Here is a 111569-nt window from a genome sequence, read left to right on the forward strand (position 1 = left end):
GCTTCCTCCTCTTCGTTCTTTCCCCCCCTCCCCCCCCCCCCCCCCCCCCCCCCCCCCCCCCCCCCCCCCCCCCCCCCCCCCCCCCCCCCCGCGCCCCCTTGAGGGTGTTGGAGGGACGTCGGGGGATGGCGCAGGGTGCTTGCGTCGGGGGTCGGGGTGCCGGGTCTCTCGGCGCTTCAGTGGGGTTGTTTCGGGTGGGTCCGGGTCAGGGCTGCTCCGGTCAGGATGATGATCGCGCCTACCGGTGTGGACCAGGTCAGGGACTCGCCCAGGACCGCGACGCCCGCCGCGGTGGCGAGGACCGGGATGAAGTAGGTGACCATCTGGGCCGTCGTCGGGCCGACCTCGGCGACGATGCCGTACTGGATGAGCATGGCCAGGCCCGTGCCGAGGGCGCCCAGGGCCGCGACCGCCAGCAGGGGCAGGACCGGGAAGCCGGTCGGCAGGCTGGTGAACAGGGGGGTGACCGCGGCCAGTTGGAGCGTGGCCAGCAGCAGCTGGGCGCCGGTCAGGGACAGGTGCGAGTGACCCGTGCCGGCGAGGGTGCGGCGGACGTAGATCCAGCCGACCGGGTAGCTGAGCGAGGCCAGCAGGGCCATCGCCGTGCCCGTGGCGTCCAGGCCCTGGAAGCCCTGCCAGGCGCCGAGGACGGTCAGCACCCCCAGGAAGCCGAGCCCGAGGCCCGCCACCCGCGCCCGCGTCGGCCGGTCCTCGGAGAGGGCGACCAGGGAGAGGGCCATGCCCCACAGCGGGGAGGTCGCGTTGCAGATGCCGGCGAGGGTCGAGGGGATCGTCAGCTCCGCGTACGCGAAGAGGGAGAACGGCAGCGCGTTCAGGAAGAACGCGGCGACCGTCAGATGGCCCCAGGTGCGGGCCCCGCGCGGGAGCCGCTCCCGCTTGGCCGCCATCGCCACCGCGAGCACCGCCGTACCGAACACCAGCCGGCCGAGCGTCACCTGGAAGGGGGCGTACGCCCCGGTGCCGACCTTGATCAGCAGGAAGCTGAAGCCCCAGATCAGCGAGAGGACGCCGAAGCGGACGCGCCAGTCGAGCGCGAGCCGGCGGGACGGGGCGGGCGCCGGGGTCCGGGTGGTGGTGACGGGGGTGACGGTGCTCATGGGACCACGATGCGGCAGGATGACGTCGTAGCACAATCGAGTATTCGCGCGACGTATCTCGTAGTATCGCTTACATGTTGAACCTGGAGCGCCTCCGCACCCTCGACGCCCTCGCCCGGCACGGCTCGGTCAGTGGCGCCGCCGAGGGGCTGCACATCACGACCTCCGCCGTGTCGCAGCAGATGTCGAAGCTGGAGCGGGAGGTCGGACAGCAGCTTCTCGCCAAGAACGGGCGGGGCGTGCGGCTCACCGACGCGGGCCGACTGCTCGCCGAGCACGCCGGACGCATCCTGTCGCAGGTGGAGCTCGCCCAGTCCGACCTGGAGGCGCAGCGCGGACAGGTCGTCGGCGAGCTGCGGCTGTCGGCGTTCCCGACCGCCGCGCGCGGTCTGTTCCCCGCCGCGCTGGCCGCCCTGCGCGCCCGGCACCCGGCGCTGCGGGTCCGTTCGAGCGAGCTGGAGCCGGAGGCCGGGATCAGGGGAGTGGTGCGCGGGGATCTGGACCTGGCGGTGGTGCTCGACTGGTACAACAAGCCGATGCCGCTGCCCGACGGCCTGGTCAAGGCGCCCCTGCTGGACGACCCCGCCGACGTGGCGATGCCGGCCGGCCACCGGCTCGCCGGCCGCGAGGAGGTGGACCTCGCCGAGTTCGCCGAGGACGAGTGGATCACCTGGGGGGAGGGCGAGTTCTGCCACGAGTGGCTGATGTTCACGCTGCGCTCCCGCGGCATCGAGCCGATCGTCGGCCATCGCGCCGCCGAGACCCACACCCAGCTGGGACTCGTCGCCGCGGGACTCGGCGTGTGCGTCGCCCCGGTCCTGGGCCGCCACCCGATGCCCGCCGGAGTCGTGACGGTGCCGCTCAGGCAGCGGGTGCGCCGGCACGTCTACGTCGTCTGGCGGGCGGACGCCGACCGCCGCCCGTCGATCCGGGCGGCGGTCCAGGCCCTGCAGGCCGCGGGGGAGAGGCTCGGCTGACGGCTCCTCCACCCCGGCGGGCACCGCCGGCCGCGGCCTACGGGGCGCCCAGCTTGCGGAAGTCCCAGGACACGATCTTCTCGGGGGTCAGCCGCACCCAGGCGTGCCGGCCGTCGTGCGGCATCTCCTCCAGTCCGAAGTTCTTGCGCGCGAACAGGGTCTCCGGGACGTCGAGCTCCGCGCGCAGCTCCCCGGTGCGCGGGCTCTCGCCCACGAACTCCACCGTTCCCGACAGCTCGACCCCGCGCAGGTCGTCGTACTCCTCGCCGGTGTCGACCACGATCGCCACCCGCGGGTCGCGGCACAGGTCGGCCCAGCGCTTGCTGCGCACCACGGAGTACAGCCACAGCGAGGTGCCGTCCCAGGCGAACCAGAGGGCACTCACGTGCGGGGCTCCGTCGGTCGAGACGGTGGCGACCCGGCAGGTGCGCTGGCTGGTGAGGAACTCGTCCAGCTCGCCCGGCGTCATCATGATCTTCCGGCCCCGGCGTTGAGCGACGGTCATGCGGCCCCCTCTATCTCTCACGTCGTGCCAGAGGAGATCCTCTGACATCACGTCAGAAAAGGATGGGTCGTCTTCCGTCCCCACGCAATGGTGGTTAGTCTCGCCCGCCCACGCCACCGGCGACCAGGGGGCATCATGCCGTCGCGCGAACAGCTCAGCGACCTCCTCGATCCCACGAGCACCGTTCTGCTCACCGTCGAGTGCCAGCAGGGCGTGGTGGGCCCGGACAGCGCGCTGCCCGAACTGGCCCGTGAGGCACGCTCCTCAGGCACCCTCGCCCGCATCGCCCGGCTGGTCGCCGCCGCGCACGGCAACGGGATCCAGGTGATCCACGCCATCGCCGAGCGCCGCCCGGACGGCCGGGGCGCGAGCCGCAACGCCCGGCTGTTCCGCGCGGCCGAACGGCTGCCCGTCCAGCAGTTAACGGGCACCGACGCGGTCCGGGTGGCCGCCCCGATCGAGGTCGCCGAGCAGGACATCGTCGTACGGCGGCTCCACGGGGTGTCGCCGATCCACGGCACCGAGGTCGACGCGCTGCTGCGCAACCTGGGCTGCCGCACCCTGGTCGTGACCGGCGTCTCGGCCAACGTGGCGGTGCCGGCCGCCGTCTTCGACGCCGTGAACCTCGGCTACACCGTCGTCGTGCCGACGGACGCCGTCGCGGGGGTGCCCTCCGACTACACCCCCGCGATGATCCGCCACACGCTCGCCCTCGTGGCGACCTGCGTGAGCACCGACGACGTGCTCGGCTGTCTCAGCCGGCCACGGCGGGCGGCACGCGGCTGACGCTCACGCCAGCTTGATGTCCTCGCCCGCCACGGTGATCGCGACGGCCGGCAGCGGCTTGGTCGCGGGGACCTTCTTGACGCTGCCGTCCTCGATGGAGAACTCGCTGTGGTGGCACGGACAGACGATGACGCCGTCGGCCACCTTCGTCACCGGGCAGCCCGCGTGCGTGCACTTGTACGAGAAGGCCTTGAACTTGCCCGCCGTCGGCTGGGTGACCACCACCCCGGCGTCGTTGAATATCTTGCCGCCGCCCTCGGGGATGTCCGAGGTCTTGGCGATGGTCTCGCCCGAGGCGGACGCGCTGTCCTTCTTGTCCTCCGAGCCGCACGCCGTCAGCGCGACGGCGACCCCCGCCGCTCCCACCGCCGCCACGACGGTGCGGCGGCTGGGGCCTGCGGTGGGCTGTACCGATTCGCTGGTCATGCTGACGTTCCCTTCCTCGGATGTCCGTTGATCCGTCAAGCAGTACGGGCCGCCGGTACCCGCTGTTCAGACCGCCGCCCAGATGGTGCGCGGCCGGCGTCCGGGGGCCGTGATCGCCCCAGTAGCCTGGGGCGATGCTCAAGGAAGTCACCGTGACCCGCTACATCACGCCCCTGCGTGAGGGCGGCTCGCTGCCGGGACTCGTCGAGGCCGACGACCTCGGGACGTACGTCATGAAGTTCACCGGCGCCGGCCAGGGCCGCAAGACGCTGGTCGCCGAGGTCGTCTGCGGGGAACTGGCCCGGCGGCTGGGCTTCCGGGTGCCCCGGCTGGTGACGATCGACCTCGATCCCGTGCTGGGTCTCGGTGAGCCCGACCAGGAGGTGCAGGAGCTGCTCAAGTCCAGCGGCGGCACCAACCTCGGCATGGACTTCCTGTCCGGCGCGTTCGGCTTCGACCCCCTCGCCTTCGCGGTGAGCGCCGAGGAGGCGGGCCGGATCGTCTGGTTCGACGCGCTCGTCAACAACGTCGACCGCTCCTGGCGCAACCCGAACCTGCTGGTGCGACGCGGCGAGGTGTGGCTCATCGACCACGGCGCGACCATGATCTGGCACCACAGCTGGCGTGGAGCGGAGACCTCCGCGGCCCGCCCCTACGACATCTCCGACCACGCCCTGCGGCCCTTCGCGCCGGACGTCGCGGCCGCCGCCGCCGCACTGGCCCCGCTGGTCACCGAGGAACTCCTGGCCGAGGTCACCGCCGCGGTCCCGGACGTCTGGCTGGCCGACGAGCCCGGCTTCGCCACGCCGGAGGACCTGCGACGGGCCTACGCCCGGCCGCTGCTCGCGCGGGCCGCCCGCGTCCACGAGCGCATCGAGGGGGACAAGTGAGCGACCGCAACGTCTACGAGTACGCCGTGCTGCGGGTCGTGCCCCGGGTGGAGCGCGGCGAGTGCATCAACGCGGGAGTGCTCGTGTACTGCCGGGCCGCGACCTACGTCGGTGTGCGCACGCACCTCGACGAGAGCAGGCTGCTGGCCCTCGACCCGGCCGCCGACGTGGCCGGCGTCCGGGCGGCGCTGCGCGCCGTCGAGGGGGTGTGCGCCGGTGGTACGGCGGCGGGACAGGCCGCGTCCGACGACGCCGGACGGCGCTTCCGCTGGCTCATCGCGCCCCGCTCGACGGTCGTCCAGCCCGGGCCCGTGCACACCGGTCTGACCGCCGATCCGGCGGCCGAGGCGGAGCGGTTGCTCGACCTGCTGGTGAGGTAATGGATCACACCCCGCTCGTGTGACGTTGACACCGGGTGCCAGGGCTTCTAGCGTCACGTCTGCTGAAGGTACTAAGCGGTCGCTCACCAGATGGGCGTACTTTCTCAAGGGCGAGGAGAACCAGCAATGTCCACCACTGAGCAGCGGGTCGCCGTGGTCACCGGCGGGGCGCGCGGCATCGGCGCCGCCACCGCCGTACGACTGGCCGCCGAGGGCCGCGCCGTCGCGGTGATCGACCTCGACGAGGCCGCCTGCAAGGACACCGTCGAGAAGATCACCGCGGCGGGCGGCAGGGCCCTCGCGGTCGGCGCGGACGTCTCCGACGAGGCACAGGTCGAGGCCGCGATCGCACGCGTCGCCGCCGAACTCGGCGCACCGACCATCCTCGTCAACAACGCGGGCGTCCTGCGCGACAACCTGCTGTTCAAGATGAGCGCCGGCGACTGGGACACGGTCATGAACGTGCACCTGCGCGGCGCCTTCCTGATGGCCAAGGCCGTCCAGAAGCACATGGTCGACGCCGGCTTCGGCCGTATCGTCAACCTGTCCTCGTCCTCCGCCCTCGGCAACCGGGGCCAGGCCAACTACTCCGCCGCCAAGGCCGGTCTGCAGGGCTTCACCAAGACCCTGGCCAAGGAACTCGGCAAGTTCGGCATCACCGCCAACTCCGTCGCCCCCGGCTTCATCGCCACCGACATGACCGCCGCCACCGCCGCGCGCGTGGGCATGGGCTTCGAGGACTTCAAGGCCGCGGCCGCCACCCAGATCCCCGTGGCCCGCGTCGGCGAGCCGGACGACATCGCCAACGCGATCGCCTTCTTCACGGGCGAGGCGGCCGGGTTCGTCTCCGGCCAGGTGCTGTACGTCGCCGGCGGACCGCTCGACTAGGGCCGGAGGAGAACCGACATGACTGCTCTGCCTGAACTCTCCGGCAAGGTCGCCCTCGTCACGGGCGCCAGCCGCGGAATCGGCTACGGCGTCGCCGAGGCGTTCATCGCCCGGGGCGACCGCGTCTGCATCACGGGCCGCAACGAGGACGCCCTCAAGGAGGCCGTCGAGGCGCTCGGCGCCGACCGGGTCATCGGCGTCGCCGGCAAGGCGCACGACGAGGCCCACCAGGCCACCGCCGTCGAGCGCACCATGGAGGCCTTCGGCCGCGTCGACTTCCTGGTCAACAACGCCGGTACGAACCCGGTGTTCGGGCCGATCGCCGACCTCGACCTGAACGTGGCGCGCAAGGTCTTCGAGACCAACGTGATCTCCGCGCTCGGCTTCGCCCAGCGGACCTGGCACGCGTGGCAGAAGGACAACGGGGGCGCGATCGTCAACATCGCCTCCGTCGCGGGCGTCTCCGCCTCGCCCTTCATCGGCGCGTACGGCGTCAGCAAGGCCGCGATGATCAACCTGACCCTGCAGCTGGCCCACGAGTTCGCCCCCGGCGTGCGGGTCAACTCGATCGCCCCGGCGGTCGTGAAGACCAAGTTCGCCTCCGCCCTGTACGAGGGCCGGGAGGCCGAGGCCGCCGCGGCCTACCCGCTGGCCCGCCTCGGAGTGCCCTCCGACATCGGCGGCGCCGCCGCGTTCCTGACGTCTGGACAGTCCGACTGGATCACCGGACAGACGCTCGTCGTCGACGGCGGGATCTTCCTCAACGCCGGCGTGGGCTGACCTCTCCGGCCCCGGCACGGGCGTCCGTCGACCGTGGACGGCGCCCGTGCCGGTGCACAGAAACCGCACAGCCCGATGACAACGTCGTCATCGCCGCGGCGATCAGAAAGCCCGTTTCAGGGGAGGTTGACGGGCCGTAACGCTGCGGTATGGTCTGCCGACCCTTGGTACGGCAGATCGAGGAGCGTGCGCGTGTTCAACCGGAACCGAGGCCTGCGGCGGGTGGCGGCCATCGCGTCCATATCGTCCCTGGTGGCCGGATGCGGCGTCCTGTCGTCCGGCTCGTCCAAGGACCAGGGGCCGATCGTGGTGGGCACCACCAGCGCCCCCAGCACGCTGGACCCGGCCGCGTCCTGGGACGGCTCGTGGGAACTGTTCCGCAACGTCTTCCAGACGCTGCTCGCCTATCCGACGGGCTCGACGACGCCCCAGCCCGACGCCGCCGAGAGCTGCCGCTTCACCGACGGTTCCAACACGACGTACAGCTGTGAACTGCGCCAGGGCCTGAAGTTCGCCGACGGGGACGTCCTCGACGCGCAGGCCGTGAAGCACTCGATCGACCGGATCAGGAAGATCGGCGTCTCCGGCGGTCCCGCCGGGCTGCTCGGCAGCCTCGACCGCGTGCAGGTGCTCGGCAGCCGCCAGGTCGTCTTCCACCTCAACAAGCCCGACGCCACCTTCCCGTTCGTGCTGGCCACGCCCGCCATGTCCCTGGTCGACCCCGACGACTACCCCGCCGGCTCGCTCCGCGAGGACGACAAGGTGTCCGGGTCCGGGCCGTACCGGCTGCGGACGTACCAGGAGGGCAAGAAGGCCGAGCTCGTCCGCAACGACACGTACCGGGGCTTCGCCCAGCGCAGGAACGACGCGGTGACCATCCGGTACTTCCAGGACTCCGCCACCATGGTCAGGGCGCTGCGGGACAAGCAGATCGACGTGACGTACCGCGGCCTGGCCGCCGACGACATCGTCGCCCTCCAGTCCAGGAACTCCGACGGCGAGCTCCAGCTGATCGAGGGCTCCGGCACCGACATCAACTACCTGGTGTTCAACCCCAAGGACCCCTGGGCGGGCAAGACCGCCGTCCGCCGGGCCGTCGCCCAGCTCGTCGACCGCGGAGCGATCTCGCACAAGATCTACAAGGGCACCGTGGACCCGCTGTACTCGATGGTCCCCAAGGGACTCACCGGCCACACCACCGGCTTCTTCGACGACTACGGCGACCCCAGCACCTCCAAGGCCCGCCGGCTCCTGTCCGAGGCGGGCATCACCCAGCGCGTGCCGCTCACCCTCTGGTACACGAGCGACCGGTACGGCTCCGAGACGGCCCAGGAGTTCAAGGAGCTCAAGGCCCAGCTGGAGGACTCCGGCCTCTTCACCATCACCCTCAGGAGCCGGCCCTGGAAGACGTACGTCGAGGGCTACCAGAAGGGCGAGTACCCGGTCTTCGGACGCGGCTGGTTCCCCGACTTCCCGGACGCCGAGAACTTCATCGCCCCGTTCGTCGGCGCGCGGAACGCGCTCGGCACCCCCTACGCGGCACCGAAGATCACCGATGTGCTGCTGCCCCGCTCACGAGGCGAGAGCGACCGCGGCAACGTGGTGAAGGACTTCGAGGAGGCGCAGCAGATCCTCGTGGACGACGCCCGGCTGCTGCCGCTGTGGCAGGGCCGGCAGTTCGTGGCGGCGAGCGTCGACATCTCCGGCGCCGAACGGGCCCTGGACCCGTCGACGATCATGACGATGTGGGAGCTGTCCCGCAAGACCAGCTGGTAGGAACGGAGTCGCCGCGACCGCGGTGCCGGTTGTCAGTGGCCGCCTGTAGGTTCTGTGGCCTGGAAGCGATCGCACCCCGCAGTCGCCGCACACCGTGAGGAAGTTGACGTGACCGACATCGCCATGCTGCCCGAGTCCTGGCGCGGGGTCCTGGGCGACGAGCTCCAGCAGCCCTACTTCAAGGAGCTGACGGAGTTCGTCGAGGAGGAGCGGGCGAAGGGTCCCGTCCACCCGCCGCGCGAGGAGGTCTTCGCCGCGCTGGAGGCCACCCCGTACGAGAGCGTGAAGGTCCTCGTCCTCGGCCAGGACCCGTACCACGGCGAGGGCCAGGGCCACGGGCTGTGCTTCTCGGTGCGGCCCGGGGTGCGGACACCGCCCTCCCTGCGCAACATCTACAAGGAGATGAAGGAGGAGCTCGGCCTGCCCGTGCCGGACAACGGCTACCTGATGCCGTGGGCCCGGCAGGGCGTGCTGCTGCTCAACGCGGTGCTCACCGTCCGCGGCGGCGAGGCCAACTCGCACAAGGGCAAGGGCTGGGAGAGGTTCACCGACGCGGTGATCCGCGCGGTGGCCGACCGGCCCGATCCGGCGGTGTTCGTGCTGTGGGGCAACTACGCGCAGAAGAAGCTCCCCCTGATCGACGAGACGCGGCACATCGTGGTCAAGGGCGCACACCCGTCACCGCTGTCGGCGAAGAAGTTCTTCGGCTCCCGCCCGTTCACGCAGATCGACGAGGCGATCGCGGCGCAGGGCCACGAGCCGATCGACTGGCGCATCCCGGACCTCGGCTGAGTGCCGCCGGGCCGGTTCCCGCGGAGCCGGCCCGGTGCGGCCTGACGGGGATTGCCAGTGGCCGGCGCTAGCGTCGGGAGGGACAGCCGACGAGCGCGCGGAGGACAGGGTGGCGGAGCGTCAGGAGCGGGCGGCCGCAGATGCCGTGATGACACGGATCGGACAGGTCGTCATCCTGCATCACGCGGGCGACCGCGAGGAGGCCCGGCACCGCTTCCTCGGCCTGTGGGCGGAGATCGGTGAGGACGGCGACCCGCTGCACCGGTGCACCCTCGCGCACTACCTGGCCGACACACAGGACGACCCCTTCGACGAACTCGCCTGGGATCTGCGGGCGCTGACGGCCGCCGAGGAGCTCACGGCCGACCGGCTCGCCGAGCACCGGGCCGCGCTCGCCGTCCGCGCCCTGTACCCCTCCCTGCACCTGAACCTCGCCGCCGACTACGTGAAACTCGGCCGGTCCGAGGTCGCCCGCACCCATCTGCGCCGCGCCCGCGGCGCCGCTGACGCCCTCGCCGACGACACCTACGGCGACGGGGTGCGGGCCGCGATCAGCCGCCTGGAGCTGCGCCTGGGGGACGGCAGCGGCACGGACGGGGGCGGGTGGGGGCGGCCCTGACCGCCCTGCCCGTCCTGACCGTCACTCTGTCTCTGCCTGCTCCGCCTTCGCTGCCCTGTCTGCGGGCCGGCTCTGCGGCCTCAGTGCTGGTAGGCGCGCCCGCAGATGACGGCCTCGGGGCTGTCCGGCTGCCAGCCGCCGAACTGTCTGCCGAGCGCGCAGACGTCGGTGTGCCGCCTCACGGTCGCGCGGACGGACTCCGAGACGTCCGGGATCGCGACGCGTGGCCGCCGCGGCTGCCGGGGCGGCGCGACCGGTGTGCGGGGATGCGGGTGCCGGAGCGGAGCGGGCTGCCGCTCCACGGCGGCGGGTGGCGCCGCCCGGCGCGGTGCGGGGGCGTCCGTCCGCGGACGGGGGGAGGGGCCGATGAGCTCCAGGGCCTCCCTGGCCGGCGCCTGCACGATCTGCGGCTCGTCCCGGCCGTCCGTGCGGGGCGCCGACGGCTGGGCGGCGGGTGGCCCCGACACGGGCGGGCGCTGGACCGTCACACAGCCGGACAGGGCCGACACGGCCACGGCGGCCAGGAGCGTTGCGGTGGTCGTCGTTCGATGCACCCGCGCCACTCTGCTGGTTCGGGCCGGCATCGGGACAGCGGACCGGCGCAGGTTGCCCCACACGGGTGATCTCCCGCCCCTTACGGAGGGCGCGGGGGTGACGGGGATGACGGCGACGGGGGCGGCGGCGTGGCAGGGGCCCGCGTCCGAGGTTCCCGGTCCCGCGCCCGGTCCCGCGTCCGGGTCAGTCTCCGGTGGCGCCGTCGACGCGCTCGCGGATCAGGTCGGCGTGACCGTTGTGGCGGGCGTACTCCTCGATCATGTGGGTGTAGATCCAGCGGAGGCTGAAGGGCTCGCCGGTGGCACGGCTTCTGCCCTGGGAGAGGTCGTCGAGAGCCAGGCCGGCCGCGAGCCGCCGGGCGGTCTCGATCTCGCCCTGCCAGGTGGCGCGGGCCTCCGCCCAGGTGTCCGCCTCGGTGAGGTGGAACTCGCCGTCCGGGTCCTCGTGGGTGTAGTAGATCGCCCCCGGGTCCTCCCCCGTGAGGATCCTGCGGAACCAGTTCCGCTCCACCTCGGCCATGTGCCGCACCAGTCCCATCAGGGACAGCGTGGACGGCTCCACCGAGGCGGTCCTGAGCTGGGCGTCGGTCAGTCCCTCGCACTTCCACGCCAGGGTCTCGCGGTGGTAGTCCAGCCAGCCTTCGAGCATGGTGCGTTCATCGGCGTTCTGGGCGGGTTCGCTGCGCTGCGTCGTCATCCCCACATCGTGACCCGACGCGGCGGAGAACACCCGCTGTTTTTCTCCCCCACGGGGCGGGCCGCCGCCCACCTGCATGACGTCGACGGGCTCCCGCCCACCCGCATGACCGTCGACGGGCTCCCGCCCACCCGCATGACCGCCGCCGGGCCGCCGCCCACCCGCGAGCCCCCGCCGACGCACTGGTGGCTCCGGCCGTTCCGGCCGCGGCCCCTCCGCCCCGGCCGCCGGACCGCAGCGGCCCGCAGGCGCCCGGCCTGGCGCCCCCGGTCACCGGCCCCCGCGCCCCCGTATGCTTCCGAGTCCCCAGCAGGCAACCGGTGAAGGAGAGCAAGTGAAGGTCGGCTGCATCGGACTCGGCGACATCGCGCGGAAGGCGTACCTGCCCGTCCTCGCCGTACAGGCCGGAGTCGAACTGCACCTGCAGACCCGGACCCCCGCCACGCTGGCCCGCGTCGCCGACGAACTCCACCTGCCGGGCGCGCAACGCCATGTGGACCTGGACGCCCTCCTCGCGCAGGACCTCGACGCCGCGTTCGTGCACGCGCCCACCAGCGTCCACCCGGAGATCGTCACCCGTCTCCTCGACGCCGGGGTACCGACCTACGTCGACAAGCCGCTCGCCTACGAACTCGCCGACTCCGAGCGGCTGGTGGCACTCGCCGAGCGGCAGCGCACCAGCCTCGCCGTCGGCTTCAACCGGCGTCACGCCCCCGCCTACGCGCAGTGCGCCGAGCACCCGCGCGAACTGATCGTCCTGCAGAAGAACCGCGTCGGCCTGCCCGAGGAACCGCGGACGATGATCCTCGACGACTTCATCCACGTCGTCGACACCCTGCGCTTCCTGGTGCCGGGACCGGTCGACGACGTCACCGTGCGCGCCCGGGTGGTCGACGGCCTGCTGCACCACGTGGTGCTGCAGCTCTCCGCCGACGGCTTCACCGCGCTCGGCGTGATGAACCGGCTCAGCGGTTCGGCGGAGGAGATCCTCGAGGTGTCCGGGCAGGACACCAAGCGGCAGGTGCTCAACCTCGCCGAGGTGATCGACCACAAGGGGCAGCCGACCCTGCGGCGGCGCGGGGACTGGGTGCCGGTGGCCCGGCAGCGAGGCATCGAACAGGCGGTGCTGGCCTTCCTCGACGCCGTGCGCGCGGGCAGGGTGCTCAGTGCCCGGGACGCGCTGGCGACTCACGAACTGTGTGAGCGGGTGGTCCGAGCGGTTCAGGAGCGAGCCGCCTGAGCCGCAGGGTCCGCGCGCCCTCGGCCGTACACCACGCGGCGAGGATCAGCAGCGCCGCGTGCGCCGGCCAGTCACCGAAGCGGACGTACGGGGTGATGCCGTGCGCCAGCGGGACGGTGTAGACCCGGGCGGTGCTGCTGTCGGTGCCGAGCCACGGGCCGAGGCGCTGCCCGCTCGGTCCGTAGACGGCCGACACCCCCGTCAACGTCGCGTGCACCATGGGCCGGCCCGTCTCGGCGGCCCGCAGCGCGGCCAGCGAGGCGTGCTGCTCGGGAGCCCAGGAGCCCTGGAACGTCGAGGTCGAGGACTGCGCGACCAGGACGTCGGCCCCGTCCTCGGCGAGATGGCGACTCATGTCGGGGAACGCGGTCTCGAAGCACACCATCGGCCCGACGCGCAGCCCGTGCCCGACGTTCATCACCACCTGCTCCGTGCCGCGCCGGCGGTCCTCGCCGGCCGCCTTGCCGACGGAGGTCGCCCAGCCGAGCAGGGAACGCGCCGGAACGTACTCGCCGAAGGGGACCAGCCGCATCTTGTCGTAGCGGTCGCCGGTGAGGCCGCGCGGGCCGACGAGGACCGAACTCTTGTAGATGCCCGGCTTGTCGGAGCGCCGGGCGTCCACGTTGACCAGGACGTCGGCGCCGGTCGCCCGGGAGAGAGCCGCGATCCGCCCGGCCAGGTCCGGCCGTTCACCCAGGTCGAAACCGACACTGCTCTCACCCCAGACGATCAGGTCTGCGTCCTGCCCGACCAGCCGGCGGGTGAGCTGCTCCTCACGGTCGAACCGGCGGTCGCCGCTGTCGAGTCCGGCCACGACACCCGGCTGCACCACGGCTATCCGGATCTCGCTGTCGACGTCGGGACGCGGCGACCACACCCACGCCGCCGAGGTGGCGGCGGCGGTCGCGACCAGGCCGGCCACGGCGGGCACCCGGGACTCGCGGACCGACACCAGCACGGCGACCGCGACGTTGACCGCCACCACCAGAAAGCTCAGCAGCCACACCCCGCCGACCGAGGCGAGCCGCAGCGCCGGCTCCAGTTGCCACTGGCTGGCGCCGAGCATGCCCCAGGGGCCGCCGAGTCCCTGCCAGGAACGGACCAGTTCGACGCCGAGCCACCCCGAGGGCAGCACGAGCAGGGCGCCCGCGACCTGGCCGCGGGTGGGGGTCGCGGCCAGGAACCGGCGCACGAGCGCGCCCCACGGGGCCCACAGCGCGCCGAGCAGGGCCGCGATGACGAACGTGAACACGTTCAGGCTGGGCAGCAGCCAGTGGTGCATCGCCAGCATGAAGCCGAAGCCGCCGCTCCAGCCGTCGTGGGCCGCCCGTCTGCCGGTCGGTGCGGAGCGGGCCAGCGCGATCCACGGGACCAGTGCGACGTAGGCGAACCACCACAGCGAGGGGGCGGGAAAGGCGAGTACGGGCAGGGCGCCCGCGAGCGCGGCGACAGCCGAACGCCGCCACGGCGAGGCGAGCCATCTCTCCGTGGTGGACGGGGCGGACACGGCGGGCGCCGCGGAAGCGGTGGAAGCGGTGGAAGCGGCGGACGGGGCGGATGCGGCGGTCGTCGATCGTCGCAGGGCGAGGGCGGGCCGGTGGCCGAAGGTTCTCATACGGCGCTCCTCTACCCAGCGGATGGCCCGAGTGTGCGTGCCGGCGACGATCGAGGACGGCGGACGCCGGTTTCAGTTGACCACAGGTGCGGGCCGCTGTTCGGGCAGACGGCGCCACTTCTCCTGGACGACCACCGCGCGCAGCCGCCACCCGTCGTCCGTGCGCAGCAGCCCGAAGGCGTACCGTCCGCCGCACACGAAGTCCGGCGCGGCCGCCGGTTCTTCGTCCGCGGCGAACCGCATCGGATTCACGTAGTCGGCCCGGACCTGGGCGGTGTCGCCCGCGTCCTGGTCGTGGACCCCGAAGCTGATCCTGCGGTTGACGATGAGGTGCTGGCGCATCGCGAACAGCCGCATGCTCTCCGCGAGCCACGCGACGACCATCCCGGCGTCCCCCTCGACACCCCCCGCCGAGCGGTAGTCCGCGCGCCCGGCGGGTGCGAACAGCGCCCGGTACGCCTCCCAGTCGCCGTCGTCCACCGCCGCGGCGTAGTCGGTGATCAGTTCGTCGACAGCCAGTCGGTCCATCACGGTCGCGAGCTCCACACGCTGCGTCATCGGCTCAGTGTTGGGCATGGACCGGGTCCCGCCAAGGGGCGGGTCGCGACAATCGGCCTCGTACGGGCTCGTCCCGCCACCGCGACTAGGGTGATCGATGATCGATCACGCACTGAACCTGGAGGAGTCATGACACGTCGGCCCGTCACGGTGGTCACCGGGGGCAGCAGGGGGATCGGCGCCGCGACCTGTCGGCGGCTGGCCGCGGACGGGCACGACCTGGTGCTGGGGTACGTCCGGGACACCCAGGCCGCGGAGGCGGTGGCGGACGAGGTGCGCGGGGCGGGCGGCCGGTGTGTCACCGTGGCCGGGGACACGTCCGTCGAGGCGGACGTCGAGCGGCTCTTCGACACCGCCGAGCTGCGGCTCGGGCCGGTGACGGGCCTGGTGAACAACGCCGGGGTGACCGGGCCGCTCGGCCGGCTCGCCGACACCGACGCCGCCGACCTGCGCCGGGTTCTGGACGTCAACCTGCTGGGCGTACTGCTGTGTTCGCGCCGGGCCGCGCAGCTCATGACCCCGCGCGGAGCCGGCGTGATCGTGAACGTCTCCTCGGCCGCCGCCACCCTCGGCAGTCCCGGCGAGTACGTCCACTACGCCGCGACGAAGGCGGCCGTCGACGCCCTGACCCTGGGCCTGGCCAAGGAACTCGGCCCGGACGGGGTGCGCGTCAACGCGGTCGCGCCGGGCGTCGTGGACACCGGGATGCACGCCGCGATGGGTGCGCCGGACCGGGCGGCGCGTGCCGCCGCCTCGATTCCGCTGCGGCGACCGGGCCGGTCGGAGGAGATCGCCGCCGCGATCGCGTGGCTGCTGTCGCCGGACGCGTCCTACGCGACCGGCGCGGTGCTGCGGGTGTCTGGCGGGCGGTGACGCTCAGCGGGCGGCGCGCAGCCGCTGGAAGGCGGTCGGCGTGGGTCGCGCGGTGAGGAAGTCCCTGATGCGGCGGGCGCATTCCTGGGGGCTGGAGCGGCTGGTGTCGCACTCGGCGTCGTAGACGCCATGGGCGTGCACCTGTTCCAGCTGACGCGCGGCGAGGCCGGGCGGCCGGTCGCCACGCTCGCGTTCGCGGCGCTCCAGCTCGGGCAACGGGCAGTGCACACCGACCAGTACGACGTCCTGCGGCTCGAACAGCGCGAGGCAGTCCGTGAGGCGCCACTCGGCGCTCAGCACGTGGTCCATGACGACGTTGTTGCCCGCGGCGGCCATGCCGGCGACCGCCCGGTGGTAGCCCTGCCAGGTGCGGTGCAGCACGGCGGCGAGCCGGTCCGGCGGGACCTCGCCGCGGGAGCGCATCGCGTGGAACGCGTCGACGGGCATGTGGAAGTACGGTTCGTCGAGCATCGCGAGCAGTTCGGCGGCGATGCTCGACTTGCCCGAACTGGACGTGCCGTTGAGGAATATGACGAGGCCGCGCCGTGGCGGGACGCTGCTGAGGTGGTCCACTGGGTCCTGCCGTGAGAGTGCGGTGTTCCGGGGTGCGCGCCGGCCGGTCTCAGGCCGCCTTGACGACCTCGCCCCGCATCGCCGCCGCCCACTCGACCACCAACCGCTCGTAGGCCACCCGCTCCTGTGCCGTCAGCGAGCCGCCCGCGCGCATCCACAGGGCGCGGATCTGCTCGTTGACCTGGGCGGCGGACCGTACGGAACCAGGGGGGTCGGAATCGGGGAACATGCGGCCAAGCCTAGGCGCAAGCACTGACAGTCCGCTACCGGACGGCTACTGATCCCGTATGGGCTTGGTCACGGGAGAATCTCGGAGCCGGAGCCGGCGGGTCAGCCCGCCGACTCCGCCGCGTGCGGGCTCAGGGTGCCGGCCGCGACCAGAACGATGATGACGACGCCGAGTGCGATGCGGTACCAGACGAACGGCATGAAGCTCTTGGTCGTGATGAATTTCATGAACCACGCGATCACGGCGTATCCGGACACGAAGGCGATGACCGTCGCGAAGGCGGTGGGCCCCCACGACACGTGACCGCTGCCCACCGCGTCCTTCAGCTCGAAGAGGCCCGAGGCGAGCACCGCGGGGATGGCGAGGAGGAAGGAGTACCGGGCCGCGGCCTCCCGCTTGTACCCCATGAGGAGGCCGCCGCTGATCGTGGCCCCGGAGCGGGAGACGCCGGGGATCAGGGCCATGGCCTGGCACAGGCCGAAGATCAGGCCGTCCTTCACGCTCAGGTCCTGGAGGACCTTGCGCTGCTTGGGTGCGCGGTGGCGGCCGCCGGTCTCGTCGCGTGCCGCCATCCGGTCGGCCACGCCGAGGACGACACCCATCACGATCAGCATGGTCGCGGTGATCCGCAGGTCCCGGAACGGCCCCTCGATCTGGTCCTTGAGCGTCACGCCCAGCACGCCGATGGGGATCGAGCCGACGATGACCAGCCAGCCCATCTGGGCGTCGTGGTCCTGGCGCATCGCCTTGCTGGTGAGTGAGCGGGCCCAGGCCGCGAGGATCCGCGCGATGTCCTTGCGGAAGTAGATCAGTACGGCTGCCTCCGTGCCGATCTGGGTGATCGCGGTGAAGGCCGCCCCCGGGTCCTCCCAGCCGGAGAACGCCGCGGTCAGCCGCAGGTGCGCGCTGGAGGAGACGGGAAGGAACTCGGTCAGCCCCTGGACGAGTCCGAGGATGAGGGATTCAAACCAAGACATGAGGTTACGGAGTCCAAGCGCTGATGGGGGAAGGGCCGCGGGACGCACCCGCCCGCCGGGCCCGGTGATCGCGGGTGTCTACGGGGGAGCGTAGCGCCCCGGGATGACATGCCCGGCACAGGGGCTTGGTGAATGCTTTGCCATCTGCCGCCACGGGCGGAGCTGTTCGGCAGGAGGGGCGCGGGTGCGGGGCGTTCAGGCCGCCGCCGGTCCCTGGACCGTCCAGCCGGGGGCCAGCGGGTGGGCCGTGAGGTCCTCGTGGTGCACGGCGTCGCCGCAGGCCCGGCAGGTGACGACGGGCGTCAGTTCGCTGCCGCAGGAGTGCTCGATCACCATGGGGCGTTCGCCGTCCGGGCGGAGATGGCGGTCGCCCCACGCCATGAGGGTCATCAGGACCGGCTCCAGTTCGAGCCCCGCCCGCGTGGGCCGGTACTCGAAGCGCGGCGGCCGTTCACTGTAGGCGCGCTTGTCGAGGATGCCCGCGTCGACCAGGCGGCGCAGCCGGGTGGCCAGGATGTCGCGCGGTGCGCCGGTGTTGCGGACGAGTTGGTCGAAGCGGCTGTTGCCGAGGCAGACCTCGCGCAGGACGAGCAGGGAGTACTTCTCCCCGACGAGCGCGAGCGCGTCGGCGATGGAGCAGGGGCGCGGGTCCTTGGGAGCGGCCATGAGGCCCAGTCTAGGCGGGAGTCCGGTTTTCCAACTCGCCGGTGCGACCGCCATGCGCTGAAGGGTTTGATTTTCCAACTCACGGCGTTATGGTGAGTTCGGATTTCCTACTCACCGGTAATCGCCCCGGTCACCGCCCGGGCGGCCAAGGAGGCCCGCACCATGCGTGACGCAGTCATCGTCGAAGCCGTACGCACCCCCGTGGGCAAGGGCAAGCCGAACGGCGCCCTCGCGCACGTCCACCCCGTCGAACTCCTCGCCCACACCCTGCGCACCCTCGTCGAGCGCTCCGGAGTGGATCCCGCCCTGATCGACGACGTCATCGGCGGCACCGTCGACCAGGTCGGCGAGCAGGCCATGAACACCACCCGCTACGCCGCCTTGTCGGCGGGCTTCCCGGAGACCGTCCCGGCGACCACGGTGGACCGGCAGTGCGGCTCCTCCCAGCAGGCCGTGCACTTCGCGGCGCAGGGCGTCATGGCGGGCGCGTACGACCTCGTCGTCGCCTGCGGTGTCGAGTCGATGAGCCGGGTGCCCATGTGGTCCAACGTGCCGCCCGGCAAGGACCCGTTCGGCCCCGGCGTCGCCGAGCGCTACCGGGAGGGACTCGTCCCGCAGGGCATCAGCGCCGAACTCATCGCCGCCAAGTGGTCGCTCTCGCGCGAGGAGATGGACGCCTTCGCGGTCTCCTCGCACCGCAAGGCCGCCGCGGCCTGGGACGCCGGCCTGTTCGACGCCGAGGTGGCCCCCCTCGACGGCGTCACCCGCGACGAGTGCGTACGGCCGGGCAGCACCACCGAGATCCTCGCCGGCCTCGAACCCGCCTACCACGACCCGGAATTCGCCGAGCGCTTCCCGCAGATCGAGTGGAACGTCACCGCGGGCAACGCCAGCCCGGTCAACGACGGCGCCTCCGCGGTCCTCATCACCTCCAGCGAGACGGCGGCCCGGCTCGGCCTGCGCCCGCTCGCCCGGCTGCACAGCTTCGCGGTCACCGGCTCCGACCCGGTCCTGATGCTCACCGGCGTCGTCCCGGCCACCGAGAAGGTACTGCGCCGGGCGTCTTTGAGCCTCGACGACATCGACCTGTTCGAGGTCAACGAGGCGTTCTCCAGCGTCGTCCTGGCCTGGCGGCAGGAGACCGGTACCGACCTCGCGAAGGTCAACGTGCACGGCGGCGCCATCGCCATCGGCCACCCGCTCGGCGCGAGCGGCACCCGTCTGACGACCACACTCGTGCACGCGATGCGCGAGCGCGGCGCCCGCTACGCCCTGCAGACGATGTGCGAGGCGGGCGGCCTCGCCAACGCGATGATCCTGGAGTCCGTGTAGCCGAAACGGTGCTTCCGGGCACGCCGCCGAGGTCGGTGTGAACCTCTAGCGGCCGCGCAGGTGGTCTCGCTTGCGCCAGGCCACCACCGCGCCCACCAGGGCCGGAGCGGCGATACAGGCCATCGCCACCAGGAAGGCGGGCGAGGTCGGCGCCGAGGCCCGGGAGCCCGCGACGACGTACGCGGCCGTGTTCGGGATCGAGCCGAGGGCGGTCGCGAGCAGGAACGGGACGTAACCCATGCGGGAGACGGCCGCGCAGTAGTTCGCGGCCCAGAACGGCACCCCGGGGAACAGCCGTGCCGCCAGCATCGAGCGGAAGCCGTGCCGGCTCAACTGCCCGTCCGCCGCCCGCAGCCACCGGCCGCGCAGCAGGGGACGCAGGGCGTCCTGGCCGAGGAGCCGGCCCAGCCCGAAGGCGACGCCGGCCCCGAGCACCGTGCCCGCGAGGGCCGCGCCGACCCCCAGCTGGGTGCCGAACAACGCGCCCGCCGCCAGGTTCAGCAGCGGTCGCGGCACGAACGCCACGGTGCACAGACCGTAGGCCGCGGCGAAGACCACCGCGGCGGCGGCTCCGCCGAGTTGCGGCGGCCAGCCGTCCGACAGCAGCCGCTGCGGATGGAACAGGAGCACGGTCGAGGCGGCCGCCACGAGGAGCGCGAGAAGCAGGGACAGCCGCGACCACGGTGAGAGCAGCGCTCTCGTGCAGCGGGCGGTGAGGCCCGTCGGCAGGACGGGCGCGACCGTGGGGACGGTGACGGCGAGCTTCGTGGCGGTGGCCCGGGGAGGAGCCGTGGCGGTGCCCCCAGAGCGGGTGGTGGCATCGAGCATCCGGCGACACTAACCGACTTGCATGTGTGATCGCCGTATGGTCCCTCTCACGACCGCCACAGAAGCGGGCATTTCGAACAGGCCGAGGCACCCGCGCCCGGCCCGGCGGCGGGCACGTCGTCCGCCGAAAACCATTCGACGCCGGGCGAGGTGTCGGCGATGATCGGCGTCATGTTCCGGTACGCCTTCCTCCTCGCAGCATCCGCAGGCGCGGATGCCCCGAAGGCTGCCGTTCCCGTTCTCGTGGCAGCCGTCGACGGCGCCCGAAGCTGACCTTTCCCGGATCGTCCGGCGGACCCCGCAGGGGGAGGGTCGGCAACTCCAGGGGGTCCCCGTCCCGGTCGCGCCCGACGCGCCGGGGCCGTCGCTCGGCACCACCACGCAGAAGCTTCGAGGAACCGCCATGCCCAAGACGGCGTACGTACGCACCAAACCGCACCTGAACATCGGCACCATGGGGCACGTCGACCACGGCAAGACCACGCTGACCGCCGCCATCACCAAGGTCCTCGCCGACCGCGGGGCGTCCACCTTCGTCCCGTTCGACCGCATCGACCGGGCACCGGAGGAGGCCGCGCGCGGCATCACCATCAACATCGCGCACGTCGAGTACGAGACGGACACCCGGCACTACGCGCATGTGGACATGCCGGGCCACGCCGACTACGTGAAGAACATGGTCACCGGGGCCGCGCAGCTCGACGGGGCGATCCTCGTCGTCTCAGCGCTCGACGGGATCATGCCGCAGACCGCCGAACACGTGCTGCTCGCCCGGCAGGTGGGCGTCGACCACATCGTCGTCGCCCTCAACAAGGCGGACGCCGGCGACGAGGAGCTCTCCGACCTGGTGGAGCTGGAGGTGCGCGAACTGCTCAGCGCGCACGGGTACGGCGGCGACGCCGTGCCCGTCGTCCGGGTCTCCGGGCTGAAGGCCCTGGAGGGAGACCCGCGCTGGACGGCCTCGGTCGAGGCGCTGCTCGACGCCGTGGACACCTACGTCCCCATGCCCGAGCGGTATCTGGGCGCGCCGTTCCTGATGCCGGTCGAGAACGTGCTCACCATCAGCGGCCGGGGCACGGTCGTGACCGGCGCGGTCGAGCGCGGCACGGTCCGGGTCGGCGACCGCGTCGAGGTCCTCGGCGCCGGCGTGGAGACGGTGGTCACCGGCGTGGAGACCTTCGGCAAGCCCATGGAGGAGGCGCAGGCGGGGGACAACGTGGCGCTGCTGCTGCGCGGGGTGCCGCGTGACGCGGTGCGCCGCGGGCATGTGGCCGCGGCGCCCGGCAGCGTCGTACCGGGCCGCCGCTTCACCGCGCGCAGGTCTACGTCCTCTCCACACGTGAAGGGGGCCGTACGACCCCGGTGTCCACCGGCTACCGGCCGCAGTTCTACATCCGCACCGCGGACGTGGTCGGTGACATCGACCTCGGCGGGACGGCCGTGGCCCGGCCCGGCGACACCGTCACCATGACGGTCGAACTGGGCCGTGACGTCCCGCTGGAGCCCGGGCTCGGGTTCGCCGTCCGGGAGGGCGGCCGCACGGTCGGCGCCGGCACGGTGACGTCGGTCGGCTGAGAACGGGCGGGTGGGTGCCTGTCCCTCCGGGGGCGGGCACCCGTCTGGTCACGGCGGCGGCCGAGGGGCCGCCGCGCCGGGACGCCCGCCGGCCGGGTGCGGCGGTGTGGCCGGGGGCGGGATGGGTGTGTCCGCGCTCGCCGGCATGACCGGGGGCCGGGCACGGCGAAGCGGCCGGGGACGCTGGACGCCTGTGTCCGCGCTCGCCGGCATGGACGACGCCCGGGGGCCGGGTGCGGCGGTGCGGCCGGGGTCTCGGGGCGCCTGCGTCCGCGCCCCTGGCACAGTCCACCGCCGGGCGCCGCCGCGCCGGGACGCCCGCCGGCCGGGGGCCGGGTGCGGCGGTGCGGCCGGGGGCCGGATGCCTGTGTCCGCGCCCCCGGCACAGGCCACCGCCGGGGGCCCGGACCCCCGTTGTCCGCGTCCCCGGCACAATGGACCGGTGAACGAGCCGATTCCCGTGCTGCGCCCGGTCGACCACGGGACCGCAAAGCTGATGCCCGACATCGACCGCGGGCGGGCCTGGCTGCTGACCGTCGACGGGTCGCCGCAGTCGTACGTCGACCTGGACGACCCCGCGCATCTGGAGTTCGAGTACACCCGGCGGCTCGGGCACGTCCTGGACACCGTCGCCGAGCCCGGCCGTCCGCTGGACGTACTGCATCTCGGCGGGGGCGCCCTCACCCTGCCCCGCTACGTGGCCGCGACCCGGCCGGGCTCCCGCCAGGACGTCGTCGAGGCCGACGGCGCCCTGCTGGAGCTGGTCGCCGAGTACCTGCCCCTGCCGGGCGGCGCCGGCATCACGCTGCACGCGGCTGACGCCCGGGCCTGGCTGGAAACCGCCCCCGCCGACTCCGCGGACGTCCTTGTCGCGGACGTCTTCGGCGGCTCACGGGTCCCCGCCCACCTGACGACACTCACCTACGCCCGGGAGGCCGGGCGGGTCCTGCGCGACGACGGGGTCTACCTCGCCAACCTCGCGGACACCGCGCCCTTCACCTTCCTGCGCTCCCAACTCGCCACCTTCGCCGAGGTGTTCGATGAGGTCGTGCTGATCGCCGAACCGGGTGTCCTGCGCGGGCGCCGCTTCGGCAACGCGGTGCTCGCCGCCGCCCGCCGCCCCCTCGACACCCACGCCCTGGCCCGGCGCACCGCCGCCGACGCGTTCCCCGCCCGGGTCGAACACGGCGCCGCCCTGCGGAAGTTCACCGGCGACGCGCGACCGGTCCGGGACGAGGACGCCGTACCGTCACCCGAGCCCCCGGGCGGAGCGTTCGGCATCGGCTGAGGGGCCGCCGGCCCGCGGGCCGGGGCGGCCCCGCACCCGCTCAGCCGCCCGTCGGGTCCCCGTGCAGCCGTACCGTGCCGAGGATCTTCATGATGGTCTCCTTGGGAACCTCGTCCTTGACGCCCTTGGCGCCGTAGAAGTTCCACGAGACGAAGTCACCGGCCGAGTTCTTGAAACCGAACGTGACCGCCTTGCCGTCGCTCGCGCACTTGCCCTTGCGGGGCGTGTTCGTCGACTCGGCCCAGCCCACACTGCCCTTGACGCCCGACGTGGTGGTGAAGGGCGTGGCCTTCTTGTCGAAGGTCAGCGTCTTCTTGTCCGGCTGCGTGTACCCGCCGTAGATCCACCAGGCGGGGGTGTTGATCGCGATCTCGTCAGTGCTCTTGGCCCCGTTGGCGCCCTTGGTGCCCGCCGCGGCCAGCGCCGTGTCGTCGGTCCGGCCGTCCTTGTCGTCGTCGGAGGTGCACCACTTCGACTTGTCGAAGGCCGGGGCCGACATGGTGATGAGGGGCTTGGCGTCGTCCGACTTGTCGTCCTCGAAGCCGATCGTGAGGCCCGGGTCCTGGACCTCCCAGTCCGCCGGCACGTCGAACGCCGTACCCCACTTGGGGTTGACGACGACCTTCCAGCCCTTGATCGTCGGCTGCTCGGCCTCGCCGCCGCGCGGATTGTCCGCGGACGCGGAGGCCGACGCGGAGGCGCCCGAACCGGTGGACGACGTGCTCGCGGACGGCCTGCCGTTCTTGCCGCCCGCCTCGTTTTCGTCGGCCTTGTCCTTGCCGAGCACCAGGAATCCGGTCACACCGGCGGCCACCACGACAGCCGTGGCGGCGACGATCGCGACCACCTTCGTCCGGTTCCCGCCACCACCGCGCGGCGGCTCCGGCGCGCCCATGGGCCCCGTGGCACCCCACTGCGGCTGCTGCGCGTAGGGGTTGCCCTGCTGGTAGCCGGGCTGCTGGTACGGATTCGGCTGCTGGTACCCCGGCTGCTGGTACGGGTTGTTCGGCTGTTGCGGGTTCTGCTCGCCCCCGGGCGGCTGCTGTCCTGGCCACATGGGCAGCCACCCTAGTGCCGCCATGGACACGATTCGGTCACCGGGTCTTGTCAGGGACGTAGCAAACTGCGCGCCGGTGCCCCCGGCGCGCGGAGGGGGCCGCGGCCGGCCTCGCCTGAGACGTCGGTCGCCGCGGGGCTCTGGCCAGCAGATGCTACCCGTGGGTAACATGGGGAGATGAGCGCAGATCAGATGTCGATCGGCGAGTTGCTCGCCGCCACGGTGCCGATGGTTCGCACACTGAACCTCGAGTACCTGGAAACCACACCGGAGAAGGCCGTGCTGGCCCTTCCGGACCAGAGCGAATACCGCAACCACGTGGGCGGCCCGCACGCCGGTGCCATGTTCACGCTGGGGGAGTCGGCCAGCGGGGCGATCGTGCTGGCCGCGTTCGGGGACCAGCTCTCCCGTGCCGTGCCGCTGCCGGTCACCGCGGAGATCGCGTTCAAGAAGATCGCCCTCGGGCCGGTGACGGCGACCGCGACCCTCGGCCGCCCGGCCGCCGAGGTCGTCGCCGAACTCGACGAGGGCAAGCGTCCGGAGTTCCCGGTCACCGTCGCCATCCAGCGCGAGGACGGGGCGGTGACCACAGAGATGACCGTCATCTGGACGCTGCGTCCCAACGGCTGAGTACGGGTGAGGCGGGCCCCGGTCGGGTGGGTGAGCCGACCGGGGCCCGCCGTTTCCCTTCTCGGGAGGGAGGCGGCCGTGGGCTCCCGTGGTCCCCGGGGGCCCTGTCCTCCCTCGCCGGTGAGGCGGCGAGCGTGCCCGGTCCCCCGAGGGGCGTCGGGTGGCCGGTCGGTGCCACGGACTCTCAGGCCGCGAAGTGGCGGTGGCGGGTGGGCGCGGGGGTGTCCAGGTTCGCCACGAACTCCTTCAGCCAGGCCGTGAACCCGGGGCCCAGGTCCGGCCGGTCGCAGGCCAGGCGGACCACCGTACGCAGGTACTCGGCCTTGTCGCCGGTGTCGTAGCGCAGCCCGTCGAAGACGACTCCGCGCACCGTGCCGGCCGCGGCGAGTTCCTGGAGGGCGTCCGTCAGTTGGATCTCGCCGCCCCGGCCTGGGGGAGTGCGCTCCAGGGTGTCGAAGACCGCGGGGTCGAGGACGTAACGGCCGATGACGGCGTAGCCGCTCGGTGCGTCCTCGCGGGAGGGCTTCTCGACCAGGCCGGTGACACGGACGACCCCCTCCTCGCCGGTCGTCTCGACGGCGGCGCAGCCGTAGAGGTGGATCTGCTCCGGGGGGACCCGCATCAGGGCCACCACGCTGCCGGAGTGGCGGTCGCGGACGTCGAGCATCCGGCTCAGCAGGGTCTCCCGCGGGTCGATCAGGTCGTCACCGAGCAGGACGGCGAACGGCTGGTCGCCGACGTGCCGGCGGGCGCAGAGCACCGCGTGGCCCAGGCCGAGGGGCTCGCCCTGTCGGATGTGGTGGATGTTGGCCAGACGGGCCGGATCGCGCACGGCGTCCAGACGCACCGCGTCGCCCTTGGCCGCGAGCGCCTGCTCCAGCTCGACGGCGTTGTCGAAGTGGTCCTCGATGGCCCGCTTATGCCGCCCGGTGACCATCAGGACGTCGTCGAGTCCGGCCGCGGCCGCCTCCTCCACGACGTACTGGATGGCGGGTTTGTCGACGACCGGCAGCATCTCCTTCGGGGTCGCCTTGGTGGCGGGCAGGAAGCGGGTGCCGAGCCCGGCGGCCGGGACGACGGCCTTGCAGACCGTGCGGGGGCGGGCGGGGGCCGGGTCGGAGGCCGTGTGGGGGACGATCATGCGGCTCATGCTGGCGCAGGGACATGGGAGCGGGCCGAGAGGAACATCGGAGCTTCCTGTGGGGCCGGGCGCCGGGAGCCTTCCGTGGGGCCGGGTACCGGGCGGGCTCCGCGCGGGGGCTGGGTACCGGGCGGGTTTTCCGTGGGGCCGGGTACCGGGCCGCCCGCCGGGCACCCGGTGAAGGAGATTTCGTTTGCCGGTCGTCGTCCGACGCACACAACTCGCGTGTTTCGGGGCCGAGATGTCGAATACCGGTAGGGATACCGGCGGTAACTTTTCTGAATTCACCTCGTTTTGAACATGAGTCACGCGAACTTCTTGTTTGCCCTGCGTCCATTGTGCGAGGGTGAGCCGCCTCACAACAGCCGGTACCCGACGCGGCATAGGTATGCACCAATCAAGCACCTGCTTTCCGGTGGGCGCGTGAATTCCCACGGCGTCCCGCGGCCTGGAAGGAAATGGTTCAGTGCAGTCCCCGTTCCCCCCACGACCTCCGTTCCCGCCCCGCCCAGGAGCCGGCCCCGAGGAGTCCGACCGCAACCTCGTGGCCGCACTCGGCGCGCACGGCACCGACGCCCGTGCCGTCGCGCTGCTGTTCGCCCGGCACTGGCGGCCGACCTACGAGTACTCCGTCATCTGCCTGGCCTCTTCGACGAGTACGGCGGCGATGGCGGCCACCGCCGCCTTCCACCGGGTACTCACCCGCCCGGCCGGCGGCGCCCTGCGGCCGCAGCTCCTCGCGGCGGTCCGGGACACCGTCAGGGAGTGGGCCGCGGACGACGGTATTTCCGCCGTACTGCCGGAACTCCGCAAACCGACCGGGGGCCGGGGCCTGTTCGCGGCGAGGTCGGTCACCCCGGAAAGGCGACGGCTCGCCGAGCGCGCATTCCGCGCCCTTCCCGGCGCCTCCCAATGTCTGCTCTGGCACATCGAGGTCGAAGCCGAACCCATATCCGTACCGGCCGGTCTGCTGGGAGTCGACGCGCGTACCGCGACGGTCGCGGCGGAGCAGGCGCGCGAACAATTCCGGGCAGGCTGTGTGCGCGCCCACCGGGAACTCGCGCCGAGCCAGGAATGCCGCCTCCACAACCGCCTGCTCGACGGCCCCCTGCGCCGCGGCGGGGCCCTGCTGCCGGATGTGCGGCGGCATCTGACGCAGTGCCGCCACTGCCGGCACGCCGCCGAGCAGCTCAGCCACTTCGAGGATGCCCTCGACGTGTTGCTGGCCGAAGCCGTCCTCGGCTGGGGCGCCGGCCGCTATCTCGACTCGCGGCCGGGCCGCACGAGCGGGCGGCCCCAACCGGCCGGGCCCGCCGGTGTCCGGCCCCGGGCCGGCGGCCGGCACCGCCCGCCGGCCGGTCTCCGCACCGGTCCGCGCAGGCCGACGAAGGCCGTGGTCACGGTCGTCGGCCTGACCTCGCTCGCCCTGCTGGTCACCGTGCTCGCCACCAGGGGCTGGTCCGACGAGGGCGGTGCCGGACCGCGTGCCACCTGGGGCGCGCCGAGCGTCAGCTCCGCCCGGCCGGTTGTCCCCTCCGAGGCGTCCGCCGCGGTACCCCGGTCGGCCGCGTCGCTGGGAGGACCCGGCGAGGTCGGACACGGCAGGCTGCGCAACCTGGACCTCGACCTGTGCCTGGGAACGCGGGGCGACCGGATCGAGGACGGGGCGAGGACCGCGCTGACGGCGTGTTCGTCCGCCGGCTCGCAGCAGTGGTCGTACGAGGACGACGGGCTGCTGCGCAGCGCCGCCCACCCCGGCCTCTGCCTCGACTCCGACGCGGACACGAAAACGGTGGTCCTGGCCGACTGCCTGACGCACCACGGTGCGGTGCGCTACGACCTCACCGTCCGGGGTGAACTGCTGCTGCGCCGGGGCAAGGGGTTGCTCGTCGCGCCCGGAGCGGGCAGCCACCTGGCGGTCGCCGCGCGCGACGGGTCCACCGAGCAGCGCTGGCTGCTCGAACCCCCGGCGGCGGGCGCGCGGGTGACGGAGAGCGACAGGGGAGGGGACAGCTCGTCCCGACAGCGGGGCAGCGGCCCGGGAGGTGGCCGGGGAGAGGAACCGACGTCACCTCAGGGCCTGGCCCCGGCGCCGCCCGGCGCGGGGTCCGCGCCTGGGCGGCCGGAGGAGGCGCCGGAGCAGCGCTACGACACGCGCGTCGCGCGGGTGGACTACGGCACGGGGACGGGCACGGAGTCGGGCACCGGCGCGGGATCGGGTGCCGGGTCCGGTGCGGGTTCGCGTGCCGGGTCCGGCCGGCTCCCCACCCGCGCGGCCGCGATCGGCTCCCTCGCCACGGGCCCCCTCGTGTCCGGGGCCGTGGACTGCGCGTCGTCGGTCACCGGCGCCGCCACGTCGGCGCTCGGCTCCCTCCTCAAGTAGCCGGTGGCCGGAGTCCGGCACCCGGAGTCCGGCACCTGGAGTCCGGCACCCTGTACCCGGTGACTGATAGCCGTCAGCCGTCAGCGATTTTCCGATCAGCTTCAGAGTCAGGCTGAGGATGAGGGAGGGCAGGATGGGCGGCGCGGACGCAGCCGGGATCGGGGCGCGCGTAGGGTGGCGCGGGTGCGAATAGCTGTGTCCTCCGTCCGGCGTGCCGGTTACCGAAGTTGGCCGGCCGCGGGGTTCCTCCTCGGTATCGGCGTGGCCATGGCCCTGCGGCAGCTGTTCGCGTCCACCGAATCCGGCGTCCCCGACGGGCCGTTGGTCGTCGCTCCGGGCACCGTGCTGGTCGCGTTCCTGGTGGGCGTCGTCGTCACCATGCTCGCCGCCTATCTGCCGGCCCGCCGCGCCGCCGCCGTGCCGCCCGTGGCCGCCATGTCCGCGCTCCACACACCCCCGCCGACCCGCAGCCTCCGCAGGCGCAACGCCATCGGTGTCGCCCTGATCGTGATCGGTGTGCTCGGCGTGGTGTTCACGGCGTCCAGCGGCCAGCAGGGCCGTACCATCGTCCTCTTCCCAACCGCCCTGCTGCTCATCGGCATCGTCGTGGTGACCCCCGCGCTCTCCGGCCCGGCCATCGCCCTGGCCGGGCCCCTCCTGCGCCGCTTCGGTGTCCCGGGCACGCTGGCCCAGCGCAACGCCCGGCGCAATCCCCGGCGCACCGCCTCCACGGCCTCGGCCCTGATGATCGGGCTGTCCATGGTCACCGGCCTCACGGTGGTCGCGGTGTCCGCCACGACCTCGCTGCACCAGCGGGCCGAGAGCACCGTCACGGCCGACTTCGAGATCGCGTCGAGGAGAGGCGACCACCTGCCCGCGTCGGTCCATGACGCCCTGGCGAAATCCACGGCCGTGACCTCCTTGAGCCCGCGGCGCCGGAGCACCGTCCGGATCGGCGGCAACGAGGAGAACCTGACCGGTGTGGACGTCCGGAGCATCGGCGACCTCCTCGACCCGAGCTTCGCATCGGGGTCGCTCGCGGCACTGGGCGCGGGCGGCGGCAAGAACCTGCTGATCGACACCACCACGGCCGACAACCACGGATGGACCATGGGCCAGCGGGTTCCGGTGGTCTACGGCGACGGCAGCCGGGACACCCTGCGGATCGGCGGCATCTACCACAACGGCGAACTCCTTCCGCCCACCATGATGCCGCTCGCCACCCTCCAGCCCCATCTGAAGGAGATCGAGGACACCTCGGTCCTGGTGCACACCAAGGACGGCGACGACGAGACGGTACGGCGGTCCCTGCAGCGCGCCCTCGACCAGAATCCCCTCATCCAGCTGCGGAACACCGACGACCTGGCCGATTCCGCAGGTGGCGGGGACATCATCCTGCTCCTCAACATGCTGTACGGGCTGCTGGCCATGGCCGTGGTGATCGCCGTCCTGGGAGTCGTCAACACCCTCGCGATGTCCGTGTTCGAGCGCACTCGTGAGATCGGGCTGCTGCGCGCGGTGGGGCTCCAGCCCGAGCAGACCAGGCGGATGATCCACCTGGAGTCCGTCCTCATCTCGCTGTTCGGGGCCCTTCTGGGCATCGGCACGGGCGTCTTCCTCGGCTGGGCCGCGGGCAGGAGCGTCTCCGACAGCATCCAGGGGTACGAGACGGTCATCCCCTGGGGCCGCATCGCCGTGGCCCTCGCGGGCGCCGCACTCGTCGGCCTGGTGGCGGGACTCTGGCCCGCCCGCCGGGCGGCCCGGCTGAACGTCCTCACCGCCCTCAAGGCGGACTGAGGTGCGCGCGGGACGGCTTGGTACCCCAGATGCTCAAGCCGTTCCGGCCCGGCCCCTGAAGCGGGGCGGGCGTCCGGAGGCGTACTGCCACCGGACAACGCTCGACGCGGTGGCCGTCAGCCGGACACCGGGACCGTACCCGCGCGGGACGCGTCGGCGAAGTCCCGTGCGCCGCGCGGCCGTCGCCGTGTCCCCGTGACCCGGTAGGCTTCCCGGCGTGCGCTCCTCGCGGCGCACGCCGGGAAGAGACGCACAACGGGAGGAACCGGCGTTGCACGTCCAGGAATGGCTCGACACGGTACCCGCGGTCGCCGTCTACGCCGTGGTGGCGCTCGTCATCGGTCTGGAGAGCCTGGGCATCCCGCTGCCGGGTGAGATCGTCCTGGTCTCGGCGGCGCTCCTGTCCTCGCAGCACTCGGGCATCAACCCCGTGGTCCTCGGCGCCTGCGCCACCCTCGGAGCGGTCGTCGGCGACTCCATCGGCTACGCCATCGGCCGCAAGGGCGGCCGGCCGCTGCTCGCCTGGCTCGGCGCGAAGTTCCCCCGCCACTTCAGCGAGGGGCACATCGCGACCGCCGAGCGGTCCTTCGAGAAGTGGGGCATGTGGGCGGTCTTCTTCGGTCGCTTCGTCGCCCTGCTGCGCATCTTCGCCGGCCCGCTGGCGGGCGTTCTGCGGATGCCGTACTGGAAGTTCCTCATCGCCAACGTCCTCGGCGGCGTCATCTGGGCCGGTGGCACGACCGCCGTCATCTACTACGTCGGCGTGGTCGCCGAGTCGTGGCTGAAGCGCTTCTCGTGGCTCGGGCTGGTGGCGGCCGTGCTCATCGGGCTGACCTCGATGCTGGTGCTCAAGCGCAAGGCGAAGAAGGCGCAGCCGGCCCTCCGGGAGACCGAACCCGAAGCGGTGCCGGCCGGAGAGTAGGCGTCAGCCCCGCTCGTGCACCTCGCGGTGGGCCTTGGCCAGTTCCGCGTACATCGTGCCGTTCAGCGAGATGCCCTCGCGCTCCTCGGCCGTCAACTCCCGCCTGACCCTGGCGGGCACACCCGCGACCAGTGAGCCCGGGGGCACCCGCATGCCCTGCGGGACCAGCGCCTGCGCGGCGACCAGTGAACCGGCGCCGATCACCGCCCCGTTGAGGACGGTGGCGCCCATGCCGATCAGGCAGTCGTCCTCGACGGTCGCGCCGTGCACGACGGCGTTGTGGCCGATGGACACGCGCTCGCCGATGGAGACCGGGAAGCCGGGGTCGACGTGCAGGGTGCAGTTGTCCTGGACGTTGCTGTGCGCGCCGACGACGATCGGGCCGCAGTCCGCCCGCAGGACCGCCCCGTACCAGACGCTCGCTCCCGTGCCCAGGGTCACCTCGCCGATCACCACGGACGTGGGCGCCGTGAACGCCTCGGGGTCGACCTGAGGGTCCTTGCCGCCGATTCCCTTGATCAGCGCGCTGTGCGTCATCTCCGCGTTCCCGTCTCCTCGGTGCCCGGTACCCCGGCACCGTACGCCATCCGGTGGGGCGAAGATCACAGGGCCGTGGTCCCGTCGGGCCGCGGCCCGCTGAGTACGGTGAGCGGGTGCCGAAGCGCAAGAACACGTTCTCATCATGGTGGCGCGGCCTCCCGCAGCGGGCCGTCCACGCGGGCTGGGCCTGGGTGCAGCGCACCGGCTCCGTCACCGCCGCCCACCCGGGACGCTTCCGCTTCGGCGCGCTCGGCACGGGCACCCGGCTGGCCTTCCCGCTCGGCACGGTCTTCGGCGAGCCCTGGATCCAGCTGGGCGCCCACTGCATCGTCGGCGAACAGGTCACGCTGACCGCCGGCCTGATGCCCGACCTCGACCTCGGCCCGGACCCGATCCTGCGGGTCGGCGACGGGGTCGTCCTCGGCCGCGGCAGTCACGTCATCGCCGACACCACGGTCACCATCGGGAGCGACTGCTATTTCGGGCCGTACGTCTACGTCACGTCCACGAATCACTCCTACGACGATCCGCACGAGCCCATCGGCAAGCAGTGGCCGCGGATGGAGCCGGTGGAGATCGGGCCGGGCTGCTGGATCGGCACCGGCGCGGTGATCCTGCCCGGGGCGCGGATCGGGCGCAACGTGGTGGTGGCGGCCGGCGCCGTCGTGCGGGGGGTGGTGCCCGACCACGCCGTGGTCGCGGGGGCGCCGGCCCGAGTCGTCCGGCGCTGGACGCCCGCCGACGGCTGGCAGCCGCCGCTCCGGACCCCCGCCCCGGTGCCGATTCCGGACGATGTCACCCCGGACCAGCTCCGCGCGCTGGCGGAGCTCGACGAGGAGACGGCGGCCAGGCTCGCCGAGATGGACTGAGCCCGGCGCTCAGCCGGTCGCCAGCAACAGCGTGCCGACGAGGGCGAGGCCCGCGCCCGCCGCCTGCACGGCCCGCAGGCGTTCGCTGAGGAAGCCGCGGGCGGCCAGCGCGGTCACCACCGGGTACAGCGAGGCCAGTACGGCGGCGACCGTGACCGGGCCGTGCTGCGCGGCGACGGAGTACGTGCCGTTCGCGGCGACGTCGGCGAGTCCTACGAAGGCCAGCGCCGGCAGCGAACCCCACGGGAAGCCGCCCGCCGGCAGCGCGTCCGCGCCGCGCCGCAGGGAGACGTACAGTGCGGCGCCGCCCGCGGCGACATTCGTCACACGCTGCACGAAGAGGGCAAGGAACAGGCCGGTGACCGTCGTCGACGCCTCCGCGATGAGGGCGAACACCGTGCCGAAACCGAGCGCCGCGACGAGGGACAGCAGCAGCGCCCGCCGCTGCACGGAGGCGCCCCTCAGCTGCGGTCCGCCGGCGAGGACCACCCCCGCGACGGCGACCGCGATGCCGGCGACCTGCGTCAGACCCGGGCGTTCGCCGAGGACGAGCCCCACACCGATGGGAACGGCCACACTCAGCGTGGCGAGCGGGGAGACGACGCCCATCGGGCCGAGCGCGAGGGCCTTGTAGAAGGAGAGCAGGGCGACCGGGCCCACCAGGCCCGCGGCGAACGCGAACCACAGGCGCGGGCCGGCCTCGCTCCAGCCGCCGGTGGCCACCACGACGGCGCCCAGCACGACCGCCGCGACGCCCTGCGAGACGACGACCACCGTCAGCGCCGGGGTACGCCGGGTGAGCAGTCCGCCGCCGAAGTCGGCCAGCCCCCACAACAGGCTGGTGGCCAGGGCGAAGAGTGCTGTCACGTTCTGCCTCGCAGTACAGTTCGATGAACGATCCGGTGCACCACATCGTAGTGCAGTGCAGTGCACTTGGTAATTCACTGTACTGGACGAAAGCCCCGCGCCGCGGCTGTCGCCCTCGGCGCGACGGCCGCTGAGGGTGACGATCGCAAGAGAACGACGTGTGGAAAGACGTACGACGGAATGACGTACGGAACGACGAACGGTATGAACGACGGAATGACGGACGGAACCGGCGACGGAATGACGGACGGAATGGACGGAACGTGTCGGACCTCGACCTGCTGAACCAGTCCCTGGCGCGCAACGTCAAGCGCTGGCGCTCCGAGCGGGGCTTCACCCTCGACGCGCTCGCCGCGCGCGCGGGGGTCAGCCGCGGCATGCTCATCCAGATCGAGCAGGCCCGGACCAACCCCAGCATCGGGACGGTCGTGAAGATCGGCGACGCGCTCGGGGTCAGCATCACCACCCTGCTCGACTACGAGCAGGGCCCCAAGGTCCGTGTCGTCCCCGCCGAAGGCGCCGTCCGCCTCTGGCACACCGACGCCGGCAGCTACAACCGGCTGCTCGCGGGTGCCGAGGCGCCCGGCCCGCTGGAGATGTGGGACTGGCATCTGATGCCCGGTGAGAGCAGCCCCTCGGACCCGCACCCCACGGGCACGGTGGAACTCGTCCATGTCACGGCGGGAGAACTCACGCTGACCGTCGACGGAGTGCCGCACCGCGTGCCCGCGGGAGCGACCGCCACCTTCGAGGCCAACACGCCGCACACCTACGGCAACGAGGGCGACGTCCCCATGGACATGGTGATGGCCGTCTCGGTCCCGCCCGTGCAGTGAGACGCCTCACGGACCGTGGTCGGCCGGCTGTCAGCGTGCCGCCATGCGCGCGCCCCTCGGGAACGTCGACCACGCCACACCGCTCCCGACCGCCTCGACCAGCTGATCGCCCCGGTCGCCGAGGCCGTACGGCGACCCTTCCGGGCGTCGGTGCGGTGACGGCCCGGGCGGCCGGAGCTCACGCGGTCAGGTGATGCGCCAGTGGGAGATGCGGGTCGCTCTCTCCCGGGGCTGGCGCGGGGTCGGCGTGCACGAGGGCGGCGGTGAGCCGGGGAACGGCGTGCAGCAGGGCGTGCTCCGCCTCCACGGCGACCGCGTGCGCCTCACGCACCGTCACCTCGCCGTCCACCACGACCACGACCTCGGCCCGCAGGCGGTGGCCGATCCAGCGCAGGCGCAGTTCACCCACCGCGCGCACACCGGACACCTCCCGCAGGGCCTGCTCGGCCCGGTCGACCAGGGCCGGGTCCACGGCGTCCATCACCCGCCGCAACACCTCCCGCGCCGCGTCCCGCAGCACCAGCAGGATCGCCGCCGTGATCACCAACCCCACGAGCGGGTCGGCGAGTTGCCATCCCAGCGCCGATCCGCCCGCGCCCAGCAGCACGGCCAGCGAGGTGAACCCGTCGGTACGGGCGTGGAGCCCGTCCGCGACCAGCGCGGCCGAACCGATCGCGCGGCCCACGCGGATGCGGTGGCGCGCCACCCACTCGTTGCCCGCGAAACCCACCAGCGCGGCCACGGCGACCACCGGAAGGTGGGTGAGCGGCCGCGGGTCGAGCAGCCGGTCGACGGCAGCCCACGCCGCGAAGGCCGCGGACGCCGCGATCGTCAGCACGATCGCGATGCCCGCCAGGTCCTCGGCCCGCCCGTACCCGTAGGTGAAGCGCCGCGTCGCCGCCCGCCGGCCCAGCACGAAGGCGATCCCGAGCGGTACGGCGGTCAGCGCGTCGGCGGTGTTGTGCACCGTGTCGCCGAGCAGCGCCACCGACCCGGAGACGGCCGCCACGACCGCCTGCGCCAGGGCGGTCGCGCCGAGCACCGCGAACGACACCCACAGGGCGCGCATGCCCCGCGCCGAGGTCTCCAGCGCGGAGTCGAGCTTGTCGGCCGTCTCGTGCGAGTGGGGTGTCAGGAGGTGTCCGAGACGGTGGACGAGGCGGTGGGTGTGGGGGTGGGGGTGCGGGCGGTGGGTGCGGGGATGTACCTCGGCGGGATGGCCGTCGTGCCGGTGCCCGGGTGTGTGCCCGTGGTCGTGTCGGTCGCTCACGTGGGTCCCCTTCCGGTGCGCGGGAGGTGTGCGGGAGTGGACGTGTGACGCCCACGCGGCCATTATGTGCGTATGAGCGCACGCATGCACCTGTCACCTGCGCATGATGCGCACCCGCGCACCCCCGGCGAGGAGCAGTTCACGCTCGCCGCCGAGCTTCTCGCCCTGATCGGCGACCGCACCCGTCTCGCCCTGCTGCACGCGCTGGCGTCGGGCGAGGCCGACGTCACGACGCTCACGGAGGCGTGCGGGGCGGCCCGGCCGGCCGTCAGCCAGCATCTGGCCCGACTGCGTCTCGCGGGACTGGTGAACACCCGCAAGGAGGGGCGCCGGGTGATCTACGCCCTGCGGGACGGGCACCTGCGTCGGCTGGTCGACGAGGCACTGAGCGTGGCCGACCACCGGCTCACCGACCGCCCTCCACACGACTGAGCCGCGCGGACGCCGAGGGCGGCCTTCCGGCGCGGCCGTCACCGGGTTCCCGGCCGCCGCCCGGCTCTCGGGCCCGGCTCGGGGCCGCTGTTCGATGAACGCACGCGTCCCGGTCTCCGGGACCGGACAGTCCACGGAGGAGGCCCGCAGGATGTTGGCGACGGCGAGCCCGGCCGGACCGGCGCCCACGACGATCACCGGAAAGTGGTGCGGATCAGGGGAGTTGGGGTGGGGGGAAGCTGAAGTCGCGCGCACATTGTCCTGGCGCGCGAGAACCGGTTCTAGTTGAGCCGGGGGATCTCGATGGCGGGGCAGCGGTCCATCACCATCTCCAGCCCGGCGGCCCGGGTGCGGTCGTACGCGTCCTCGTCGACGACACCGAGCTGGAACCACACCGCGCGGGCGCCCTTCGCGACCGCCTCGTCGGCGACCGCCCCGGCGAGGTCGCCGTTCACGAAGACGTCGACCACGTCCACCTCGAAGGGGATGTCCGCTAGGGAGGCGTACCCCTGCTCGCCGTGCACCGTCTCCGCCTTGGGGTGGACGGGCACGACCCGTTTGCCGAAGCGCTGGAGCACCTCCGCCACGCCGTACGCGGCACGACTCCGGTTCGAGGACAGGCCGACCACGGCCCAGGTGTCGCCGAACCCGGTGAGAATCCTGCGGATGGTTGCCTCGTCGCCGTACACGGTCGGTCTCCTCGGGCCTCGGGATGGACTGGAAAAGCAGCACGGGAAAGCGGAACAGGGGAAGCGGAACGGGGAGGAACCGCCGTGTTCGACAACGGGCGCGGGCAGGCGGTGATTCCCCGGTCCCCGGCACCGCTGGATTCCGCCACCTTGCCCGATTTCGCGGGACGTGCCTGCGCACGGGCGTCCGCCCGCCTACGCTCACCTCGTGCTGCGCATCATCGACGCCCGAACCGGCGACCCCGTCGACGCCGCCCCCGCCCGGCGGGGCCTGACCCGGGTCGAGGCCCACGCCCCGGCCTCCGACACCGGCGCCCTGCGGGTGCTGCTCGTCGCCGACCTCCTCGTCCGCACCCTGGAACTCGGCGGTACGCCGGTATGGGCGCTGCTGACCGGCGAGCGGGAACAGGCGGAGCTGCGGGCCTGCGCCGCGGGTCTCGGCGTCCGGCCGTTCGAGGACAGCCGTGACGTCAGCGCGGGTCTCGGCGAGGCCCAGGTCATCCATGTGGCGGGGGAGGGGGCGGCGGTCCCCGAGGGGGTACGGGTCGCGGTGGCCCCGGTCGAGGGAGCGCCGCCGGCCGCCGGCACCGACCCCGGGGCGCTGCGCCTGGCCCTGATCGCGCAGGACCGCCGCGTCCCGCTCCGGCTCGACGCGGACGTCCTGGAGGACGCCCGGACGACCCTCGTACGCTGGCGTCGCCTGGTCGCCGACTGGGCGCGCCGGCCGTCGCGGCCCGTCCCCGAGCCGACGCGCGTCCGGCTCCGCACCGCCTGGGAGGACGACCTGAACGTGCCGGAGGTGCTGCGGGTCCTGCGGTCGGTGGAGACCTCGGACCTGCCGGACGGCGCCCGCTTCGAGACGTACGCCTACGCGGACCGCCTTCTCGGCCTCGAACTCACCCGCGAGCTGGGGAGCTACTGATGGATCTCCGTGGGAGAGGGAGCGCTGTCCGTGCGGGCGTCGCGACGACGCGGAGACGTATGAGAAGTCCCCGGTGAGCACCGCTGTGACCGCGCGCTCCGGAACGGGCCCGCTGCGCCGGCTGGTGGTGCTGCGGCACGCCAAGTCCGCCTGGCCGGAGGGCGTCACCGACCACGAGCGCCCGCTGGCCCCGCGGGGCCGCCGGGACGCGCCCGCGGTGGGCCGGGCGCTCGCCGAGGCGGACTGCCTGCCCGATGTCGCCCTGTGCTCCACCGCCGTACGCGCCCGGCAGACCTGGGACCTGGCCTCCGCCCAGTGGGGCACCCCGCCGCGGGTGACGCTCGACGCCCGCCTGTACGCCGCCGGCGTGGCAGACCTGGTGGAGGTCGTGCACGGTGTCCCCGCCGAGGTGGAGACACTGCTGCTGGTCGGCCACAACCCCGGACTGGAGGAACTCGTCCTCGACCTGGCGGGCGACGGTCTCGGCGACGCGCTGGACGAGGTGCGGGCGAAGTTCCCGACCTCGGCGATCGCCGTCCTCGCCTGGCACGGCCCGTCCTGGCCGGCCTTGTCCTCCGGTACGGCGCTCCTGACGGACCTGATCGTGGCGCGCGGCACGAAACGCTGAGCCACCGCGCGCACTCACGGCCGCTCGGACCGCACCCCGCGACCGTTCGGACCGAACCCCCGGCTGCTCGGACCGCACGCACGGCCACTCCGGCGCGCGCCCGCCGCACCCGTTCTCCGCGCCGCGCCCCCGCGACCACCGCGCCTCTCGGTCGGCCCGCACCCCCGCCCGGTCCGCCCGGTCCGCCCGTTCGCCCGGGGTGAGGTGCCTCGTGGCTCCCGGTGCGGCGCGTGCCGGCGGTCCGCATAGGCTGGCTCGATGCAGGACGAGTACCGCACCGTCGCGCGAGCGGGCGTGCACGAGACCGAGGTCAACCGCTCCCGCTTCCTGTGCGCCCTCGCCCCCGCCGCCACCGAGCAGGAGGCACAGGACTTCGTCGCCGAGGTCCGCAGGCGGCACGCGGACGCCACCCACAACTGCTTCGCGTACGTCCTCGGCGCCGACGCCTCGGTCCAGCGCGCGAGCGACGACGGCGAACCCGGCGGCACCGCCGGAGTGCCCATGCTCCAGATGCTGCTGCGCCGGGACATGCGGTACGTGGTGGCGGTCGTCACCCGCTACTACGGCGGCGTCAAGCTCGGCGCGGGCGGTCTGATCCGGGCGTACGGCGGAGCGGTCGGCGAGGCCCTGGACGCCGTCGGCACCCTCACCCGGCGGCGGTTCCGCCTCGCCACCGTGACCGTCGGCCACCAGCGCGCCGGCAAGCTGCAGAACGACCTGCGCGCCACCGGCCGCGAGGTCCGCGACGTGCGGTACGGCGAGGCGGTCACCATCGGGATCGGGCTGCCGGACGCCGACGTGGACCGGTTCCGCGCCTGGCTGGCCGACGCCACCGCCGGCACGGCCGGGTTCGAACTGGGCGGCGAGGCGTACGGGGACGGGGACACCTGACCCCGGGGGAACGAGGGAACCGCCTTGGGGGGACGGCCGGTCCCGCCTCCGCAACAGTAACAATCCGGCTGTTGCGGACATTTGCGGAGATTCACCGTTGGTCGTGGGTGACAAGCAGAGGTACGTGGTGGAAGAGAAGCCCACAGGCGTTAGCGTGGTGGGTGCTGACCGCGGGTCCGAGCCGGCTCGTGGTGGTCCGAGACAGGCAACAGGGGTCAACGTGCGGGTCGGAGCGGTTTCTTGAGGTTGCTGCACACGTCCGACTGGCATCTCGGCCGGGCCTTCCACCGGGTCGACATGCTCGGAGCGCAGGCCGCGTTCATCGGTCACCTCGTCACGACCGTGCGTGAGCGCGAGGTGGACGCGGTGGTCGTGTCGGGAGACGTCTACGACCGCGCGGTGCCGCCGCTCGCCGCGGTCGAGCTCTTCGACGACGCCCTGCACCGGCTCGCCGACCTCGGTGTGCCGACCGTGATGATCTCCGGGAACCACGACTCGGCGCGCCGGCTCGGCGTGGGCGCCGGCCTCATCGACCGGGCCGGCATCCACCTGCGGACCGAGCCCGCCGCGTGCGGCACGCCGGTCGTCCTCGCCGACGCCCACGGCGACGTCGCCCTCTACGGTCTGCCCTACCTCGAACCCGCGCTGGTCAAGGACCGGTTCGGGGTGGAGAAGGCGGGCCACGAGCCGGTGCTGGCCGCCGCCATGGACCGCGTCCGCGCCGACCTCGCCACCCGCCCGCCCGGCACCCGGTCCGTCGTCCTCGCGCACGCCTTCGTCTCCGGCGGCCAGGCCAGCGACAGTGAGCGGGACATCACCGTCGGCGGGGTGGCCGCCGTGCCCGCCGGGGTCTTCGACGGCGTCGACTACGTGGCGCTCGGGCACCTGCACGGCTGCCAGACCCTGAGCGAGCGCGTGCGCTACTCCGGCTCCCCGCTGCCGTACTCCTTCTCGGAGGCCGACCACCGCAAGAGCGTCTGGCTCGTCGACCTGGGAGCCGACGGAAGCCTCACCGCGGAGCGCCTCGACTGCCCGGTGCCGCGCGCGCTGGCCCGCCTCCGCGGCACGCTGGAGGACCTGCTCGCCGACCCGGAGCTCGAACGGCACACGGAGGCGTGGGTCGAGGCCACGCTCACCGACCCGGTCCGCCCGGCCGACCCCATGGCCAGGCTCACCGGACGCTTCCCGCACACGCTCAGCCTCGTCTTCGACCCGGAGCGGGCCCCCGACGACCCGGACGTGTCCTACGCCAGGCGGCTGGCCGGCCGCAGCGACCAGCAGATCGCGGAGGACTTCGTGGCGCACGTGCGGGGCGCCGGACCCGACGAGGACGAGCGGGACGTCCTGCGCGACGCGTTCGACGCGGTGCGCGTGGACCGGACCCTGCGGGAGGTCACACCGTGAGACTGCACCGGCTGGACCTCACGGCGTTCGGGCCCTTCGGCGGCTCCCAGACGGTCGACTTCGACGACCTCTCGGCCGCCGGGCTCTTCCTGCTGCACGGCCCGACGGGCGCCGGCAAGACCTCCGTCCTGGACGCCGTCTGCTATGCGCTGTACGGCTCGGTCCCCGGCGCCCGCCAGAGCGGCCAGGGCGTCACCCTGCGCAGTGACCACGCGGCGGCCGGCACGCGCACCGAGGTCCGCCTCGAACTCACCGTCGCGGGACGCCGGTTGGAGGTCACCCGGCAACCGCCCTGGGAGCGCCCCAAGAAGCGCGGCTCGGGCACCACCCTCGACAAGGCCCAGAGCTGGCTGCGCGAGTACGACGCCGTGGCCGCCGCCTGGAAGGACCTCAGCCGTTCCCACCAGGAGATCGGCGAGGAGATCACCCAGCTGCTCGGCATGAGCCGCGAGCAGTTCTGCCAGGTCGTCCTGTTGCCGCAGGGTGACTTCGCCCGCTTCCTGCGCGCCGACGCCGAGGCCCGCGGCCGGCTGCTCGGCCGGCTCTTCGACACCCACCGCTTCGCCGAGGCCGAGAAGCGCCTGGCCGAGCGCCGCCGGACCACCGAGGCCCAGGTGCGCGAGGGCGACGCCGCGCTGCTCGCCGACGCGCACCGGATGCAGCAGGCCGCCGGCGACGCCATGGACCTGCCGGAGCTGACCCCCGGCGAACCGGGGCTGGCCGACACCGTGCTCGCCGCCGCCGCCGTCGCCCGCAGCGCCGCGCGCGAACAGCTGACCGTCGCGCACTGCCGTCTCACAGCCGCCGAGTCGGCGCAGGCCGCCGCCGAAAGGGACCTCGCCGACACCCGCGAACTCGCGCGTCTGCAGCGGAGGTTCACCGAGGGTCGGGAACGGGCCGAGCGGCTGGCGGCACAGCGCGACGCGCACCACCTGGCACAGGCGCGCATGGAACGGGCCCGCAAGGCCGAGGCGGTCGCGCCCGCCCTGGAGTTGCGGGAGGCCGCCGACGCCGAACACCGCAGGGCGGTCTCGGCCGAGGCACGCGCCCGCGCCCTGCTGCCGGACACCTTCGCGGGCGCCGGCGCGGCCGGCCTGGCGACCGCGGCCCGCCGGACCGCCGAGGAACTGGGCGGCCTGGAGTCGGCCCGCCGCGCCGAGCAGCGGCTCGCTCGGCTCGACGCGGAGCGCGCCGGCCTGGACCGGCAGGAACGCGCCGACGAGGACGTCCTGCAGGAGACGGACGCCTGGCTCGCCGGCTGGGAGGCGACCCGTGCGGCCCTGCAGGACGGCGTCGACGCCGCCCAGCGGGCCGCGGCCGCCACCGAGCAGCTCGCCGCCCGGCACGAGCCCGCCCACAGACGGCTCGCTGCGGCCCGGCAGCGCGACCAGTTCGCCGCCGACACCGAAGCCGCCCAGCGACAGGTGCTCGTCACCGTCGAGAAGGCCCAGCTGGCGCGCGCGCACTGGCTCGACCTGAAGGAACAGCGGCTGACCGGCATCGCCGCCGAACTCGCCGCGAACCTCACCGACGGCGAGCCGTGCGCCGTCTGCGGAGCCACCGAACACCCCGCCCCCGCCCGTAAGATCGCCGGACACGTCGACCGGGAGGCCGAGGAACACGCCCTGACGGCCTACCAGCGCGCCGACGAACGGCGGGCCGAGGACGAACGCCGCCTCGGCGTCGTACGAGAGGCACTGGCCGCCGCCACCGCCGAGGCCGGCGACGCGCCCACCGACCGACTCGCCGAGGAAGTCTCCGCCCTGGAGCGGGAGTACACGCGGGCCCGGGAGGTGGCCTCCGGTCTGCACGCGGCCACCGAGGAGCTGCGCCGGGCCGACCAGGAGCACGAACGACGTGGTGCGCTACGGCAGCACGCAGCCGTCAGAGCGGCCGCCCGGGTCGGGCACCGCGAGCAGCTCGACCGTGAACGCGCCACCTTGCAGCAGGAGTTGGCTGAGGCGCGGGGCGCCGCCGACAGCGTGGCCGCGCGGGCCGCACAGTTGGAGCGGCGGGCGGCGCAGCTCACCGACGCGGCCGACAGCGCCCGCGCCGCCGAGGACACCGCCCAGCGCCTCAAGGACGCCGACGCCCGGCTCGCCGACGCCGCGTTCCGCGCCGGCTTCGACACCCCCCAGGCCGCGGCCGACGCCCTGCTGGACGACGCGGCCCACCGCGAACTGCAACGGCGCCTGGACGCACGGCAGTCGGAGGAGGCCGCCGTACGCGCGGTCCTCGCCGAGCCCGACACCGCGGCCGCCGCACAGCGGCCGCCCGCCGACCCCGACGCCGCCCGGCGGACCGCGGACGCCGCGACCCGGCGGCTGCGCGAGGCGGCCTCCGCCCGCGACGCGGCGGCCCGCCGCTGCACCGAACTGGACCTGCTCTCCACCCGTTCCGCCACCGCCGTACGGCAGTTGGCGCCGCTGCGTGTGGAGTACGACCGGGTGGCCCGCCTCGCCGCCCTCGCCGCGGGCACCGCCGCGGACAACGAACGCAGGATGCGCCTGGAGTCGTACGTGCTGGCGGCCCGCCTGGAACAGGTCGCCGCCGCCGCGACCGTACGGCTGCAACGCATGTCGTCCGGCCGCTACACCCTCGTCCACTCCGACGACCGGACCGGCCGCGGTCGCAGCGGCCTCGGGCTGCACGTCGTGGACGCGTGGACCGGCCGGGAGCGCGACACGGCGACCTTGTCCGGCGGCGAGACGTTCTTCGCCTCCCTCGCCCTCGCGCTCGGCCTCGCCGACGTCGTCACGGACGAGGCGGGCGGAGTCAGGCTGGACACGCTCTTCATCGACGAGGGTTTCGGCAGTCTCGACGACCAGACCCTCGACGAGGTCCTCGACGTCCTCGACTCACTGCGCGAACGCGACCGCAGCGTCGGCATCGTCAGCCACGTCGCCGACCTGCGGCGCCGCGTCCACGCCCAGCTGGAGATCGTGAAGGGCCGGTCGGGGTCGGTGATCCGCCGGCGCGGGGCCGGCTGACCTCACCGGCCCAGCGGGCGCCGGGGAAGGGGCGAGGAGTAGACGACGCTCGTGGTCACCGACCCCAGCGCGCCGATCCGGCCCGACACCTCCTCCAGGTGCCGCATCGAACGGGCCGCGACCTTGATGACGAAGCAGTCGTCCCCCGTGACGTGGTGCGCCTCCAGGATCTCCGGGGTGACGGCGACCAGGTCGTGGAACGGCTTGTAGTTGCCGTGCGGATAGCGCAGGCGCACGAACGCCAGGATCGACAGGCCCAGCCGGTCCGGGTCCACGACGGCCGCGTACCCCTGGATGACGCCCGCCTCCTCCAGCCGGCGCACGCGTTCGGTGACCGCGCTCGCGGACATGGACACGGCACGGGCCAGCTCGGCGAAGCTGGCCCGGCCCTCGCGCTGGAGGACGTCCAGAATGCGCCAGTCGGTGGCGTCCGGGGAATACACGGTCATCCCCGAGGGATAGCAGGGGATTCCCCGGCGAGGCAAGCGGAAGGCCGGGGAACTCTTCTTCTGGGCGGCGCTCGGCGACCGTAGATTTCGGTGCATCGAACTCGGGACGCGCGTCTCGGGATGTGGATGTCCGGTCGCCGGCCGCCGCCCTCTGCCGAGAGCCGCCGTGACCCCGACCGGACCCTGGACGAGAGGCCGGAATCATGAGCGGCACCACGACCACCGTCAACCCCGTACTGCGGGTCGCCCCCGCGACCCCCGCCGAGGCGGTCCGTCACTTCCGGGCCGGCCTCGTCTTCCACGCCGACGTGTCCGACGTGGCCGCCGCACTGGCCGCCGGTGATGACCCCGGTTTCGTCCTGCTCGACTCCCGGTCCACCGAGTCCTGGGACCAGGGCCACATCCCCGGCGCCGTGCACCTCCCGACCGCGCTCGTGCCCGAACAGGCGGAACGACTCCTCGACCGGGCCGTGCCGGTGGTCACCTACTGCTGGGGCCCCGGCTGCAACGGCGCCACCCGTGCAGCCCTCGCCCTCGCCGAACTCGGCTACCAGGTCAAGGAGATGCTCGGCGGCTTCGAGTACTGGGCCCGCGAGGGCTTCCCGTACGAGACCTGGCAGGGCCTCGGACACCGCACGGCCGACCCACTGACCACACCGGTCGAGGCGGAGAACTGCGGCTGCTGACGGGCTGGTTCGGCTACGCGGGGCGTGCGTGGGCCCGGGGCGCGGGTGGCCGCGGCGCGGGCGGGTTGCGCGGCGCCCGGCCGTGACGGCTGGTGGAGGGGGGCTGGGTGCGGGCGCGGGCGCCGGGCGACACGCGCCGGGCGAGGCCCGCCGTACGCCGGATGACGTCCGCCGTACGCAGGATGACGCCCGCCGGGGTGGCCGGCGGGCGTCCTTCTCCGGCCGTGGGTGTCACAGGAGGGACAGTTCGTCGACCAGGTCGTCCAGGCCGAGGGAGCCCTGGGAGAGAGCCGCCATGTGCCAGGCCTTGAGGTCGAAGGCGGCGCCGTGCCGTGCGCGGGCCTTCTCCCGGCCCAGCAGCCACGCCCGCTCGCCCAGCTTGTAGCCGATCGCCTGGCCCGGAATCGTCAGGTAACGCGTCAGTTCGCTCTCCACGAAGTCCGCGGGACGGCTGCTGTGCGCGCCGAAGAACTCCTGGGCCAGTTCGGGCGTCCAGCGCTCGCCCGGGTGGAAGGGGGAGTCGGCCGGGATCTCCAGCTCCAGGTGCATGCCGATGTCCACGACGACCCGGGCGGCCCGCATCATCTGCGCGTCGAGGTAGCCCAGCCGCTGCTCCGCGTCGGTGAGGAAGCCCAGTTCGTCCATGAGCCGCTCCGCGTACAGCGCCCAGCCCTCGGCGTTGGCGCTGACCCCGCCGACCGTGGCCTGGTAGCGGGAGAGGTTCCCGGCGACGTGCGCCCACTGGGCGAGCTGGAGGTGGTGCCCCGGGACGCCCTCGTGGTACCAGGTCGAGACCAGGTCGTACACCGGGAAGCGGGTCTGGCCCATCGTCGGCAGCCAGGTGCGGCCCGGCCGCGAGAAGTCCTCCGACGGGGCCGTGTAGTACGGCGCGGCCGCGCTGCCGGCCGGCGCGATGCACGACTCCACCTTCCGTACCCGCTCGGCGAGTTCGAAGTGCGTGCCGTCGAGCGACTCGATCGCCTGGTCCATCAGGCCCTGCAGCCACTCGCGGACCTCGTCGACGCCCTCGACGTGCCTGCCGTGCTCGTCCAGGTGCGCGAGCGCCACCCACGGCGTCTCGGCGCCCGGCAGGACCTTCTCGGCCTCCTGCCGCATCTCGGCGAGCAGCCGGTGGTACTCGGACCAGCCGTACGCGTACGCCTCGTCCAGGTCGAGGTCCGTACCGTTGAAGTAGCGCGACCAGCGGGCGTAGCGCTCACGCCCCACGGTGTTCGGCGCGCCCTCGATCGTCGGGGCGTACACGTCACGCACCCAGTCCCGCAGCTCGACCACGGCCGCGGTCGCGGCGCCGGCGGCCTCGTCGAGTTCCGGGCGCAGCGCCTCGGGACCCGCCGACGCGAACTCCTCGAACCAGCCACGGCCGTTGCCGTCGGTGTCCGCCCACTCCGTGAGCTGTGCGACGAACGTGGCGGTGGGCCGGGGGCCCGCGTACAGCTTGCGTTCCAGGCCGAGCACCAGGCACTCGCGGTAGCCGGCCAGCGCGGCCGGTACCCCGCGCAGCCGCTGTGCGACCGCCGCCCAGTCCTCGTCCGTCACGGTCGGCGTGATCGTGAAGACCTCGCGCACCGAGTGCGCGGGCGTGCTCATGTTGCCGACCGCGCGCAGCCCCTCGTCCGCGTCGTGCACGGCGAGTTCCGCGGTGAGCCGCTCACGCAGCAGCCGGGCGCACCGGCGCTCGACGTCACTGTCCGCGCCGGGCCTGCGCTCGGCCTCGTCGAGCCGCGCGAGCGTGGTCCGTGCCAGCTCCGCGAGTGCCTCCAGCCCGGCGGGCGAGGTGTCCGGGAGTCTGCTCGAACTCTCCCGGTCGCCGAGGTAGGTACCGGTGCACGGGTCGAGGGCGATGAGCTCGTCGACATACGTGTCGGCGACCTCGCGGGGCAGCGGGCTGTTCGTCTCTGACATGCGGACATCCTCATACGGAGACGGGGGCCGCGTCAGCCCCGTGTCGGCGGGCCGTGGCCCGGGTCAGCTCGATTTCGCTGAGGGCGTGGCCCCGGCCGGGCCGGGCGGCAGCAGGGGGCCGCAGTCCCACTGCTGGAAGATCAGCCGGGTCTCCACCCGGGCCACTTCGGAACGCGCCGTGAACTCGTCCAGCACCAGCCGCTGGAGATCGGCCATGTCAGCGACCGCGACATGGACGAGGTAGTCGTCCGGCCCGGTCAGATGGAACACGGTCCGGGACTCCGGCAGCGCCCGGATCCGGTCCACGAACGGCCCCACCAGCTCCCGCCGGTGCGGTCTGACCTGCACGGACAGCAGCGCCTCCAGGCCACGCCCCAACTTGGCCGGATCCAGCCGCAGCTGATGACCCAGGATGACACCCGCCCGCCGCAGTCGCGTGACCCGGTCCAGACAGGTCGACGGCGCGAGGCCGACCCGCGCGGCCAGATCCCGGTAGGTGGTCCGGGCGTCGTTCTGCAACAGCCGCAGCAGATGAAGATCCACCGGGTCCAGTTCGACGGAATCAGCCATGGACCGAACGTAACACGGTATGTCAGCCCATAAGCCCGGCGAGTGTTCACCCTTCCGGCCATGGACTCAGCGAGCCTCCACAGCCACGACCGCATACGCACCACACCGAGAGCACTGGCCACCGAGGCCGTGCACGCCGGCCGGGACGACCTCGCCCGGCAGGGCCTGCACGCGCCGCCGATCGACCTGTCCACCACCTACCCGTCGTACGACAGCCGGGGCGAGGCCGCCCGCATCGACGCCTTCGCCGCGACCGGCGCCGAACCGGAGGGACCGCCCGTCTACGCCCGGCTGGGCAACCCGACCGTCGCCCGCTTCGAGACCGCCCTGGCCCGGCTGGAGGGCACCGGCGCCGCGGTCGCCTTCGCCAGCGGCATGGCCGCGCTGACCGCCGTACTGCTCGTACGGGCTTCGATGGGGCTGCGGCACGTCGTGGCCGTGCGTCCTCTCTACGGGTGCAGCGACCACCTGCTGAACGCCGGGCTGCTCGGCACCGAGGTGACGTGGGTGGACCCGGCCGGCATCGCGGACGCGCTGCGCCCCGACACCGGGCTGGTGCTCGTGGAGTCCCCGGCGAACCCGACACTCGCCGAACTCGACCTGCGGGCCGTCGCGCACTCCTGTGGTTCCGTGCCGCTGCTCGCCGACAACACCTTCGCCACCCCCGTGCTGCAACGCCCCGCCGAGCACGGCGCGCGCCTGGTGCTGCACAGCGCCACCAAGTACCTCGGCGGCCACGGGGACGTGATGGCGGGCGTCGTGGCCTGCGACGAGGAGTTCGCCGGGCGGCTGCGACAGGTCCGGTTCGCGACCGGCGGCGTGCTGCACCCGCTCGCCGGCTACCTCCTGCTGCGGGGTCTGGCCACGCTCCCGGTGCGGGTACGCGCCGCCTCGGCGAACGCCGCCGAACTCGCCCGCCGGCTCGCCGCGGACCCACGCGTCACCCGCGTCCACTACCCGCGCATCGGCGGCGCGATGATCGCCTTCGAGGTGGCGGGGGACCCGCACGAGGTCATCGGCGCCGTCCGGCTGATCACCCCGGCCGTCAGCCTCGGCAGCGTCGACACCCTCATCCAGCACCCGGCGTCCATCAGCCACCGCATCGTGGACGCGCACGACCGCCGCGACGCGGGCGTCAACGACCGGCTGCTGAGACTGTCGGTGGGCCTGGAGGACATCGAAGACCTGTGGGCCGACCTGGACGGGGCGCTGGGCGCGGACGAGACGCCCGACGGGCGGCGCGTGGACGAACCGTCCGGCGCGCGAGCCTTGCGTTAGGCGTTCGTCGGGTGGGGGGCCGAACGGGGCCGGGACGCGAGACGTGCACGGTGCGCCCGTCGGGCAGGGGCGGCCACATCGCCCCGAGCGTGAGGCGTCGGGGATCGTCCGGGGTGCGGGGTCCGGGTGAAGCGCCCGTCGGCCAAGGGCCGGCTGCGTCGCGCGGCGGGCGCGAGGCGTGGACGAACCGGCCGGGACACGGTCTTCCGCAGACACGCGCCCGGCCGGAGCGAACCCTCACGCGGCGGCCGGCCGGAGCGGCTCCTTCGGCGGGTGGGCCGGAGCGACCGCTCCTTCGGCGGCCGGGACGGAGCGACCGCTCCTTCGGCGGGTGGCCGGAGCGACCGCTCCTTCGCCGGCCCGGCCGGAGCGCCCCCGCCCGGACGCGTGTCTGCCCGCCCGCTCAGTCCCGCGCGCTCCGCTCGCCGTACTGCCCCGGCGACTGGTCGTACGACGGCCGTGAGGTGGTCGCCGCCGTGCGGAGGCGGGCCGTGATGACCAGGGTGCCCTCTTCGATCTGGTAGTCGAGGGGGAGGCCGAGGCCGCGCATGGCGGCGACCATGCCGGTGTTGGAAGCCTGCGTCACGGCGTACACGCTCTCGCAGTCGGCCTCCTGAGCCATCGTCACCAGCCGGCCCAGGAGTTCGCCGCCGATGCCTCGCCGCTGCCAGTCGTCCTCGACGAGCAGCGCCACCTCCGTCTCGTCCCCGTCCCACAGCAGGTGGCCGAGGCCGACGATGCGTCCGGAGGCCGTCTGCACGGCGAGTGTCCGGCCGAAGCGGGGACTGAGCAGGTGCTTCAGATAGCGGTCGGCGTCACCGACCGGACCGTGGTAGCGCATACCCAGCGTGCGCGCCGAGCACCGCTCGTGCATCGCCTTCGCGGCCTCGCGGTCGCTCGGGTCCGCCCGGCGCACGGTGATGTCGCTGCCCTCGGGCAGGGTCAGCACGTGCTGGCCGACCGGCACACGGGGGCCCAGCCGGGCGTCCAGTTCGACCAGCGCCCGCGCCCGGGCGAACTCGGTGGGTGTGAAGGGCAGGTACGGCCGCTCCACGGTGATCACTCCGCCCTCCGGCGCCCGCAGACGCATCACGGTGCCCTCCAGGACTCCCTCCACCGGCACGGCCGCGGGTCGCCGGCCGCCGCCCACCGGGGCGGCGGGCAGCGAACGGATGGTGCACCGGCCCAGCAACTGCCTCAGGGTGAGAGGGAGTTCGGCCGTGTCCAGGGCGGTGCGGGTCGCGAGGCCCAGCACCCGGGTCGGCGCGTCCACCAGGTCGTGCGCGTCGGCCCGCTCGATCCAGGTGTCGGCGCCGCCGGCCAGCGACACGGCGCGGCTGAGCTCGGTCCCGCCGAGTTCGGCGGGGGCCCGCAGCAGGAACTCGTCCACGGTGCCCTCGGCCAGCGGATGCGTCTGCAGGCTGAGGATGTCGACCCGCAGACCGGCGAGCGCCGTGCACAGCGTGGCCAGCGAGCCCGGTTCGTCCTTCACGGTCGTCCGCATCCGCCACAGCACGCTCTCGCCGGGCACGGCCTCCCGCGCGGTCTCCTCCGGGGAGGACTGCCCGGCCTGCCGTCCCGCGGACAGCGGCCGGGCCTCCGTATCACTCGTCGGCGGCGCGTGGCCGTGGTGCCGTGCCCACCAGGTGTGGAACCCCGCCGTGGCGACCAGGACCACCGCCGAGATCAGCAGCAATTCCGGTCCGTCGGGGCCGTGTCCGACCAGGTTCGCGACGGCGTCCGCCACCGCCACCGCCGTGAACAGCGCGGCGAGTTCGATCACGTCCCGCCGCCAGTGGTGCACGGGACGCCCGTGCCTGGCACGGGTCACATCAGACATGTCTCGAGTCATGCAGCCACTGTGAAGGAACGGTGTTGCGTGATCACGAACGCTCTGTGACCTACCGGTAAAGAGTGCTTATGCGCCTTTTGTTTATCTTTTGATAGTTGATGGACGTCGATCGACCGGGCTCCGACCGGTCGTGAACACGCCGCTCACGCGGCCTGCTCCTCGGCCAGCGTGGCGCGCAGCCGGCGGGCCTGCGCCACCAGCCGGGACGATCCGCGCCGGGCCGCCGCCCCCGCCAGATGCGGTATGTCCCCGCGTGCTCCGGAACGTTCGGCGCACTCCGCGGCCACAGCCACCAGCTCCCCGGCCCCACGCGTCGACGCGGCGGCGCCCTCGGTCGCGAGGTCCGCGAGCAGCACGGGCAGCGTCTGGCGGAGCACCCCCCATATGGTGGCGTTCGCCCCCGTGGCCGCGGCGGTCCGCGCCGACTCGGCGAGCCGCAGCGGCTTGACGGCACCGCGCCGTACCAGCTGTCCGAGGTCCGCACCGAGCCTGGCCGCGTCCAGCTGCCCCCGGGCGGCCAGGACCAGCAGGGCGTCGACGGCGGCGAGCCGGTCCTCGGGATGCCGTGCGCAGAGTCCGTACGCCAGGCCCAGGTGCACGGCCTCGCCCGCCTCACCGCCGGCCTCGGCGAGCTGCGGCAGGACGGCGGCCGCGCCGCGACTGTCGTCCACGGCCAGGGCGGAGAGATCCCGCAGCAGCCGCACGGCGACCAGCTCGCGCCGCTCGGGAAGCAGCGCCAGCCAGTGCTGCTGCATGTCCTGGTTCCAGTGATGGCAGTACCAGCGCTCCCGGAAGACGCTCACCGGACGGCCGAGCCCCTGGAACTCCGCGGGGAAGTCCCTCTGGAGCTCCGGCAGTTCACCGAACTCCAGCAAGATGCGGACGCCCGAGGTGCGCCGCCGGTCGGTCGGCGGGGCCGGGGCCCGGGAGAGCCAGGCCGCGAGCCGGATCCCCTCCTCGGTGCCGAGCGCCGCGGCGCGCTCGGCGGCTGCCTCGGCCGCCGGGCGGTTCCCGCGCCGCACCCGCAGCAGCGCCTGCGCGAAGTCGGCCGCCGAGACGCGGGCCCCCAACCGCCGGTAGGTGTCCAGGCGCGCCACCAGTTCGTCCGCTTCCAGCAGGCCGGTGCTCCAGGTGGGAGTGGACAGCAGGAACGGCAGAGGGTCGGTCCGGATGCGGTACGCCACCTCCCAGAGGCGGGCGTCGAAGGCCCGGGACAGGCCGCTGTGCACGCATTCATGCGTCCCCGCCCCCTGCCGGCCCGAGGACTCCAGCGTGGCGGTGAGCACCGCGCCGCGCAGCGTCGCGAGGAGCAGGTCGATGCCGTCCTCGGCTCCGGTGATGCCGTGCCGGTGGTTGCCGAAATAGTGCTGCGAGGGCAGGACCCGCTCCTGCCCCGACGGGTTCCACCAGCGTCGCGAGACGACGGGTTCCAGCGCCTCCAGCAGGGTGCCCCGGTCCTGGTAGGCGTGGCGGACGAGTCCGTCCAGGGTCCGCTCGAACTCCGTGACGCCACCCCCCGACGCCAGCAACGCGCCGACCTCCTCGGCGACTTCGACGGCCGTGCCGGGAGCGGGAGCCAGCCGCACCGGCTGCGGCACCGGCGGCAGCATCTCCTCGTACTCCGGCGTCCACGACGCCACCGGGGCGCCGAGCGCACTGGACGCCCGGGCGTGCAGTGCCGGGATCAACTGCGCGGCGGAGCCGGCGAGTTCCTCACAGACCCGGGTGGAGCCCGCCGTGCCGGTCACCTTCTTCGCGTGGCGTTCCACCAGTTTGAGCGCCCGCTCCTGCACGTCCGAGTCCTCGTGACCGAAGGCGTGCGCGACGGCGGGCAGCAACTCCGCGGCCGCGGACGGGTCGGCGACCAACACCTTGCCCAGCAGCACGAGCTGGGCCCGCACCAGTTTCTTCTCGGTGCGGAACAACGCCGCGGCCGACATCTCGGCCAGCCGGCGCGGGGTCAGGTCCCCGCTCAGGGCAAGGGCCCCCAGCACCGACTGGGCGTGCGAGGCCACCACCGGCATGGCGTCCGCGGCCAGCGCCAGCCAGTCGGTGATCCGCTCCCGCTCCTCGTCGCGGGTGAGCGCCAGCGACCGCAGCAGGCGCAGGAACGACCGCTGGTCGGCGGCCGCCCCGCCTCGCACCAGCCGGGCCACGCACGCGTCGACCGTCGCCCCGCGGTCCAGCGCGCCTTCGGCCGTGAGCCGCGCGAGTGCCTCGGCCCAGCTGTCCGGTCCCTCGCCGTACGTCCACGACCAGCGGTTGCCGATGTCCTGCGTCTCGAAGGCGGCGGCCACGAGGGTCGTCAGGTGGGGATCCCTGCGCAGCCGGTCGAGCAGGCTGTTGCCGAGTTCCCGCGCGTGGCCGATGTGGTCCACCCAGCCGTGGACGTACGTCTGCGTGGTCGGCACCGGTCCACCGGAGAGCCGGACCAGACCGGCCAGCAGTTCGTACCGCACGCCGGCGCCGGCCGGGCGCTGCGCGAGCCGGTGCGTCACGTCGATGAGCCAGTCGGCACGCCGGTCGCCCAGGAGGTGGATCAGAAGTCCCGGTGACGCCTGCGACCAGCGCATGTCGGATGCCGCGAGCCAGCTCGCCACGCCCGCCGCGCCGGTCTGGCAGGCCGCGCCGGCCGCGTGCAGGGCGGGGTAGGCGCGTCGGGAGGCCGCGTTCCACTGATCGGCCCGCAGTTCCTTGCGCAGTGCCCGCAGTTCGGGCAGGTACGAGCGCCGCTCGTCGTCCGTCATGCCGTCGAGCAGGCTCACCACCTCGGCCGTCCGCCCGGCCCGGACCGCTGCCATCAGTGAACTCATCGCGCACCCCCGCCGACTCGTGCCGGTTCCTGTTCCGGTACGGCGCCCCGCCGCACCATGCGTACCGCCAGGGCGTGCTTGCACGGTCCGCGCCCGCCCCGGTACTTCGCCCACCACAGACAGCTGCAACTGAGCACTCCCGCCTCGTCCCGGACGCGGTGCGCGTGGCCGTCCTCGGCCGTCACCGTCGCGAGCGTGCCCTCCAGGGCGACCGCGCCGGCGGCCACCAGTGCCCGGGCGGAGCGCAGCCGGGGGTTGTGACGCTCCACCCGGTCCGCGTCGTAGGGGAGTTCACGGTGGAAGTAGGCCGCCTCCGCCGTGTCGTAGCCGACGCGGCCCGAGGTGCCGAGGCGGATCAGTCCCGCCCTGACCCGCTCGGGCGTGAGACCGGAGGCGGCGGCGAGGTCAGCCGTGTCGATGCGGGGCTCCCAGGAGAGGAGCACCGAGATCAGCTCCGCGTCGGCGGCTGCCTCGTCGGTGGCGAGGGCGTCGAGGACACCGCCTTCGCCGGAGAACCCGCGAGAGGCGTCGGGAGACAGCGTCAGAGTGAGCCGCATCCCCGGCAGGACCACCTCCCAGGCGCCGGCCGCGGCGCTCTGCGAGCCGATCGCGGGACCGTGGACCCGCAGTGCCGTCGCGTGACGCAGCACCCGCTGCAGGGCGATCAGCCGGTCCGGCCCCGGCAGGCAGACCGCGCCGGGCACCGGCCGGGTGGTCGGTCGCAGTGAACGGCCCGCCGGCACCACCCAGCGTGGGGCCGCCGAGGCGCCGCGTGCCCCGCCGCGCGGGAGCGTGCGCAGGAACCGTACAGCCTCGGCGGCGGGCAGCTCGGCCCGCAGGTCGAAGCCGGCCGCGATCACCTGGGCCTCGGCGAAGCCCCGCAGCCACCGGTCCGGGAGGGGCACCTTCTTCTCCACGACCGGGCCGTCCGTCGTGGTGAGCGTCAACTCCTCCGGCCCCACCCGCAGATGGAGCGGGTCGTCCGTGCCGATCCGGGACAGGGCGTCACGCAGCGGGTTGTTGACGTCGACGTTCGTCGTGCCGTGGCCCACCTCGCCGCCGTCGAGACCGGTCCCCAGCACGTCCAGGCGTGCGTACACGCCGCCGCAGCCGGAGAACGACTCGAAGCGCAGCCGGTCGCCGTTGCCGGTGACGACCGGGTCGAGGGAGGCGCGCAGCTGCGGCTGGTGGTACCGCGCCGCGGCGACGTCGGCCACCGCAAGCAGGCCGGCCGCGGCCACCTGAGGAGACGTCAGGAAGCCGGTGAAGAAGCGCGGATGGTCCTCGACACCCGCGGGCGTCACACCCCGGGAGGTCTCCAGTCCCAGGCGTCGGCCGCCTGCGGCGGACTCCAGCACGGAGGGTTGTCGATAGGCCACGGCCTGCACGGATCGCGTCATGGAAAAACCGTAGAGGCGACCACTGACAATTGGCTCTGACCTGCGGAAAGCCCTCGCTCGACGGCAAGTTGAGGGTGCCGGCCGGGCCCGCCCGGACCGGGGCCGTCCGGCGGCCGTGGACGGCCCAGGGTGTCACCGCGCACCGGGAGATGACGCCGGTGCGCGGCACACCGTCGAGGGTACGGGAGTCCCGGCTGCTACTGGCCGACCCTGCCCGGCTGGAGCACCTGCGTGAACAGCACGCTCCCGTCCTGCTCGCGCAGCCGTACCGTCAGCTCTCCGCTGTCGCCGTCGATGTCGACCTCGCCGAAGAACTGGTAGCCGCCGGCGGGCGAGACGTTCGACGCGGTCGGCGCCTTCACGAACACCCGCTCCGGGCCGAAGGTCCCGTCGAGGGCGCTGGCCGGGAAGGCGCCCGCGTTGAGCGGACCCGAGACGAACTCCCAGAACGGCTCGAAGTCCGTGAACGCGGCCCGCGACGGCTGGTAGTGCTGCGCCGACGTGTGGTGCACGTCGGCCGTCAGCCAGACCGTCCCGGTGATCCGCCGGTGCTTGACGAACCGCAGCAGTTCGGCGATCTGCAGCTCACGTCCCAGCGGCGCTCCCGGGTCACCCTGCGCCACCGCCTCGATGTTCGGCCGGCCCTCGGTGGTGTCGGGCACGACCAGCCCGATCGGCATGTCGGCGGCGATCACCTTCCACACCGCGCGCGAGCGTGACAGTTCCCGCTTGAGCCATTCGAGCTGCTCACGGCCGAGGATGCCCTGCGGGTCGACGGTCTGGTCGTCGGGCGAGTTGGCGTTGCGGTAGGTCCTCATGTCCAGCACGAACACGTCGAGCAGCGGCCCATGCCGCAGCACCCGGTTGACCCGGCCCTCCCGCGCACCCGGCCGCAGCGTGGAGACGGGGAAGTACTCGCCGAACGCGCGCCGGGCCCGCCCCGCGAGCACGTCCACGCTCTTCTCCGTGTACCGGGCGTCGGTGTCCGCGACCACCTCGCCCGGGTACCAGTTGTTGCGCACCTCGTGGTCGTCCCACTGGATGACGGACGGTACCTGGGCGTTGAAGCGGCGCAGGTTGTCGTCGAGCAGGTTGTAGCGGAAGTTGCCGCGGAACTCCGCCAGGGTCTCGGCGACCTTGGCCTTCTCCGGCGTGGTGATGTTGCGCCAGGTGCCGCCGTCCGGCAGGGCCTGGGCGGCGGCGATGGGGCCGTCGGCGTAGATGTTGTCGCCGCTGCACAGGAAGAAGTCGGGGTCGAGGCGGCCCATGGCGTCGTAGATCCGGTAGCCGCCGAGGTCGGGGTTGATGCCCCAGCCCTGGCCGGCCAGGTCACCGGACCACAGGAAGCGCACCCCGTCGCGCCTGCGCGCGGACACCGTGCGGAAGGTGCCGGTGACGGGCTCGCCGGTGCGGCGCGGGTCGTCGGGGTCGGCCAGCAGGACGCGGTAGTGGATCTGTTCGCCCGACGGCAGGCCGTGCAGCCGGGTGGTCCCGGTGAAGTCGGTGCCCGTCCCGAGGAGCGGACCGTGCCACCTGCGCGCGTCGCGGAACGACTCGGTCGCCGCGGTCTCCACGACCATGCGGGCCGGCCGGTCGGAACGCACCCACACCAGACCGGAGTCGGAGGTCACGTCACCGGTCTGCACGCCCCAGCCCGCTCCGGGACGCCCGGACAGGGCGAAGGCGGGCGCCGCGCCGGCCGCGGCGGGCAGGGTCAGGGCCGCCGACGCGGCGAGGGAGCCGCGCAGGACGCTGCGGCGGCCGGGGAACGGACGGTGGGTCATGAGGGTGCCTCCAGGGACGGGATCCGGCCGGTGTGCAGTGCCACACCTACTGGTGCGCCGCGGCGCACACGGAAACCGCGGGTGAACAACCGGCCGCGAGGGCGCGGGACCGGAGTGGCCCGGGTGATCCGGGGGCCGTTCACCCGGCGAGGGCCCCGGCCATCAGCCGTACGCCCGCCCTGATCCGCGCGGGCGACAGGTGCGCGTACCCGAGGACCAGCCGTACCCTCGCGTCCCCGTCCCCGTCTCCGTCCGCCGCCTCGCCGTCGACGCGCGCGTGCGCGTGGTCGGACAGGGCGCGCACCGCCACACCGGCCGCCGTCACGCTCGCGAGGAACCGCGGTTCGGGTCCGTACCGCGGCGGCAGTACGGCGATGACGTGCAGGCCCGCCGCGATCCCCGACACCTCGGAGCCGGGGAAGCACTCCTCCAGGGCCGCGACGAGGGCGTCGCGGCGTTCGCGGTAGGCGCGCTGGCAGCGGCGCAGCTGCCGGTCGTAGTCCCCGCGTTCCAGGAACCGGGCGAACAGCGCCTGGTCGAGGGCCGGGTGGCCCAGGTCCAGGGTGCGTTTGCGTTCCACCACCTCCTCGGCCCACGACTGCGGCACCAGGAGCCAGCCGAGCCGGAGACCCGGTGCCAGGGACTTGCTGACCGAGCCCGCGTAGGCCACGTGTTCCGGGTCGAGCCCCTGGAGCGCGCCCACCGGCGCGCGGTCGTAGCGGAAGTCACCGTCGTAGTCGTCCTCCACAACGAGACCGTCCACCTCCCGGGCCCAGTCGAGGAGTTCGGCGCGGCGGCGGGCGGAGTAGGCGATGCCGGTGGGGAACTGGTGGGCCGGCGTCGTCACGACGGCCCGGACCCCGGAGGCCCGCAGGGGGCCGGGAGCGAGCCCCTCGGCGTCCAGCGGCAGCGGCACGGTGGTGACGCCTGCCGAGGCGTGCAGCGCGGCGTGCTGGGGGCTTCCCGGGTCCTCCACGCCGACCCTGCGCAGCCCGCGCGCGCCGAGCACGAGGGCGAGCAGCGCGGTGGCCTGGGCCACTCCGGAGACGACCACCAGCCGCTCCGGGTCCGCGACCACGCCCCGGCGGCGGGCGAGCAGTTCGGCCAGGGCGGTGCGCAGCCGGGGCAGGCCCCGCGGGTCCGGGTAGCCGAGGTCCTCGTGCGGGAGGCGCGCCAGCACCCCGCGCTGCGCGGCGGCCCAGGCCGCCCGGGGGAACATCGACAGGTCCGGCGTCCCGGGCACGAAGGAGGCCCGGACGCCGGGGGAGCGCGGGGCGAGGTCATGCGCGCGCGGTGGGGCCGCCCTTACGGCGCCGCCCACCCAGGTACCCGCGCCCCGGCCGCTGCGCAGGTAGCCCTCGGCGGTCAACTGCTCGTACGCCTCGGTGACCAGACCGCGGGACACCCTCAGGTCGGCCGCGAGGTCCCGGCTCGACGGCAGGCGGGTGCCGGGCGCCAGCCGGCCGGAGCGGACCGCGTCCCGCAGCGCGGCCCGGAGCGCCCGGCCGCGCGCGCGGGGCGGTGCCGAGACGGCGGGCAACAGCACCTCCCAGGCGGCGGAGCCCGTCGCCCGGTGGGCCGGTCGGTCGCGATTGGTCTCCGATGACGTCATGGAAGTGGACCTTAAACCGGGCCGCCGCGCTGCCTAGCGTCGTCGCCATGAACGCCACCACCACGCGCGGGGCCCTTTTCGCCGCGCTCGCCTGTGTCCTCGTGGGAGGGTCCTTCACCGCCAACAGTGTGCTCGGCCACTACCCGTACGCGGGCGGCCAGTTCCTCCGCTACGCCCTGGCCTGTCTGCTGCTTCTGCCGACCGTGGGGAAGGGCGCCGCGGTCCGGCTGGGGGCGCTGTCCCCGCGCCGGTGGGTCCGTCTCGCGCTCGTCGCGGCCATCGGCATGGTGGGCTTCAACCTGGCCGTCCTCGCCGCGGAACGCACCGCCGAGCCAGCGGTCCCCGGTGTCTTCGTCGGATGCGCGCCGGTGATCGTGGCCGTCGTCGTCCCGCTCCTGTCCGGGCGCCGCCCGCGACGCGCGGTGCTGTGCGGGGCGTTGCTGGTCGCGGCGGGGGCGTGCACCGTGCAGGGCTGGGGGCGCGCGGACGGCGCGGGTATCGCCTTCTCCCTGTGCGCGCTGGCCGGTGAGGTCGGGTTCGCCGTCCTCGCCGTGCCCGTACTGCGGATTCTGGGCCCGCGGCTGCTGGCCGCCGTGGTCTGCGCGGTCGCCGCCGCCGAGGCTGCGGTGGCCGGACCGCTCCTGGACGGGTCGGCGTGGCTGCGCCGGCCCGACGCGACCGAGGCGGGCGCGTTGCTGTGGCAGGGGGCGGTCGTCACCGCGGTGGGCTTCGTGTGCTGGTACATGGGCATGCAGCGGCTCGACGCGGAGCGTGCCACGCTCTTCTCCGGCCTGGTCCCGGTCTCGGCCGCCTGCACCGCCCCGCTGGTCGCGACGGGCTCCTACGGAGCCGTCCAGGCCGTCGGCAGCGCCCTGGTGGGAGCCGGAGTGGCCCTCGGATCGGGCGCGTTGTCCCGCCGCACGTCCGGCGGCCGCCCTGACCCTTCGCCGTCGGCCGGACGACGGTCGGCCCGGCGAGTCGCCGTACTGCCGGACGACCCGTACGCACCCGCTACGCGGGTCGTCCCGCGCCCGGCCACGCGTCGCACCGGACGCCGACCGCTGATCGGGCGCGGCGGGGACCCCTCAGAGGTCCCTGGGGGCGGACTCGGCCTGGCGGCTGCCGTCGAGGATCACGCGCGCGACGAGCGCGGGGTCGTCGCTCATCGGGCAGTGTCCGCAGCCGGGCAGCCGCACCAGCCGGGCGCGGGGGATGATCTGCTTGGCCCGCACCCCCTGGCGACGCACCAGCAGCAGGTCCTTGGTGCCCCAGGCGACGGTGACGGGGATCTGGGGGATGTCGTCGGTGAACTGGACGTTCGCACCCGCCCGGAGCGTGTCGTCGAACCCGGTGGCCCGTGCGAGCGCGAGCGTCTCGGCGACCACAGCCTCGGGTGAACGGCGGGCCGGACGGGCGTAGATCGTGCTCGTCAGGGCCGTGCGACCGGCCGCGGAGCGGGACAGCCGCTCGACGAGCGGCAGCGGCAGCCGACGGGCGATGTGCCGCATGGTGAGCAGCACGCTGAAGGCGTAGCGCCGTTCGGCCGGCGACCAGAACCCGGCCGGGGACAGGGCGGTGACGGACCGTACGCGCTTCTCACGGGCCAGTTCGAGGGCCAGCAGGCCGCCCAGCGAGTTGCCCGCCACATGCGGCCGTTCGAGCTCCAGTGCCTCGCACAGGGCGCTGAACACGGCCGTCGTACTGGGCAGGTCGTAGGCGAGACCGGCGGGCAGGGCCGGGGACGCGCCGAAGCCCGGGAGGTCCACGGCGATCACGTCGCGTTCGGTCGCGAGGATGTCCACCACCGGGTCCCAGGCCTGCCGGTGGTGACCGATCCCGTGCAGCAGGAGCAGCGGTTCGCCCTTGCCCACGCGCGCGTAGGAGACGGTCACGGGCTCTGGGCCCCCCGGGGTGGGGACCTCGAAGGAGACGGTGGCGGACATGGAGGCGCTCCTCGGCTGGGCTCTCTGACGGACCGGGTAGACAGCTTGTCAGCAATTACTACCGGTGGGTAGCCCCCCGGGTGGCGTGTCGCGTCGCCGCACCCCGCGCAACGCGCTCCGGGCAGCAGGGTGTTGATCTTCTGGTGCCCGTACGGCGGTGGAGAGCGAGACCGCACCGGACATGCCCGCGAAGTCGGCCGAAGCCGCGACCGCCACCGGATACACCGAAGTCGCCGAAGTCGCCGAAGCAGCCGAAGCGGCCGAAGCGGTCGTTTCGCGACGGCGACTTTGCCGTGGCGTCACGAACTCGGCGTCGTACGAACGCCCCGTGAACGCTGTGCTGCGGCGGGCCTGTGCGTTGCCCAGGGGATCGAGGATTGGTCTTGACCAAGGGTGAGGGCCGTCCTATGGTCGCAGAGAAGTGCAACAACCTTTAATAAACAAGGGCGCTAAAACGCCGCCGACCACGGCGACCGCGGAGGACAAGGGTGGGGACCACGCAGCTGGAATCGGTGCAGGAACCGAAGTACTGGCACCTGAGAACCGTGCTGAGTGAGGCGCTGGACTCCGAGTTCACGGTGGGCGAGATCCTGCCCAACGAACGCGAGCTGGCCGCCCGCTTCGGCGTCGCCCGCGCGACGCTCCGTCAGGCACTGGAGCAGCTCGAACTGGAGGGCCGGCTGCAGCGTCGCCGCGGTGTCGGTACGACCGTCGCCCCGCCGCGCGTGGGCGTGGCCGTCGGATCGGAGCGGCACGCCTGGCCGGGAGCGTCCGACGACGGCTGGCAGCCCGTCGACAGCTCCCGCGAGGTGCCGCCCGCGGCCGTCGCCGAGGCTTTGGAAACGGGGAAGGACCAGCCGGTGCACATCGTGCGCCGCTCGCGTACGACCCACGGCCAGCCGGTCGCCGCCGAACTCCTGTACATCCCCGAGTCGTCGGTGCCCGATCTCTCCGCCATCGACGCCCCGTCCGGAGCGCCGCGCGCGCGTGCCGTCCTGCGCGAGCTGCAGCGCCACGAGCTGGAGGGCCAGGACAGCGCCGTCGAACTCGGCTCGGCCCGCGCGGACGACGCCAAGGAACTGGACCGGCTCCCCGGGGCGCCCGTCCTCGTCGTCACCACGCGCTTCGTCGCCGACGGCCGCACCGTCGCCCTGTCCGTCGCGACCTACCGCGCGGACACCTGCCGGCTGACCTTCGGGGACTCCGGCGGCGTGGAGATCCACCAGGGCCCGGAACGCCGGGCCTCCTGACCACGGTCGCACCACGCGCCCAACCGGGGCGCGTGGTGCGGGCCCGCGCGTCAGCGGCGCGCGGTCACCGTGCCCTCCACCGCGAAGAGTTGTTCCTCCACGTGGTCGAGCGCGAGCCGCAGCGCCCCCGTCGCCACCGCCGCCTCGCCGAGCAGCGACAGCGTCACCTTCGGCGGCCTGAGGCAGTAGCGCGCCAACTCCCGGCGCAGCGGCTCCAGTACGCCGTCCAGTCCGGCCGCCCAGCCCCCGATGACCACGAGTTCGGGGTCGAGCGCCAGGACGAGCGCCGCCACGTCGTGGACGAGCCGCTGGATGAAGCGCTCCACAGCCTCCCGGGCCCGCCGGTCGCCCTCGCGCGCCTGCGCGAAGACCCCGGCGACGGCCAGTTCGTCCAACGGGTGCAGCGGCTCGTCCGTCGTGGACAGCAGCGTCTCGGGCGTCGCCCCGCGGCCCAGCAGGTGCAGGGCGCCGATCTCACCGGCCGCCCCGCCGTACCCCCGGTGCAGCCGCCCGCCGATCAGCGCGCCGGCGCCCGGACTGAGCCCGGCCAGCACGAACACCACGTCGTCGGACTCGGTGGCGGCGCCCTTCCAGTGCTCGGCGACAGCCGCCGCGTTGGCGTCGTTCTCCACCAGGACAGGGCACTTGAAGGACCGGCTCAGCCGCTCGCCCAGCCGCAGCCCGGTCCACTCGGGCAGCGCGGTGCTCAGCCGTACGGTGCCGTCCGCCTCCACGATCCCGGGCGTGGCGACCCCCACCGCCCGCAGTGAACCGCGTGCGACACCGGCCCTGCGCAGCAGCTCGGCCACGGCGGTGCGCAGCCGCTCCAGACGCTCGTCCGCGGACGCCGTCTCGTCGATGTCCTTGGCCTGCGCGCCGGTCACCCGGCCGTCGAGGTCGGACAGGAGGGCGGCGACGCGGTGCGGTCCGATCTCCAGGCCCAGCAGGTGTCCGGCCTCCGCCCTGAACCGGAAGCGCCGCGCCGGACGCCCCTGACGCCGTGCGGCACTCTCGTCGGCCGCCTTCTCCACGACGAGCCCGGCCTCGATGAGGCCCTCGACGACACCTTCCACGGTGGGCCGGGACAGTCCGGTCACCCGGGTGATCTCGGTGAGCGTCGCGCAGTCCGTGGCGCGCAGCGCGTGCAGCACCACCGCGGAGTTGATCCTCCGCAGCAGCGAGGGGTCCCCGCCGGTCAGCCGCCCCAACGTCCTTCCTCCCAGCTCGTGCGCGTGTTGGCCGGATCGTACAAGGCGCGGCGGACCCCGGCGAGTGCCGGGCGCGGCCGGAACCGTCCGGGGTGTTCCCGCCCGCGTGCTCAGCCCGGTGCGACGAACCCCGACTCGTACGCCGCGATCACCGCCTGCGTGCGGTCCCGCGCCCCCAGCTTCGTGAGTACGGCGCTGACATGCGACTTCACCGTCTCCGTCCCGACGACCAGCCGCGCGGCGATCTCGGCGTTCGACAGTCCGCCCGCCATCAGCCGCAGCACTTCGTTCTCACGCTCGGTGAGCCGGGCCCGCTCCATCGCGGTCCGGGCCGCGCTGTTGCCCCCGTGCTCGCCGTACTCGGCGGCCAGCCGCCGCACCGAGGCCGGGAACAGCAGGGAGTCGCCCTCGGCGACCAGCCGCACGGCGTGCACGATCTCGGCGGGCCGGGCCCGCTTCAGCAGGAACCCGTCGGCTCCGGCGCGCAGCGCGTCGTACACGTACTCGTCGTTCTCGAAGGTCGTCACGACGACGATCTTCGGGGGCGCCTCGACCGTGCGCACCAGCGCGCGCGTGGCCTCGATGCCGTCCATGAGCGGCATCCGGACGTCCATGGCGACCACGTCCGGCCGCAGCCGCCGCACCAGCGGGATCACCGCCGCGCCGTCGGCCGCCTCGCCGACGACCTCGATGCCGGGCTGCGACTCCAGCACGGCCCGGAGCCCCGCGCGGACGAGGGGTTCGTCGTCGACGAGGAGAACGGTGATCGGCATCCGGCCAGCGTAGATCAGCTCAACGGCAGTTCGACGTGCACCTGCCAGTCGCCGGCGTCCGGGCCCGTTCGCGCGCGGCCGCCGAGCAGGGCCGCGCGCTCGTGTATGCCGCGCAGCCCGCTGCCGCGGCCCGTGCCGGGCACCTCTGCCGTGAGCGGACTGCGGACCTCGAGACCCAGGGTGTTGCCGGCGACCTCGATGCGGACCAGCACGGGCACGGCCCCGGCGTGCCGCAGCACGTTCGTCAGCGACTCCTGGAGGATGCGGTAGCCCTCGCGGGAGACGGGGCCCGGGACCGCCTCCAGGGGGCCGGAGAAGTCCGCGTCGACCTTCGCCCCCGAGGTGCGGGCCGACTCCAGCAGCCGGTCGGCGTCGACCAGTGTCGGCCGGCCGGCGGCGGGCCGCTCCGACTCCCGGAGCACGCCGAGCACCCGGTCCAGGTCCTCCAGGGCGGCGCGGCCGGTCTCCTCGATGGCGAGCAGAGCCCGGTCGGTGAACACCGCGTCGCCGGCCGCCCGCGCCGCCCCGGCCTGCACCACCGCCACCGTCAGGGCATGGCCGATGGAGTCGTGCAGTTCACGGGCGATCCGCGTGCGTTCCAGGAGTTGTTCCGTGCGCTCCTCCAGGGCGGCGAGACGTTCTGCGGGGGAGGGGCCGAGCAGCCGGCGCGCCAGCGCGGTGACCAGCAGGCCGAGCCCGACCACCACGCCGTACAGCGCGACGAGCGGGAGCGGTGCCAGGAAGGCGTACGCCCAGTGCGGCCGGAGCACACCCACCACCGGGACGTCGTCGGAGGCCCGGCCGGCGGCGAGCCGCACACACTCATAGGTCGTGGCCGGCAGCCAGACCGTCAGGCACGAGGCCACCACCCCCAGCGCCGTGCGGGCCTCCAGCCACAGCGTGGTCCGCAGCCGGTCCCGCCAGCCGGCCGAGGGCTCCACGGAGATCGCCGTGTCCGGCTCGCCCGGTGTCAGCAGCAGCCGCGCCTGGACACCCTCGCCCCGGCGCACTCCGGGGACCAGCAGCCCGAGCGGGACCAGGGCGAGCGCGGGCACCCACGGCCTGCTCATGTCGACGAACAGCCACACGCTGATGACGAGCATCGGCACCCACAGGTGCAGCAACCGCGTGTAGGTGGTCCCGTGGAACAACGGGCGCAGAATGCCGGGCATTTCGTCATCGTGCCACCTGCCACCGACACCGGTCCTCCCCCGCCCGGGGGAGCGGGTACCCGCCGGCGGGGGAGGACGGCGGCCCGCACCGGCGGCCAGGCTGCTGCCATGACCAGCATCGACGTCCAAGACCTCACCAAGGAGTACGGCACCCGCCGCGCCGTGGACGCCCTCACCTTCCGTGTCCTGCCCGGCCGCGTCACCGGCTTCCTCGGCCCCAACGGTGCCGGAAAGTCGACCACCATGCGGCTCGTCCTCGGCCTCGACCGCCCCACCTCGGGCACCGCCACGATCGGCGGCCGCGCCTACCCGACCCTCCGTGAACCCCTGCGCCACGTCGGCGCGTTGCTCGACGCGCAGGCCGCCCACGGCTCGCGCACCGGACGCGACCACCTGCGTGCGCAGGCGGCGAGCAACCGGATCCCGGAGACCCGGGTCGAGGAGGTGCTGGAGGAGACCGGGCTCACGCCGGTCGCGCGCCGCCGGGTGCGGACGTACTCCCTGGGCATGCGGCAGCGGCTCGGCATCGCGGCCGCCCTCCTCGGAGATCCGGGGGTGGTCATGCTCGACGAGCCCTCCAACGGCCTCGATCCCGAAGGCATCGTGTGGATCCGCGGCCTGCTGCGCCGGCTCGCGGAGGAGGGGCGCACGGTCCTGGTCTCCAGCCATCTCATGAACGAGACCGCGTCCTTCGCCGACCACCTCGTGGTCCTCGGACGGGGCCGTCTGCTGGCCGACACCCCGATGCGGGAGTTCGTCCACGCGCGCGTGCGGCCCGGCGTTCGCGTCCGTACGACCGACGCCGCCCGGCTCACGGGAGTCCTCGCCGCCCACGGCCACCACGCCGTCCAGCACGCGGAGGGGCACTGGACGGTGCCGGACGCGCGCGTGGACGACATCGGACGCCTCGCCTCGTCGGCCGGCGTCCCGCTCCTCGAACTCACCGCGGAGGAGGCCACGCTGGAACAGGCCTACCTCGACCTGACCGCGGCGGAGACCGAGTTCACCGCACCCCACCAGGAGGTCTGACCATGGCGTTCCTTCCCGTGCTGCACGCCGAGTGGATCAAGATCCGGACCCTGCGGTCCCTCCTCGGATCCCTCTGCGCGGTCCTCGTCGTGACGGCGTCGTTCTCCGCGCTCGGAGCGCTCGACGCCGACGACGAGGCATTCGACCCGCTGTTCTCGGCGTTCTTCGGCCTCAACTTCGGCCAGATGGCGGCGATCGCGTTCGGCGCGACGGCCGTCTCCTGCGAACTCCAGCAGGGGGCCCTGCGGTCCGCGCTGACGGCCGTGCCCCGGCGCGGCCGCTGGTTCGCCGCCAAAGCGGTCGCGATCGCCCTCCCCTCGCTGGCCGTGGGCCTGCTCGCGGGCGCGGCGAGCCTGGCCGTCGGCCGAGCGGCACTCGGGGCCGACGCGCGCTCACTGAGCTGGTCCGAAGGGCTGCGGGGCGTGGTGGGCTGCGGTCTCTACCTCACGCTGATGGCCCTGTTCGCCGCCGGCCTCACAGCCGTGCTGCGCAGCGGCGTGGCCACGCTCAGCATCCTGATTCCCTTCCTGCTCATCGTCTCCTTCGTGGTCGGGGACATGTCGTCCTCGGTCGCCGACTTCCTGCCCGACCGCGCGGGCCAAGTGGTGTTCCACGAGACGTGGGACGGTGTGCTGGGCCCCTGGACGGGCCTCGCGGTGACCGCGCTGTGGGCGGCGGCCGCGCTCCTCGCCGGGGCGTGGAGCGTGCGCCGGCGGGACGCCTGACCCGGGCCGGTGTCTGACGCGCCGCCAATTGTCAGTGGCGGCGGGTTTACTGGATCACATGGACAGCGCTGAGTTCCTCGCCGAGATCGACTCGCTGTGCGCCCTCGACCTGGCCGCGGGACACGGCGGGTCGCGCCTCGCCCTGGCGGGGCCCGGCTACCGCGTGACGGAGCTGGCAATCAGTCACGGCCTGCCGACGGGTGACGCCGCGAGGCGGACCGAGGGCGTGGCGGACTTCCACGCCCTCAGGGACCACCTGTCCCAGCGGCTCAGCGACCGGTGGGGCCGACAGCAGCCGTCCTGGGGGATGGTGACGCTCAGAGTGCGTCTGGACCGCGGCGAGGAGATACCCGAGCCATGGGCCACGGTGAGTCTCCTGGTGGACGAGCTGGACCTGTGGCGCGTGGACGGGGCGGACCGCTGGGTGGCCCTGGGTGTCGCCGACGGCGGGCCGGCCGACGAGGTCAGGCTGCTCGGCGTCGTCACGGACATAGACCCTCCGTGACGTCTGTCCCCCATCGCCGGTGCGCGGGGAGCGAGCCCCGCTCAGGCGTCCTCCGCCGCCACCCGCAGCAGCGCGAACTCCTCCGCCATGGTCTGCGCCGTCCAGTGCGCGTTCAGCCCGCTCGGATTGGGCAGCACCCACACGCGCGTGTCCCCGATCGTCCGCTCCTGCGGGCCCACCCGCGCCGTGCGGTCGTCGAACGCGGCCCGGTAGGCGGTGACTCCGACCACCGCCAGCCAACGCGGGCGCAGCCGCGCCACCTTCAGCGCCAGCAGCCGTCCGCCCTCGCGGTACTCCTCGGCGCTCAGCTCGTCCGCGCGGGCCGTCGCCCGCGCGACGACGTTCGTGATGCCGAGCCCGTACGACGGCAACTCCTGCTGCTCCGACGGCTTCAAGAGCCTCGGCGTGAACCCGGACAGATGCAGCACCGGCCAGAAGCGGTTGCCGGGGCGGGCGAAGTGGTGTCCCGTCGCGGCCGTCATCAGACCGGGGTTGATGCCGCAGAACAGCACCCGCAGACCGTCCGCGACCACGTCCGGTACCAGACGGTCGCGGGCGGCCTCCAGTTCGGCAGGGGTGAAGCGGGTCAGAGGATCGCCCCCGGGGTGTAGCCCGCGGCCTCCGGACGCTGCTTCACGAGTTCGTCGACGCGGCCGACGACCGTGGCGACCTGGTCGGCCGCCGCACCGGTGAAGGACAGCTTGTCGGCCATCAGCGCGTGCAGCTGCGCCCGGTCGAGCGGGATGCGTTCGTCGGCGGCCAGCTTGTCGAGGAGTTCGTTGCGCTCGGCGCCCCGCTCCCGCATCGCGAGCGCCGAGGCGACGGCGTGCTCCTTGATCGCCTCGTGCGCGACCTCGCGGCCCACGCCCGCGCGCACCGCGCCCATCAGCACCTTCGTGGTGGCGAGGAACGGCAGGTAGCGGTCCAGCTCGCGGGCGACGACCGCGGGGAAGGCGCCGAACTCGTCGAGCACCGTCAGGAAGGTCTCCAGCAGGCCGTCGAGCGCGAAGAACGCGTCGGGCAGGGCCACCCGGCGCACCACCGAGCAGGACACGTCGCCCTCGTTCCACTGGTCGCCGGCCAGCTCGCCGGTCATCGACGCGTAGCCGCGCAGGATGACCATCAGACCGTTGACACGTTCGCAGGAGCGGGTGTTCATCTTGTGCGGCATCGCGGAGGAGCCGACCTGGCCCGGCTTGAAGCCCTCGGTCACCAGCTCGTGTCCGGCCATCAGCCGGATCGTCTTCGCCAGCGACGACGGCGCGGCCGCCAGCTGCACCAGCGCGGTGACGACCTCGTAGTCCAGCGAGCGCGGGTAGACCTGGCCGACGGAGGTGAACGCCTGAGAGAAGCCCAGGTGACCGGCGATCCGCTGCTCCAGTTCCGCGAGCTTGGCCGCGTCCCCGCCGAGCAGGTCCAGCATGTCCTGCGCCGTGCCCACCGGGCCCTTGATGCCGCGCAGCGGGTAGCGGCCGAGCAGTTCCTCGACGCGGGCGTGGGCGACGAGCAGCTCGTCGGCGGCGGTCGCGAAGCGCTTGCCGAGGGTGGTGGCCTGCGCGGCCACGTTGTGCGAGCGACCGGCCATGACCAGCTCGCCGTACTCGGCGGCCAGTCTGCCCAGCCGCGCGAGCACCGCCACCGTACGGTCGCGGACGAGTTCGAGCGACAGCCGGATCTGCAGCTGCTCGACGTTCTCGGTGAGGTCGCGGCTGGTCATGCCCTTGTGCACGTGCTCGTGCCCGGCGAGGTCGTTGAACTCCTCGATCCGCGCCTTCACGTCGTGCCGCGTGACCTTCTCACGCTCGGCGACGGAGGCCAGGTCGACCTGGTCGAGGACGCGCTCGTAGTCGGCGATCGCCGCGTCCGGCACCTCGATCCCGAGGTCCTTCTGGGCCCGCAGCACGGCGAGCCAGAGCTGGCGCTCCAGCTTCACCTTCTGCTCGGGGGACCAGAGCGTGGCGAGCTCGGCGGAGGCGTAGCGTCCGGCGAGGACGTTCGGGATGCGGGGCTTGGCGGGCGCAGAAGTCACGTGGACGGATTCTACTGGCGATTCGTGCAGGCCAGCGCCACCGGGTGTGTTGTGGGAACCTACGAGAGACCGGAGCGCGGGCTGCCGTGCGGGCCGCTGCGGCCGTACCCCGCATCGGCCGGTCACCCCGCGGGCTTCTCCCAGGGCAGCAGTTCGGCCCGCTTCGGCGGCAGGCCGTCACCGGAGGAGCGGCCCGTCAGACGGCGGCCGATCCAGGGCAGCAGGTGCTGCCGGGCGAACCGGGCGTCGGCGACCCGGCGGGCGGCCCACCCCGGCGGGAGGGTGGCCTGCGGGGGCGTGTGCCACTCCGGGTCCTCGGGCTCGTGGCCGAGGGTCTGCCACACCGCCTCCGCGACCCTGCGGTGCCCCTCGGCCGTCAGGTGCAGCCGGTCCACGTCCCACAGGCGGGGATCGGCGAGCGAGGGAGCGCCGTACAGGTCCACGACCAGCGCGCCGTGCCGCTCGGCGAGGCTGTCGACCATGGCGAACAGCTCCTCCATGCGCGGCCGGAACCGCTCCAGGACGGGGCCCTGCCGGCCGGGGCTGCGCATCAGCACGAGCTGCTCGCACGCGGGGGCGAGCTGCTCCACGGCCTCCGTCAGCAGGCCGCGCACCCGCCCCATGTCGCACTTGGGGCGCAGCGTGTCGTTGAGCCCGCCGACCAGGGTGATCACATCGGCGCCCATCGCCGCGGCCACGGGCACCTGCTCGTCCACGATCTGCTTGATCAGCTTGCCGCGCACCGCGAGGTTGGCGTACCGGAAGCCGGGTGTGCGGGCGGCCATCCGCTCGGCGAGGATGTCGGCCCAGCCCCGGTAGGTGCCGTCGGGCAACAGGTCCGACATGCCCTCGGTGAAGGAGTCGCCGACCGCGACCAGGCTGCTGTACGGGGGAGCGGGAGGGGGGTTCGTCTGCATGGCGCCAACGATGGTAACCCGCCCCCATACCCGCCGGTCGGTCGGCCCTTTCCGTGCGGTGACCGTCGGGCCGCCGCCCCGTGAGGCGGAGCCCGACGCGGGTCAGGCCCGCTGCCCGAACAGCTCCCGCAGAACGTCCTCCATGGTCACCAGCCCCGCGAGCCGGCCGTCGTCCCCGAGCACGGCCGCGAGGTGCGTGCGGCTGCCGCGCATCGCCGTGAGCACGTCGTCCAGCGGTGTGTTCTCCCGTACCCGGGCGATCGGCCGCATGTCCGGGACCCGGAACGGCAGGTCACGCGGCGACGCGTCCAGCGCGTCCTTCACGTGCAGGTAGCCCACGATGCGGCGCCCGTCGTCCACCACCGGGAAGCGGGAGAACCCGGATTCGGCCGCCAGCCGCTCCAGCTGCTCGGGGGTGACGCCCACGCGCGCGTGGACGACCCCCTCCAGCGGCAGCACCACGTCCCGCACGGGACGGCGGCCCAGCTCCAGCGCGTCGTTCAGCCGTTCCAGCGCGCGGTCGTCGATGAGCCCCGCCTCGCCCGAGTCCCGCACGATCCGGGCCAGCTCGGCGTCCGAGAAGGTGGCGGTGACCTCGTCCTTCGCCTCTACCCGCAACAGCTTCAGCAGGACGTTCGCGAAGGCGTTGATCGTGAAGATCACCGGACGCAGCGCCCGAGCCAGCGCCACCAGCGGCGGCCCGAGCAGCAGCGCGCTGCGCACCGGCTCCGCCAGCGAGATGTTCTTGGGCACCATCTCGCCCAGCAGCATGTGCAGATACGTCGCCAGGGACAGCGCGATCACGAACGACACCACGTGGCCCGCACTGGTGGGCACGCCCACCGCGTGGAACACCGGCTCCAGCAGGTGCGCGATCGCCGGTTCCGCGACCACGCCGAGGACCAGGGTGCACAGCGTGATGCCGAGCTGCGCGGCGGCCAGCAGCGCGGAGACGTGCTGGAGACCCCACAGGACGCTCTTGGCCCGCCGGTCGCCGTCGTCGGCGTACGGCTCGATCTGGCTGCGGCGCACCGAGATCAGCGCGAATTCCCCGCCCACGAAGAAGGCGTTGACGACGAGGGTCGCCAGACCGATCAGCAGCTGTACGGCGGTCATCGTTTCCCCTGCTCGTCGTGGCGCGGCGCGTGCAGTACGACGCGCGCGGCTCTGCGGCCCGACGCGTCCACCACGTCCAGCCGCCAGTCGGCGACCTCCACGCGGTCACCGACGGTCGGTATGCGGCCCAGTTCGGTCGCGACGAGACCGGCCAGCGTCTCGTACGGCCCGTCCGGCACCTTCAGTCCCACGCGCGCGAGCTGGTCGGTACGGGCGGAGCCGTCGGCGGAGTACAGCGTGCGGCCCTCGTCGTCGGTGCCGGCCGGGGCCAGGTCGGGCGTCTCGTGCGGGTCGTGCTCGTCCCGCACCTCGCCCACCACCTCCTCGACGATGTCCTCCAGGGTGGCCACTCCCGCGGTGCCGCCGTACTCGTCGATGACCACGGCCATGGTGCGTCTGCCCGACAGCCGGTCCAGGAGCCGGTCGACGGTGAGCGACTCCGGGACCAGCAGCGGTTCGCGCATCACCTCGGAGACGGGCACGCGGGAGCGCCGCTCGGCGGGCACGGCCAGACAGTCCTTGATGTGCGCGGTTCCCACGACGGAGTCGAGGCTGTCGCGGTAGACCGGGAAGCGGGACAGCCCGGTCGCCCGGGTCGCGTTCGCCACGTCCTCGCAGGTGGCCCGTGCCTCCAGGGCGATGACCTGCACGCGCGGTGTCATCACGTTCTCCGCGGTCAGGTCGGCCAGGTTCAGCGTCCGGACGAACAGCTCCGCGGTGTCGGCCTCCAGGGCGCCCTCCCGGGCGGAGTGCCGGGCCAGCGCCGCCAGTTCCTGCGGCCCGCGTGCGGACGCCAGCTCCTCGGCGGGCTCCAGGCCGAACCGTCGTACGACCCGGTTGGCGGTGTTGTTGAGGTGGGTGATGAAGGGACGGAACGCGGCGCTGAACCAGCGCTGCGCGTTGCCGACCCGTTTGGCCACGGCGAGCGGCGAGGAGATTGCCCAGTTCTTCGGCACCAGCTCGCCGACGACCATCAGGAACACGGTCGACAGGGCGGTGCCCAGCACCAGGGCGAGCGTGCTCGCGGTGGAGTCCGGGATGCCGAGGGACTCCAGCGGGCCCGCGATCAGGACCGCGATGGACGGCTCGGCGAGCATGCCGACGACCAGGTTGGTGACGGTGATGCCGAGCTGCGCGCCGGACAGCTGGAAGGTCAGATTCCGTACGGCCTTGAGGGCGCCGGCGGCACCCCGTTCGCCGCGCTCCACGGCGCGTTGCAGCTCGCCGCGCTCGACCGTGGTCAAGGAGAACTCCGCCGCGACGAAGGCGCCGCAGGCCAGCGAGAGCAGGATCGCCAGCAGCAGGAGGAGCACTTCGGTCATCGGGTCACCTCCGTCCCATGATCGGGCAGCGTCGGGAGGATCGCGCGATGTCGCGTACCGGGGGGCTCGCCCATGGGCGGACGCTCACACCTTTCATGGAGGATCGAGTGACCCCCCAAGGGTAAAGGATGGGCAAAAGGGGGTATGTCAGTGGTCCGCTCGCTCGCCGCCGAACGGCTTCACCCAGCGTCGCCACTGTTCCTCGGGCGCATACCCCGCGGCGCGCCAGGCATGATGCGCGGTTTCGTTGCGTCGCAGCACCATCGCGTCCCCGCGCCGCCCGCCGAGCCGTACGAACCGCTCCTCCGCCGCCGTGAGCAGGGCCGAACCGATGCCCCGGCGGCGACGGCCGGGGTGCACGGCCAGCCGGTACAGGTGACAGCGCCAGCCGTCGAAGCCGGCGATCACCGTTCCGACGGGTTCGCCGTCGAGCTCGGCGAGGATCAGCGCCTCGGGATCGCGCTCGACCAGCCGCCGCACACCGGCCCGGTCGTCACTGATGCTGGTTCCCTCGGCGGCCACCTTCCAGAAGGCGAGCACGGCGTCGAGATCCTCGGGCGTCGCGGCCCGTACGCGCAGGTCGGTCATGAACAGATCCCACCACGCGCGCCGGACGGCGACACGGGTTTCCACCATGCGGACGTCGGCCGGCACCCGGCCGCCGTCCCCCTCGACTCCGCCCTCTCCGTCCGCTCCGTCCTCACTCGTGCGCGATGGCCGCCAGGACGTTCATCCGGGACGCCCGCAGCGCCGGCAGGAGTGCCGCGACGATGCCGACCACCGCGGAACCGACCACGACCGCGACGATCGTGGTCCAGGGGATGGCGAGCGCCTTCATGCCCTGGAGGGCCAGCACCTGGTGCATGCACACGCCCCACACGAGCCCCAGGGCGAGCCCCAGGACCGCGCCGAACACCGCGATGACCACGGACTCCAGCCGGATCATCCGGCGCAGCTGCCGGCGGCCGAGCCCGATGGCCCGCAGCAGGCCGATCTCGCGGGTGCGTTCCACCACGGACAGCGCGAGGGTGTTGACGACCCCGAGGACCGCGATGACGATCGCCAGCCCGAGCAGCGCGTACACCAGGTAGAGCAGTACCGCGATCTGGTCGTGGACCAGCTTCTTGTAGTCGGCCTGGTCACGCACCTGGACCTGCGGATACGGGTCGAGGGTGCGCTCGAGGCCGGAGCGCAGCCCGTCCGGGCTCGTGCCGGCGGCCGCGTTGACGTAGAGCGCGGAGTCCTGGCCGCCGGGGACGTACTTCTCGACGGTGGCGATGCCGAAGAACAGCCCGCCCTGCATGCCGAAGCCGCCGGCGCCGTCCTGGTCGGTGAGGGCTCCCACGGTCAGCTCGGCCCTGCGGCCGGCCGGGAACTCGACGGGCACCACACTTCCGAGGCGTACGCCGTGGTCCTCGGCGAAGGAGGAGTCCATGGCGATGTGCCCGTCCGCCAGGGCGGCCGCAGTGTCGCCGCCGGCGTAGGTCACGTGGGCGACGTCGTCGATCCGGGCGTCGTAGCCGGCGGCGGTCGTCTCGATCCGTCTGCCGTCCGGCAGCCGCACGGCGACCGGCGCGAACCGCTGCCGTACGACGAGACCGACGCCCCCCGTCGCCCGCACCTTGTCGGTGACCTCCTGCGAGAACGGCACGAAGTTGGCGTTCTGGACGATGAAGTCGGCACCCAGCGTCTTGTCGATCTGCTGGTCGAAGGACCGGGACATCGAGGCGCTGGCCACCGACATCCCGCCGACCAGGGCGAGACCGACCATGAGGGCGGCCGCGGTGGCGCCGGTACGGCGGGGGTTGCGCAGGGCGTTGCGCTGGCTCATCCGGCCGACCGTGCCGAACAGCGCGGGGAACGCCCCGCCGAGGACCCGGATCACCGGACGCACCAGCAGCGGGCCCGCGATCACCGTGGCGATCAGGGTCAGCGCGACGCCGAGCCCCAGCAGCGAGGCCGACGTGGACGTCTTCGAGGCGGTGGCGCAACCCACCAGGGCCGCGGCACCCAGCGCCCCGACGACCGAGCCGACCACCGCGCGTACCCGCAGCGGCCGCCCCACCCCGGCGATGTCGGCGTCCGCGAGCGCGGCCATCGGGGAGACGCCCGCGGCCCGCCGGGCCGGGAGGTACGCGGCCACGAAGGTGACCCCGACCCCCACGACGTACGCGGCGACCGGGGTGCCCCACCCGACGACCATCTCGGTGGCCTTCAGGTTCATCCCGAACGCGCCCATGAGCTTGATCAGCCCGTAGGCGAGCCCGATGCCGGCCGCGAGGCCCAGCGTCGAGCCGACGACCCCGAGCAGCAGGGCCTCGGTGAGCACGGACCGGCGCACCTGCCGCCGGTCGGCGCCCAGCGCCCGGAGCAGCCCGAGTTCGCGGGTGCGCTGCGCGATCAGCATCGAGAAGGTGTTGACGATCAGGAACACGCCGACGAGGACGGAGATCCCGGCGAAGCCGAGCATGACGTACTTGATCACGTCGAGGAATCCGCCGAGGTCGGCCACCGACGACTCGGCCTGTTCGGCGGCCGTCTTCACGTCGTAGGCGCGGGTGCCGGTCTCGGCGACGACGCGGCGCTTGAGCGCGTCGTCGGGCACACCCGGCGCCGCGTCCACGGAGACGCTGGTGGCCCGGCCGGCCGAGCCCAGGAGTTGGTCGGCGGCGGTCGCGGGGTCGAGATAGACCAGGGCCGCGCCGGGGTTGGTGGTGGTGAAGGTGGCGATGCCGACGATCCGGACCTTGAAGGTGCCCGGCTGCGCCATCACGGTCAGCCTGTCGCCGATTCTGACGTGCTTCCGGTCGGCGGTGTCCGCGTCGAGGAGGGCCTCGGCGGCGCCGCGCGGGGCGTGGCCCGAGGTCAGCTTCACGGGGCTGCGGTCGGTGACGTACCAGTCGGTGGCGATGGTCGGGGCGCCGCCGCTGGTCCCGATCGACTCGTTGTCGCTGTCGACGACCGTGATGTTCTCGACGGAGACGTCGGCGTGTGCGGACGCGACCCCGTCGACCTTCGCCACCCGGTCGGCGAGCGCGGCGGGCAGGGTCTGGGTGGCGCCCGTCGGCACCGACGACGAGAGGTCGTCCTTCGGCTCCATCGTCACGTCGGCGGAGGTGGAGGCGAAGAGCCGGTCGAACGTGCGGGAGACCGTGTCGGAGAAGATCAGGCTGCCCGCGACGAACGCCACGGACAGGACCACGGCCAGCGCGGAGAGCAGCAGCCGCCCCTTGTGGGCGAGGAAGCTTCGCAGGGTCGCCTTCAGCACGGCTCAGTCCTCGTCGGGGGTGGCGTCGTCGTCGGGCCGGCCGGCGGAGGTGCCGCCGGAACCGGTGAACAGGCGCATGCGTTCCAGCACCGCCTCGGCCGTCGGCCGTTGCATCTCGTCGACGATCCGGCCGTCGGCGAGGAAGAGCACCAGGTCGGAGTGGGCGGCGGCGCCCGGGTCGTGGGTGACCATGACCACGGTCTGCCCCAGCTGGTCGACGGCCTCGCGCAGGAAGCCGAGCACTTCCAGCCCGGCGCGGGAGTCGAGGTTGCCGGTCGGCTCGTCCGCGAAGATCAGCTCGGGGCGGGAGGCGAGCGCGCGGGCGCAGGCGACGCGCTGCTGCTGCCCCCCGGAGAGCTGGGCGGGCCGGTGACCCAGCCGGTCGCGCAGCCCGAGCGTGTCGATGACCTGGTCCAGCCACTTCTTGTCGGGCTTCTTGCCCGCGATGTCCATGGGCAGGGTGATGTTCTCGGCCGCGTTCAGCGTCGGAATGAGGTTGAACGACTGGAACATGAACCCGATCCGGTCCCGGCGCAGCCGGGTCAGCTCGCGGTCCTTCAGCCCGGTGATCTCGGTGTCGCCGAGCCACACCTGGCCGGCCGAGACGGAGTCGAGGCCCGCCAGACAGTGCATCATCGTGGACTTGCCGGAGCCCGACGGTCCCATGACGGCGGTGAAGCGGCCGCGCGCGATGTCCACGTCCACCGAGTCCAGGGCCAGCACCGCGGTCTCGCCCGAGCCGTACGCCTTGGTCAGACCGCGGGCGCGGGCCGCGACCCCGTCGGCCGACGCCAGGCCCGGCGCGCGCTCCGTAGCAGGTGTGGACAAGGCTGCCTCCTCGCTCCTGGACCTTCCGACCCGGTGGTCCCGGCCGAGGGTAGTGTGACCGGCCGCACACCCGGTATCCCCCCTGGGTGTCGGCGGCTCTCCACCCCAGGTCGGGCCCCTGATATCGGTGTAAGGGGCAACCTCCACCCCTGGGTGGACCACTTGCCCGCGCTAGCGGTTCGGCGCTAGCGTCGGGGTATGGCGAAGACCCAGCTGAACGTGCGCGTGGACGAGGGCACCGCGCGCGCCGCCCGCGAACGCGCCCTGGCCCGCGGGATGAGCGTCAACCGCTACATCGAGGAACTGGTCAGACAGGACACCGGGGAAGTGGGCCACACCTTCGTGGAGGCCGCCGCCGACTTCATGAAGCAGTACGAGTCCGTCTTCACCGACGAGTTCGGCGCGGACCGGGCTCCGGGTGCCGAGGGCACCCGGGAAGGCCGTCGCTGAGACCTTGAGCAATCTCAGGATCGACCTCGCCTGGCTGCTGATGCTCGCCGAACACAAGACCCCGGGAGACCCCCAGGTCACCGACTGGGGCGCGCTGGTCGCGGCCGTCGCGCGCCACCGGGCCGAGATCTTCGACGTCCCCGTCTACGACAGCCCGCACGCGCGCGCCGCCGCCCTGCTGCAACTCCTCATCCACGTGCCCGCGCTGGAGCGCTCCAACGCGCTGTTCGCCTCCGCCGTCGCCTACGCCTACCTGATCGCCAGCGGCCTCAAGGTCGTCACCTCGCCCGAGCAGGTCCGCGACCTGGCCCGCCTGGTCAAGAGCGGGGACGCCTCGGTCGACGACATCGCGCGGGAACTGCGGCAGTGGAGCCTGTGACCGGCTGTTCCGGCTGTTCCGGCTGTTCCGGCTGTTCCGGTGGTTCCGGCGCTCATCGCTCCTCGGGGCCGGGACGCCACGCGGTGCCCAGCACACAGAAGGACGTGGGCAGCGCCGGACCCTTCTCCGGCATCAGGACGCTTCGGTAGGGGCCCAGTTCGAACCCGGCGTCGCGCAGTGCGGCGACCGGGTCGCGGGCCAGGTGGCAGCCGCCGTTCAGGGGCGGCCACAGCGTCCGGTCCAGCGTGCGCTGGGCGGCGCGCATGACCGGGCCGCCGCCCCGGCCGTGCTCGAAGAACCGGACGACCCCACCGGGCCGCAGCACCCGCCGTACCTCGCCGAGGGCGCGCGGCACATCACGCACGCTGCACAGCACCAGCGAGACGACCGCCGCGTCGAAAGCCTCGCTCTTGACCGGCAGCGCCTCCGCCGCGCCCGGCACGACGTCGACGGGCACCTCCGCGCGCAGCGCGGCCTCCACCGCAGCCCGCCGCAGCCGGCGCTCCGGTTCGATCGCCACCACCTCCGCGACCGGGCCCGGGTAGTGGGCGAAGTTCAGGCCGTTGCCCGCGCCGATCTCGATCACCCGCCCCGACAGCCCGGTCAGCAGCCGCGCGCGCACCGCGCCCATGCCGAGCCGCGTCTCCGCGGTGACGCTGACGCGGGCGTAGTACCGGGCGAACAGGGGATGGTGCACGGCATCCCGCGCCACCCTGCCGGAACCGCCGGACCTCAGCGCCATGGGGACCTCCTCGCGGGACGGGCCTTACGGCGAGTGTTCCCCGCCGGGCAGCCGCGCACCCATGTCACCGGCCCGCCGGCTCACCGGCTCACCGGCTCACCGGCTCACCGGCTCACCGGCTCACCGGCTCACCGGCTCACCGGCCCGCCGGCTCACCGGCTCACCGGCTCATCGGCCCGCCGGCTGACCCGCTCACCCGCTCACCGGCCCGCCGACCCGTGGACCGGCCGGACCGCCGGTGAGTCCGGTGGCAGAACGGCGGGACTTCGGCGCCGGACCGGCCGGACCGGCGGACCGGTGGACCGAGAAGGGCAGGTCAACCGCCCTGTACCGCTCGGCCGGCCTCCGCCCGCGGCCCCGCACCCCCATGCCCGCCGGCGGCCCCACCTTTCCGAAAGCCGCCCGCTACGCGCCTTCCCGCACGTGGAACGCCTCGGCGTCCCATGTCCCGTCGAGCCGGGGTGCCAGCCAGCCCGGAGCGTCGGTGCGGAAGGCGGCGGGGGCGAGCGTTCCCGCTCCGGCGGGCAGGGCGCCGAGAAGGGGCGCCGCGGCCACGTCCGGCAGATCCGCGAGGTTGCAGCGGGACGCCAGGTCGGGCACGTCGGGCCAGCTGCCGATCACGATCCCGAGCAGGCCGAGCCCCCGGGTCCGGAGTTCGCGTGCCGTCAGTTCGGTGGTGTTCAGCGTGCCCAGGCCCGCGGACGCCACGAGCAGTACGGGTGCCTCCAGCAGCCCGGCAGCGTCCGCGAGCGTGCCGCCCTCCGCGTCGAACCGGACGAGCAGTCCGCCCGCCCCCTCCACCAGCACCAGGTCGTGCTCGGCGGACAGCTTCTGCGCGGCCTCGGCCACCTCGTGCGGACGCACCGGCTTCCGCCCGGCCCGGCGGGCTGCCGTGGCGGGCGCCAACGGCTCGGGATAGCGGGCCACTTCGGCCGCCGTCACCTCCCCGGCGAGCCGCACGACCTCGGCGGCGTCCCCGGGCTCGTCCGGCCGTACACCCGTCTGCGCGGCCTTCAGCACGGCCACCGACCGGCCGGCCGCGCGGGCCGCCGCGGCGACGGCGGCGGTCGCGACCGTCTTGCCGACCTCCGTGCCCGTGCCCGTGATCACCAGTACCGGCATGTCATTCCCTCCGCGTTCTCGTGCGGCGCGCCTGCCCGCTCGTCCGGTCGTCCTCAGCCCTCGCGCGCGGCGGCGCACACCGCGCGGGTGATCCGGGCCAGGTCGGCGTCGTCCGTGACGTACGGCGGCATGGTGTAGACGAGGTCGCGGAACGGGCGCAGCCACACACCCTCGCGTACGGCGGCGCGGGTGGCGGCCGCCATGTCCACCTCGTGGTCCAGCTGGACCACGCCGATCGCACCGAGGACCCGTACGTCCCGCACGCCCGGAAGGTCCGCGGCCGGCCTCAGTCCGTCCCGCAGTCCGGCCTCGATCCGCTTGACCTGTGCACGCCAGTCCTGCCCGAGCAGCAACTCGATCGAGGCGCAGGCCACGGAGGCCGCGAGCGGGTTGCCCATGAAGGTCGGCCCGTGGGCGAGGACCGGGACCTCGCCGCGCGAGATCCCGTCGGCGACCTCCGGCGTGCACAGCGTCGCCGCCATCGTGAGGTAGCCGCCGGTCATGGCCTTGCCCACGCACATCACGTCCGGCGTCACCGCCGCGTGGTCCGCGGCGAACAACGCGCCCGTACGGCCGAAACCGGTGGCGATCTCGTCGAACACCAGCAGCACGCCGTGCGCGTCGCACGCCTCGCGCAGAACCCGCAGGTAGGCGGGGGAGTGGAACCGCATCCCGCCGGCCCCCTGCACCACCGGCTCGACGATCACCGCGGCCAGTTCGTCCGCGTGCGCCGCGATCGCCGCGCGCAGCCCCCGCGCGTACGACTCGTCGTACTCGGCGGGAGGCGCGTCCACGAACACCTGGCGCGGGAGCACACCCGTCCACAGCTCGTGCATCCCGCCCTCGGGGTCGCACACGGACATCGGCTGCCAGGTGTCGCCGTGGTAGCCGCCGCGCCAGGTCAGCAGCCGCTGCTTGCCGGGGCGGCCCAGCGAGCGCCAGTACTGCAGGCACATCTTGACGGCGACCTCGACGGACACCGATCCGGAGTCGGCGAGGAAGACGTGCTCCAAGCCGTCGGGCGACATGTCGACAAGGAGCTTCGCCAGCCGTACGGCGGGCTCGTGGGTGAGCCCGCCGAACATCACGTGACTCATGCGCCCCAGCTGCGCCCGCGCCGCCTCGTTGAGCACCGGGTGGTTGTAGCCGTGGATCGCCGACCACCAGGACGACATGCCGTCGACCAGTTCGCCGGAGCCGTCGGCGAGGGTGAGCCGTACCCCGCTCGCCGACGCCACGACCAGCGGTTCCTGGCGGCCGGGCATGGGCCCGTACGGATGCCAGACGTGCCGCCGGTCGAGGTCCAGCAGTTCGGGCAGGCTCAGATCAGGCATTGGGCGCGAGATCCGTCCCGGCACCCCTGCGGCGGACGGCGACGAGGTCGGTACGGGCCTCGCCGGGCTGCGCGGCCACGGCACCGGCCTCGGCGGCGGCAGGGACCGCGACGGCGGAACCGCAGACGCCGGCGCCCTCGTGCGACCCGCAGCCACCGCCACCCTCGTGCGACCCGCAGGCGCCGCCGCCGTGGGAGCCGCACCCGGCGCCCTCGTGCGACCCGCACCCGCCACCGGCGCCGGCCTCGGACCGGTGCCGCGGCAGGGTCACCTGGTCGGCGCCCTCCACCTCGAACCCGGCGTCCGCGATCATCTCCAGGTCGGCCTTCCCGGCCTGGCCCTCGCTGGTGAGGTAGTCGCCGAGGAAGATCGAGTTCGCCAGGTTCAGGGCGAGCGGCTGCATGGTGCGCAGGTGCACCTCGCGGCCACCCGCGATCCGGACCTCGACGTCCGGGCAGACGAACCGGACCATCGCCAGGATGCGCAGGCAGCGCTGCGGGGTGAGGTTCCACTCCTTGGCCAGCGGGGTGCCCTCGAACGGGATCAGGAAGTTGACCGGCACCGAGTCGGGGTCCAGCTCGCGCAGGGAGAAGACCACGTCGACCAGGTCCTCGTCGCTCTCGCCCATGCCGGCGATCAGACCCGAGCAGGCCGACAGACCCGCCGCGTGCGCCTTCCGCACGGTGTCCACGCGGTCGGCGTAGGTGTGCGTGGTCGTGATGTCCCCGTACGTCGCCTCGGACGTGTTGAGGTTGTGGTTGTAGGCGTCCGCGCCGGCCTCCCGCAGCCGGTCGGCCTGGCCGTCGGAGAGCAGGCCCAGACAGGCGCACACCTCGACGCCCTCGTTGCCGTCCTTGATTGCCTTGATGGTGTCCGAGACGCGGTCCACGTCCCGGTCCGTCGGGCCGCGGCCGCTGGCCACCAGGCACACCCGCTTGGCGCCGCCCGCGAGGCCGGCCGCGGCGGCCCTGGACGCCTCCTCGGGCTTGAGCCAGGTGTACTTCAGGATGCCGGCCGTCGAACCGAGCCGCTGCGAGCAGTAGGAGCAGTCCTCGGGGCACAGTCCGGACTTCAGGTTGACGAGGTAGTTGAGCTTCACCCGTCGGCCGAACCAGTGGCGGCGCACCTTCCCGGCCGCGGCCACCACATCGAGCAGATCGTCGTCGGAAGTGGCGAGGACGGCAAGAGCTTCCTCGCGGCTCGGCACCTCGCGCCGAAGCCCCTTGTCCACCAGCGTGTTCAGCAGGTCCATGAGAGCCGATCCTGTCCTACGAGACCGCCCGCGGCCAAGGAGGCTTCGGACAAACAGCGCCCCACGGCCGTGTGGGTATTGCCACACGGTGGGCCGCAAAACGTACCGCTAGGGTCTGGTCACTGCCTACAAAATCCCCGGAGGAGCCATGGCGTTCGGCTGGATCGACGAGCAGGCGCGAGCGCGCCGCGACGCCGGGCTCGTCCGGACCCTGCGCCCCCGCCCCGCCGACTCGCCGCTCCTCGACCTGGCGAGCAACGACTACCTGGGCCTGTCCCGGCACCCCGAGGTCACCGAGGGCGCGGTCCGGGCCGCGCGGACCTGGGGCGCCGGCGCGACCGGCTCCCGGCTCGTGACCGGCACGACCGAACTGCACACCCGGCTGGAACGCGAGCTGGCGGACTTCTGCGGCTTCGAGGCGGCGCTCGTCCTCTCCTCCGGCTACGCGGCCAACATCGCCGCCGTCACCGCGCTCGCCCCGCACGGTTCGCTGGTCGTGTCCGACGCGGGAAACCACGCCTCCCTGATCGACGGCTGCCGGCTGGCCCGGGGCACGACCCAGGTCGTCGGGCACGCCGACCCGGAGGCCGTGCGCAAGGCCCTGCACACGCACGACGGCCCGGCCGTCGCCGTGTCCGACACGGTCTTCTCGGTCGACGGCGACGCCGCCCCGCTGTCCGCGCTCGCCGGGGTGTGCCGGGAGTACGGGGCCGGACTGGTGGTCGACGACGCCCACGGCCTCGGGGTGATCGGCGACGGCGGCCGGGGCGCGCCGCACGCGGCCGGGCTCGCGGGGGCCGGGGACGTCGTCGCGACGGTCACGCTGTCCAAGTCGCTCGGGAGTCAGGGCGGCGCCGTGCTCGGCCCGGCCCGGGTGATCGACCACCTGGTCAACGTGGCCCGCACGTTCATCTTCGACACGGGCCTGGCGCCCGCGGCGGCGGGCGCCGCCCTGGCCGCCCTGGAACTGCTGCGCCGCGAGCCGGACCGGGCGGCGCGGGCGCGCGCGGTCGCGGGCGAACTGCACGCACGCCTGACAGCCGCCGGTCTGGACGCGGTACGTCCGGACGCGGCGGTCGTCTCCGTTCGGGCGCCGTCCCCGGAGGGGGCCGTACGCTGGGCGGCCGACTGCCGTGCGGCCGGGCTGGCCGTGGGGTGCTTCCGTCCTCCTTCCGTGCCCGACGGCATCTCACGGCTCAGGCTGACAGCCCGCGGGGACCTCTCCGGGGCGCAGATCGAAAGCGCTGTACGGGTGATCGGCGAGACGCGACCATGAGTCGGCGTGACACGGCCGCGTGCCGCGCGAGGTGAAGGCGGTCAGAGAAGGCGGATACCGGCGGTGAAGTCCGTCCAGCTCTCGGGGGAGAAGAGCAGCGCGGGTCCGGCCGGGTCCTTGGAGTCGCGTACGGCGAGCAGTCCGGCGCCTGGGCCGGCCATCGGTCGCGCCGTCTCGACGCAGTTGTTCGCTCCCGTGCTGTAGCTGCTGCGCAGCCATCGCACTCCGTGCAGAGCGGTGCTGGAAGGTACGTTCCGAGGCAGAGCTGACATGGTGCCTCCTTACGCGCCGCCACCTATCCGGGCGATGTAGTCCAACGAGTCCTCGGGTGAAAGCGCGTACATCCGAAGGGCGTTGAAGGCCTCGGTGTAGGCCTCTAGGTCTTCTTTCCGTTCGAGGTAGAGGCTACTCGTCAAGTGGTCGAGAACCACCACATCCAGATCAGAAGTGCGCGAAAATGAGAAGATAACGAAAGGCCCGGTGATTCCGATGTGCGCGCCGGCCGCGAACGGCAGCACCTGCACATGCACTTGGGGCAGCCGTGCCGACTCGACCAGCCGTTCCAGTTGCCGTGTCATCACCCCGGGGCCGCCGACCTCGCGCCGCAGGACCGCCTCGTCGAGGACGGCGCTCAACTCCAGCGGCGGGTCCGCCCGCAGCACGTCCTGCCTGGCCAGCCGCACCTCCACCAGGGCGTGCAGCCGCTCCTCGTCCAGCCCGTCCACCGCGGCCCGGGTGACCGCCCGGGCGTACTCGGGGGTCTGCAGCAACCCGGGAATCACCGAGGTCTCCAGGGTGCGCATCGCGCTCGCCTGCGACTCCAGGCTGATGAAGTCCCGGTAGGTCGCCGGGAGTATCCCGCGGTACGCGTGCCACCAGTGGTGGCGCCCACCGCTCTCGTCCGAGCCCGCCAACACCACGAGTAACTCGCGCAGTTGGGAATCGGTCACGCCGTACGCGTCCAGAAGCAACCGCACGTCGGCCGGTTTCACCCCGCTGGCGCCGGTTTCGATCCGGCTCACCTTCGACTGGTGCCAGCCCACCAGACGGGCCGCCTCACCACTGGTGAGCGCCGCACCGGTGCGCAACGCACGCAGTTCGGCGCCGAGTTTCCGGCGGCGTACCGCGGGACCGTGCTGCATGCGCAACTCCTTACTCCTTCCGGGCCACCCAAATACGGTCTTCCGTCGGAGAGTTCACCGCTTCGAGCGACAGATATATGCACATCTTGGTGGATCGACACCCGGGACCGGCACGGTGATGGCACTCTGACGAACGAAGCACCAGTCCGGGACCGTACTCGAACCATCCGCTCCGTGTCCGGCTGCGGTCCCGTGGGAAAGGGACGACGTCGCCATGGCAGACCATCTGGAAGCATCCGTCACTCTGCCGAGCGATCCCGCTTCGGTTTCCGCGGCCCGGGCCTATGTGGTGAGCACCCTGACGGAGTGGGGGCTGCCGGCGGACACGGAGGCCGCCGACACCATCCGGCTCATCGTCTCGGAACTCGCCACCAACGCCGTACAGCACACCTTCGGGCAGTCCCCCACCTTCACGGTGGACATCGCGCTGGACCGTGACGAACACCTGCGCATCGGTGTCACCGACAGCCACCCGCGGTTCCCCAAGAGGCTGCCGGCCGCCGTCCAGCAGGACAACGGCCGGGGCATGGTGATCATCCGCTGGCTGACCGCGGAGTTCGGCGGCAAGCTGAGGGTGCGGCCCACCCGCGAGGGCGGCAAGACGGTCTTCATCGAGCTGCCGTGGACGGTCCCGGTCGCGCCGGTGACCGCGGCGGGGCAGCAGGAGCCGTAGACCCCCGGCACCGTTGCCGGCGCGCCACACGGTCCTTACAGGCGCCGTACGGACGGCTCGCGGCGCCACCATGCCCGCCCGGGGACGCGGTCGGCCTCTGGGGCGCGGAGGGCTTGCGGGGCGCGGGCGGCGGGCGCGGGCCGGCGGGAGCCCGGGAGGCGGCCCGCTCGTCGGCGAGGCCCGTCGGGGGCACCCTCCGGGGAAGCGGCCCCCTCAGGCCGAGACCGACCAGGGGCGTACGGGTGACCAGCGCCCGCGGGTGACCCCGCGGGCCCGGGTGGGACCCCGGGGAGACGGCGGCGTGTCAGGCGACCGCCGTCTCCCCGGGAGAGTCAGTTGACCCGGCCGTACCAGACGCTCTTCGTCCAGATCTTCTGCAGCCGCACCACGTCACCGGTCTTCGGGGCATGCCATATCTTGCCCTTGCCGGCGTAGATCCCCACGTGGTAGACGCTCGAACCCGAGTGGAAGAACACCAGGTCTCCGGCCTTGCGGCTCCTGGCGGAGATGTGGTGCGTCTTGTTGTACTGCTGGGCCGCCGTGCGGGGCAGTTTCTTGCCCGCCTTCTTGAACGAGTACAGCGTGAGCCCGGAGCAGTCGAACCTGCGCGGCCCGGTGGCGCCGTAGCTGTACGGGGCGCCCTTCTTGGAAGCGGCGATGTGCAGTGCCTTCGTCGCCGGTGTGGCGGCCGCGGCGTCGGAGGCGACACCCGGGATCACGACGGAGCCGCCCACCGCGGCGATGGTGAGAGCCGAAGCCGTACCGGCCCGGACCATGAGCGACGGGACACGATTGAGCGCAGTCATGCGCAACCCTTCGTCAGCCGCCTGTGAAGGATGACCTGTCGGATTCGGGCTGGCGAAGTTGCCCGGCCGCGGTTGCGGCTTCACCCCAAGGGCTGCTCGAACCGGTCATGGCGTGACCGTTCCGGCGACCCGTCGTGCTTGGGTCCTCCACTCCTGCCGAACCACTTCTGTCGACCGGTCATCCGCGCGGCGGCAGGACTCGGCGTCCGCCCGGATCGCCCCGCCACTGCGGCGGGGTCTTGTCGTCAGACACGGATCTTGGCTGACAGATGTCCGAAAAACCCAATGGAATCGGTGGTTTGTGTTGTTACTCACCACTCACCCGTTCGGGTGGACACCCCTTTGTTCGAGGGGGCGTTGGAGGGGTCGCGCACCCCCGGACCAGCGATGGAATGTCCGATTCCGCCCTCGGCCCACGCGTGTTGCGCAACTCGGACGGGCCTAAAACAGGACGAGCGCCTACTCCGATCGGCGGTACCCCTTTTGGTCCGTTTCGGCGTCGTCCCGGACACCCGCCGCCGCGCCGGGGCACCGGGAGCGGCGACGGTGCGTCAACTGTCGGCCTCGGCGGGCAGCGTGACGCGGTCCGTGCGGCGCTCCCCGTCCAGCACGCGCAGCGCACGGGCCAGGGTGGGGGCGTGCAGTTCGGTCTCGCCGCGCCGGTGCATCAGCTCCAGGGCGTCCCGCAGCAGGGCCGCCTTGGCGACCAGGGCCTGGGCGGCGCGCAGGCCGCGGTAGGTGTCCCCGGGGCGCGCGGGGTTGATCCGGCCCAGCAGGTCGACCACGTCGAGGTAACGATCGATCAACTCGCCCTCGGCGCGGGTCAGGGCGGGCAGCGGCGGGAGTTCCGGTGGCGGCATCGACGGCTCACCTGTCGCCGGGCTCGGGACGGCGGCCCGTGTGCCGTACGAGCGGCCTTTTCGTCCGGGTGCGGACGCGGGCCGGCCCGCGGGCCGGGACGACGGCATCACCGGGCCGTCCCTCCGGCTGTCCGGGCGGCGAGGGCCGGCGGGGCACGACGCGGGCGCCCGGCAGCGTGAACCGCCTGCCCGGTGTCTCGGTGAACCCGGGTGGGACGTGACGGGCGGACCGTCGGGTCATCGCGAACCCCTCCTCGCGGCAGAGCCGGCTCCGGCAGGGCCGTCTGCGGTGTCTGCGTGGTGTCTCTCCGTGGTGACTCGCTCATGGCCCTGTGAAAAAATGTACAGGACGTACGTCACGTTAGGATGGGCTCATGGCCTACGAGATTCCGGTGACACAAGCCAGGGCTGAGCTCGCCGACCTGATCAACCGTGTCGTCTACGGCGGTGAGCGGGTCGTCGTGACACGGCACGGCAAGCCCCTCGTCGCCCTCGTCTCGGCCGCCGACCTGGAGCGGCTCGAAGGGCTCGGGGACGCTCCGCGGGAGCAGGTGGTCGGCGCGGTCTCCAGCGTCCGCGAGACCCGGCCCGCTCCCGACGAGCGACACCGCTTCGGCGTCACGGCGGAGCACCGGGGGCCGGGCGCGTCCTAGCGGCGGCATCGCCCCCTGAAGCGGCGGGTGCGGTGCGCGCGTCCACCGTCCTGGGCCCCGCGTGCCGACCAGGCGGGCGCCGTATACGGTCCGGTCCGCCATCGCCCGAGGGGCGGCGGCGGGGCGGATCACGGACGTTCACGAGCATGGCGGACCCCAGCCCGGCGGCCTGACGCGTCCCGGTTCGGTTAACGCGCCTGAAACCCGGTCCAACTAGCCTGCCGATCCACCACCAGGCACTTTGCCCTGGCGGCGGCGGCAACCGGACCCTGCACGGTCCGGAGCGAGGACTGTGAGGTGGGACGTGCAACTGACCCCGCACGAGCAAGAGAGGCTGCTCATCCACGTGGCGGCCGACGTGGCCGAGAAGCGCCGGGCCCGCGGCCTGAGGCTGAACCACCCCGAGACCGTCGCGCTGATCACCTCGCACATCCTCGAGGGCGCGCGGGACGGCCGTACGGTCGCCGAGCTCATGTCCTCCGGGCGCAAACTGCTCACCCGGGACGACGTCATGGAGGGCATCCCCGAGATAATCCACGACGTCCAGGTCGAGGCGACCTTCCCGGACGGCACCAAGCTCGTCACCGTCCACGACCCGATCGTCTGACGGGGGCTGCCGCCATGATTCCCGGAGAGATCCTGTACGCGGACGATCCGATCGTCTACAACGAGGGCCGCGAGGTCACCCGGCTGACCGTCCTCAACGCCGCCGACCGGCCCGTCCAGGTCGGCTCCCACTACCACTTCGCCGAGGCCAACCCCGGTCTGGACTTCGACCGCGCCGCCGCCCGCGGCAAGCGGCTGAACATCGCCGCGGGGACCGCCGTGCGCTTCGAGCCGGGCATCCCCGCCGACGTCGAACTCGTCCCGCTCGCCGGTGCCCGGATCGTGCCCGGCCTGCGCGGGGAGACCGGAGGTCCCCTCGATGCCTGAGATCTCACGTGCCGCCTACGCCGACCTGTTCGGCCCGACGACCGGTGACCGCATCCGGCTCGCCGACACGGACCTCCTCGTCGAGATCGAGGAGGATCGTTCCGGCGGCCCCGGACTCGCCGGGGACGAGGCGGTCTTCGGCGGCGGGAAGGTCATCCGGGAGTCCATGGGACAGGCGCGCGCCACCCGCGCCGAGGGCACCCCGGACACCGTCGTCACCGGTGTGGTGATCATCGACCACTGGGGCATCGTCAAGGCCGACGTCGGCATCCGCGACGGCCGGATCACCGGCATCGGCAAGGCCGGCAACCCCGACACCATGGACGGCGTCCATCCCGACCTGGTGATCGGCCCCGAGACCGAGATCATCGCCGGCAACGGGCGGATCCTGACGGCCGGCGCCATCGACGCGCACGTCCACTTCATCTGCCCGCAGATCGCCGACGAGGCGCTCGCCTCCGGGATCACCACCCTGATCGGCGGCGGCACCGGACCCGCGGAGGGCTCGAAGGCGACCACCGTGACGCCGGGGCCCTGGCACCTGGCCCGGATGCTGGAGGCGATGGAGCAGTACCCGCTCAACTTCGGGCTGCTCGGCAAGGGCAACACCGTCTCGCAGGACGCGATGCTCTCGCAGATCCGCGGCGGCGCCCTCGGCCTCAAGCTGCACGAGGACTGGGGCTCGACCCCGGCGGTGATCGACGCCTCGCTGACCGTCGCCGACCGGACCGGCATCCAGGTCGCCATCCACACGGACACCCTCAACGAGGCGGGGTTCGTCGGCGACACGCTCGCCGCGATCGCCGGGCGCGGCATCCACGCCTACCACACCGAGGGCGCGGGCGGCGGGCACGCGCCGGACATCATGACCGTGGTCTCCGAGCCGCACGTCCTGCCCAGCTCGACCAACCCGACCCGGCCGTTCACCGTCAACACCGCCGAGGAACACCTCGACATGCTGATGGTGTGCCACCACCTCAACCCGGCCGTCCCCGAGGACCTCGCCTTCGCCGAGTCCCGGATCAGGCCGTCGACGATCGGCGCGGAGGACATCCTCCACGACCTGGGCGCGATCTCGATCATCTCCTCCGACGCCCAGGCGATGGGCCGCGTGGGCGAGGTGATCATGCGGACCTGGCAGACCGCCCACGTGATGAAGCGGCGCAGGGGCGCGCTGCCCGGCGACGGGCGCGCGGACAACCACCGCGTACGCCGCTATGTCGCCAAGTACACGATCAACCCGGCGCTCGCGCAGGGGGTCGCCCGGCAGGTCGGCTCCGTCGAGACCGGGAAGCTCGCCGACCTGGTGCTGTGGGAGCCGGCGTTCTTCGGGGTCAAGCCGCACCTCGTCATCAAGGGCGGCCAGATCGCGTACGCGCAGATGGGCGACGCGAACGCCTCGATCCCCACTCCGCAGCCGATCCTGCCGCGTCCGATGTACGGGGCGATCGGGCGGGCGCCGGCGTCCAACTCGTTCAACTTCGTGGCCCCGCTGGCCATCGAGGACGGACTGCCGGAGCGGCTCCAGCTCGGCAAGCGGTTCGTCGCGATCGACTCGACGCGTGGGGTCACCAAGGCCGACATGCGGGAGAACGACGCGCGGCCCGCGGTGCGCGTCGACCCCGACAGCTTCGCCGTGCACATCGACGGTGAGCTCGTCGAGGCGACACCGGCCGCCGAACTGCCCCTGGCCCAGCGTTACTTCCTCTTCTGATGTCCAGGGCGACACTGCTGGTCCTGGCGGACGGCCGGTTTCCCGCCGGAGGGCACGCGCACTCCGGCGGAGTCGAGGCGGCCGTCAGGGCGGGGCGGGTGACCGGGGCCGCGAGCCTCGAGACCTTCTGCCGGGGGCGTCTGCACACGGCCGGGCTGGTCGCGGCCTCGCTGGCCGCGGCGGCCGCGCTCGGCGTGGACCCCGCGGACCTGGACGCGGCCGCCGACGCGCGCACGCCGTCGCCCGCGCTGCGGGTCGCCGGGCGAAGACTCGGGCGGCAGCTGATGCGGGCCGCGCGGGCGACCTGGCCCTCGGCCGAACTCGACGCGCTGGCACGGGAGTTCCCCAAGGGCGCCCATCAGCCGGTGGTGCTCGGGCTCGCGGCGCGGGCGGCGGGGCTGAAGCCCGACGACGCGGCCTACTGCGCGACGTACGAGTGTGTCAGCGGCCCCGCGAGTGCGACCGTGCGGTTGCTGAGCCTCGATCCCTTCGATGCGACGGGGGTGCTGGCACGGTTGGCGCCGGAGCTGGATCGTGTCGTGGACGAGGCGGTGGAGGCGGCGCGGATGGTGGTGACGGGCGGCGTCGACGTGTTGCCGGCGAGGTCCGCGCCGTTGCTGGAGATCTCCGCCGAGGCGCACGCGGCATGGCCGGTACGGCTGTTCGCGTCGTAGGGGGTGTGCGCCCCCGCCGCCCGTTTCCGTTCCCCACCCTCGGGGGCTCCGCCCCCGAACCCCTGTTCGGCCTGAACGGCCTTGTCCTCCAACGCCGGACGGGCTCAAATGCCCACGATCCGTTCGGCCGCCGGACGGGCTGAAACGCCCGAGGCGCCGGACGGGCTCACCAGACAGATGGAGCCGTTGCCATGCATCTTGACCACTCCCACGACGGTGTCTCCGCGGTCGGTGCCGACGCCCACCGTCCCGACGGACTGCGGCGGGCGCTGCGGATCGGGCTCGGGGGGCCCGTCGGGTCCGGTAAGACGGCCACCGTCGCCGCGCTGTGCCGGGCCCTGCGGGAGGAGCTGTCGCTCGCCGTCGTCACCAACGACATCTACACCCGTGAGGACGCCGAGTTCCTGCTCCGCGAGGCCGTGCTGCCGCCCGAGCGGATCACCGCCGTGGAGACCGGGGCCTGCCCGCACACCGCGATCCGCGACGACATCTCCGCGAACCTCGAAGCGGTCGAGGACCTGGAGGACGAGGCCGGGCCGCTGGACCTGATCCTCGTCGAGTCCGGCGGCGACAACCTGACCGCGACCTTCTCCAGAGGGCTGGTCGACGCCCAGATCTTCGTGATCGACGTGGCCGGCGGCGACGACATCCCGCGCAAGGGCGGACCCGGCGTCACCACGGCCGACCTGCTCGTCGTCAACAAGACCGACCTCGCGCCGTACGTCGGCTCCGACCTGGGGCGGATGGCCGCCGACGCCAAGGCGCAGCGGGCCGAACTCCCGGTGGTCTTCCAGTCGCTGAGGACCGAGGCCGGAGTCAGGGACGTCGCCGACTGGGTGCGGGCGCAACTCGCCGCGTGGACGGCGTGAACGCGAGCGGGGTGCGGGCCACCGCGCGGATCGTCGCGCGGGACGACGGCCGAGGCGGGACCTCCCTGCCGGTCCTGGAGGGCGACGGGCCGCTCGCACTGCGCCGGACCCGGGGTAGCGCCGCAGAGGCGAAGGTCGTGCTGGTCGGCGCGATGAGCGGGCCGCTCGGCGGCGACCACTTCACGGTCGAGGCCGGTGTGGAGGCGGGCGCCCGGCTGCGGGTCGGCTCCGCCGCCGCCACCATCGCGCTGCCGGGCCAGACCAAGGGGGAGGCACACTACGACGTGCGGCTCACCGTGGCCGGCGGGGGTGAACTGCACTGGCTGCCGGAGCAGTTGATCTCGGTCCGCGGCAGTGACCTGTACGTCTCCACGCACGTCGACCTCGCCGCCGGTGCCCGGCTCGTGCTGCGCGAGGAACAGGTGCTCGGACGGGCCGGTGAGGAACCCGGCCGGCTGTCCTCCCGGCTGCGCCTGCGGATCGCGGGGCGGACCGTCCTCGACCAGGAACTGGCCTGCGGACCCGGCGCGCCGGGCGGCTGGGACGGCCCCGCCGTGCTGGCGGGACATCGCGCCGTGGGGCAACTCCTCGTCGTACGACCTGAGTTCGGGGCCGCTCCGGTGACGGCCCGGGTCCTGGGGGAGGGGGCGGCGGTCGTTCCGCTCGCCGGGCCCGCCGCACTGGTGACGGCGGTGGCGCCGGACGCCCTGCTGCTGCGCCGGCTGCTGGACGAAGTGGCGGTCACTTTCTGACCAGTTCGCCGAGCGAACGAGCCTATCCGTTTATCGGATTGGCAAAGAAGGTCAACGAACCCTGTTCTCAGGGACCTCACAGCCGGGAGGATCCCCGTACCAATCGCAACGACGTACGGGGAGGTCCCACTTGAGGGGCAGCAGACCTAAGAGCCGGGTGATGGCGCTCGGTTCGGCCGGAGCGTTCGTCACCGCCACGCTGATAGCCGGCGCCGTCGCGGCGCCCTCCGCCAGCGCGACCGCGGGCAGCCGGCCCGGGCAGGACCGTGAGGCCCGCGGTGCCGTGATCGCCGCGCAACGGGCCGCGAAGGCCGGGATCGACTGGCAGGACTGCCCGGCCGACTGGGGCCTGGAGAAGCCGATCCAGTGCGGCTGGGTCACCGTGCCGCTCGACTACGCGAAGCCCAACGGCAAGCAGATCAAGCTGGCCGTCGACCACATGGGCAACACCGGGACGAAGAAGGAGCGCCAGGGCGCGCTCGTCTACAACCCCGGCGGACCCGGCGGCTCCGGTCTCCGCTTCCCGCGCCGGGTGACCACGAAGAACGCCCTGTGGGCCAACACCGCCAAGGCGTACGACTTCGTGGGCTTCGACCCGCGTGGCGTCGGCCACTCCGCGCCCATCTCCTGCATCGACCCGCAGGAGTTCGTCAAGGCGCCCAAGGCGGACCCGGTGCCCGACACCGAGGCCGACAAGACCGCCCAGCGCAAGCTCGCCCGTGAGTACGCGGACGGCTGCCACGAGCGCAGCGGCGCGATGCTGCCGCAGATGACCACGCCGAACACCGCGCGCGACCTGGACGTGATCCGGGCCGGGCTCGGCGAGAAGAAGCTCAACTACCTCGGCGTCTCCTACGGCACCTACCTCGGCGCCGTCTACGGCACGCTGTTCCCGGGCCACATCCGCCGGATGATCGTGGACAGCGTCGTCGACCCGTCGCGCGAGAACATCTGGTACCAGGCCAACCTGGAGCAGGACATCGCCTTCGAGGGCCGCTGGAAGGACTGGGAGGACTGGGTCGCCGCCAACGACTCCACCTTCCACCTCGGCACGACCCGCGCCGCCGTCCAGGCCAAGTGGCTGGACCTGCGCGCCACCGCGAAGAAGAACCCGCTCGGCGGGGTCGTCGGCCCGGCCGAACTGATCTCCTTCTTCCAGAGCGCCCCGTACTACGACTCCTCGTGGGTGCCGGTCGCCACCGTGTTCAGCCAGTACGTCGCCGGCGACACGCAGGCACTGGTCGACGCGGCCGCCCCCGACCTGTCGGACACGGCGGGCAACATCACCGCGGAGAACGGCAACGCCGTCTACACGGCCGTCGAGTGCACCGACGCCAAGTGGCCCACCAGCTGGCGCACCTGGAACCGGGACAACACCCGGCTCAACAAGGACTACCCGTTCATGACCTGGGCCAACGCCTGGATGAACCTGCCCTGCGCCACCTGGCCGGTCAAGCAGCGGACCCCGGTGGAGGTGCGGACCGGCAAGGGTCTGCCGCCGGTCCTGATCGTGCAGTCGGAGCGCGACGCCGCGACGCCGTACGCCGGTGCCGTCAGCCTCCACAAGCGCTTCAAGGGCTCCCGCCTGATCACCGAGGAGAACGCCGGTTCCCACGGTGTGACCGGCCTGGTCAACCCGTGCGTCAACGAGCGGGTGGACACCTACCTGCTCACCGGCAAGCTGGACCGCGCCGACGTCACCTGCGGACCGCACGCCACGCCGAAGCCGTAACCGGCGGACGCGCGAACACGAAGGGGCGGCCGGGCCACCGGCCGCCCCTTCGCCCTTTTCCGGCCACCGGGCCTTCCCGGCTTCCCCTTCCCGGCCGTCCCTCCCCGGCCGCCCCTTCCACGCCTCCCCGTCTCCGCTTGTTCTCAGCGCGCGAGCCAGGCGTCCTCCGCCGCGTAGTCGAACAGGTCGCCGTAGGTGCGGAACATCTTCGGGTACGCCTCCCGCCAGTCCCGTCCGGACAGTCGTCCCTCGATCCAGGCGACGGTGCCGGGCAGCGTCTCGGCGTAGCGGGCCACCGCGCGGTAGCCCAACTCCCGCTCCGCGGCCGACATGTCGCAGACCACCGGCACCGGTACCGACCAGGGCGTGTCGCCCACGGTGGGCGCCGGAGGGGGCCCCTCCACGAGGACGGTCTCCGCCTCGGCCCCCGTCACCGCGTCGATCGCGGCGGCGATCTCGGCGACCGTCGGCGCGTCCGGGTCAACGGCGTTGAGAGCCCTGGTGCCCGGCCGGGCCGCGGCCAGGCGGATCAACTCCGCGATGTTGTGGACGCTCGCCGGGTGGAACCGGCTCCGGCCGCCGAACGCAAGCACACGCCGCCGTCGCCCGTCCAGATGGCGCTTGACGAAGTACAGCTCGCGCGGGGTCTGACAGTGGGGTCCGTGGATCGCGCCCGCGCGCAGCAGCGTGGTGGGCAACCGGTCGCCCACCGCGAGGAGTTCACGCTCCAGGTCCGCCTTGCGGGTGCTGTAGGACGCCTCTCCGGGGGCGATGGTGCGCTGCTCCTCGGTGATCGGCACCGGGTACGCGGGGAAGCCGTCCGGCTCCTCCTGCGTGTCGAAGGTGCGGCCCCTGTCGTCCTCGTACACCGACACGCTGGAGATCACCACGGCCGAGCCGACGCGGCCGGCGAGCGAGGTCAACTGCCGGGCGTCGGCGCGCCCGTAGGCGACCATGTCCACCAGAACGTCGCAGCCGTCGCCGACCACAGCGGCGAGCGCCGCGTCCTCGGACCGGTCGGCCCGCGCGACCCGCACGTCCTCGGGCCAGTCCTCGTCCCGGCCGCCGCCCCGCGACACGGCCGTCACCTCCCAGCCGTCGCGGGCCAGCGCGCCCACGGCCACCCGCCCGATCTGCCCCGTCGCCCCGATCACCACAGCACGTCTCATGCCGGGACCGTACGGTCCTCACAGTCCTCGTGCCACGGCCCTCTGCCGACAGCAGACGCCGGGACCGGTGCGCGAACCGGCCGGGCGGGGAGCCCAGGGCGGCTGCTAACCGAGCGGCATACGCGGGAAGCGGCGTTCCCTGGCCGAGCGGGCCGCCGCCTCATCCGCCTTCACGACGGCCGCGTACCGGTCGACGTACTCCTGCCCGGACAGCGACAGGATCGCGTACATGATCTCGTCGGTGATCGCCCGCAGCACGGCCTTCTCGTTCTCCATGCCGGCGTACCGGGAGAAGTCGAGGGGCTTGCCGAAGCGGATCACGACGGGGTGGAGCGTGGGGACCACCTTGCCCGGCGGCTGTGCCTCGAACGTGCCGATCATCGCGCACGGGACGACCGGGACCCCGGCCCGCAACGCCATGACCGCGACGCCGACCTTGCCCTTGTAGAGGCGTCCGTCGTGGGAGCGCGTCCCCTCCGGATAGATGCCGAGCAGTTCGTCCTTGGACAGCACACCGAGGCCCTCGCGGATGGCGGCCTGGCCCGCCTCCTTGCCGGAGCGGTCGACCGGAATCTGCCCGGCGCTGCGGAAGAACGCCGCCGTCAGCCGGCCCCTTACGCCGGGGCCCGTGAAGTACTCGGCCTTCGCCAGGAACGTGATGCGCCGTTTGAGGACCGCCGGCATCAGGAAGTGGTCGGAGAACGACAGGTGGTTGCCGGCGATGATCGCCGCGCCCTCCGGAGGTACGTTGTCGAGGCCCTCGATGCGTGGCCGGAAGACCACTCTCAACAGGGGCCCCAGCAAGACGTATTTGAGGACGTAGTAGAACAACAGGTCGCTCCTCACTCCGGCGGATCGCCTCAACCGCCGTGTTCCAGCAGGTCAACCGACGTGTTTGGGGTGTCAGTGTAGGTGCAGGTCCGGGCACTTGGAACCGGCCCGGACGCCACTGGCTCAATCCCCCGGCGCCGCGTCACAGGCGGACGACGATCAGCGCGGTGTCGTCGGTGGCGCCGCCCGGCGGCAGCAGTTCGAGCAGGACGGTGTCCGCGAGTGTCTCCGGGTCCGCCGTCCGGTGACGGCTGACGGAGCCGGCGAGCCGGGCCAGGCCGACGTCGATGTCCTCGTGGCGCCGCTCGATCAGACCGTCGGTGTACAGCACGAGGGTCGCGCCGCTGGTGAACGTGGTCTCGGCCTGCGGCCTGGGGCCCGGGTCCGGATGGGCGTCGAGCGGCGGATCGGTGGCCCGGTCGAGGAACTCCACGCGACCGTCGGGGTGGACCAGCACGGGTGGCGGATGTCCGGCGCTGCTGTAGGCGATGGTGTGACGCTCGAAGTCGACGAAGGTCGTGACCGCGGTGGCCGATTCCGCGCCGTCCACCACGTGGGCGTACCGGCCCAGGACGTTGAGCGCCTGGGCCGGTCCCTCGGCGACCCGGGAGGCGGCGCTGAGCGCGCTGCGGAGCTGGCCCATCACACCGGCCGCCGCCAGGCCGTGCCCGACCACGTCGCCGACGGAGACACCGAGGCGGTGGCCGTCGACCAGATCGACCAGGTCGTACCAGTCCCCGCAGACGTTCAGCGCGCCGACGGCCGGCCGGTAGCGGACGGCGGCCCGGTGGTGGGGCAGCTGCCGCGGGGCGGGAAGCATCGCCTCCTGCAGGGCGAGGGCGACCTCGCGCTCGCGGGCGTGGGCCCGGCGCAGCCGGTCGTTGAGGTCCTGGAGTTCGCGGGCGCGGGTGTACAGCTCGGCCTCCAGGGCCCGGCCCCGGCTGCCGCCGGAGCCGCCGCGGGCCCGGATCAGCTCGGTGATCTCCTCGACCCGGTGCACCAGCAGCACCACCTTGCCGCCGGGGCCGTGCACGGGGGCGTTGACCGCGCTCCAGTAGCGGGTCTCCCACACGCCGGGCCGTTCGGGGTCCTCCAGGTCGTAGCGCTGCAGGGCCATCGCCTCGCGCTCTCCGGTGGCCAGTACCCGGCGCAGCGAGGCCTCCAGGTTGCGCATCCCGGTGGCGTCGGGGTCGCCCGGGTTGGCGGGGAACACGTCGAAGAGGTAGCGGCCGACCACGTCGAGGCGCCTGCGTCCGGACACCCGCAGGAACTCCTCGTTGGCGTCCGCGTAGACCAGGTCCGGGGTGAGCAGTGCCACCATGCCGGGCAGGGCCTGGAACGCCGCCGCGTAGTTGATCGCCAAAGTTCTCATGTCCCCGCCTTACCACCGGGATCACCCCAGTTTCCCACGAAGTGCCCGTTCAGGGCGGGGATGGGTCGATCGTGTGGTAGGCGCCGGGGCCGCGCGGTTCCGCTCTCAGGTACGGCGATCGCCCAGTGATCGCCCAGTGATCGCGCGGGGGAGACGAGGGGGCGGCGGGCGAGGGGGCCGCCGGGTCGCCCGGCGGCCCCCTCACCCGGTCGCGCCGGGGTGTCAGCCCGCCTGGGCCAGCACCCGCTCCAGTGCGCCGAGCGCCCCTTGCAACTCCTCGCCGGTGATCGTCAGCGGGGGCGCGAGACGGATCGTCGAACCGTGGGTGTCCTTGACCAGGACGCCCTCCCGCATGAGCCGCGCGCTGACCTCGCGACCGGTGCCGATGGCCGGGTCGACGTCGACCCCCGCCCACAGGCCGCGCGCCCGGAACCCGACGACACCCTTGCCCACCAGGCCGGTGAGCCCGTCCCGCAGGAGGACGCCCAGCTCGGCCGCCCGGCGCTGGAACTCACCGGTCTCCAGCAGTTCGACCACCGCCGTGCCCACGGCGGCGGCGAGCGGGTTGCCGCCGAACGTCGAGCCGTGCTCACCCGGCCCGAGGACGCCGAGCACGTCCCGGCGGCCCACCACCGCGGACACCGGCACGATGCCGCCGCCCAGCGCCTTGCCGAGCAGCAGCAGGTCCGGGACGACCGACTCGTGCTCGACGGCCAGCGTGCTGCCGGTGCGGCCGAGCCCCGACTGGATCTCGTCGGCGACGAACAGACAGCCCGTGCGGCGGGTCAGTTCACGGACACCGGTCAGATAGCCCTCGTCCGGGATGACGACACCCGCCTCACCCTGGATGGGTTCGAGCAGCACCGCCGCCGTCGTCTCGTCGACGGCCGCCTCCAGCGCCGCGAGGTCGTTGTACGGCACGATCCGGAAGCCCGGTGTGAAGGGGCCGAAGCCGGTCCGGGCCGTCTCGTCCGTGGAGAAGCTGACGATCGTCGTCGTACGGCCGTGGAAGTTGTCCGCCGCGACCACGATCGTCGCCCGGTCGGCCGGGACGCCCTTCACGTCGTAGGCCCACTTGCGGGCCACCTTGATGCCGCTCTCCACCGCCTCGGCGCCGGTGTTCATGGGCAGTACCATGTCCTGGCCGGTCAGTGCGGCGAGCCCCTCGGCGAACTCCGCGAGCCGGTCGTTGTGGAAGGCGCGCGAGGTGAGCGTCAGCCGGTCGAGCTGCCGGTGCGCGGCCTCGATCAGCGCGGGGTGGCGGTGGCCGAAGTTGAGGGCCGAGTACCCGGCCAGCATGTCGAGGTAGCGGCGGCCCTCGACGTCCTCCACCCAGGTGCCCTCGGCGCGGGCGACGACCACCGGCAGCGGGTGGTAGTTGTGCGCCAGGACCGGCTCCTCGGCGCGGATCAGGTCGGCGGACGAACGTGCGCGGACGGGAGCGGTCATGAGCGGATCTCCTGAGTGCAGCACTTGATGCCGCCGCCGGCTTTCCGGAACTCCGACAGGTCGACGGGGACGGGGACGTAACCGTGCGAGTCGAGGCGGGCGGCGAGCGCCTCCGCCTGCGGGGCGATGAAGACGTGACGGCCGTCGGACACCGAGTTCAGGCCGAACGTCATCGCGTCCTCGCGGGTGGCGAGCACCGCGTCCGGGTACAGCCGCGCGAGCACCGCCCGGCTGCCCGCGGAGAACGCCTCCGGGTAGTACACGATGTTGTTCTCGTCCCCGTCGTCGAGGACGAACAGGGCCGTGTCCAGGTGGTAGAAGTACGGGTCCACCAGCGTCAGGCCGATCACCGGGTGGCCGAAGAACTCCTGCACCTCGCGGTGTGCCTCGCGGGTGGTGCGGAACCCGGTGCCGGCCAGCACGTAGCGGCCCGTCCAGACCAGGTCGCCCTCGCCCTCGCAGACGGCCTCGGGCCGGTGCACGTCGTAGCCCGCGGACCTGAACCAGGTGTCGTAGTGCGTGGACTCGGGGCGGCGCTCGGGCGCGTGGAAGAGGGAGCCGAAGACGCGGCCGCCGACGACGACCGCCGAGTTCGCGGCGAAGACCATGTCGGGCAGGCCGGGGACCGGCTCCACCGTCTCGACGGCGTGGCCGTGGGCGCGGTAGGCGCGGATCAGCGTCTGCCACTGCTCCTGGGCCAGGTCGACGTCGACGCGGGTGTCGGGATGCATCCAGGGGTTGATCGCGTACTGCACGGCGAAGTGTCTGGGTTCGCAGACCAGAAAGCGCCGTCGGCGCGGCACACGGCTGTGGGTCACAGAGGGGTTCCTCCGCTTCCTGCGGTGTCGACTGAGGGTTGACACCAAGGTAGGAACTGACCCGGACGCCCGACAAGGAACGGGAGCTGCGTGTCCACGCAGGAACGCTGCGTTGTCACCCGCCCTGACGCACGTCTGCTGCGTCTTCGGGCGCCGCGTGGCTGGCGCCGGCCTCCGGACTCTCCGGGATGAGGTGGGACAGCACCATCACGCTGATCGTCTTGCGGACGAACGGCTCCGCCCTGATCCGCTCCAGCACCTCCTCGAAGTGCTCCACGTCGCGTGCCCGCACGTGCAGCAGCGCGTCCGCGCCGCCGGTCACCGTCATGGCCGCCGTGATCTCCGGATGGTTGCGGACCACCTCGGCGAGCCGCCGCGGCGGGGCCGCTCCCTCGCAGTACACCTCGACGTACGCCTCCGTGCGCCAGCCCAGCGCCGAGGGCCGCACCGTGGCCGTGAACCCGGTGATCACGCCCGTGTCGCGCAGCCGGTCCACGCGCCGTTTGACCGCCGTCGAGGACAGCCCGATCGCCGCGCCGATCTCGGCGAAGCTGGTCCGGGCGTTCGCCATCAGCGCGGTGATGATCTTCCGGTCGAGCTCGTCGAACGGGGTGGTCCTGCTGTTCATGCCGGCACTGTATCCAGCGGCGGCCCCCGCACCCGGCACATGTCCAGACGTGCGGATTGCTCCTACACTCCACGTTCATGCTGCGCGCCCTCGCCGTCGACGACGAACGCCCCTCGCTGGAGGAACTGCTGTACCTCCTCAACGCCGATCCCCGCGTGGGCAGCGCGGAGGGCGCCGGGGACGCCACCGAGGCGCTGCGCCGGATCAACCGCGCGCTGGAGTCGGGTCCGGGCGGCCCGGAGGCGATCGACGTCGTCTTCCTCGACATCCACCTGCCCGGCCTCGACGGGCTGGACCTGGCCCGGCTGCTCACCGGGTTCGCCGAGCCGCCGCTCGTGGTGTTCGTCACCGCCCACGAGGACTTCGCCGTCCAGGCGTTCGACCTCAAGGCCGTCGACTACGTCCTCAAGCCGGTGTGCAAGGAACGGCTCGCCGAAGCCGTCCGGCGGGCCGCCGAACGCAGCGGCACCTCCCCCCGCGTCCCCGTGCACGAGCCCGACCCCGACCACATCCCCGTCGAACTCGGCGGCGTCACACGCTTCGTCGCCGTCGACGACATCACCCACGTCGAGGCCCGCGGCGACTACGCCCGCCTGCACACCGGCCGGGGCAGCCACCTCGTCCGCATCCCGCTGTCCTCCCTGGAGGAGCGCTGGCGCTCCCGCGGGTTCGTCCGCATCCACCGCCGCCACCTGGTCGCCCTGCGCCACATAGGGGAACTCCGCCTGGACGCCGGTACGGTGAGCGTCCTGGTGGGCGCCGAGGAACTCCAGGTCAGCCGCCGGCACGCGCGCGAGCTGCGGGACCTGCTGATGAGGAGGCCGTGAGGTGCCCCAGGACCCCACCGACCGCAGGGTCGTCGTCACTGGCCCGCCCCGCCGGGCCGTCCCCCACGCCCGGCTCCGCTCGCGCGGACGGTACCCCCATGCCTCCGGCTACTACCGTCCGCGCACCGAGATCGACGAGCAGACCACCCTCGGCCACACCTACGTCCGCTCCCTGATGCGCTCCCAACTGCGCGCCGCCGTCACGGTGTTCGCGGTTCTCGGCCTGCTCGTGGGACCGCTGCCCCTGGTCTTCGCGGCGATGCCGGACGCCCGCCGCGCGCAGTGGGCCGTCCTCGGCTTCTGCCTCTACGCGCCGCTGGTGCTGCTCGCCCGCTGGTACGTGCGCCGCGCCGAACGCAACGAACGGGACTTCGTACGCCTGGTCGAGGACCGATGAGCCCCCGGACCGCCGAGACCGAGGACCGCCGAACGACGTGAACTCCACCTACGCCGTCCCCGCCGTCGCCCTGGTCGTCGTCGCGACCGTCCTCGTCGGCGCCTTCGGCCTGCGCATCTCCCGCACCACCTCCGACTTCTACGTCGCCTCCCGCACCGTCGGCCCCCGTCTCAACGCGGCCGCCATCAGCGGCGAGTACCTCTCCGCCGCCTCCTTCCTCGGCATCGCGGGCCTGGTCCTGGTGCAGGGCCCCGACATGCTCTGGTACCCGGTCGGCTACACGGCCGGCTACCTGGTCCTGCTGCTGTTCGTCGCCGCCCCGCTGCGCCGCTCCGGCGCCTACACCCTGCCCGACTTCGCCGAGGCCCGGCTCGCCTCCCAGGCGGTGCGGAGGCTGGCCGGGGCCTTCGTCGTCGGCGTCGGCTGGCTCTATCTGCTGCCCCAACTCCAGGGCGCCGGACTGACGTTGACGGTGCTGACCGGGGCGCCCGACTGGCTCGGCGGAGTGATCGTCGCGGTTGTGGTGGTGGCCACCGTCGCGGCCGGCGGCATGCGCAGCATCACCTTCGTGCAGGCGTTCCAGTACTGGCTCAAGCTCACCGCGCTTCTCGTCCCCGCCCTGTTCCTGGTCCTGGCCTGGCAGGGCGACGGGGGACCCCGCGGCACGTTCGAGGAACCGGCCACCCTCCGCGAGCAGCGCGTGGTCCGCGTCGACGACACCCTCGACCTGAGGCTCCACCGCGCCCTGACGGTCCGGGTCAGCGGCCGGGTCGACGGGCGGCCGTACCACGCGGAGCGGCTCCGGCTCCCGGCCGGCACCCACCGGATCGAGCGGGGCACCCGGCTGACCTTCGACGCGGGCGCCGCCGTCCCGGCCGCCGACCGCACCGTCACCGCCGGCGGCATGTCGACGTCCCTGGCCGCGGGCCGGGAGGAACGCCCGCTGTACGCCACCTACGGACTGATCCTCGCCACCTTCCTCGGCACCATGGGCCTGCCGCACGTCGTCGTCCGCTTCTACACCAGCCCGCACGGTGTCGCCGCCCGCCGCACCACGGTGACCGTCCTCGGGCTGATCGGCGCGTTCTACCTGCTGCCGCCCGTCTACGGCGCGCTCGGCCGGCTCTACGCCCCCGAGCTCGCCCTCACCGGCGACGCGGACGCCGCCGTACTGCTGCTGCCCGGCCGGATGATCGGTGGCCTCGGCGGCGACCTGCTCGGCGCCCTGGTGGCGGGCGGCGCGTTCGCCGCGTTCCTGTCCACCGCCTCCGGGCTGACCATGGCCGTGGCGGGCGTGCTCACCCAGGACGTCCTGCCGGCGCGCGGCGTACGGCACTTCCGGCTCGGCACGGTCCTCGCCATGGTCGTACCGCTCGCCGCGAGCGCGCTGGTCGGCGGGCTGCCGGTGGCCGACGCCGTCGGGCTGGCCTTCGCCGTCTCCGCCTCCTCGTTCTGCCCGCTGCTCGTCCTCGGCATCTGGTGGCGGCGGCTGACCCCGCCCGGCGCGGCCGCCGGCATGCTGGTGGGCGGCGGCTCCGCGTTCGTCGCCGTGACCGCCACCATGGCGGGCTTCCCCGGCACCAGTCCGCTGCACGCCCTGCTGGCCTGGCCGGCGCTCTGGTCGGTGCCGCTGGGTTTCCTCACCATGATCCTGGTGTCGCTGGCCACGGCCGGCCGGGTGCCGGCGGGCACGGCGGCGATCCTGGCCCGGTTCCACCTGCCCGAGGAACTGTGGGCGGAGGCGAAGGCGTGAGCGGATTCCTGGCCGGCCTGTGCGTGGCCGTGCTCCCGCTGCTGGCCGCCGGCTTCTGGCTGGGCCGGCGCACCGCGCGCCCCGAGAGCCTCGGCGGTCTCGGCACCCCGGTGGAACACGCCACCTTCGAGACCCTGCACACCGCGTCCCTCGCCGCGCCCCCGCTGCGCGCCGGCCTGACCGAGGAGACGGCCGGCCGCTCCGCCCGCCGGCTGCGTTCCCTGCTCGGCACGGACGCGCTGTGCCTGACCGACCAGAAGGACGTGCTGGCCTGGGACGGTGTCGGCGCCCACCATCGCACCGAGATCATGGAACGCCTCGCCGGACCGCTGGAGACCGGCCGCGGCGAGGCCGTCCGGCTCACCTGCGACACCCCCGACTGCCCGGTGCGGTGGGCCGTCGTCGCGCCGCTCACCGTCGACGACCGCGTCCACGGAGCCCTCGTCGCCTGCGCGCCCCGCGAGTCCGCCGTCCTGGTGCGGGCCGCCGGAGAGGTCGCCCGCTGGGTCTCCGTCCAGCTGGAGCTGGCCGACCTCGACCGGTCCCGTACCCGGCTCATCGAGGCCGAGATCAAGGCCCTGCGCGCGCAGATCTCCCCGCACTTCATCTTCAACTCGCTCGCGGTGATCGCCTCCTTCGTGCGCACCGACCCCGAGCGCGCCCGTGAACTGCTCCTGGAGTTCGCCGACTTCACCCGCTACTCGTTCCGCAGGCACGGCGAGTTCACCACCCTCGCCGACGAACTGCACGCCATCGACCAGTACCTGGCGCTGGTCCGGGCCCGCTTCGGCGACCGCCTCCTGGTCACCCTCCAGATCGCCCCCGAGGTGCTGCCGGTCACGCTGCCGTTCCTGTGCCTGCAACCCCTCGTCGAGAACGCCGTCAAGCACGGCCTGGAGGGCAGGTCCGAGCAGAGCCGCATCAGCATCACCGCGCGGGACACCGGCGCCGAGGCCCTCGTGGTGATCGAGGACGACGGCGCCGGCATGGATCCCGTGGCGCTGCGCCGCATCCTGGCCGGCGAGGTCAGCCCGTCCGGCGGCATCGGGCTGTCCAACGTCGACGACCGGCTGCGGCAGGTCTACGGCGACGACCACGGCCTCGTCATCGAGACGGCCGTGGGGGCGGGCATGAAGATCACCGCCCGGTTGCCGAAGTACCAGCCGGGGGTGCACTCGGCGGGACGGCTCACCGGCGGATGAGCCACGGACCCCCGCCCAGCGGCCGCTGCCGCGCAGGGCGGACACGCCACCGGTCAGGCACCCCACCGGTCAGGCACCCCGCCGATGAGGTGTCCCACCGGTCAGGTACTGCGTGTGGCGACCATCCCGAGGGTGAGCAGACCCAGCACGACCCAGCCGAACCACAGCCAGCCGTTGCTGCCGAGGGCCACCGTGTAGGCCGTCACCACGACGAGTCCGCCGACGGTGAGCACCCCCATCGCCTTCGTGGAACCGTTCGTGGAACCGGGCATCGCGGCACCCTCCTCGTGACTCGTTCCCCCTCCATGGTGCCCCGGTTCCGCCCGCGGGCGGCGCGGACGGCCGAAATCCGTCCCGGACCGGAGGGCCGGGGCGGCCCGGCGCGCGGTCCCGGCGCACGGCAGCCGTACCTCCGAACGGGTGAGCCGGGGCCCGGGGGACGGGGGAGAGGGGCGCCGGTCAGTTGCCGCGGGCGTTCAGGGAGGCCAGATACGCGTTGTACGCCTCCAGCTCCTTGTCACCGTCGCGGTCCGCGGCCCGGTCCTGGCGCTTGGCCTGCCGCTGCTCGGAGCCGTACCACTGGAACAGCAGCGCGATCAGCACCAGCACGGACGGGATCTCGCTGAACGCCCAGGCGATGCCGCCCGCCGCGTTCTGGTCGGCCAGCGCGTCGATGCCGAGCGAGGCGGGCGGGTTCTTGTACGTCGCGACCAGCGGCTCCGACGCCATCATCAGGGCGATGCCGAAGAACGCGTGGAACGGCATGCCCGCGAACAGCTCCAGCATCCGCATCAGGTAGCCGGGCCGGTTCGGGCCCGGGTCCACGCCCATGATCGGCCAGAAGAAGACCACACCGACCGCGAGGAAGTGGACCATCATCGCGATGTGCCCGGTCTTCGAGCCCATCAGGAAGTCGAAGACCGGCGTGAAGTAGAGCGCGTAGAGACTCGCGATGAACAGCGGGATGGTGAACGCGGGATGCGTGATGATCCGCATGTAGCGGCTGTGCAGGAACATCAGCAGCAGCTCGCGCGGCCCCTTGCGGTGGCCCCGCCCGGCCGGCGGCAGCGCGCGCAGCGCGAGGGTGACCGGCGCCCCGAGCAGGATCAGGATCGGCGACAGCATGCTGATGATCATGTGCTGCACCATGTGCACGCTGAACATGACCATGCCGTAGTCGTTCAGCCGGGTGCACATCACGAGCGCGACGGTCAGCACCCCGACGACGAAGGCGATCGTCCGGCCCGCCGACCACGCGTCCCCGCGCCGCCGCAGCCGCACCACACCCCAGCCGTACAGGCCCAGCCCCACCAGGCAGGCGATGAGGAAGAACGGGTCCGCGGACCATGTGAGCCCGCGCCCCAGCGTGAACGGCGGCAGATCCATCGTCATGCCGTGCCCGCTGTGATCCATCCCACGGCTCCTGGTTCGTGCGCAATGTGCTGTCTGTCCGGACCCAGACTAGGACCGGCCCCGACCGCGCTCACGACCGGGGTCGGCCGCGCACCGCGGGGCCGCGGGGAACCGCGCGACCGGCCACGACGCACCCGCGGGTGAGCACCGCACCTCCGGCGGAGCGCTCAGAGCACGCACTCCGCTTCCTCGTACCGCTCGTCCGGGACCGTCTTCAGCGTCTCCACGGCCTCCGCCAGCGGCACCATCACGATGTCCGTCCCGCGCAGCGCGGTCATCTTGCCGAACTCGCGCCGGTGCACCGCCTCCACGGCGTGCCACCCGAACCGCGTCGCCAGCACCCGGTCGTACGCCGTGGGCGTCCCGCCTCGCTGCACGTGCCCGAGGATGACCGGCCGGGCCTCCTTGCCGAGCCGCTGCTCCAGCTCCAGGGAGAGCTGGCGGGCGATGCCGGCGAAGCGCTCGTGGCCGTACACGTCCTTGGCGCCCTCGTCGAAGTCCATGCTGCCGGCCACCGGCTTGGCACCCTCCGCCGCGACGACGATCGCGAACCGCTTGCCGGCCTCGAACCGGGCGCCGACCCGCGCGGCCAGCTCCTCGATGTCGAAGGGCCGCTCCGGTACGACGATGGCGTGGGCGCCGGCCGCCATGCCGGAGTGCAGCGCGATCCAGCCGGTGTGGCGGCCCATGACCTCCACGACCAGGACCCGCTGGTGGGACTCGGCGGTGGTCTTCAGCCGGTCCAGGGCGTCCGTGGCGACGCCCACGGCGGTGTCGAAGCCGAAGGTGACGTCGGTGACCGCGATGTCGTTGTCGATGGTCTTCGGCACGCCGACGACGGGCAGGCCACTGTCCGCCATCAGCCGGGCCGCCTTGAGCGTGCCCTCACCGCCGATGGGGATGACCGCGTCGAGGCCGAGCTCCTCGACATGGCCCCGGGCCCGTTCCACCCCGTCCCGCAGGTGCGAGGGCTGGACCCGGGAGGAACCGAGGATCGTGCCGCCGCGGGCGAGGATGCCGCCCACCGCGTCGAGGTCGAGCTTGAGGTAGTCGCACTCCAGGAGGCCCTTCCAGCCGTCCCGGAAGCCGATGACCTCATCGCCGTGGTCGACGACGGCACGGTGCACGACGGACCGGATGACGGCGTTCAGGCCGGGGCAGTCGCCGCCGGACGTGAGGACACCAATGCGCATAGCCCGAAACAACCTTCTCAACGTGGGCCGGGGACCGGACCACGCTGTCCGGCCGGATTCCCGCCACCCTAGCGGCTGAGGGGCGCGTCGCCGAAGCATCCGTCCGCCTGCTGGACGCCCCCGCTCACCTGTGCCCACCCCCTGTCAGACGGGCTGGTTGCGCCGGCGGGGCGAACGGGTGAACAACGCTCCGCGCGGGAGTCAGGCGGGCTGCTCCGCGGCCGCGATGCGCTCACTGCGCAGCGACTCGTACCAGCGGTCGTCGGTCGGCGGCAGCGCGTTGACGTCCAGGGCCAGCTTCAGCAGCAGGTCCGCGAGCTGCGGGTTGCGCGCGAACACCGGACCGTGCATGTACGTGCCGAAGACCGTGTCGTTGTACGCGCCCTCCGTGCCGTCGGACGTGCCGTTGCCGTTGCCGAAGCGCACCTGGGCCAGCGGGCGGGCGGTGGGGCCGAGATGCGTGACGCCCTGGTGGTTCTCGAAGCCGGTCAGCGGGGGCAGGCCCAGGCGCGGGTCGATGTCGGCGAGCACGTCACCGACGCACCGCTGGCCCTCGCCGCGGACCGAGACCACGTCGAGCAGACCGAGGCCGGGCTCGCGCTGGCCGAGGTCGTTGATGAACTCGTGGCCGAGGATCTGGTATCCGGCGCACACCGAGAAGACGATCGCGCCGTTCTCCACGGCCCGCTGGAGGCCGCCGTCGCGGCGCAGCCGCTCGGCCGCGAGCCGCTGCGGCCGGTCCTCGCCGCCGCCGATCAGGTAGATGTCGGCGGAGGTGGGGATCGGCTGGTCGCTGCGCACGTCGAGGCGGGCCACGTCGAGGCCGCGCTGCCGGGCCCGGCGCTCGACGACCAGGACGTTGCCCTGGTCGCCGTAGGTGCTCAGCAGGTCGGGGTAGACCCAGACGACCCGCAGGCTGTTGTCGCTCATGAAGTCATCGTCCTTGTCACTCAGTTGCCGACGCGGCGGCGCAGGTCCTGGAAGGCGGTGTAGTTGGCGATGACCTCGATCCGGCCGGGCGGAGCGGCCTGGACCGCCTGTTCGAGGTTCTCGCACACCTGGAAGTGCTGGTTCGCCACCTCGAGTCGCACCGCGAGGTCCAGCTTCCGGTCGCCCAGGACGAGGATCGGGTGGCCGGTCAGACGGGTGTAGTCGACGTCCCACAGCCACGAGGTGTCGGTGCCGTCGGCGCCGCGCGCGTTGACCGAGAGGATGACCGGGGTCGGCGGCGGGTCGATCAGACTGAACGTCTCCAGCCAGCCGGCCGGGTTCTTGGCGAGCAGCAGCCGCAGGTCGCGCTGCATGAACTGGACCACGTCGTAGCGGCCGGCCACCGCCTGCACCTGGTACATGCGCTCCAGGGCCACCTGGGGCGGCACGCCGAAGACGGCGGCGACGGCGGCCGAGGAGGCGGCGTTCGCCTTGTTGGCGCGCCCCGGCAGCTGGAGGTGGATCGGCCACGCGGAGCCGTGCGGGTCCAGGACGTGGTCGCCGGACAGCGCCCAGCTCGGCGTGGGCCGGCGGAAACCGCACTCGCCGCAGAACCAGTCGTCGCCGGGGCGCTGCATCACACCGCCGCAGGAGGGGCACGACCAGGCGTCGTCCTTCCACATCTGCCCGGCCGCGACCCAGATCACGTTGGGGGAGGAGGAGGCGGCCCACACGACGAGCGGGTCGTCGGCGTTGGCGACGATGACGGCCTTGCAGCCGGCCAGCCCCTCACGCCAGTGCTCGGCGAGCATGCGGGTCTCGGCGGCGCGGTCCAGCTGGTCGCGCGAGAGGTTCAGCAGGGCGATGCACTTCGGGTCGGTGTCCCGGGCGACGCCCGCCAGGTACTTCTCGTCGACCTCGATGACGCCGTACCGCGCGTCCGAGCTGCCCGCCAGCGCCGAGGTGATGCCGGCCGGCATGTTGGCGCCGAGCGCGTTGGACACGACCGGGCCGGCGGCACGCAGCGCCTCGGCGATCAGCCGGGTGGTGGTGGTCTTGCCGTTGGTCGCCGACACGAGCACGACGTCCAGGTTCTGGGCGAGCCGCGCGAGGAGGTCGGGGTCGAGCTTGAGCGCCACCCGGCCGCCGATCACCGAACCGCTGCCGCGCCCCGCGGCGCGTGAAGCCGCCGCGACCGCCTTGCCCGCGGTCACGGCCAGCTTGGCCCGCGGCGTGAGCGGGTCCGAGTTGCCTGACATCAGTTCTCGATCCTCCTTGCGTACGCGCCGCGCCTCTGCCTGACGGCAACGTGGTGGTGGTCAGCCTATCGAGATCCATTCGCTCTCCCGAATCCCGGCACCGTCCAAACCGGCGCGGCGGGCCAGGTCGGCGGGGGACCGTACTCTTGCCGTCATGCGAAACGGCCCTATTCCGGGCGCCCGCGGGCGCGTCCGGCCCCTCGTCCTGCTCGGCGACGCGACGCTGCGTGAGCCCTGCCGGGAGGTTACGGAGTTCGGTCCCGAACCGGCCCGCCTCGTCGAGGACTTGTTCGCGACCATGTACGCCGCCCGGGGAGTCGGTCTGGCCGCGAACCAGATCGGCGAGCCCTGGCGGGTGTTCGTGTTCGACTGCCCCGACGACGAGGACGTGCGCCATCTGGGCCATGTGGTGAACCCGCGCCTGGTGGCGGCCGACGGGCTGGTGCTGCGCGGGCCGGAGGGCTGTCTGTCCCTCCCCGGCCTGGAGGCGGGGACCGAGCGCCACGACCACGCGGTGGTCGAGGGGTTCACGGTGACCGGGGAGCCGGTCACCGTGCACGGCACCGGCTTCTTCGCGCGCTGCCTCCAGCACGAGTGCGACCACCTGGAGGGCCGGCTCTACGCGGACCGTCTGTCGGGCCGCCGCCACCGCCGCCTCATGCGGCAGGTGCGGCGCGCCTCATGGCACGGCTGAGCTGACCGTCACGCGCGGGCGGGCACCCGGTCGCGCGGTGACCCTCAGAACCCGGGCCCGCCGACCTTGTCCCCCGCCGCGGCCAGCCGCCCCCACAGCAGGTCGGCCAGGCTTCGCACCAACTCCGCGCGGGTGCACGGGCGTTCGCCGAGCCACCAGTCACCGGCGGCGTGCATCATGCCGACGATGCCGTGCCCCCAGACCCGGGCGAGCTGCTGGGTGCCGGGGCCGACGTCCAGCCGCTCCTCGATGACCTGGGCCAGCTCCTCGCCCATCCGCCGCAGCAGGGGTGCCGAGTGCTTGCCGACGTCGAAGCCCTGCTCGCCGGGGGAGCCGTCCGCCGGATGCATCAGGAAGCGGTACACCTGGGGCCGCAGTTCGATCGCCGCGAGGTAGGTGTCGAGCGTGGCCTCCACGCGTTGCCGCCGCTCCGCCGGAGCGTCCAGGGCGGCCCGCAGCGAGGCGAGCAGCGCGTCGGTGTGCCGGGTGGCGAGAGCGGCGTAGAGTCCGCTCTTGTCACCGAAGTGCCGGTACAGGATGGGCTTGGTGATGCCGGCCTCGGCGGCGATGGCGTTCATGGAGGCCTGCGGGCCGTCGCGCAGCACCACCCGGTCGGCGGCCTCCAGCAGTTCGCGCCGTCGGCGGTCGGCGGACCTCTGCTGCTCGGTCCGCTGCGTGGTGTCCATGAGCTCTCCCCACCCGTGCTGATTCGGTGACGCCTGCGCAAACTAACACTCAACACCCTCCTGACATCGAACGGGCTCCCGAGAGGACATGTGGAGTTGACATTTCCTACTGGTCGGTAACAGACTACTGTTACCGCAAGTAACATGCACGTGCGCCACCGCTGGAGGGGACATGGCCGAGTTCACCATGGAGCTCAACGACGAACAGAAGGAGGTGCGGGACTGGCTGCACGGCTTCGCCGCCGACGTCATCCGCCCCGCCGCCGCCGAATGGGACGAGCGTGAGGAGACTCCCTGGCCGGTCATCCAGGAGGCCGCGAAGGTCGGCATCTACTCCCTCGACTTCTACGCCCAGCAGTACTTCGACCCCACCGGCCTCGGCATCCCGATGGCCATGGAGGAGCTGTTCTGGGGCGACGCGGGCATCGCCCTGTCGATCGTCGGCACCGGCCTCGCGGCCGTCGGCGTCCTCGCCAACGGTACCGAGGAGCAGGTCGGCACCTGGATCCCGCAGATGTACGGCGACGCCAACGACGTGAAGGTCGCCGCCTTCTGCTCCTCCGAACCCGACGCCGGCTCCGACGTCGCGTCGATGCGCACGCGTGCCGTGTACGACGAGGCCAAGGACGAGTGGGTGATCAACGGCACGAAGACCTGGGCGACCAACGGCGGCATCGCCAACGTCCACGTCGTCGTCGCGGTGGTCGACGCGGAGCTGGGGTCCAAGGGCCACGCCTCCTTCATCGTGCCGCCCAACACGCCCGGCCTGTCCCAGGGGCAGAAGTTCAAGAAGCACGGTATCCGTGCCTCGCACACCGCCGAGGTCGTCCTGGAGAACGTCCGCGTTCCCGGTTCCTGCCTGCTCGGCGGCAAGGAGAAGCTCGACGAGCGCCTCGCCCGGGCCCGCGAGCGGGCGAGGACCGGCGGCGAGCGCGTGAAGAACGCGGCGATGGCCACCTTCGAGGCCTCACGTCCGGCCGTCGGCGCGATGGCGGTGGGCACCGCCCGGGCCGCCTACGAGGTCGCCCTCGACTACGCGAGGACGCGCGAGCAGTTCGGCCGCCCGATCATCGACAACCAGGGTGTCGCCTTCCAGCTGGCGGACATGGCCACGTCCGTCGACGCGGCCCGGCTGCTCGTCTGGCGCGCGTCGTGGATGGCGATCAACGGCAGGCCCTTCAAGGCGGCCGAGGGCTCGATGTCCAAGCTGTTCGCGAGCGAGACCGCGAAGAAGGTCACCGGCCAGGCGATCCAGATCCTCGGCGGCAACGGCTACACCCGGGAGTACCCGGTGGAGCGGATGCACCGGGACGCCGCCATCTACACCATCTTCGAGGGCACCAGCGAGATCCAGCGCCTGGTGATCGCCCGCACCGTCTCGGGCATGCCTCTTCGCTGAGGCGTCCCGGGTGCTCCACCCGCGGGGCGGGCCGGACCGGCTCGCCCCGAGGGACAGCCCTCAGGGTGTGGTACCGCTGCTGTGCGCGATGCACGCCACGTCGATCCGGTCGGCCAGTTTCGCGAGCTCGATCGTCAGGGCCGCGACCGTGTCCTCGTCGAGCCCCTCCTGCCCGGCCTCCACGAGATGCAGCCACCGGCCGCCCACCGTGCGGAGCAATTTGCTCACGTCGGCCGCGGAGACCTGCAAGGTGCCGCGGTCGTCGACGATCAGAGGCAGTGTCACTTCGCGGTTCACAAAGGGGATCGTAGCCGCGGAAGGCTCACGCTCCGTGCCATACGGTGGTGATGTTGCAGAACTCGCGGATTCCGTGCCCGGACAGCTCACGGCCGTACCCGGACCGCTTCACCCCGCCGAACGGCAGGGCCGGATGCGACGCCGTCATCCCGTTCACGAACACCCCGCCCGCCTCCAGATCCCGTACGAAGCGGTCGACCTCGGCCTCGTCCCGCGTCCAGACGTTG

Annotated in this window: 110 protein-coding genes, 3 pseudogenes and 1 riboswitch (1 of these 114 cut by a window edge); of the genes and pseudogenes, 51 read left to right on the forward strand and 62 right to left on the reverse strand. The window is 73.0% G+C overall.

The genetic code is table 11. The annotated features are described in order from the left end of the window. Positions 1 to 176 precede the first annotated feature (176 nt). Positions 177 to 1118 carry a DMT family transporter gene (locus AC07AZ_RS21445; RefSeq protein ID WP_478850027.1) on the reverse strand — a complete coding sequence of 314 codons (942 nt, stop codon included), beginning with the start codon at positions 1116 to 1118 and terminating at the stop codon, positions 177 to 179. Between the two features lie 74 nt (positions 1119 to 1192). Between AC07AZ_RS21445 and AC07AZ_RS21450 the strand changes: the two genes are divergently transcribed. Then, positions 1193 to 2095: a LysR family transcriptional regulator gene (locus tag AC07AZ_RS21450; RefSeq protein WP_478850029.1), complete on the forward strand. Its 903-nt coding sequence runs from the start codon at positions 1193 to 1195 to the stop codon at positions 2093 to 2095. A 37-nt stretch (positions 2096 to 2132) separates the two neighbouring features. On the opposite strand, the gene AC07AZ_RS21455 is transcribed toward AC07AZ_RS21450, so the two are convergent. Further along, positions 2133 to 2600 carry a pyridoxamine 5'-phosphate oxidase family protein gene (locus AC07AZ_RS21455; RefSeq protein WP_478850031.1) on the reverse strand — a complete coding sequence of 156 codons (468 nt, stop codon included), beginning with the start codon at positions 2598 to 2600 and terminating at the stop codon, positions 2133 to 2135. Between the two features lie 135 nt (positions 2601 to 2735). Between AC07AZ_RS21455 and AC07AZ_RS21460 the strand changes: the two genes are divergently transcribed. Continuing rightward, positions 2736 to 3386 (forward strand): cysteine hydrolase family protein, encoded by a 651-nt coding sequence (locus AC07AZ_RS21460; RefSeq protein ID WP_478850033.1) that lies wholly within the window; start codon positions 2736 to 2738, stop codon positions 3384 to 3386. A gap of 3 nt (positions 3387 to 3389) precedes the next feature. Here the strand turns inward: AC07AZ_RS21460 and AC07AZ_RS21465 are convergent, their stop codons facing one another. Then, complete coding sequence (locus AC07AZ_RS21465) at positions 3390 to 3812, reverse strand: Rieske (2Fe-2S) protein (RefSeq protein ID WP_478850035.1); 423 nt, start codon at positions 3810 to 3812, stop codon at positions 3390 to 3392. A gap of 134 nt (positions 3813 to 3946) precedes the next feature. On the opposite strand from AC07AZ_RS21465, the gene AC07AZ_RS21470 reads away from it, so the two are divergent. The 7 genes from AC07AZ_RS21470 (at position 3947) to AC07AZ_RS21500 (ending at position 9937) form a co-directional block, all read left to right on the forward strand. Continuing rightward, on the forward strand, positions 3947 to 4702 hold the full coding sequence (locus AC07AZ_RS21470; protein WP_478850037.1) for a HipA family kinase: 756 nt from the start codon (positions 3947 to 3949) through the stop codon (positions 4700 to 4702). After that, a complete protein-coding gene (locus AC07AZ_RS21475) occupies positions 4699 to 5082 on the forward strand; it encodes a DUF3037 domain-containing protein (RefSeq protein ID WP_478850039.1) in 384 nt (127 codons plus the stop codon). Before AC07AZ_RS21470 ends, AC07AZ_RS21475 begins: the two co-directional genes overlap by 4 nt. 126 nt (positions 5083 to 5208) lie before the next feature. Beyond that, positions 5209 to 5970, forward strand: coding sequence for a 3-oxoacyl-ACP reductase FabG (gene fabG, locus AC07AZ_RS21480; RefSeq protein WP_356037935.1), 762 nt, complete (start codon positions 5209 to 5211; stop codon positions 5968 to 5970). Between the two features lie 18 nt (positions 5971 to 5988). After that, entirely contained in the window at positions 5989 to 6750 is a 762-nt protein-coding gene (locus AC07AZ_RS21485; RefSeq protein WP_478850041.1) for an SDR family oxidoreductase, read from the forward strand. A 192-nt stretch (positions 6751 to 6942) separates the two neighbouring features. Next, positions 6943 to 8526 carry an ABC transporter substrate-binding protein gene (locus AC07AZ_RS21490; RefSeq protein WP_478850043.1) on the forward strand — a complete coding sequence of 528 codons (1584 nt, stop codon included), beginning with the start codon at positions 6943 to 6945 and terminating at the stop codon, positions 8524 to 8526. 108 nt (positions 8527 to 8634) lie between these two features. Beyond that, positions 8635 to 9318 (forward strand): uracil-DNA glycosylase, encoded by a 684-nt coding sequence (gene ung / locus AC07AZ_RS21495; protein WP_478850045.1) that lies wholly within the window; start codon positions 8635 to 8637, stop codon positions 9316 to 9318. A 109-nt stretch (positions 9319 to 9427) separates the two neighbouring features. Then, positions 9428 to 9937, forward strand: coding sequence for a hypothetical protein (locus tag AC07AZ_RS21500; RefSeq protein WP_478850047.1), 510 nt, complete (start codon positions 9428 to 9430; stop codon positions 9935 to 9937). Positions 9938 to 10017: 80 nt separating this feature from the next. On the opposite strand, the gene AC07AZ_RS21505 is transcribed toward AC07AZ_RS21500, so the two are convergent. Beyond that, entirely contained in the window at positions 10018 to 10491 is a 474-nt protein-coding gene (locus AC07AZ_RS21505) for a hypothetical protein (protein WP_478850049.1), read from the reverse strand. A 184-nt stretch (positions 10492 to 10675) separates the two neighbouring features. Continuing rightward, positions 10676 to 11188: a DinB family protein gene (locus AC07AZ_RS21510; protein ID WP_478850051.1), complete on the reverse strand. Its 513-nt coding sequence runs from the start codon at positions 11186 to 11188 to the stop codon at positions 10676 to 10678. A gap of 334 nt (positions 11189 to 11522) precedes the next feature. Between AC07AZ_RS21510 and AC07AZ_RS21515 the strand changes: the two genes are divergently transcribed. After that, a complete protein-coding gene (locus AC07AZ_RS21515) occupies positions 11523 to 12428 on the forward strand; it encodes a Gfo/Idh/MocA family protein (protein WP_478850053.1) in 906 nt (301 codons plus the stop codon). Here AC07AZ_RS21515 and lnt read toward each other — a convergent pair. Together lnt and AC07AZ_RS21525 are read right to left on the reverse strand one after the other, a co-directional pair. Next, positions 12352 to 14043 (reverse strand): apolipoprotein N-acyltransferase, encoded by a 1692-nt coding sequence (lnt, locus tag AC07AZ_RS21520; RefSeq protein ID WP_478850055.1) that lies wholly within the window; start codon positions 14041 to 14043, stop codon positions 12352 to 12354. The genes AC07AZ_RS21515 and lnt overlap by 77 nt on opposite strands. A 72-nt stretch (positions 14044 to 14115) precedes the next feature. Continuing rightward, positions 14116 to 14601 (reverse strand): nuclear transport factor 2 family protein, encoded by a 486-nt coding sequence (locus AC07AZ_RS21525; protein WP_478850057.1) that lies wholly within the window; start codon positions 14599 to 14601, stop codon positions 14116 to 14118. 129 nt (positions 14602 to 14730) lie between these two features. Between AC07AZ_RS21525 and AC07AZ_RS21530 the strand changes: the two genes are divergently transcribed. Beyond that, positions 14731 to 15474: an SDR family NAD(P)-dependent oxidoreductase gene (locus AC07AZ_RS21530; protein ID WP_478850059.1), complete on the forward strand. Its 744-nt coding sequence runs from the start codon at positions 14731 to 14733 to the stop codon at positions 15472 to 15474. Positions 15475 to 15477: 3 nt separating this feature from the next. Here the strand turns inward: AC07AZ_RS21530 and AC07AZ_RS21535 are convergent, their stop codons facing one another. The 4 genes from AC07AZ_RS21535 to AC07AZ_RS21550 form a co-directional block, all read right to left on the reverse strand. Then, complete coding sequence (locus AC07AZ_RS21535; RefSeq protein ID WP_478850061.1) at positions 15478 to 16047, reverse strand: chloramphenicol phosphotransferase CPT family protein; 570 nt, start codon at positions 16045 to 16047, stop codon at positions 15478 to 15480. A 49-nt stretch (positions 16048 to 16096) separates the two neighbouring features. Further along, positions 16097 to 16276: a hypothetical protein gene (locus AC07AZ_RS21540; RefSeq protein ID WP_478850063.1), complete on the reverse strand. Its 180-nt coding sequence runs from the start codon at positions 16274 to 16276 to the stop codon at positions 16097 to 16099. Between the two features lie 101 nt (positions 16277 to 16377). Next, positions 16378 to 17253 (reverse strand): undecaprenyl-diphosphate phosphatase, encoded by an 876-nt coding sequence (locus tag AC07AZ_RS21545; protein ID WP_478850065.1) that lies wholly within the window; start codon positions 17251 to 17253, stop codon positions 16378 to 16380. A 195-nt stretch (positions 17254 to 17448) separates the two neighbouring features. Then, positions 17449 to 17919 carry a winged helix-turn-helix transcriptional regulator gene (locus tag AC07AZ_RS21550; protein WP_478850067.1) on the reverse strand — a complete coding sequence of 157 codons (471 nt, stop codon included), beginning with the start codon at positions 17917 to 17919 and terminating at the stop codon, positions 17449 to 17451. A 162-nt stretch (positions 17920 to 18081) separates the two neighbouring features. Here AC07AZ_RS21550 and AC07AZ_RS21555 point away from each other — a divergent pair, with 162 nt between their 5' ends. After that, complete coding sequence (locus AC07AZ_RS21555) at positions 18082 to 19251, forward strand: thiolase family protein (RefSeq protein WP_478850069.1); 1170 nt, start codon at positions 18082 to 18084, stop codon at positions 19249 to 19251. A 45-nt stretch (positions 19252 to 19296) separates the two neighbouring features. On the opposite strand, the gene AC07AZ_RS21560 is transcribed toward AC07AZ_RS21555, so the two are convergent. After that, a complete protein-coding gene (locus AC07AZ_RS21560; RefSeq protein ID WP_478850071.1) occupies positions 19297 to 20079 on the reverse strand; it encodes a TVP38/TMEM64 family protein in 783 nt (260 codons plus the stop codon). Between the two features lie 47 nt (positions 20080 to 20126). After that, entirely contained in the window at positions 20127 to 20252 is a 126-nt protein-coding gene (locus tag AC07AZ_RS21565; RefSeq protein WP_478850345.1) for a hypothetical protein, read from the reverse strand. 230 nt (positions 20253 to 20482) lie between these two features. Between AC07AZ_RS21565 and tuf the strand changes: the two are divergent. Together tuf and AC07AZ_RS21575 are read left to right on the forward strand one after the other, a co-directional pair. Then, positions 20483 to 21654, forward strand: a pseudogene (gene tuf, locus AC07AZ_RS21570) (elongation factor Tu). A gap of 442 nt (positions 21655 to 22096) precedes the next feature. Further along, the gene (locus AC07AZ_RS21575; protein WP_478850073.1) at positions 22097 to 22942 is read left to right on the forward strand and encodes a spermidine synthase; all 846 of its coding nucleotides are present in this window, start codon (positions 22097 to 22099) and stop codon (positions 22940 to 22942) included. Between the two features lie 40 nt (positions 22943 to 22982). On the opposite strand, the gene AC07AZ_RS21580 is transcribed toward AC07AZ_RS21575, so the two are convergent. After that, complete coding sequence (locus AC07AZ_RS21580; protein ID WP_478850325.1) at positions 22983 to 23999, reverse strand: DUF8017 domain-containing protein; 1017 nt, start codon at positions 23997 to 23999, stop codon at positions 22983 to 22985. A gap of 192 nt (positions 24000 to 24191) precedes the next feature. Here AC07AZ_RS21580 and AC07AZ_RS21585 point away from each other — a divergent pair, with 192 nt between their 5' ends. Next, entirely contained in the window at positions 24192 to 24629 is a 438-nt protein-coding gene (locus AC07AZ_RS21585; protein ID WP_478850327.1) for a DUF4442 domain-containing protein, read from the forward strand. A 184-nt stretch (positions 24630 to 24813) separates the two neighbouring features. Here AC07AZ_RS21585 and galU read toward each other — a convergent pair whose 3' ends face one another. Continuing rightward, positions 24814 to 25770 carry a UTP--glucose-1-phosphate uridylyltransferase GalU gene (gene galU, locus AC07AZ_RS21590; protein WP_478850075.1) on the reverse strand — a complete coding sequence of 319 codons (957 nt, stop codon included), beginning with the start codon at positions 25768 to 25770 and terminating at the stop codon, positions 24814 to 24816. A gap of 466 nt (positions 25771 to 26236) precedes the next feature. Here galU and AC07AZ_RS21595 point away from each other — a divergent pair, with 466 nt between their 5' ends. From AC07AZ_RS21595 to AC07AZ_RS21605, 3 genes are all read left to right on the forward strand, one after another. Next, complete coding sequence (locus tag AC07AZ_RS21595) at positions 26237 to 28153, forward strand: RICIN domain-containing protein (protein ID WP_478850077.1); 1917 nt, start codon at positions 26237 to 26239, stop codon at positions 28151 to 28153. Positions 28154 to 28336: 183 nt separating this feature from the next. Next, complete coding sequence (locus tag AC07AZ_RS21600; protein WP_478850079.1) at positions 28337 to 29950, forward strand: FtsX-like permease family protein; 1614 nt, start codon at positions 28337 to 28339, stop codon at positions 29948 to 29950. A 271-nt stretch (positions 29951 to 30221) separates the two neighbouring features. Beyond that, positions 30222 to 30872 (forward strand): DedA family protein, encoded by a 651-nt coding sequence (locus AC07AZ_RS21605; protein ID WP_478850081.1) that lies wholly within the window; start codon positions 30222 to 30224, stop codon positions 30870 to 30872. Between the two features lie 3 nt (positions 30873 to 30875). Here AC07AZ_RS21605 and AC07AZ_RS21610 read toward each other — a convergent pair whose 3' ends face one another. Then, complete coding sequence (locus AC07AZ_RS21610) at positions 30876 to 31409, reverse strand: gamma carbonic anhydrase family protein (protein ID WP_478850083.1); 534 nt, start codon at positions 31407 to 31409, stop codon at positions 30876 to 30878. A 116-nt stretch (positions 31410 to 31525) separates the two neighbouring features. Between AC07AZ_RS21610 and AC07AZ_RS21615 the strand changes: the two genes are divergently transcribed. Next, on the forward strand, positions 31526 to 32281 hold the full coding sequence (locus tag AC07AZ_RS21615) for an acyltransferase (protein WP_478850085.1): 756 nt from the start codon (positions 31526 to 31528) through the stop codon (positions 32279 to 32281). A 9-nt stretch (positions 32282 to 32290) separates the two neighbouring features. On the opposite strand, the gene AC07AZ_RS21620 is transcribed toward AC07AZ_RS21615, so the two are convergent. Then, positions 32291 to 33148 (reverse strand): EamA family transporter, encoded by an 858-nt coding sequence (locus tag AC07AZ_RS21620; RefSeq protein ID WP_478850087.1) that lies wholly within the window; start codon positions 33146 to 33148, stop codon positions 32291 to 32293. Positions 33149 to 33411: 263 nt separating this feature from the next. Between AC07AZ_RS21620 and AC07AZ_RS21625 the strand changes: the two genes are divergently transcribed. Beyond that, positions 33412 to 33984 (forward strand): helix-turn-helix domain-containing protein, encoded by a 573-nt coding sequence (locus tag AC07AZ_RS21625; protein ID WP_478850089.1) that lies wholly within the window; start codon positions 33412 to 33414, stop codon positions 33982 to 33984. A gap of 178 nt (positions 33985 to 34162) precedes the next feature. On the opposite strand, the gene AC07AZ_RS21630 is transcribed toward AC07AZ_RS21625, so the two are convergent. Further along, positions 34163 to 35254 (reverse strand): cation diffusion facilitator family transporter, encoded by a 1092-nt coding sequence (locus AC07AZ_RS21630; RefSeq protein ID WP_478850091.1) that lies wholly within the window; start codon positions 35252 to 35254, stop codon positions 34163 to 34165. Between the two features lie 72 nt (positions 35255 to 35326). On the opposite strand from AC07AZ_RS21630, the gene AC07AZ_RS21635 reads away from it, so the two are divergent. After that, positions 35327 to 35686 (forward strand): ArsR/SmtB family transcription factor, encoded by a 360-nt coding sequence (locus tag AC07AZ_RS21635; protein WP_478850093.1) that lies wholly within the window; start codon positions 35327 to 35329, stop codon positions 35684 to 35686. A 72-nt stretch (positions 35687 to 35758) separates the two neighbouring features. On the opposite strand, the pseudogene AC07AZ_RS21640 reads toward AC07AZ_RS21635, so the two are convergent. Together AC07AZ_RS21640 and AC07AZ_RS21645 are read right to left on the reverse strand one after the other, a co-directional pair. Next, positions 35759 to 35941, reverse strand: a pseudogene (locus tag AC07AZ_RS21640) (4-hydroxybenzoate 3-monooxygenase); the annotation flags it as partial. 26 nt (positions 35942 to 35967) lie between these two features. Further along, positions 35968 to 36375, reverse strand: a complete 408-nt coding sequence (locus tag AC07AZ_RS21645) for a CoA-binding protein (protein ID WP_478850096.1) — start codon at positions 36373 to 36375, stop codon at positions 35968 to 35970. Between the two features lie 208 nt (positions 36376 to 36583). Between AC07AZ_RS21645 and AC07AZ_RS21650 the strand changes: the two genes are divergently transcribed. The 5 genes from AC07AZ_RS21650 to AC07AZ_RS21670 all read left to right on the forward strand — a co-directional run bounded on the left by AC07AZ_RS21650 (position 36584) and on the right by AC07AZ_RS21670 (position 43210). Continuing rightward, a complete protein-coding gene (locus tag AC07AZ_RS21650; protein ID WP_478850098.1) occupies positions 36584 to 37297 on the forward strand; it encodes a hypothetical protein in 714 nt (237 codons plus the stop codon). Between the two features lie 85 nt (positions 37298 to 37382). Then, positions 37383 to 37925 (forward strand): SixA phosphatase family protein, encoded by a 543-nt coding sequence (locus AC07AZ_RS21655; protein ID WP_478850329.1) that lies wholly within the window; start codon positions 37383 to 37385, stop codon positions 37923 to 37925. Between the two features lie 258 nt (positions 37926 to 38183). Beyond that, positions 38184 to 38816, forward strand: a complete 633-nt coding sequence (locus AC07AZ_RS21660) for a YigZ family protein (RefSeq protein ID WP_478850100.1) — start codon at positions 38184 to 38186, stop codon at positions 38814 to 38816. A gap of 240 nt (positions 38817 to 39056) precedes the next feature. Next, positions 39057 to 40220 carry an exonuclease SbcCD subunit D gene (locus AC07AZ_RS21665; RefSeq protein ID WP_478850102.1) on the forward strand — a complete coding sequence of 388 codons (1164 nt, stop codon included), beginning with the start codon at positions 39057 to 39059 and terminating at the stop codon, positions 40218 to 40220. After that, positions 40217 to 43210 (forward strand): AAA family ATPase, encoded by a 2994-nt coding sequence (locus AC07AZ_RS21670; RefSeq protein WP_478850104.1) that lies wholly within the window; start codon positions 40217 to 40219, stop codon positions 43208 to 43210. The genes AC07AZ_RS21665 and AC07AZ_RS21670 overlap by 4 nt, the downstream gene beginning before the upstream one ends. A 2-nt stretch (positions 43211 to 43212) precedes the next feature. Here AC07AZ_RS21670 and AC07AZ_RS21675 read toward each other — a convergent pair whose 3' ends face one another. Continuing rightward, a complete protein-coding gene (locus tag AC07AZ_RS21675; RefSeq protein WP_478850106.1) occupies positions 43213 to 43659 on the reverse strand; it encodes an Lrp/AsnC family transcriptional regulator in 447 nt (148 codons plus the stop codon). 203 nt (positions 43660 to 43862) lie between these two features. Here AC07AZ_RS21675 and AC07AZ_RS21680 point away from each other — a divergent pair, with 203 nt between their 5' ends. After that, entirely contained in the window at positions 43863 to 44345 is a 483-nt protein-coding gene (locus AC07AZ_RS21680; protein WP_478850108.1) for a rhodanese-like domain-containing protein, read from the forward strand. A 231-nt stretch (positions 44346 to 44576) separates the two neighbouring features. On the opposite strand, the gene AC07AZ_RS21685 is transcribed toward AC07AZ_RS21680, so the two are convergent. Together AC07AZ_RS21685 and AC07AZ_RS21690 are read right to left on the reverse strand one after the other, a co-directional pair. After that, positions 44577 to 46268, reverse strand: coding sequence for a DUF885 domain-containing protein (locus AC07AZ_RS21685; RefSeq protein WP_478850110.1), 1692 nt, complete (start codon positions 46266 to 46268; stop codon positions 44577 to 44579). Positions 46269 to 46331: 63 nt separating this feature from the next. Next, positions 46332 to 46838: an Lrp/AsnC family transcriptional regulator gene (locus tag AC07AZ_RS21690; RefSeq protein WP_478850112.1), complete on the reverse strand. Its 507-nt coding sequence runs from the start codon at positions 46836 to 46838 to the stop codon at positions 46332 to 46334. Between the two features lie 60 nt (positions 46839 to 46898). Between AC07AZ_RS21690 and AC07AZ_RS21695 the strand changes: the two genes are divergently transcribed. Further along, a complete protein-coding gene (locus AC07AZ_RS21695; RefSeq protein ID WP_478850114.1) occupies positions 46899 to 48116 on the forward strand; it encodes a trans-sulfuration enzyme family protein in 1218 nt (405 codons plus the stop codon). A 403-nt stretch (positions 48117 to 48519) separates the two neighbouring features. Here the strand turns inward: AC07AZ_RS21695 and AC07AZ_RS21700 are convergent, their stop codons facing one another. The 5 genes from AC07AZ_RS21700 to pdxR form a co-directional block, all read right to left on the reverse strand. Continuing rightward, positions 48520 to 49956, reverse strand: a complete 1437-nt coding sequence (locus tag AC07AZ_RS21700; protein WP_478850116.1) for a GNAT family N-acetyltransferase — start codon at positions 49954 to 49956, stop codon at positions 48520 to 48522. 155 nt (positions 49957 to 50111) lie between these two features. Next, entirely contained in the window at positions 50112 to 52781 is a 2670-nt protein-coding gene (locus tag AC07AZ_RS21705; RefSeq protein ID WP_478850118.1) for a DUF7825 domain-containing protein, read from the reverse strand. Next, on the reverse strand, positions 52778 to 54181 hold the full coding sequence (locus AC07AZ_RS21710; protein WP_478850120.1) for an SWIM zinc finger family protein: 1404 nt from the start codon (positions 54179 to 54181) through the stop codon (positions 52778 to 52780). Before AC07AZ_RS21710 ends, AC07AZ_RS21705 begins: the two co-directional genes overlap by 4 nt. Before the next feature lie 197 nt (positions 54182 to 54378). Continuing rightward, entirely contained in the window at positions 54379 to 55965 is a 1587-nt protein-coding gene (locus AC07AZ_RS21715; protein ID WP_478850122.1) for an alkaline phosphatase D family protein, read from the reverse strand. A 139-nt stretch (positions 55966 to 56104) separates the two neighbouring features. After that, positions 56105 to 57577: a MocR-like pyridoxine biosynthesis transcription factor PdxR gene (gene pdxR, locus AC07AZ_RS21720; protein ID WP_478850124.1), complete on the reverse strand. Its 1473-nt coding sequence runs from the start codon at positions 57575 to 57577 to the stop codon at positions 56105 to 56107. Positions 57578 to 57624: 47 nt separating this feature from the next. On the opposite strand from pdxR, the pseudogene AC07AZ_RS21725 reads away from it, so the two are divergent. After that, a pseudogene (locus AC07AZ_RS21725) lies at positions 57625 to 58413 on the forward strand (DMT family transporter); the annotation flags it as partial. 249 nt (positions 58414 to 58662) lie between these two features. Here the strand turns inward: AC07AZ_RS21725 and AC07AZ_RS21730 are convergent. Next, positions 58663 to 59520, reverse strand: a complete 858-nt coding sequence (locus AC07AZ_RS21730; RefSeq protein WP_478850126.1) for an alpha/beta fold hydrolase — start codon at positions 59518 to 59520, stop codon at positions 58663 to 58665. A gap of 488 nt (positions 59521 to 60008) precedes the next feature. Between AC07AZ_RS21730 and AC07AZ_RS21735 the strand changes: the two genes are divergently transcribed. Then, positions 60009 to 60770 carry a GntR family transcriptional regulator gene (locus AC07AZ_RS21735; protein WP_478850128.1) on the forward strand — a complete coding sequence of 254 codons (762 nt, stop codon included), beginning with the start codon at positions 60009 to 60011 and terminating at the stop codon, positions 60768 to 60770. A gap of 50 nt (positions 60771 to 60820) precedes the next feature. Here AC07AZ_RS21735 and AC07AZ_RS21740 read toward each other — a convergent pair whose 3' ends face one another. The 3 genes from AC07AZ_RS21740 to AC07AZ_RS21750 all read right to left on the reverse strand — a co-directional run bounded on the left by AC07AZ_RS21740 (position 60821) and on the right by AC07AZ_RS21750 (position 63923). After that, a complete protein-coding gene (locus AC07AZ_RS21740) occupies positions 60821 to 61978 on the reverse strand; it encodes an ROK family transcriptional regulator (protein ID WP_478850130.1) in 1158 nt (385 codons plus the stop codon). Positions 61979 to 62088: 110 nt separating this feature from the next. Beyond that, positions 62089 to 62751 carry a response regulator transcription factor gene (locus AC07AZ_RS21745; protein WP_478850132.1) on the reverse strand — a complete coding sequence of 221 codons (663 nt, stop codon included), beginning with the start codon at positions 62749 to 62751 and terminating at the stop codon, positions 62089 to 62091. 14 nt (positions 62752 to 62765) lie between these two features. After that, positions 62766 to 63923 carry a sensor histidine kinase gene (locus tag AC07AZ_RS21750; RefSeq protein WP_478850134.1) on the reverse strand — a complete coding sequence of 386 codons (1158 nt, stop codon included), beginning with the start codon at positions 63921 to 63923 and terminating at the stop codon, positions 62766 to 62768. 108 nt (positions 63924 to 64031) lie between these two features. Here AC07AZ_RS21750 and AC07AZ_RS21755 point away from each other — a divergent pair, with 108 nt between their 5' ends. The 3 genes from AC07AZ_RS21755 to AC07AZ_RS21765 are packed head-to-tail and all read left to right on the forward strand — an operon-like array spanning position 64032 to position 66182. Further along, positions 64032 to 64952 carry an ATP-binding cassette domain-containing protein gene (locus AC07AZ_RS21755; RefSeq protein ID WP_478850136.1) on the forward strand — a complete coding sequence of 307 codons (921 nt, stop codon included), beginning with the start codon at positions 64032 to 64034 and terminating at the stop codon, positions 64950 to 64952. Between the two features lie 2 nt (positions 64953 to 64954). Next, positions 64955 to 65677, forward strand: coding sequence for an ABC-2 transporter permease (locus AC07AZ_RS21760; protein ID WP_478850138.1), 723 nt, complete (start codon positions 64955 to 64957; stop codon positions 65675 to 65677). Positions 65678 to 65735: 58 nt separating this feature from the next. Further along, positions 65736 to 66182 carry a hypothetical protein gene (locus AC07AZ_RS21765; protein WP_478850140.1) on the forward strand — a complete coding sequence of 149 codons (447 nt, stop codon included), beginning with the start codon at positions 65736 to 65738 and terminating at the stop codon, positions 66180 to 66182. Positions 66183 to 66223: 41 nt separating this feature from the next. Here AC07AZ_RS21765 and mug read toward each other — a convergent pair whose 3' ends face one another. From mug to AC07AZ_RS21805, 8 genes are all read right to left on the reverse strand, one after another. Then, complete coding sequence (mug, locus tag AC07AZ_RS21770) at positions 66224 to 66772, reverse strand: G/U mismatch-specific DNA glycosylase (RefSeq protein WP_478850331.1); 549 nt, start codon at positions 66770 to 66772, stop codon at positions 66224 to 66226. Beyond that, positions 66769 to 68211 carry an adenylosuccinate lyase gene (gene purB / locus AC07AZ_RS21775; RefSeq protein ID WP_478850142.1) on the reverse strand — a complete coding sequence of 481 codons (1443 nt, stop codon included), beginning with the start codon at positions 68209 to 68211 and terminating at the stop codon, positions 66769 to 66771. Before purB ends, mug begins: the two co-directional genes overlap by 4 nt. A gap of 122 nt (positions 68212 to 68333) precedes the next feature. Then, positions 68334 to 69128 carry an SGNH/GDSL hydrolase family protein gene (locus AC07AZ_RS21780; protein WP_478850144.1) on the reverse strand — a complete coding sequence of 265 codons (795 nt, stop codon included), beginning with the start codon at positions 69126 to 69128 and terminating at the stop codon, positions 68334 to 68336. Positions 69129 to 69230: 102 nt separating this feature from the next. Further along, positions 69231 to 70244, reverse strand: a complete 1014-nt coding sequence (locus AC07AZ_RS21785; RefSeq protein ID WP_478850146.1) for a hemolysin family protein — start codon at positions 70242 to 70244, stop codon at positions 69231 to 69233. Then, complete coding sequence (locus AC07AZ_RS21790) at positions 70241 to 71566, reverse strand: hemolysin family protein (protein ID WP_478850148.1); 1326 nt, start codon at positions 71564 to 71566, stop codon at positions 70241 to 70243. The genes AC07AZ_RS21785 and AC07AZ_RS21790 overlap by 4 nt, the downstream gene beginning before the upstream one ends. A gap of 147 nt (positions 71567 to 71713) precedes the next feature. Then, entirely contained in the window at positions 71714 to 72154 is a 441-nt protein-coding gene (locus AC07AZ_RS21795) for a GNAT family N-acetyltransferase (protein WP_478850150.1), read from the reverse strand. 112 nt (positions 72155 to 72266) lie between these two features. Next, a complete protein-coding gene (locus AC07AZ_RS21800; RefSeq protein WP_478850152.1) occupies positions 72267 to 74834 on the reverse strand; it encodes an ABC transporter permease in 2568 nt (855 codons plus the stop codon). A gap of 3 nt (positions 74835 to 74837) precedes the next feature. Next, the gene (locus tag AC07AZ_RS21805; RefSeq protein ID WP_478850154.1) at positions 74838 to 75662 is read right to left on the reverse strand and encodes an ABC transporter ATP-binding protein; all 825 of its coding nucleotides are present in this window, start codon (positions 75660 to 75662) and stop codon (positions 74838 to 74840) included. Positions 75663 to 75860: 198 nt separating this feature from the next. Between AC07AZ_RS21805 and AC07AZ_RS21810 the strand changes: the two genes are divergently transcribed. Both AC07AZ_RS21810 and AC07AZ_RS21815 read left to right on the forward strand, forming a co-directional pair. Then, entirely contained in the window at positions 75861 to 76112 is a 252-nt protein-coding gene (locus tag AC07AZ_RS21810) for a toxin-antitoxin system HicB family antitoxin (protein WP_478850156.1), read from the forward strand. Positions 76113 to 76116: 4 nt separating this feature from the next. Next, on the forward strand, positions 76117 to 76491 hold the full coding sequence (locus tag AC07AZ_RS21815) for a fic family toxin-antitoxin system, toxin component (RefSeq protein WP_478850158.1): 375 nt from the start codon (positions 76117 to 76119) through the stop codon (positions 76489 to 76491). 52 nt (positions 76492 to 76543) lie between these two features. Here AC07AZ_RS21815 and AC07AZ_RS21820 read toward each other — a convergent pair whose 3' ends face one another. The 4 genes from AC07AZ_RS21820 to bioB all read right to left on the reverse strand — a co-directional run bounded on the left by AC07AZ_RS21820 (position 76544) and on the right by bioB (position 80941). Beyond that, positions 76544 to 77233, reverse strand: a complete 690-nt coding sequence (locus tag AC07AZ_RS21820) for a class I SAM-dependent methyltransferase (protein ID WP_478850160.1) — start codon at positions 77231 to 77233, stop codon at positions 76544 to 76546. A 405-nt stretch (positions 77234 to 77638) separates the two neighbouring features. Further along, entirely contained in the window at positions 77639 to 78355 is a 717-nt protein-coding gene (gene bioD / locus AC07AZ_RS21825; protein ID WP_478850162.1) for a dethiobiotin synthase, read from the reverse strand. A 53-nt stretch (positions 78356 to 78408) separates the two neighbouring features. Continuing rightward, positions 78409 to 79689 (reverse strand): adenosylmethionine--8-amino-7-oxononanoate transaminase, encoded by a 1281-nt coding sequence (locus AC07AZ_RS21830; protein WP_478850164.1) that lies wholly within the window; start codon positions 79687 to 79689, stop codon positions 78409 to 78411. After that, entirely contained in the window at positions 79682 to 80941 is a 1260-nt protein-coding gene (bioB, locus tag AC07AZ_RS21835) for a biotin synthase BioB (RefSeq protein WP_478850166.1), read from the reverse strand. Before bioB ends, AC07AZ_RS21830 begins: the two co-directional genes overlap by 8 nt. Positions 80942 to 81089: 148 nt before the next feature. On the opposite strand from bioB, the gene AC07AZ_RS21840 reads away from it, so the two are divergent. Then, positions 81090 to 82217: an 8-amino-7-oxononanoate synthase gene (locus tag AC07AZ_RS21840; RefSeq protein WP_478850168.1), complete on the forward strand. Its 1128-nt coding sequence runs from the start codon at positions 81090 to 81092 to the stop codon at positions 82215 to 82217. 41 nt (positions 82218 to 82258) lie between these two features. Here AC07AZ_RS21840 and AC07AZ_RS21845 read toward each other — a convergent pair whose 3' ends face one another. Together AC07AZ_RS21845 and AC07AZ_RS21850 are read right to left on the reverse strand one after the other, a co-directional pair. Then, positions 82259 to 82489, reverse strand: a complete 231-nt coding sequence (locus AC07AZ_RS21845; protein ID WP_478850170.1) for a DUF397 domain-containing protein — start codon at positions 82487 to 82489, stop codon at positions 82259 to 82261. Between the two features lie 9 nt (positions 82490 to 82498). Further along, positions 82499 to 83359 carry a helix-turn-helix domain-containing protein gene (locus tag AC07AZ_RS21850; RefSeq protein ID WP_478850172.1) on the reverse strand — a complete coding sequence of 287 codons (861 nt, stop codon included), beginning with the start codon at positions 83357 to 83359 and terminating at the stop codon, positions 82499 to 82501. 214 nt (positions 83360 to 83573) lie between these two features. Here AC07AZ_RS21850 and AC07AZ_RS21855 point away from each other — a divergent pair, with 214 nt between their 5' ends. Then, positions 83574 to 84032, forward strand: coding sequence for an ATP-binding protein (locus AC07AZ_RS21855; RefSeq protein WP_478850174.1), 459 nt, complete (start codon positions 83574 to 83576; stop codon positions 84030 to 84032). A 332-nt stretch (positions 84033 to 84364) separates the two neighbouring features. On the opposite strand, the gene AC07AZ_RS21860 is transcribed toward AC07AZ_RS21855, so the two are convergent. Next, entirely contained in the window at positions 84365 to 84838 is a 474-nt protein-coding gene (locus AC07AZ_RS21860; protein WP_478850176.1) for a C40 family peptidase, read from the reverse strand. Positions 84839 to 84841: 3 nt separating this feature from the next. Then, a riboswitch (cyclic di-AMP (ydaO/yuaA leader) is annotated at positions 84842 to 85021 on the reverse strand. A 368-nt stretch (positions 85022 to 85389) separates the two neighbouring features. Beyond that, positions 85390 to 85698 (reverse strand): hypothetical protein, encoded by a 309-nt coding sequence (locus AC07AZ_RS21865; RefSeq protein ID WP_478850178.1) that lies wholly within the window; start codon positions 85696 to 85698, stop codon positions 85390 to 85392. 374 nt (positions 85699 to 86072) lie between these two features. On the opposite strand from AC07AZ_RS21865, the gene AC07AZ_RS21870 reads away from it, so the two are divergent. From AC07AZ_RS21870 to AC07AZ_RS21905, 8 genes are all read left to right on the forward strand, one after another. Then, positions 86073 to 86351: a type II toxin-antitoxin system Phd/YefM family antitoxin gene (locus AC07AZ_RS21870; RefSeq protein WP_478850180.1), complete on the forward strand. Its 279-nt coding sequence runs from the start codon at positions 86073 to 86075 to the stop codon at positions 86349 to 86351. A gap of 304 nt (positions 86352 to 86655) precedes the next feature. Then, positions 86656 to 86958, forward strand: coding sequence for an urease subunit gamma (locus AC07AZ_RS21875; RefSeq protein ID WP_478850182.1), 303 nt, complete (start codon positions 86656 to 86658; stop codon positions 86956 to 86958). Positions 86959 to 86972: 14 nt separating this feature from the next. Beyond that, positions 86973 to 87284 carry an urease subunit beta gene (locus tag AC07AZ_RS21880; protein ID WP_478850184.1) on the forward strand — a complete coding sequence of 104 codons (312 nt, stop codon included), beginning with the start codon at positions 86973 to 86975 and terminating at the stop codon, positions 87282 to 87284. After that, positions 87277 to 88998, forward strand: coding sequence for an urease subunit alpha (locus AC07AZ_RS21885; RefSeq protein ID WP_478850186.1), 1722 nt, complete (start codon positions 87277 to 87279; stop codon positions 88996 to 88998). Before AC07AZ_RS21880 ends, AC07AZ_RS21885 begins: the two co-directional genes overlap by 8 nt. Continuing rightward, positions 88998 to 89672: an urease accessory protein UreF gene (locus tag AC07AZ_RS21890; RefSeq protein ID WP_478850188.1), complete on the forward strand. Its 675-nt coding sequence runs from the start codon at positions 88998 to 89000 to the stop codon at positions 89670 to 89672. The genes AC07AZ_RS21885 and AC07AZ_RS21890 overlap by 1 nt, the downstream gene beginning before the upstream one ends. A 191-nt stretch (positions 89673 to 89863) precedes the next feature. Beyond that, positions 89864 to 90541, forward strand: a complete 678-nt coding sequence (ureG, locus tag AC07AZ_RS21895) for an urease accessory protein UreG (protein WP_478850190.1) — start codon at positions 89864 to 89866, stop codon at positions 90539 to 90541. Then, positions 90529 to 91293, forward strand: a complete 765-nt coding sequence (locus AC07AZ_RS21900) for an urease accessory protein UreD (protein WP_478850192.1) — start codon at positions 90529 to 90531, stop codon at positions 91291 to 91293. The genes ureG and AC07AZ_RS21900 overlap by 13 nt, the downstream gene beginning before the upstream one ends. A 160-nt stretch (positions 91294 to 91453) precedes the next feature. After that, complete coding sequence (locus tag AC07AZ_RS21905) at positions 91454 to 93025, forward strand: alpha/beta hydrolase (protein ID WP_478850194.1); 1572 nt, start codon at positions 91454 to 91456, stop codon at positions 93023 to 93025. Between the two features lie 143 nt (positions 93026 to 93168). Here the strand turns inward: AC07AZ_RS21905 and AC07AZ_RS21910 are convergent, their stop codons facing one another. The 6 genes from AC07AZ_RS21910 to AC07AZ_RS21935 all read right to left on the reverse strand — a co-directional run bounded on the left by AC07AZ_RS21910 (position 93169) and on the right by AC07AZ_RS21935 (position 99292). Continuing rightward, entirely contained in the window at positions 93169 to 94182 is a 1014-nt protein-coding gene (locus AC07AZ_RS21910; protein WP_478850333.1) for an NAD-dependent epimerase/dehydratase family protein, read from the reverse strand. Positions 94183 to 94299: 117 nt separating this feature from the next. Further along, on the reverse strand, positions 94300 to 95025 hold the full coding sequence (locus AC07AZ_RS21915; protein ID WP_478850196.1) for a lysophospholipid acyltransferase family protein: 726 nt from the start codon (positions 95023 to 95025) through the stop codon (positions 94300 to 94302). A 142-nt stretch (positions 95026 to 95167) separates the two neighbouring features. Further along, positions 95168 to 96397, reverse strand: a complete 1230-nt coding sequence (locus AC07AZ_RS21920) for a PP2C family protein-serine/threonine phosphatase (protein WP_478850198.1) — start codon at positions 96395 to 96397, stop codon at positions 95168 to 95170. A gap of 222 nt (positions 96398 to 96619) precedes the next feature. Then, entirely contained in the window at positions 96620 to 97846 is a 1227-nt protein-coding gene (gene rocD, locus AC07AZ_RS21925; protein WP_478850200.1) for an ornithine--oxo-acid transaminase, read from the reverse strand. Next, entirely contained in the window at positions 97843 to 98664 is an 822-nt protein-coding gene (ddaH, locus tag AC07AZ_RS21930) for a dimethylargininase (protein WP_478850202.1), read from the reverse strand. Before ddaH ends, rocD begins: the two co-directional genes overlap by 4 nt. Positions 98665 to 98779: 115 nt before the next feature. After that, positions 98780 to 99292, reverse strand: coding sequence for an Lrp/AsnC family transcriptional regulator (locus tag AC07AZ_RS21935; protein WP_478850204.1), 513 nt, complete (start codon positions 99290 to 99292; stop codon positions 98780 to 98782). A gap of 77 nt (positions 99293 to 99369) precedes the next feature. On the opposite strand from AC07AZ_RS21935, the gene AC07AZ_RS21940 reads away from it, so the two are divergent. The 4 genes from AC07AZ_RS21940 to AC07AZ_RS21955 are packed head-to-tail and all read left to right on the forward strand — an operon-like array spanning position 99370 to position 103471. Beyond that, on the forward strand, positions 99370 to 100119 hold the full coding sequence (locus AC07AZ_RS21940) for a LytR/AlgR family response regulator transcription factor (protein WP_478850206.1): 750 nt from the start codon (positions 99370 to 99372) through the stop codon (positions 100117 to 100119). 1 nt (position 100120) lies between these two features. Further along, positions 100121 to 100516, forward strand: a complete 396-nt coding sequence (locus AC07AZ_RS21945; protein ID WP_478850208.1) for a hypothetical protein — start codon at positions 100121 to 100123, stop codon at positions 100514 to 100516. Positions 100517 to 100553: 37 nt separating this feature from the next. Then, positions 100554 to 102269, forward strand: a complete 1716-nt coding sequence (locus tag AC07AZ_RS21950; RefSeq protein WP_478850210.1) for a sodium/solute symporter — start codon at positions 100554 to 100556, stop codon at positions 102267 to 102269. Continuing rightward, positions 102266 to 103471: a sensor histidine kinase gene (locus AC07AZ_RS21955; RefSeq protein WP_478850212.1), complete on the forward strand. Its 1206-nt coding sequence runs from the start codon at positions 102266 to 102268 to the stop codon at positions 103469 to 103471. Before AC07AZ_RS21950 ends, AC07AZ_RS21955 begins: the two co-directional genes overlap by 4 nt. Positions 103472 to 103572: 101 nt before the next feature. Here AC07AZ_RS21955 and AC07AZ_RS21960 read toward each other — a convergent pair whose 3' ends face one another. The 5 genes from AC07AZ_RS21960 to AC07AZ_RS21980 form a co-directional block, all read right to left on the reverse strand. After that, a complete protein-coding gene (locus tag AC07AZ_RS21960; protein WP_356037686.1) occupies positions 103573 to 103743 on the reverse strand; it encodes a hypothetical protein in 171 nt (56 codons plus the stop codon). 187 nt (positions 103744 to 103930) lie between these two features. Next, a complete protein-coding gene (locus AC07AZ_RS21965; protein WP_478850215.1) occupies positions 103931 to 104884 on the reverse strand; it encodes a cytochrome c oxidase assembly protein in 954 nt (317 codons plus the stop codon). A gap of 167 nt (positions 104885 to 105051) precedes the next feature. Next, positions 105052 to 106077 (reverse strand): 6-phosphofructokinase, encoded by a 1026-nt coding sequence (locus AC07AZ_RS21970; protein ID WP_478850217.1) that lies wholly within the window; start codon positions 106075 to 106077, stop codon positions 105052 to 105054. 201 nt (positions 106078 to 106278) lie between these two features. Beyond that, positions 106279 to 107007 carry a type 1 glutamine amidotransferase gene (locus tag AC07AZ_RS21975; RefSeq protein ID WP_478850219.1) on the reverse strand — a complete coding sequence of 243 codons (729 nt, stop codon included), beginning with the start codon at positions 107005 to 107007 and terminating at the stop codon, positions 106279 to 106281. A 20-nt stretch (positions 107008 to 107027) separates the two neighbouring features. Beyond that, a complete protein-coding gene (locus AC07AZ_RS21980) occupies positions 107028 to 108266 on the reverse strand; it encodes a MurT ligase domain-containing protein (RefSeq protein ID WP_478850221.1) in 1239 nt (412 codons plus the stop codon). A gap of 154 nt (positions 108267 to 108420) precedes the next feature. On the opposite strand from AC07AZ_RS21980, the gene def reads away from it, so the two are divergent. Then, positions 108421 to 108960 carry a peptide deformylase gene (gene def / locus AC07AZ_RS21985; protein WP_478850223.1) on the forward strand — a complete coding sequence of 180 codons (540 nt, stop codon included), beginning with the start codon at positions 108421 to 108423 and terminating at the stop codon, positions 108958 to 108960. A 44-nt stretch (positions 108961 to 109004) separates the two neighbouring features. Here the strand turns inward: def and AC07AZ_RS21990 are convergent, their stop codons facing one another. After that, a complete protein-coding gene (locus tag AC07AZ_RS21990) occupies positions 109005 to 109646 on the reverse strand; it encodes a TetR/AcrR family transcriptional regulator (protein WP_478850225.1) in 642 nt (213 codons plus the stop codon). Between the two features lie 172 nt (positions 109647 to 109818). On the opposite strand from AC07AZ_RS21990, the gene AC07AZ_RS21995 reads away from it, so the two are divergent. Then, the gene (locus tag AC07AZ_RS21995) at positions 109819 to 111045 is read left to right on the forward strand and encodes an acyl-CoA dehydrogenase family protein (protein WP_356037665.1); all 1227 of its coding nucleotides are present in this window, start codon (positions 109819 to 109821) and stop codon (positions 111043 to 111045) included. Positions 111046 to 111105: 60 nt separating this feature from the next. Here the strand turns inward: AC07AZ_RS21995 and AC07AZ_RS22000 are convergent, their stop codons facing one another. Next, entirely contained in the window at positions 111106 to 111342 is a 237-nt protein-coding gene (locus AC07AZ_RS22000; protein WP_371673016.1) for a DUF6213 family protein, read from the reverse strand. Between the two features lie 25 nt (positions 111343 to 111367). Next, a protein-coding gene (locus AC07AZ_RS22005) for an NADP-dependent succinic semialdehyde dehydrogenase (RefSeq protein WP_478850228.1) crosses the window boundary here: on the reverse strand, positions 111368 to 111569 show its 3' end. It continues 1184 nt past the right edge of the window; 202 of the gene's 1386 nt are visible here — the last part of the coding sequence; its start codon lies off the right edge, out of view; the stop codon is at positions 111368 to 111370.

The sequence above is a fragment of the Streptomyces sp. NPDC043878 genome, assembly GCF_056435735.1.

Bases quoted from the DNA above. Each gene is read 5' to 3' on its own strand.
- AC07AZ_RS21810 (WP_478850156.1), top strand. From the start codon at position 75,861: ATGGCGAAGACCCAGCTGAACGTGCGCGTGGACGAGGGCACCGCGCGC.
- AC07AZ_RS21765 (WP_478850140.1), top strand. From the start codon at position 65,736: ATGGACAGCGCTGAGTTCCTCGCCGAGATCGACTCGCTGTGCGCCCTC.
- AC07AZ_RS21660 (WP_478850100.1), top strand. From the start codon at position 38,184: ATGCAGGACGAGTACCGCACCGTCGCGCGAGCGGGCGTGCACGAGACC.
- AC07AZ_RS21555 (WP_478850069.1), top strand. From the start codon at position 18,082: ATGCGTGACGCAGTCATCGTCGAAGCCGTACGCACCCCCGTGGGCAAG.
- AC07AZ_RS21905 (WP_478850194.1), top strand. From the start codon at position 91,454: ATGGCGCTCGGTTCGGCCGGAGCGTTCGTCACCGCCACGCTGATAGCC.
- AC07AZ_RS21850 (WP_478850172.1), bottom strand. From the start codon at position 83,359: ATGCAGCACGGTCCCGCGGTACGCCGCCGGAAACTCGGCGCCGAACTG.
- AC07AZ_RS21750 (WP_478850134.1), bottom strand. From the start codon at position 63,923: ATGCCCGGCATTCTGCGCCCGTTGTTCCACGGGACCACCTACACGCGG.
- AC07AZ_RS21840 (WP_478850168.1), top strand. From the start codon at position 81,090: ATGGCGTTCGGCTGGATCGACGAGCAGGCGCGAGCGCGCCGCGACGCC.
- AC07AZ_RS21510 (WP_478850051.1), bottom strand. From the start codon at position 11,188: ATGACGACGCAGCGCAGCGAACCCGCCCAGAACGCCGATGAACGCACC.
- AC07AZ_RS21990 (WP_478850225.1), bottom strand. From the start codon at position 109,646: ATGGACACCACGCAGCGGACCGAGCAGCAGAGGTCCGCCGACCGCCGA.
- AC07AZ_RS21790 (WP_478850148.1), bottom strand. From the start codon at position 71,566: ATGACCGAAGTGCTCCTCCTGCTGCTGGCGATCCTGCTCTCGCTGGCC.
- AC07AZ_RS21550 (WP_478850067.1), bottom strand. From the start codon at position 17,919: ATGGCCGCTCCCAAGGACCCGCGCCCCTGCTCCATCGCCGACGCGCTC.
- AC07AZ_RS21965 (WP_478850215.1), bottom strand. From the start codon at position 104,884: ATGGATCACAGCGGGCACGGCATGACGATGGATCTGCCGCCGTTCACG.
- rocD (WP_478850200.1), bottom strand. From the start codon at position 97,846: ATGACCGCTCCCGTCCGCGCACGTTCGTCCGCCGACCTGATCCGCGCC.
- AC07AZ_RS21635 (WP_478850093.1), top strand. From the start codon at position 35,327: ATGAGCGCACGCATGCACCTGTCACCTGCGCATGATGCGCACCCGCGC.
- AC07AZ_RS21890 (WP_478850188.1), top strand. From the start codon at position 88,998: ATGTCCAGGGCGACACTGCTGGTCCTGGCGGACGGCCGGTTTCCCGCC.
- AC07AZ_RS21970 (WP_478850217.1), bottom strand. From the start codon at position 106,077: ATGCGCATTGGTGTCCTCACGTCCGGCGGCGACTGCCCCGGCCTGAAC.
- lnt (WP_478850055.1), bottom strand. From the start codon at position 14,043: ATGAGAACCTTCGGCCACCGGCCCGCCCTCGCCCTGCGACGATCGACG.
- AC07AZ_RS21460 (WP_478850033.1), top strand. From the start codon at position 2,736: ATGCCGTCGCGCGAACAGCTCAGCGACCTCCTCGATCCCACGAGCACC.
- AC07AZ_RS21860 (WP_478850176.1), bottom strand. From the start codon at position 84,838: ATGACTGCGCTCAATCGTGTCCCGTCGCTCATGGTCCGGGCCGGTACG.
- AC07AZ_RS21685 (WP_478850110.1), bottom strand. From the start codon at position 46,268: ATGTCAGAGACGAACAGCCCGCTGCCCCGCGAGGTCGCCGACACGTAT.
- AC07AZ_RS21795 (WP_478850150.1), bottom strand. From the start codon at position 72,154: ATGACCGACCTGCGCGTACGGGCCGCGACGCCCGAGGATCTCGACGCC.
- AC07AZ_RS21610 (WP_478850083.1), bottom strand. From the start codon at position 31,409: ATGACGCACAGCGCGCTGATCAAGGGAATCGGCGGCAAGGACCCTCAG.
- AC07AZ_RS21745 (WP_478850132.1), bottom strand. From the start codon at position 62,751: ATGCCGATCACCGTTCTCCTCGTCGACGACGAACCCCTCGTCCGCGCG.
- AC07AZ_RS21940 (WP_478850206.1), top strand. From the start codon at position 99,370: ATGCTGCGCGCCCTCGCCGTCGACGACGAACGCCCCTCGCTGGAGGAA.
- AC07AZ_RS21700 (WP_478850116.1), bottom strand. From the start codon at position 49,956: ATGTCTGATGTGACCCGTGCCAGGCACGGGCGTCCCGTGCACCACTGG.
- AC07AZ_RS21880 (WP_478850184.1), top strand. From the start codon at position 86,973: ATGATTCCCGGAGAGATCCTGTACGCGGACGATCCGATCGTCTACAAC.
- AC07AZ_RS21465 (WP_478850035.1), bottom strand. From the start codon at position 3,812: ATGACCAGCGAATCGGTACAGCCCACCGCAGGCCCCAGCCGCCGCACC.
- AC07AZ_RS21680 (WP_478850108.1), top strand. From the start codon at position 43,863: ATGAGCGGCACCACGACCACCGTCAACCCCGTACTGCGGGTCGCCCCC.
- AC07AZ_RS21760 (WP_478850138.1), top strand. From the start codon at position 64,955: ATGGCGTTCCTTCCCGTGCTGCACGCCGAGTGGATCAAGATCCGGACC.
- AC07AZ_RS21975 (WP_478850219.1), bottom strand. From the start codon at position 107,007: ATGAGCGACAACAGCCTGCGGGTCGTCTGGGTCTACCCCGACCTGCTG.
- AC07AZ_RS21585 (WP_478850327.1), top strand. From the start codon at position 24,192: ATGTCGATCGGCGAGTTGCTCGCCGCCACGGTGCCGATGGTTCGCACA.
- ureG (WP_478850190.1), top strand. From the start codon at position 89,864: ATGCATCTTGACCACTCCCACGACGGTGTCTCCGCGGTCGGTGCCGAC.
- AC07AZ_RS21730 (WP_478850126.1), bottom strand. From the start codon at position 59,520: ATGTCCGCCACCGTCTCCTTCGAGGTCCCCACCCCGGGGGGCCCAGAG.
- AC07AZ_RS21780 (WP_478850144.1), bottom strand. From the start codon at position 69,128: ATGCAGACGAACCCCCCTCCCGCTCCCCCGTACAGCAGCCTGGTCGCG.
- AC07AZ_RS21885 (WP_478850186.1), top strand. From the start codon at position 87,277: ATGCCTGAGATCTCACGTGCCGCCTACGCCGACCTGTTCGGCCCGACG.
- AC07AZ_RS21870 (WP_478850180.1), top strand. From the start codon at position 86,073: ATGGCCTACGAGATTCCGGTGACACAAGCCAGGGCTGAGCTCGCCGAC.
- AC07AZ_RS21830 (WP_478850164.1), bottom strand. From the start codon at position 79,689: ATGCCTGATCTGAGCCTGCCCGAACTGCTGGACCTCGACCGGCGGCAC.
- AC07AZ_RS21530 (WP_478850059.1), top strand. From the start codon at position 14,731: ATGACACGTCGGCCCGTCACGGTGGTCACCGGGGGCAGCAGGGGGATC.
- pdxR (WP_478850124.1), bottom strand. From the start codon at position 57,577: ATGACGTCATCGGAGACCAATCGCGACCGACCGGCCCACCGGGCGACG.
- AC07AZ_RS21960 (WP_356037686.1), bottom strand. From the start codon at position 103,743: ATGCCCGGTTCCACGAACGGTTCCACGAAGGCGATGGGGGTGCTCACC.
- bioB (WP_478850166.1), bottom strand. From the start codon at position 80,941: ATGGACCTGCTGAACACGCTGGTGGACAAGGGGCTTCGGCGCGAGGTG.
- AC07AZ_RS21690 (WP_478850112.1), bottom strand. From the start codon at position 46,838: ATGGCTGATTCCGTCGAACTGGACCCGGTGGATCTTCATCTGCTGCGG.
- AC07AZ_RS21820 (WP_478850160.1), bottom strand. From the start codon at position 77,233: ATGGCGCTGAGGTCCGGCGGTTCCGGCAGGGTGGCGCGGGATGCCGTG.
- AC07AZ_RS21445 (WP_478850027.1), bottom strand. From the start codon at position 1,118: ATGAGCACCGTCACCCCCGTCACCACCACCCGGACCCCGGCGCCCGCC.
- bioD (WP_478850162.1), bottom strand. From the start codon at position 78,355: ATGCCGGTACTGGTGATCACGGGCACGGGCACGGAGGTCGGCAAGACG.
- AC07AZ_RS21525 (WP_478850057.1), bottom strand. From the start codon at position 14,601: ATGACGCAGCGTGTGGAGCTCGCGACCGTGATGGACCGACTGGCTGTC.
- AC07AZ_RS21450 (WP_478850029.1), top strand. From the start codon at position 1,193: ATGTTGAACCTGGAGCGCCTCCGCACCCTCGACGCCCTCGCCCGGCAC.
- AC07AZ_RS21540 (WP_478850063.1), bottom strand. From the start codon at position 16,276: ATGTTCCCCGATTCCGACCCCCCTGGTTCCGTACGGTCCGCCGCCCAG.
- AC07AZ_RS21785 (WP_478850146.1), bottom strand. From the start codon at position 70,244: ATGACCGCCGTACAGCTGCTGATCGGTCTGGCGACCCTCGTCGTCAAC.
- AC07AZ_RS21995 (WP_356037665.1), top strand. From the start codon at position 109,819: ATGGCCGAGTTCACCATGGAGCTCAACGACGAACAGAAGGAGGTGCGG.
- AC07AZ_RS21755 (WP_478850136.1), top strand. From the start codon at position 64,032: ATGACCAGCATCGACGTCCAAGACCTCACCAAGGAGTACGGCACCCGC.
- AC07AZ_RS21565 (WP_478850345.1), bottom strand. From the start codon at position 20,252: ATGACGCCGATCATCGCCGACACCTCGCCCGGCGTCGAATGGTTTTCG.
- AC07AZ_RS21935 (WP_478850204.1), bottom strand. From the start codon at position 99,292: ATGAACAGCAGGACCACCCCGTTCGACGAGCTCGACCGGAAGATCATC.
- galU (WP_478850075.1), bottom strand. From the start codon at position 25,770: ATGATCGTCCCCCACACGGCCTCCGACCCGGCCCCCGCCCGCCCCCGC.
- AC07AZ_RS21485 (WP_478850041.1), top strand. From the start codon at position 5,989: ATGACTGCTCTGCCTGAACTCTCCGGCAAGGTCGCCCTCGTCACGGGC.
- AC07AZ_RS21855 (WP_478850174.1), top strand. From the start codon at position 83,574: ATGGCAGACCATCTGGAAGCATCCGTCACTCTGCCGAGCGATCCCGCT.
- AC07AZ_RS21580 (WP_478850325.1), bottom strand. From the start codon at position 23,999: ATGTGGCCAGGACAGCAGCCGCCCGGGGGCGAGCAGAACCCGCAACAG.
- AC07AZ_RS21705 (WP_478850118.1), bottom strand. From the start codon at position 52,781: ATGAGTTCACTGATGGCAGCGGTCCGGGCCGGGCGGACGGCCGAGGTG.
- AC07AZ_RS21695 (WP_478850114.1), top strand. From the start codon at position 46,899: ATGGACTCAGCGAGCCTCCACAGCCACGACCGCATACGCACCACACCG.
- AC07AZ_RS21920 (WP_478850198.1), bottom strand. From the start codon at position 96,397: ATGAGAACTTTGGCGATCAACTACGCGGCGGCGTTCCAGGCCCTGCCC.
- AC07AZ_RS21675 (WP_478850106.1), bottom strand. From the start codon at position 43,659: ATGACCGTGTATTCCCCGGACGCCACCGACTGGCGCATTCTGGACGTC.
- AC07AZ_RS21470 (WP_478850037.1), top strand. From the start codon at position 3,947: ATGCTCAAGGAAGTCACCGTGACCCGCTACATCACGCCCCTGCGTGAG.
- AC07AZ_RS21865 (WP_478850178.1), bottom strand. From the start codon at position 85,698: ATGCCGCCACCGGAACTCCCGCCGCTGCCCGCCCTGACCCGCGCCGAG.
- AC07AZ_RS21980 (WP_478850221.1), bottom strand. From the start codon at position 108,266: ATGTCAGGCAACTCGGACCCGCTCACGCCGCGGGCCAAGCTGGCCGTG.
- AC07AZ_RS21715 (WP_478850122.1), bottom strand. From the start codon at position 55,965: ATGACCCACCGTCCGTTCCCCGGCCGCCGCAGCGTCCTGCGCGGCTCC.
- AC07AZ_RS21560 (WP_478850071.1), bottom strand. From the start codon at position 20,079: ATGCTCGATGCCACCACCCGCTCTGGGGGCACCGCCACGGCTCCTCCC.
- AC07AZ_RS21710 (WP_478850120.1), bottom strand. From the start codon at position 54,181: ATGACGCGATCCGTGCAGGCCGTGGCCTATCGACAACCCTCCGTGCTG.
- def (WP_478850223.1), top strand. From the start codon at position 108,421: ATGCGAAACGGCCCTATTCCGGGCGCCCGCGGGCGCGTCCGGCCCCTC.
- fabG (WP_356037935.1), top strand. From the start codon at position 5,209: ATGTCCACCACTGAGCAGCGGGTCGCCGTGGTCACCGGCGGGGCGCGC.
- AC07AZ_RS21455 (WP_478850031.1), bottom strand. From the start codon at position 2,600: ATGACCGTCGCTCAACGCCGGGGCCGGAAGATCATGATGACGCCGGGC.
- AC07AZ_RS21845 (WP_478850170.1), bottom strand. From the start codon at position 82,489: ATGTCAGCTCTGCCTCGGAACGTACCTTCCAGCACCGCTCTGCACGGA.
- AC07AZ_RS21545 (WP_478850065.1), bottom strand. From the start codon at position 17,253: ATGTCTTGGTTTGAATCCCTCATCCTCGGACTCGTCCAGGGGCTGACC.